Source organism: Pseudomonas sp. BB438 (assembly GCF_057180225.1).
The window spans coordinates 3,079,250-3,194,592 of sequence record NZ_CM170001.1 but is presented as its reverse complement, the minus strand read 5'-3'; the positions used below and the strand labels follow the sequence as shown (position 1 = coordinate 3,194,592).

Genomic DNA, 115,343 nt, shown 5'->3' with positions numbered 1-115,343 from the left:
AATTGCAGGTCCACCGGACAGAGGCCGCCGCGGCGCGCCGAGACCTGGATCTGCGGGTGCCGCAGGTACTCGGCCAGGGTTGCCGGTACGTGCTCCAGCGCCGCGCCATGGGCGAAGACGTAGTGGTCCGCCGGCACCGCGATGCGCTCGATGCCGTAGCCGAACGGCACCACCTGCTCGATATCCAGGAGGATATCCAGCCGGCCGCCACGCAGTTCGTCGAAGGCCGCGCGGCGTTGCGGCTGGTAGAAGGCCACCCGCCAGTCCTCACCGAGCCGGGCCAGCGCCGTGTCGAGGAACAGTGGCTGCAGGCAGTCGATGCAACTGACCCGCAGCTCCGGCGTCGACGGCTGGCGGCCCGGCACCTGGCGCCAGCCCTCGCGCAGGCTTTCGAAGGCCAGGCGCACATGGTCGGCCAGGCGGTGCCCGGCCACGGTCGGTGTCACACCCAGGTGGCTCTTGATGAACAGCGGGTCGCCACAGTGCTTGCGCAGGCGGCTCAGGGCATTGCTCACCGCCGGCTGGCTCAGCCCCATCAGTCGTGCGGCGCGAGTGATGCTGCGTTGCTGGTAAATGGCGTCGAACACCGACAGCAGGTTCAGGTCGAGGTCGTACAGGTCGTGCATGGTCAGAAATCGTCGTGCAACAGGATCAGGCCGAGCAGCAAGCCGGCGGTGAGCAGCAGAGCCAGGCACAGGCAGGCCACGGCGCGACCATTGCCACCCCGACGATCCCCCGCCAGCGCCCGCTCGCTGCGCCGATAGTGGCCGCCCTGCCCGATCAGGCAGACCAGCGCACACACCGTCAGCAAGGCGGCGGGAATCAAGGCCAGCACCGACAGCTCGCCAACTCGCCGCAACACCAACGCCGCCAGCACCAGCAGCACGAGCAGGGTCCGCGTCCACGCCAGCGAGGTGCGCTCGGCCTGCAGCCCGCCGTCGCTCATCGCTGATAACCGATGAGCCCGGCGGCCAGCACCACGCAGGCCAGCGCCAGGAGCGGCACCAGCAGCGGTACCGGCAAGGGCCGCCCCTGGCGCAACGCCCGCTCCACATTCAGCCAGCGCAACCCGGCCGCCCCGGCGGTGAGCAGGCCGAGGCCCGCCAGCACCAGCGCGAGGAAGGTCCGCGCAGCGCACGTCATCGCCGGATCGGCAAACGCATCCACGGCGATGGCGCCGGCGAGCAGCGCCATCGAGGTCCGTATCCAGGCCAGGAAGGTGCGTTCATTGGCCAGGGTGAAGCGCGGGTCCGGCTCCTGACCGCCGCACAGCAGGCGTTCGGCCAGTCGGCTGCGGCCGCTGCTCATTGCGGCTGCGCCATCAGCGAATGCCCAGCCCGCGCAGCGCACCGGGCGAGTAGTCCGAGGTGGTCGCGCGGAAGCCGAAGTCATAGCCGCGCGGCTGCTCGTTGGTCAGGTTGGACGCGATATAGCGGCCCGCCTGCAGGTCATAGAACACCTGCGCGGCGGACAGCAGCACCTGGGCGTCCGGGCGGTAGAAGGTGTGGTTCTCGCCGATCCGCCAGAGCTCGCCACGGCTGTCGTACTGGTCGTTCTCGAGCACCGTCCAGCTGTCCTCGTCGAGGTAGAAGCGGCGCTTGGAATAGATATGCCGCGCACCCGGCTTGAGGGTCGCCTCCACTTCCCAGACGCGGTGCAGCTCGTAGCGGGTCGGCGCGGCGTCGATCACGCCGGGCTTGAGGAAGTCCGCGTACTTCAGGCCCGGCGAGGCCAGGCGGTAGCTGTTGTAGGGGACGTACAGCGCCTTCTTGCCGACCAGCTTCCAGTCATAGCGATCCGGCGCACCGTTGTACATGTCGCGGCTGTCGGCGGTGCGCAGGCCTGCGGTGGTCGGCCCCGCGGCGTCATAGGCGTTGTCCGGTGCACGGCGCACGCGGCGCTGGCCGGAGCTGTAGACCCAGGACAGGCGCGGTTGCTTCACCTGGTCCAGCGTCTCGTGGACCAGCACCACCTCGCCCACCTGGCGCGACGGCGCGGTGATGCGGTGGCTGTAATAGAACAGCATGTTGTCCACCTTGCCCGGCTCGTAGTTGCTCACCTGATCGGCCATGGTGAAGCGCTGCTCGGTGGTGGTGATCACATAGTCGCCACCGGCCTGGGGCGCCGCGCTGTCGTTGACCGACAGCAGGCTGCCGCCGCGGTAGCGGGTGATGTGGTTCCAGATCGCTTCCAGGCCGTTCTGCGGGATGGGGAAGGCCACCGCGCCGTGGAAGCCCTCGATACCGTTGCCTTCGTTGACCAGCTTGGCGCCGGTGGCGTTCCGCGCCACCCAGCCCTTCACCGGGTCCGAGACGCCCACGCTGCGGTGGCTCGGGTACACCGGCAGCTTGTATTGGCCGGGATAGCGCTTGAGCAGCGCGATCTGACCCGCCGTGAGGTTGGCCTGGTACTGCGGGTAGTTGCCCGAATCGATGGTGAACAGCGGCTGGTCGCCGGCGTAAGGGTCGGCTGGCGTGCCGTTGCCCTGGATCGTCAGGCCGTCGCCGGACAGACCGCCCTGCCAGGCCGGGACTTTACCGTCGGCGCTGGCGGCACGCTCGGCGCCCAGGGGTGTCAGGCTGTCTTGCAGCGTGGCAGCCGCCTCGACCGGCACGGCGGCATGCGCGCCGTGGGCCAGGAGGATGGCGGAGAACAGGCAGTAGATGCGTTTCAAGAGGCAGGCTCCGTCAGAAGTTGATGCCGACCGACAGCGAGACGAAATCGCGGTCGCCGCGGTTGCCGTAGTCGCCATCGAAATAGTTGGTGTAGGAAATGCCGGCGGTGTAGGTGCTGTTGAAGTCCGCATCGAGCGAGACGCCGACCGCCTTGGAGCCCTCGTTGAAGCCCGAGACCTCCGCCGGGGCATAGCCCTTCACGTCGTGGGACCAGGAGATACCGGGCTTGAGGTCGATACCGGCGATGGCGTTGGCATAGCTCCAGATCGCCCGTGCGCGGTAGCCCCAGGAGAAGGACGTGACGAAGCCGTCGTTGTTGCAGTGCTCCGGGGTGGCCGAGTTGGCGATGCACACCGCGTTGTTGGCCAGCTCACCCGAGCCGAAGGTGCTGTTGCGCCCGTAGCGCGGGCCGCCGTTGCCTTCCAGACCGTCGACGAAGGTGGCGCCCACTTCGCCCACCAGCACCAGCTGGTCGGCGCCCATGACCTGGCTGACGGTCTGGGTAGCCGTCATCTGTGCCTGGGTCACTTCCTTGCGGCGGTAACCGTCGGTGGTGTTGCGGTCGGCGTAGGCCACGACACCGCTGTTGTACAACGGCGTGCGCGACGGATCGCCGAGGCCGGACTGGATCAGGTCCGGCCCGTTGAACTGCAGCGGCAGGTTCGGCCGGTAGCTGATCTCGCCTTGCAGCGCGGTGCCGCTGGACAGCGTGGTAGCGAAGGTCAGGCCATACAGGCGGATGTCTTCCGGGTACTCGACGAAGTAGCTCGACGTGCCCATGCGCAGCGCGTCGGTGAGGGTCTTGCCGGCGCTGCTGTTCATCAACCCGTTGCACGCCGCACCGGACAGGCCGAGGTTGCCGCACAGCTGCGGGACAAAGCTGGTGTTGGTCAGGTACGGGCTGCTGATCGAACCGGTGTACGGCAGGCGGCTGTGGTAGTTGGCCGCATAGGCGCCGAACTCGGTGTCCAGGGCTGGCACGAACCAGTGCAGCGACAGACCCCACTGCCCGCTGTTGCGCGCATCCTGGTCGGCAGCGCGCTGCAGGCGGATACCTTCGCTGGTCAGGTCGACGCCGAACGGCGCCAGCGCGCGTACCGCAGCGGCGTTGCCGGTAAGGTTCCTGCCCACGTCCAGGCCGTAGCAACCGTCAGGGATGTAGTCGTTGCTGGAGAAGAAGGTGCCGCAGTTGTCCAGATTGGTCTGTTCCCAGTCCAGCTGGTAGAAGAAGTCGGCGGAGAGGTTCTCGGTAAGGTTCTGGGTGACGTAGAACAGGTTCACCGGCACCAGTGCGTCCTTCACCTCCGAACCCGGCCGGCGGATGGCCGACAGGTTGGTCGGGTTGACCACGTTCAGACCGCCCTGGATGAAGGTGCTCTCGCCCCAGTTCACCACCTGCTTGCCCAGGCGCACGGAGCCCGGCTCATCGGCGATCTGGAAGTTGTGGTAGACGAAGGCATCGAGCAGCTCGAAGCCGGCGGACTTGTTGGCGTTCTTGCGCCCGTTGTCCTCGACGTCCTTGAAGCGCTGGCTCTCGTCACGCAGGGCGTAGTCGTACCAGTAGCTGCCGCGCAGGAACACACCACTGTCGTTGTACTTCAGGTCCAGGTCATGGCGACCCTTGAGTATCTTCGAGAACACGTCGCCGGCGCGGTAGTTGCGGCGGCCGTCATCGCCCGAGGCACTGTGCATCAGGCGCTGTTCCGGATCGTGGGTGGACATGCTGGCGCCCAGCGACAGCGCAGAGTCGAGCTGGCCCTGGATTTCCCCGATGTCGAAGGTGTAACCCCAGGCGGAATGGCAGGTGCACGTTGCGACCAATAGCCATGAACCTCGCACCATGATGCGAACTTTCGGCGTCATCACTCTTATCCTCTTTATTCTTGTTCGAGCGATCTTCAGGCAATACAAAGCCCACCTCGAAATCACATGAGGTCACGTGAGATTTCGAGCGCATGCTGTTGAATTTGATGGATATTTTTAGTAGAAGAATTACTCTTCGAATGAACTTCCGGACCACTTTGCGGATGATTGAATTATCGTTACCGACCCTTGATCTGCAGCGATGAATCGATACTAATTAGCCGCCGAAGCACGAACAAATATCGTCTTCAGATGGCCCCCATAACAAACCGGCATGGCCGCAAAGGCACGACGATGACCCTCAAGCAGTTGCGTTACCTGATCGCCATTGCCGAGGCCGGCAGCTTCTCCGCCGCCGCCCGCAAGGCCTATATCGCCCAGCCGGCGTTGAGCCGGCAGATCGGCATGCTGGAAAGCGAACTGGAGGTGCAACTGCTGCTGCGCCAGCACGACGGCGTGGACCTCACCGACGCCGGCCGGCGCCTCTACGACGTGGCGCGCTCGGTGGTGCAGAAGATCGATTCGGTAAAGGACGAACTGGTGTCCAGCCGCGGTGATCCGCGGGGCCGAGTGTCCGTGGCGATCCCGGTGACCACGTCCGCCCTGCTGCTGCCGGCGATCATCCAGCGTGTGCAGGAGCGTTTCCCCGGCATCGACCTGGTGGTCCGCGACGGCCTGAGCAAGGAAGGCGGCGAGGCCATCGAGCTGGGCAAGGTGGATTTCGGCATCGTGCCCAATGCCGAGGAACTGGAAGGCGTGGTCGCCGAGCCGATCTTCGTCGAGCAGCTCTACTGGGTCGGGCGCATGTCGACGGTCAGCGAGGGCGACACCATCACCCTCGCCGAAGCCCTCAGCCTGCCGCTGGTGATGCCGCCCCGCGGCATGCACCTGCGCCGACGCATCGAGCAGGCGGCGATGGCCGCAGGGCTGGAGCTGAGCGTGAAGTACGAGCAGCAGTCCGCCTACGGCATCACCGGCCTGGTGACCAGCGGGCTGGCTGCGAGCATCAGCAACTGGCCACCGATCGAAGTGGGCTCGCAATCCATGGCGCGCCGCATCGTCGAGCCGCAGATCGAGCGCACCGTGTCCATCGCCCACTCGGCGCACAAGCCGCTGAGCTTTGCGGCCTCCTGCGTACACGACCTGATGCGCGAACTGCTGGTGGAATCGGTGCGCAACGAAACGTGGAAAGGCGAGCTGATCGAGCGCTCGCCTCTGCCAGCGGTCAATCTCCTTGAATGACCGCGTCTGTAGCGGTCGCCATCAGCCAGCGGTCGCCAACCCGACGGACAGTTGGGCCCGCGAACGCTGCGGGCGCAGCCAGGCCAACCCGACCAACCCCGCCACCACCAGCAGCACGCCGCTGACCGCGAAGCCGTGGGCGTAGCCGACACCATCCAGGCCGCCGGAGCGCTGCACCAGAAAGCCGGTGACAATGGGCGCGCTGAGGCCAGCCAGCGAGGAGAAGGCGTTGCCGATGGCGAGGATGCTGCCACGCTGGGCGGAAGGCGTGACTTCCGCCAGCATCGCTGGCCCCACCGAATACATCACCAGTGCCAGACCGCCGCTCAGGGTCATGTAGGCCATGCGCAGAGCCACCGGCATGTCCGCCAGCAGACTGATCGACAGCACACCACTGGCCATCAGGCAGACCGACACGAACACGCCCCGCGCCACCCGTGACGACAGCCCGCCGCGCAGCATGCGTTGCGACAGCCAGGCCATGAACAGGCTCAGCGGCATGGTCACCAGCACGAACAGGCCGAACAGCCGCCCGGCGTTCATTCCGCTCAGGCCCAGGCCGCTTTCCAGGTAGGCCGGCACCCAGGTCAGGGTCAGCGCCAGCGACCAGTTGGCGGCGAAGTGGCAGAAGTAGTTGGCCAGCACCGTGCTGTCGCCCAGCAGGCGGCGGTAGGGCAGGCGCTCGCCGGTCTGGCCCTGGCGAACCTCGCCCAGCCGGCCTTCCTGGCCGAAGAAGAACCAGGCCGAGCACCAGACCGCGCCGAGAATCGCCAGGATGGCGAAGTTGCTGCGCCAGCCGTAGTGGGTGCTGATCCACGGGATCATCAACCCGGCGATCAGCAGGCCCATGGCGCTGCCCGAGTGCAGCAGCGCCACCGGCAGGCTGCGGCGCTCGTCGGGAAACCACTTGTACAGCGCATGGGTGGCCACCGGCGACGCCGGCCCCTCGCCCACGCCCAGCAGTACCCGGCAGGCCACCAGCGTCCATAGCGACGTGGCATAGAGCATCGGCAACTGCACCAGCGCCCAGAAGGCGCCCATGCCCAGCAGCAGCCAGCGGGTAGAACGGCGATTGGCGAGAAAACCGCCGACCACCGCGGAGATGGAGAACAGCCAGTGCAGGCTGCCACCCACCAGGCCGAATTCGGCCGGGGTCAGGTTCAGCTCCTTCATCATCGGCACCGCGACCAGGCCGGTGACTACCTTGTCGAGGAAGTTCACCAGCATCATCGCCGCCAGCAGGAAGGCGACGGTCCAGGCTTGGCGCGGCTGGTAGGCATGCTTGTGGGCATCGTAATCGTGCATGTCGCTTCTCTCTCTTGTTCTTGTCGGGTGCTGCGCTCGCGCGGTCACATCCCGCCGATCAATCGGGCATCAGGATGCCCTTGGCGATGGTGTTGCGCTGGATTTCGCTGGTCCCGGTGAGGATGCGCATCATACGGGTCGCGCGGAACAGCCACTCCACCGGATGCCCGTTGATCAACCCGGCGCCGCCATGCACCTGCACCGCGCGGTCGGCGATGCGGAAGGCGGTTTCCGAGCTGAATACCTTGCACATCGACGACTGGGTGCGGATGTCACCGCCCGCGTCGTAGCTGGCCGCGGTGGCGTACATCATGCTGCGCGCGGCATACAGCTCGGTGGCCATGTCCGCGATCATGTGGCTGACCGCCTGGAACATGCCGATCGGCCGACCGAACTGGACTCGCGTCCGGGCGTACTCCACTGACAGGCTGAGCGCCAGCTCGGCCATGCCGAGCATCGTCGCGCAGTGCAGCAGGCGGTTCAGGGTGATGCGCCCCATGGCCAACTTGAAGCCCTTGCCCTCCTCGCCAATGCGATGCGCCACCGGCACTCTCACCCCTTCCAGGATGATGTCGCCGTGGGTGCCGGGGCCGGACATCGCCTGGTAGTCGGAGACCACCTGGGCGCCTGGCGCCGCCAGATCGACGAAGAACGCCGAGATACCGTCCGCGCCCTTGCCCGGGCCGGTCACCGCCAGCAGCACGGCGAAGTCCGCGTAGGGCGCCCCGGAGATGTAGCGCTTGGCGCCGTCCAGTACGTAGTAGTCGCCGTCCAGCCGCGCGCGGGTCTTGATCGCCGTGGCGTCGGAACCGGCCTCGGCCTCGGTCAGGGCGAAGCACACGGCCTTCTCGGCGCGGCACACCGGGCGCAGGAAATGTTCGATCTGCTCGTCGCTGGCGACGCGGAACAGGTGGCCGATGCGCGGCGGGCCGCTCAGCTCGCCCAGCACGTGGGCGGCCAGCACCGCGCCGCTGCTGGCGGCGGCTTCCTTCACCGCGCACAGGTCGGCGATGCCCAGGCCGGCGCCACCCAACGCCTCGGGCAGCATGATGTTGTAGAAGCCGCGCTCGCAGGAGCGCTTCCACAAGTTGCGCAGCAACTCGCGGGAGTGCTTCTCGCCGAAGCGGATGCCCTCGCGCTGCTCCAGCGGCAGCAGCTCTTCGCGCAGGAAGCCGCGCAGGTCGTCGATGATCGCCTGTGCCTTGGCGCTGGGTTGAATCGCTTGCATGGTCACTCTCCTCAGATCCGCCGTTCCTGGTGCTGCCAGTAGGGTTCGCGCACCAGGCGGCGCACGACCTTGCCGTTGGGGTTCTTCGGCAGCTCGCGGACGAAGTCCACGCTGCGCGGCTTCTTGAAGCCGGCCAGCTGCGCGGCGCACAGTTCGATGATCCGCGCCTCGTCCAGCTGCATGCCGGGCTTGAGCACCACCACCGCCTTGACTGCCTCGCCCCACTGCTCGTCAGGCACGCCGACCACCGCCGCCTCGAAGACTTCCGGCAGGCTGTAGAGGACCTGTTCCACCTCGGTCGGGTAGATGTTGAAGCCGCCGGAAATGATCATTTCCTTCTTGCGATCGACGATGAACACGTAGCCGTGCTCATCCACGGTGGCGAGGTCACCGGTAAGGTAATAGCCGTCGCGCATGACCTCGGCGGTCAGCTCCGGCGCCTGCCAGTAGCCCTGCATGATGTCGGGGCCGCGCACGACGATCTCGCCGATCTCGCCAGCCTTCACGTCCTCGAAGTCCTCGTTGACCACCCGCAGGTCGGTGTCGAAGTAGCAGCGACCGCAGGAGGCCAGGCGCCTGGGGTCGTCGAGCGCAGCGATGTGGTCCTGCTCGGTGAGCACGGTGACCAGCGAGCAGGTCTCGCCGGCGCCGTAGCCCTGGGCGAGGATCGGCCCGAATACCTGCATCGCGCGGCGCACCAGCGCCGGCGCCATGGGCGCGGCGCCGTACATCACCAGGCGCAGGCTGCTCAGGTCGTAGGTTTCCACGCCGGGGAAGTTCACCAGGCGGTTGATCATCGCCGGCACCAGGAACAGCCGGGTGACGCGCTCGCGCTGGATGGTCTCGAGCAGCAGTCGGTCATCGTAGCGCTCCACCAGCAGGTTGCAGGCGCCGGCGGCGAGCAGCGGCATGATCTGCATGCCGCTGGCATGGGTGATCGGGCCGACGTGGGCCATCACGTCACCGGCGCCGGAACGGCCAGTGGGGCTGGCGATGCTCTTGCGCACCAGCGCCTTGCGGTTGCCGACGCTGAGCATGGCGGCCTTGAGCACGCCGGAGCTACCGGAGGTGTAGTGCAGCACGGCCAGGGCATCGTCTGCCGGGTCGCAGCTGACATGAGCATCGCTGCCGCGCTGCAGCACCTGCTCGTAGGGCACGTCGGCGCCCGCGTCGGCCAGCGGAACGATCAGCGCCAGGTCCGGCAGTTCGGCTCGGCGCTGGTCGATCAGCGCGGCAAACGCGGCATCGGCGATCACCGCCTGGCTGCGCGAATCCTTCAGGACGCTGAGGACTTCGTCGGGTGCCAGGCGCGCATTGATCGGCACCTTGACCATGGCGGTCTTGTACAGAGCGACTTCCGCCTCGACCAGTTCGACCCGGTTGAGTGCCAGGATCGCCACATGGGCGCCCTGCTCCAGCCCCAGTGCCAGCAAGCCGGAGGCCAGGCGGTTGGTGCGGCGCTCGAGCTCGGCGAAGGTAATGCGTTGGCGGGTGTCGACCACGGCTTCGCGGTCAGGCCAGTAAAGCGCGCTACGGCGCAGGATTTTACCCAGGTCCACTTGTTGTTCTCGTTGTCAGGGGAAACGCACGAGATGCTAAGAGCCGTGTGCCGGACCCGGCCAATACCATAGGTCGATGCCGGCTATGCCGGAATGCGATGGGTGCTGCTGCAGGAACCTGGCGGCTAGTCCAGCGGCGGCTCCTGGGCGACACCTCGAGGCCCGGCAACGCCCCAGATCGCCAGTCCGACCACCGGGAAGATGGCGATCAGCAGCGACCACAGGGCCTTGGCATTCACCCCCTTGTCGCTGCGAAAGATGCTGACGATGGCCCACAGGTCCAGCAGCACGATGATGATCGCCACGGCGATCCAGAACCACGAGGCAAGCGCGAGCGTGGACATGACGGGACTCCTCTTCGGCTGGGGGCGGAGCGCGCCCCCGTCCTCAGCAGGCCCTGCGGTTGACCCGAGGTTCAATCCGTTCGATCGACGCGCCGGTCTGCGGGAGCGGCTCGTGCCCCGCGATCGCAAGCGTGCCGCGCTGCTTCAGTGAGTCGGCAGGCGCGGACCGTTCGTCCCTGGCATCGAACACCAGTTGCCCGGGGCGGGTCTTTCGCACAGGTGCCGCGAAAGGCGCCGCCCACTGCCAGTGCTCACGCCGAGCCACTCACGCTTGACCACTCACACTCGACCCGATCTGGGAGGTACAAACGATGGGCTGGAATGATCATCAGGATGTTGAACGCTCGGAAGGCCTTCGTCGCCTGCTCGAAGACGGTGCGCTGGAAGCGGACAGCCGCCAGGAAATCCTCGCCCGCTACATCCTCAACCATGGATTTGCCGCGCTCTCGGAAGCCCAGCAACAGGAGTTCCACGAGCAACTGCTGCCGCTGCTCGATCGCCGCGATCGCGGCGAAGGCCTGATGCCCCAGGGCGACCTCGATCCGGCCATCGATGATCCCGAACTGGCGAGCGCGCAGATCAACGACCCGGGCAATGAAGACCCCGGCTCGCTGATCGAGATCGAGGTCACCGAGGGCCTGCACCCCGACCACCGATCCGGCCGTCATTGACCCCACTCAAGGCCCGAGGAGGATGCCATGATTTTTCCCCTGACCCATTTCTTCGTGCACCCCGAACAGGCTTGGCGCGAACTGCGCGACAACACCGACGAGCATCCGGCGGCGTACCTGCCGTTCTGGCTGCTGACGCCGCTGATTCCGGCCGTTTGCCTGTTCATCGGTACCACCCAGGTGGGCTGGCGCCTGCCGGGCAACAGTGAGACCCAGTTCCTCAGTACAGGCAGCGGCGCGCTGCTCGCCTTCTGGTGTTATGTCGGCCTGCTCGCGGGCATCGTGATCATCGCCTACCTCACGCGCTGGGTGCTGTTCCGTACTGATGCCCGGCCCAGCATCAACCACAGCATGGGGTTCTCCACCGCTGTGGCATTGCCGCTGATGCTCGCCGGTGTCGCCGCGCTGCTGCCTTCGCGCTGGCTGCTGATCCTTGCCGCTGGCGCCGCCACGGCCTACTCCGGCTGGTTGCTGTTCATCGGCCTGCCGATCTACATGCGCCTGACTCAGCGCAGCGCGGCGTTTTATGCCGGCTGCATCCTGGGCCTGGGATTCCTCGCCCTGCTGACCACGGCGTTCGGCTTCCTGGAGATGTGGGGGCAAACGATGACGGGAGCCGGCGAGTACCTGCAGGAATAGTCCTCCGCGCCCTGAGCGGCGCAGGGCGCGGGCTGCAGGCATGCGCTCCGCGCACGCGCGCCTCTGTAGCGGTCACTGCTCCGGTCGCGGCACCGGCTCCTCGGGCGGCTGTTGCATCGGCACTTCCTCGGGAAATTCCTCGGGTATCCGGCTCTCGCGGTCCGGGGGCGCTTCCTGGGGCTGCGGTTGCTGGGCGTAGGGATGGGCGTGCATGGCAAGTCTCCGGGATGACGGCGGTCATCATTGGGCGCGCCAGCGTCCCGGAGGTTCGTTTTTTCTACAGGGCGCGCCTTACCTGCAACAGCAGCGCCAGCAACTGCTCGCGGTCGAAAGGCTTGGGCAGGCGCAGCACCGAATCGGCCAGGGCGTCCAGCCGCCCGGCGTAACCGGTGGTGAGCACGCAGGTCAACGCCGGCCGGAACTGGCGCACCTGCTGGATGAGCAGCATGCCGTCCATGTCCGGCATGGCGAAGTCGGTGATCATCAGGTCGAAATCCGCTTCCTCCAGCAACTGCAGGGCCGCCCGCGGCGAGTCGGTCCGTGTGGCGTGGCAGCCAAGATCCGCCAGCAGCGCGCTGGTGCCAGCCAGCACCAGCACGTCGTCGTCCACCACCAGAACCCGAAGGCCCAGCGGCTCGGCCGGCTCCACCGGCGCAACGGGAGAAGGCGCATCCTCCGGAGCCTCTGGCTCGGCCTTCAGCTTCACCGCCGGCAGCCAGATCTCGGCCGTGGTGCCCAGGCCCGGCGTGCTGTGCAACAGCAGCGCGCCGCCTTGCTGCTCGGCCAGCCCGTGAACGATGGACAGCCCCAGACCGGTGCCTTTGCCGGTCGGCTTGGTGGTGAAGAAGGGCTCCGCGGCGCGGCGCAGGGTGTCTTCATCCATACCCTGCCCCGAATCGGTGACGGCCAGGCACACGTACTCCCCCGGCGCCAGCTTGCCGCTCTGGCGCGGCCCGACCTGCGCATTGCGCGCCGAGAAGGTGATGCTGCCGCCGCCCGGCATGGCATCGCGGGCGTTGGTGGCAAGGTTGATGATTGCCAGTTCCAGCTGATTCTGGTCGCTCATCACGCAGTCGAGCCGCAACGGGAAGCGGGTCTCCAGGCTGATGGTCGGGCCCAGCGAGCTGACCAGCAGCTCGCTCATGTCCTGCAGCAGCGCCGGCAGTTGGATCGGCTGCGGGAACAGCCGCTGCTTGCGAGCGAAGGCCAGCATCCGCTGGGTCAACTGGGCACCGCGCCGGGTTGCCTCCAGGGCGTTGCGCCAGATGGTCTGGATCTTCTCGTTGTCCCTCGGCAGCTGGCGTTCGAGCAACTGCAGCCCGCCGAGGATCACCGTCAGCAGGTTGTTGAAGTCATGGGCGACACCGCCGGTGAGCTGGCCAAGAGACTCCATTTTCTGCGACTGGATCAGTTCGTCACGGGCGCGCTCCAGCGCTTCCTGGGCACGGCGCTTGTCGGTGATATCACGGGTGATCTTGGCAAAACCCAGCAGCTTGCCCGTGTCGTCGAATACCGGGTCGATGACGATGTTGGCCCAGAATCGCGAACCGTCCTTGCGCATCTGCAAACGCTCTTCCTCATAGCGTCCCTCGGCCAGCGCGGTACTCAGGCTGGCCTCGGGAATGCCGCCCAGACGGTCCTCCTCGCAGTAGAAGCAGTCGAAACGGCGGCCGATGATCTCTTCCGGGCAATAGCCCTTGATCCGCTCGGCACCCGAATTCCAGCTGGTGACATTGCCCTCGGGATCGAGCATGTACAGTGCATAGTCCGTGACACCATTCACCAGCAGGCGGAAATGCTGCTCGCTGCGCCGCAAAGCCTGCTCGGTCTCGTGCTGTTCGGTGCGGTCGCGGGTGATCTTGGCAAAACCCAGCAGTTCGCCCTCGGTATTACGGATGGCATCGATCACCACGTGGGCCCAGAACGAGCTGCCGTCGCGGTGCAGCCGCCAGCCTTCGCTCTCGTAGCGACCAACCCGCGCCGCCTCGCCCAGCGCCAGTTCGGGCAGCCCGGCCTCGCGGTCGGCAGGCGTATAGAAACGCGAGAAATGTTGGCCGAGAATCTCGTCGGCGGCATAGCCCTTCAGGCGCTGCGCGCCGGAGCTCCAGCTGCTGACACGGCCATCGGGGTCGAGCATGTAGATGGCGTAGTCGGTCACAGCCTCGACCAGCAGGCGATAGCGCGCGTCTTCGACAAGTTGGGCGGTGCTGTCGATGGTATCGGGCATGGGCTCGGGGCTCCTGGGGGCTATTTCAGCAAAGCACAGGCACACTGAAGTGGCAGCCCAGCCGGCCGGACGGCGCGTTTCGCGTCCCGGCGGCAGGTGGGCGGCTATCGTGTCACTCTCCACCGTTCGGCGGAAAGTCCCCCGGTATTCCGCGAAAGCCGCGTGATCCATGGTCAATGATTCAACCCCCTGCCGCCCACCGGCCGGGCATCGTGCAACCTGCAAAGGAGACCGCGGATGAGCGACGACCCAGAGAGTTTCTCCAGTGCCTACCAGAACGCCCTGGTGGAGGTAGCCCTGCCAGCCTTTGCCCGCGCCAGCGAGTTCGCCCGCGAGCACGGCCTGGAGTGCAGCGTGGAGCTGTTGGACGGCCGCCGCGACCTCCCGGAACTGAGCTTGAAAGTGCGCAACTCCTGCCATGATGCCGAATGCATCTGCCGTATCAGCGCCGACCCACAGACCCAACGGCTGTGCCACGAAAACCGCTGCGGCGAAACCGAAGCCGATGTGCAACAGGTGATCGGCTCCCTTGCCTCGCTCAACGAGATGGTGCTCGATACCCGCTTGCTCGAGTTCTTCCAGAGTTCCTTCGCCCTTCACCTGGACTACGCGTCCAGCCGGCACGCTGGGGGCTTCTGGTAGGCCCCCCGGCCAGAACGACAAAGCCCCTTGCCCGATCGTTCGGGCAAGGGGCTTTTTTTGCCTCGTGATCAGCCTTCGAGCTTCTGCTTCAGCGCTGCCAGGCCATCGGCGTAGATGCCGGTGAACAGTGCAGTGGCCTCGGCGTCGCTGATGCCGTCCGGGGTGAAGGAGCCGAACCACTCCACCCGCACGCCTTCGCTACCGGGCAGCACGCGCAGGGTCGACTGATAGTCGCGCACCGGCGCCGGCCCCTGGAGGATGGTGTAGCTGTAGCTGCGCTCGGCTTCGTTGAAGTCCAGCAGGCGCTCGATGATGGTCTCGCCGGCGACGCTCTTCAGGGTGCGTACGCGGCCACCCTCGCTGAGCGCGCTCTGCGGGATGAACGGCAGCCAGTCGGGCAGCGAGTCGAAGCCGCCGATGAGTTGCCAGACCTGGTCGATGTCGGCAGTGAGGTCGATGAAAGCGTTGGCCTTGGCCATGGTGTTTCTCCCGGGGTAATCACCCCAATGATTCGATGATGGGCTGAGATGCACCGGACGCTGGGCCCGGCGGCTGAGGTCAAACGGACGGGACGGGGGCCACAGCGCTGATCAGGCCCTGGGCACGCAGGTCGCTCCAGAACGCAGCCGGGATGACGGCACTGAGCGCAGCGTGGTCCTCCTTGGCGTGGAGCGGACGGGTCGAGCCGGGAATTGCGGCGACCACGGCCGGATGGGCCAGGGCGAACTGCAACGCGGCAGCCTTCACATCCACGCCATGGGCGCGGGCCACGGCGCGGATGCGCTCCAGCTTGGCGAGCACGGCCGGGCTGGCCTTCTGGTACTCGAAGTGTTCGCCGCCGGCGGTCACGCCGGAGCTGTACGGGCCGCCGACGACGATGCCGACGCCCTGCTCCACCGCCTGCGGCATGACGCGCTGCAGCGCGCGCTCATGGTCGAGCAGCGAATAGCGGCCGGCGAGCAGGAAGCCATCGGGGCGCGGCTCGTCCAGGTCCAGGGTCAGCTCGATGGGTTCGACGCGGTTCACACCCAGGCCCCAGGCCTTGATCACACCTTCGTCACGCAGGCGGGTGAGCACACGGAAGGCGCCGGTGCGGGCGATCTCGAACTGGGTCAGCCAGTCGTCACCGTAGAAGTCCTGGGCGATGTCGTGGATCCAGACGATGTCCAGGCGGTCGGTGCCCAGGCGCTTCAGGCTGTCCTCGATGGAGCGCAGGGTAGCGTCGGCGCTGTAGTCGTTGACGATGCGGTTGCGGTTGCCGTGTTCGAACAGGCCGCTCTTCTCGCCCAGTTCGCGGGAGGCCGGGTCTTCGAGTTCGTCGAGGATGATGCGGCCGACCTTGCTGCTGAGGACGTATTCATCACGCGGGCGGTTGGCCAGGGCGGCGCCCAGGCGGGATTCGGACAGGCCGGCGCCGTAGAACGGGGCAGTGTCGAAGTAGCGCACGCCATTGTTCCAGGCAGCATCGACGGTGGCCTGCACTTCCTCGGCGGGCACGTTGCGGAACATGTTGCCCAGCGGGGCGGTACCGAAACCAAGGCGGGTGGGGATCAGGGACTTGAGACTCATGTGAGGGTTCTCCGGGTTGGGGGGAGTCGCTTGTGAACTCCAGTGGCGGCAATCCTATGCCCGCCCAACCTAGACCGTCCAAGTCATAATTCGACCGACTTGAGACCTTTACGAACATCAAGTCGGTTCCGCCGGTCTCTCACACGGTGGCGCCCGCCAGCACCATTTCCCGGAAGTCCCCCACGATCGGTCGCAGGTCGACGCGATGCCAGGCCGCCCACAGCCCGGTGCTCTGCCCCAGCCAGGGCAGTTCGCGCAGCACCACGTTGGGGTTGCGCTCGCCGCCGATGCTCTGCTGGATCAGCGCCAGCCCCAGGCCCGCCGACACCAGGCCGATGGCACTCAGCGGCTCGGCGGCCTCCAGGCGGATCTGCGGGGTGAAGCCGGCGGCCACGCAGCTGGCCAGGAAGCGTTCGCGGCGGTTCGGCTGCAACTGGCCTTCCACCATGATCCAGTCCTGTTCATGAAGGTCGGCCGGCTCGATCAGTGGCTTGTCCGCCAGCGGGTGGCCCAACGGCAAGGCAAGGTGCAACGGGTCGTCGAACACCGGCGCGGCGAGCAGGTCCGGGTCGTCCTCCATCGGCGGCTCGCAGACCAGGGCGATGTCCAGGCTGCGCTGGCGCAATCCCTCGAACTGCTCCTGGGCCGAGAGGTTGTAGAGCGCGATGTGGATGCCCGGACGCTCCTCGCGCACATGGCGCAGCGCCTCGGGCAGCACGCCGGCATGGATGGCATGGCTGACGTAGCCGATGCACAGCCCGCCGGTCTCGCCCCGGCCCAGGCGCCGGCCGAGGGACTCCAGGCGCTCGGCGTGCTTGAGCAGTGCCTTGGCCTCGTGCAGGAAAGTGCGCCCATCGGAGGTCAGGCGCAGGCGCTGCTGACTGCGCTCGAACAGTTGCAGGCCGAGACGCTCCTCCAGTTGGGCGATCTGCCGACTGAGCGGCGACTGGGAAATGTGCAGTGTTTCCGCCGCCTTGCCGACGTGCTCGACTTCAGCCACGGCGACGAAATAACGGAGTTGTCTGAGATCAAGCATAGACCCTCAAGGACTCAAGTATGTCGAATTAAGTTATGTACGATCTTACAGGCCGCTTCTAGCATGGCGCCATATCCAGACGATCATCGGCGTATTCCGCGCCCCCTGGATGAGGATTGAAGACATGCAGATCGATCTCGGCGGCAAGACCGCCATCATCAGCGGATCCACCGGCGGCATCGGCCTGGGCATCGCCCGCCAGCTCGCGGCCTCCGGTGCCGACGTCGTCATTGTCGGGCGCAATGCCGCCTCCGTGGACGACGCCGTAGCCGGCATCCGTGCCAGCAACGGCAAGGCCCGCGGCGTGGTTGCCGACCTGGGCAATGCCGCCGGTGCCGACGTGCTGTTCGCCGCCGAACCCCACGCCGACATCCTGGTGAACAACCTGGGCATCTACAACGACGTCGATTTCTACGAAACCCAGGACCAGGAATGGCTGGACTTCTACGAGATCAACGTGCTCTCCGGCGTACGCCTGGCCCGTCACTACACGCCCGGCATGGTGAGGCGCGGCTGGGGCCGGGTCATCTTCCTGTCCTCGGAATCGGGCGTGGCCATTCCCGCGCAGATGATCAACTACGGCGTCACCAAGGCCGCCAACCTGGCCGTTTCCCACGGACTGGCCAAGCGCCTGGCGGGCACCGGCGTCACCGTCAACGCCATCCTCCCCGGCCCGACCTTCACCGAAGGCGTGACCAACCTGGTGGCCGACGCCGTGCGCCAGTCCGGCCGCAGCGCCCGCGAGGAAGCCGACGCCTTCGTCCGCCGCGAACGCCCCAGTTCGATCATCCAGCGCGTCGCCGAGGTCGACGAAGTGGCCGCCCTGGTGACCTACGTCGCCTCGCCCTACTCCTCCGCCACCACCGGCGCCGCGCTGCGGGTGGATGGCGGTGTGGTGGACAGCCTGGCAATCTGATTCAGCCTGCGTCGCAACCAGCCCCGGCCCATTGGCCGGGGTTTTAAATTGCTCGAAGAACAACCGCGCGAGTGGAATTGCCGACATGCAAAAGGTCGTCTCTTCCCGAGACGGCCTTTTGCCGAGCGTGCATCGACGGATCAGGCGTCGCTCGCCGTCAGCGGCCCGTGCATCCGCTGAAAGCTCAGTTCCGTGGCGGTGAAGAACGCCTGCGAGCGCCCGTTGGCGAAGTCGTCGACATGCACCACGGTGGCGCCGTCGGCTTCCTGCCAGGCGATCACGTAGACACCCTCGGCGCCGGCGTAGGGGCCGGAGACGATGGCGTAGCGGATGCACGACGCATCCGCCGAGTAGTGGTTGTGTGCGGACAGGCCGTCGTAGTCGACGCGGAAGCTGCGGCCGGCAAAGGCCGGCCGTGAGGCTGTGATCATCACTTGATCGCCACCGGATTGATGTTGACCTGGGTCGAACCGACGTACAGCGGCTGGCCGAGGACGAAGAGGAATTCCCAGGCCTGGTCGCGGACCAGCGCGCGGCTGTCGATCAGTTCGAGGTTGTAGATGCCGCGCTTGGCCAGCAGGTACTGGTTGACCGGGAACTCGTCCTTGCCGTGCGGGTTCGGGTAGACCTCCGAGGCCCAGGTGTCACCGCCGAAGGCGACGATGCCCTGGTCGGCCAGCCACTTCGCCGCCTCCATGCCGATGCCGGGCTCGACGTCGAGGAACTGCCTGTTGTCCTTGCCGATCAGCTCCAGCCAGCCGGTGTTGAACAGCACCACGTCGCCCGTGCGCAGGGTCAGGCCTTCCTGCTTCAGTACCGCCTGGATATCGGCGACGCTGAACTCGGTGCCGCCGGGCACGATGGCCTTGCCGTAGTGCGCGGTCATGTCCAGCACCACACCACGGGTCACGAAGGGCGGGACCTTCTCGATGCCCAGTTTCTTCACGCCTTCGACGGTGACGAAATCAGCGGCCCGATTGCCGTTGTAGTAACGGTTGTCGATGCCGATGTGGCCGATGCCATTGAGCTGGGTGCCGACACCGGTCCAGGCGTTCACCAGTTCATCGTTGAAGGTGAACTTGTTCGGCCCGAGCGATTGCCCGCCCTGCTCGCCCGGCTGGATGTTGTAGAGGTGGAAGCTGCGATGGCGGAAGGCCGGCAGGTTCTTGTCCACCGGCACAGCCAGCGGATAGGTCTTGCCGGTCTTCACCAGCTCCACCGCCTGACGGGTCACCTCAGGCGTCAGCAGGTTGGCCGCGCCGATCTCATCGTTGGCGCCATAGACGGACGGGTACCAGTCCGCGGCGGAGGCGGTCTGTATGGCCAGCGGCAGCAAGGTGGCGAGGGTGAATGTCGCAAGGGCTTTCATGTTCGAATTCCTGTTTCTTTCAGGCCGTGATGCGGTTCAGGCGGTCAGGCGCGGGTAGTCGGTGAGGCCGTGGGCGCCGCCGCCGAACAGCGTTTCGCGCTGGTGCGTGTTGAGCGGTGCGCCCAGGCGCAGGCGCTCGGGCAGGTCGGGGTTGGCGACGAAGGGCCGGCCGAAGGCAATCAGGTCTGCCCAGCCTTCGTTCAACGCTTGCATGGCACGTTCGGCGGTGTACTTGCCGGCGTAGATCAGCGCGCCGGGGAACACGTCGCGCAGGCGGCGCTTGAACGCCAGCGGCATGTGCGGAGCGTCATCCCAGTCGGCTTCGGCGATGTGGATGTAGCCCACGCCGATCTCGCCCAGCAAGCGTGCGGCGGCCAGGTAGGTGGTTTCCGGATCGGCATCGGAACAGCCGTTCAGGGTGGTCAGCGGCGCCAGGCGAATACCGACACGGCTCTTGTCGCCGGTGCCTTCCACCAGCGCCTGGGCGACTTCAGCGAGGAAGCGCAGGCGGTTCTCCAGCGAGCCACCGTACTGGTCGGTGCGGTCGTTGGCGTTGGAGTCGATGAACTGATTGACCAGGTAGCCGTTGGCGGCGTGCAGCTCGACACCGTCGAAACCGGCGGCCATGGCGTTGCGCGCAGCCTGGCGGTATTCGTCGACGATGGCCTGGATCTCTTCCACCTTCAGCGCACGGGGTTTCGAGGCCTGGACGAAGCCGGGCGTCCCGTCGTTTTCGGCAACGAAGACGTTGACGCCTTCAGCCTGCAGCGCCGAGGACGACACCGGCGACTGGCCGTCGAGCAGGCTGATATGGCTCAGCCGGCCCACATGCCAGAGCTGGGCGAAGATGCGCCCGCCGGCGGCATGTACCGCCTGGGTGACCTTGCGCCAGCCGGCAACCTGGGCCGGCGTGTGGATGCCTGGCGTCCAGGCGTAGCCCTTGCCCAGCGGGGAAATCCAGGTGCCTTCGCTGACGATCAGACCAGCGCTGGCCCGCTGCGCGTAGTACTCGGCCATCAGCTCATTGGGCACGTCGCCCGGCTGGCTGGCACGGGAGCGGGTCATCGGCGGCATGACGATGCGGTTGGGCAGCTCGAGGCCACCCAGGGAATAGGACTGGAACAGCGGGGATGCGTTGGTGGTCATGGCCGGACTCCTTCAGCGGCAAAAGGCGCGATCGGGAAGTCCGCAGGAGCGTGGGCGCAGCGCTGCGAACCACTCGATCGTTCGAGTGGGAAGCAGTCTGCGGCCTTTGCCGGCGGGGATTAAGACGCCGTTTCGGCAAAATCATTTGACTCCAGCTCACGAATGCAAGCTGGATTGCTTCTATCGAAGTGAGGAAACCTTCAGCCCTGGCTGGCGATCGCCTGGGCCACTTGCAGGTCGCTCAAGGGCGATTGCGGATGCTCGTTGCGATACAGGCGCAGCGCCTGTTCCAACTGCGCGCCATGGATCAGCCCGGCGGAAGCGACATAGGCCAGCGCGTCGTCGCGGGCTTTTTGATAGGCAGCGCGCGGCGACTGGCTGGTGGACCCGCTGACCGCGGCCGTACCGAGGCTGGTGCCGATGGTGAAGTGATCGGAGGAGTTGCCCTTGCCATCCATGGCATTGGCGAGGCCGGCAGCCGCCAGCAGCCACGCAGCAGCGCCCTGCTTCAGCACCCGCAGATCGCCGGACGCGCCGTCCAGCCCATGCGTTTCTCGGGATGCCCGGTGTGTTCGTCCTCGCGTTCCTCCAGCACCTCGAACCCATGGCGCTGGTAGAACGCCACCGCACCGGAATTGGCCGAATAGACGGCCGTTTCCAGCATGGGCAGGTGAATCTTGGCATCGCTCAGCAGGTGCGAGCCCAGCCCCTTGCCCTGGTATTCCGGGGCGACGAACAGCGCGGCCAGGGCGCCGTCGTGCAGGCTGTAGAAGCCAATCACGCAGCCGTCGCTTTCGACGACGCGCGACGCGGCAGCGGGCAGGTAGACCTCGCGCATGTCCTGCAGGCGCTGCTGCCAGAAATCGGTATCGATGAAGTTGTGGGCCTGCTGCGACGCTCGCAGCCAGATATCCAGCACCCGGTCCATGTCGTCATCGCGAAAGTCACGGATCTGCATCGGAGTCGTCTCCCGGTCTTATCAAGTGCTCATGGCGTGGCGGGCGGCATCCTCGCACAAGCGATCACCCCTGCGCTCCCCCGCGCACTGCCACCAATCGTCGCACCTGCGCAGCCTCCAACCATGGCAAAAAAGAGCCGGCGAGCGACCCTTGCACTCAAGCACGCCCGCAGCGAACCGTCAGGTTCCACTCATCAGAATCAGGGAACGCCCGGCGCCCACGGGGTTCTCTCGAAAGGGTCCGGCGAACCGCGAATGCGCGAGCCAGTGCGTCCCGCTGCCAGCGGCGGATCAGCGCCAGACGGCCACGCCGGCCCAGCAAAATCCACCCAGAAGCAATCAAGGAGACAGTCAATGGGCAGCTATCGATGGTTCCCCACTACCCGCAACAGTGGCGTGCAGGAACTGCAGTCCCTGGTGAACGACCTGGAGTCCCTGCTCGCCAGCAGCCGCGACCTGACGGCGGAAGAACTGCCGGCGTTCAAGACCCGGCTGCGCAACCTGGTGGACGACAGCCGCGAGACCAGCGACCACCTCATCCAGCGCAGCCGCCGGGCCCTTCGCGCCGGAGGGGAGTACGCCGGCGAGCACCCCTGGCAGACCGCGGCCGTGCTGGCCACCGCCGCCGGCCTGCTGGCCGCAGCTTGCGCGTTGAGTCGCCATCACGATTAGTGCCCTTGCGGTGATCGGCGCGGTGATCGGTGACGCCAACGCCGATCACCGCCCACTCAAGCCTCGAAGGCGCGGACGCTAGGGATCGATGAAGCTGTCGATCAGTTCCAGGCCGAGGCTGCGCACACGCCCGGCACTGCTCAGCTCATCGCCGTGGATGCCGACCACGGTGGTAGAGGGCATGTCCGCCAGCAGGCTGCTGAAACGGATCGAGTAGCGGCCGCCGGCCTCCCGGTAGCAGGAGAAATTGAACAGCGGATAGGCCTCGTGGAGGACCGCTTCCACGTCCAGGCGTCGGAACTGCGTCATGGCCACCTCCTCTCCCAGGCCCAACCCTGCCCGTTCGGGCGGGCGAGGGGAATGCTGGCGATTGGCCCAGACTCTGCGGCTCGCCGGGCTCGGCAGGCCGATCACCAGCGCTGACCGGGGGCGCTGCATCCGCAACTCATTCGTGACCGGCGCAGATTTCGGACGGAAGGCCCGCGAGCACGGCGCCACATCCGCCCGTGCATTTTCCAGTCGTGTGGCAGTGGGACCGTGCATCCTGCAAATGTCTATTGGCCAGCGCCGCGCGCCGGATTACCAGCAATAACAACCTGTTAAGCGGATGAAACAGTCTCCCCCGGCCTGGCACGGCTGATGCGAGGTTTCTGGCTCAAGCCAGGTCTCTGGCGTTTGCCGACCACCGGGAGGGATAGACATGTCCAGTTGCCGCGACACTGCCATCGAACACCTGAGCCACCTGTTCAGCGACTACCGTCCGCAGTTCTCGCCCAGGCCCGACGGCACGCTGCTGATCTGCCTGCGCAACGCCAGAGGCAAGCGGCTGATTTCCCGCGTCATCCAGCAGGAAGAGCAATCCAGTGCGGTGCTGCTGAACATCCTCGTAGAACGCATCCGCCGCGACCTGATGACCGTGGAGGGGCCGCTGGAGGAAGACAACGTCGACTGGTTCCTCAAGCGCATCGAACTGCAGACCTTCGTGCCGGTGAACCCGACCCACCGGCCACGCAAGATCGTGGTGGCCGGCGCACGGCTGCGCGCCCTCGCTGGCAAGCAGGCCGGGCAAGCGAGATGACTATGAAGAACCCCGTGGATACCCCAGACCCTGATCCGAAAGTGACTCGTGACGAGTCATTGGAAGAGCGGGTGGACATCGAGCCGGAGGACAGTCGGCAGGAGCCCCACCTGTCCGCCGCCCACCAGGACGGCCTCAAGGACGGGCCCGCATAGCCCCGCCAACAAGGCCAGCGCAGCCAGCCCGACGGGAAGTGCATTCCGGTGGCCGCCGTCAGTCCGAGCAGTCGGGCGGCCGCCGGTTCTATCCCCCAGAGGCCACGCTGGCAGCACAGCCTCTGGGTTGCCGTTCCCTCACCCACCGACAGCCCGGGCGATCAGCGCGCGAGGAACGGTGGTGGCGCGTCGATCACGCCGGTCTCGTTGACGTACTGCTTGTAGTGCTCGATCAGTGCGTCCAGCTTCGCCGGCTCGTTCTTGGCCAGGTCGTTCGTCTCACCCGGGTCGCTGGCCAGGTCGTAGAGCTGCCAGGTGGCGGGGCCGACCGGCGCAGGCAGGTACACCGCTTTCCAGTCACCCTGGCGGATCGCGCGCATGCCGAACAGCTCCCAACCGGTGACGGTCTTCTCGTCGTGGGCCTGCTCCGTCTCGCCGGACAGCCAGCCCAGCCAGGACTTGCCACGCACCTCGGCCACCTCGCGACCGCGCCACTGTTTGCCCGGATGGCGCACACCGGCCAGGTCGAGGATGGTCGGGGTGATGTCCATCACCGTGGAAAAACTGTGGCTGATCTCGCCCTGGCGCTGCAGCGCCGGGTAGCGCACCAGCGCCGGCACGCGAATGCCGCCCTGGGTGGTGAAGGCCTTGTACAGCCGCGACGGCGCAGTGGCCGCCTGGGCCCAGCGCGGGCCGTACCAGATGTACGAGTTGGCGCGACCGATGTTCTCCAGGCTGTTGTCGTAGTGCTGGTCGAGGAAGCTCAACAGGTCCGGGCCGAAGCGCGGGAAGGCCTCCAGCAGTGCGCCCTCGGCACCGTTGTCGGACATGAACAGGACGAAGGTGTTGTCCAGCTCGCCCTGCTGGCGCAGGTAGTCGACGACACGCCCGACGTTCCAGTCCAGGCGCTCGACCATCGCCGCGTAGACCTCCATGGCCCGCGCCGACCTGGCTTTCTCCTCGTCATTGAGACGCGACCATTCCTTGCTGATCGCCAATACTGGATGCGCCTTCACGTCGGCGTCGATCAGGCCCAGCTGCTTGAGCCGCTCCAGGCGTTCCAGCCGCAGCGCCTCGGGGCCGGCGTCGTAGCGGCCGCGGTACTTGTCGACCACCTCCTTCGGCGCCTGCAACGGCCAGTGCGGCGCCGAGAACGGCAGGTAGGCGAAGAACGGCCGGCTCTGGTCACGCGCCTTGAGGTAGTCGATCAGTTTGTCGCCGAAGGCATCGGAGGAATAGAAGTCCGCCGGCAGTTCGTCGATGAATTGGTCATCTTCGACATACAGCGCCGGCGTGCTCTTGAGGATGCGCGGCGTGCTCTCGTCATAGGGCGGCTCGAAGCCATAGTGGTTGGCGGCGCCGGGCAGCAGCGAGAAGGAGCGCTCGAAGCCGCGCGCGTGGGGCGCCTGCTCCAGCTTCAGGCCCAGGTGCCATTTGCCGGCCATCAGTGTCTGGTAGCCGGCCTCGCGCAGCAGCTCCGGCAACGCCACCACGCGGTCGTTCAGGTAACCCTCGTAGCCGGGCTTGCCTTCCAGCTCCGGCGTCAGCGCCTCGGCCATGGTGCCGATACCGGCAATGTGGTGGTCGGTGCCGGTGAGCAGCATCGAGCGCGTCGGCGAGCAGGTCGGCGCCGTGTGGAAGTCGGTCAGGCGCAGGCCGTCGAGGGCCAGGGCGTCGAGGTGCGGCGTGGCGATCTCGCCACCGAAGGCGCCGAGGTCGGAGAAGCCGAGGTCGTCGGCGACGATGACGAGGAAGTTGGGGCGTTTGCTCATGGTCGGACTCGGTAGGTTGGCTTTTCGCAGGAGCGAGCTTGCTCGCTCCTGCAAGAGTGGGTTCTCTGGATCAGCAGGCAATGAACTCGAACGGCAGGTCTTCCACCCGCGCGAGCGGCGGCGCGACGTAATCGCCCTCGCCCGTCAGTTCGTGCAGCAGCGCCTCGCGCTGGCGCAGGAAGTCGTAGCCACCGCGCTCACGCGGATGCGCCAGCGGCACCTCGACGATCCGTTTGATACGCCCGGGGCGCGGTGCCATTACCACCACGCGGTCGGCGAGGAACAGCGCCTCCTCCACGTCGTGGGTCACCAGCACGGTGGTGATGCGTTCGCGCTGGCGGATGCGCAGCAGTTCCTCCTGCAGTTGCTGGCGGGTCAGCGCATCGAGCGCGCCGAAGGGCTCGTCCAGCAGCAGGATGCGCGGACTGGCGACCAGGCCACGGGCGATGGCCACGCGCTGCGCCATGCCGCCGGACAGCTGGTGCGGATAGGCGCGGGCGAACGCACCCAGGCCCACCAGTTGCAGGTAATCGGCAACCTTCGCCGCCTTGTCCGCCTCGCTCAGCGGCTCGTTGACCAGGCCGAGGGCGACGTTCTGCGCCACGTTCAGCCAGGGAAACAGGCGGTGTTCCTGGAACACGATGCCGCGCTCGCCGCCGATGCCGTCGATGAGTGCGCCATCGATGCGAATCTCGCCCTGGAACTCGCGGTCGAGCCCCACCAGCAGGCGCAGCAACGTGGACTTGCCGCAACCACTGGCGCCGACGATGGCGATGAACTCGCCGTCGGCGATCTCCAGGTCGAAACGTTCGATGGCCTGCAGTTCGCGGCCGTCCACGGGAAAACTCTTGGCGACCTGGCGAAAGCTCACCAGCGCCTGCGAAGCGAATGCGTTCATGCGTGTCTCCAGCGCGTCACCCGCGCTTCGATGTGCTGGCCGAAGGCGGCCAGCAAGGCTCCGGTGAGGCCGACCAGCAACATGCCGGCGCCGACCAGATCCATGCGGAAGAGTTGTTGTGCGCCGATCATCAGGCTGCCGATGCCACCGTCCGAGGGCATGAAGTACTCGGCGCCGATGGTCCCGAGCCAGGCGTAGATCAGCGCCAGGCGCACTCCGGCGAACACCGAGGGCGCAGCCCCCGGCAGTACCAGCCGGCGCAGCCGTTGCCGGGGCGAGAGGCGCAGCGCGATGGCCGCCTCGCTCAGTTGCGCCGGCAAGCTGGCGATGCCGCGCTGGGTCGCCAGCAGCAGGGGGAAGAACGCAGCGAGACCGACGAACACCACCTTGGCCAGCTCGCCGAGGCCGAACCAGGCGGTGAGCAGCGGCACCCAGGCAAAGATCGCCACCTGCCGCAGCGCCGCGAAGGAGGGACCGAGCAGCCGCTCCGCCGGGCGCCACAGGCCTAGTCCCAGGCCTAGCAGGAAGCCCAGCGAGCCGCCCAGCAGCAATCCGGCGAGTGTGCGTTGCAGACTGGCGAACAGCGCGGTGGTCAGGCTGTTGTCCAGCAGGCCGTCCCACAGTGCGACGGCCACCGACGCCGGGCTGGCGAGAATGGCCGGATCGACCCACTCCAGCACGCTAGCGACCTGCCAGACAGCCAGCAGACCCAGCGGCAGCAGCCAGGGTTGGAGGCGTTCCCAGCCCTGCCCTGCTGCGCTACGGCGGAATTCCCCGGCAGCCTGCTGCGGCCAGTGCACCAGACGCCGGTCCAGCGCCTGGATACCACGGTCCATGACCGCGCCGACCAGGCCGATGACCAGGATGCAGACGAACACGATGTCGAGCATGAACAGCTGGCGCGCCTGCACCATCAGGTAGCCGATGCCTTCGCTGGAGGCCAGCAGCTCGACGGCCAGCAACGAGGTCCAGCCCTGCGCCAGTGCCAGGCGCACACCGGTGAGGAACGCCGGAAGTGCCGCCGGCAGGATCAACCGCCACAGCAACAAACGGCGCGGCAGGCGCAGCACGGCGGCGGCCTCGCGCAGCCGAGGCTGCGCGTCACGCACGCCCACCAGGGTGTGCAGCGTCACCGGCACGATGATGGCCTTGATCAGCACCACCAGCTTGAGCAGCTCGCCGATACCGAAGAACAGCATGAACAGCGGAATCCAGGCGAGGGTCGGGACCTGCGCCAGGGCACTGAAGGTGGGCAGCACCAGACGCTCGGCACGGCGGCTGAAGCCGAGCCAGGCGCCCAGTGCCAGCCCGCTGAGGATGCCGGCCAGCAGGCCCCAGAGCAGACGTTTCAGGCTCACGCCCAACTGTTGCCAGAGCTCGCCGGCGAGCAGCTCGCGGCCGGCCTGCAGCACCAGTTCGGGGGTGGGGAGGATCTGCGCGGACATCCAGTGACAGTGGCTGGCCGTCCACCAGAGCACTGCGATAGCCAGCGGCACCAGCCACGGCAGGATGGGGTCGAGTCCGCGCCAACCAAGGGTGGAAGGCCTCAGGCGGGGGCTGGAGAAGGCAAGGCGATACGGCTTCGTAATATTCTTCATTGGAATATAAATAGTTATATCAATGCACTTATGAGCTAACACTGCCCATTTAAGGGAAGGCCCGGGCGCTCATCCAATGCATTCGCCGAATATTTTTTATGCTCTCCGGGCATCTACCCGCGAAGCCCTGCGGCTGCTCGCTTAGCTCGAATAATTACTAAAAAATCACTTTTTATTATTTTGTTGATTGAACGCCGCGTGCGTTTAGTGCGGGCGCCGGAGCCACACGCGCTCCCCACTGCAGGAGGCAGGCGCCATGAAGGCCCTCACTACTCAATTGCTGTCCCTCTTCGCTGCGCCGGTCCTGGCCGGCCTGCTCGGCGCGTATCCACTGATCACCCAGGCCGCCGAGCCAGTGAAGGAAATCCGCATCGCCGTGCCCGACGTCAGCGCCGGGCAGAATCACTCCGGGGGCGGCGTGGTGGACATCCTCTACACCCGCCAGTTGCTGGAGAAGGAATTCGCCAAGGACGGCATCCAGGTGAAATGGAGCTTCTTCAAGGGCGCCGGCCCGGTGGTCAACGAAGCCTTCGCCAACGGCCAGGTGGACTTCGCCTACCTGGGTGACCTGGCGGCGATCATCGGCAAGTCCAGCGGCCTCGACAGCCGCCTGCTGGCCGCCACTGCCCGTGGTGTGAACCACTACCTGGGCGTACAACCGGGCTCCGGAATCAAGACCCTGGCCGACCTCAAGGGCAAACGGGTCGGCATCTTCCGCGGCACTGCCAGCCAGCTCTCGTTCGACAACGCCCTGGCCAGCGCCGGCCTGGCCGAGAAGGACCTGAAGGTGATCAACCTCGACTTCAGCGCCGCCCTCGCCGCGCTGGCGGCCAAGCAGATCGACGCCACCTGGGGCCTGGCCGGCCTGTTCGCCCTGCGCGACAAGGGCCTGGCGGAAATCCCGCTGAACACCCGCGACCTCGGCGGCGCCGGCACCCTGCAGGCGCTGCTGGTGGGCAATGGCGAATTCGTCGATGCTCACCCGGACATCACCGAACGCCTGCTCAAGGTGCAACTGCAGGCCGTGCAATGGGCCAGCGCCGAGGCCAATCGCGACGCCTATATCGAGCTGGTATCCAAGCAGGCCAGCTACCCGGCGGTGATCTTCAAGAGCGAGTACCAGGATCGTCCTCTGGTGGAGGTCTTGTCGCCGAAGCTCGACGCCGACTTCCTCGGCAGGCTGGACGCGTCCATCACGGCCGCGAAGCGCTACGGCCTGATCCGCCGCGACTTCAAGGCCGCCGACTGGGCCAGCCCTGCTCTGCAGGAAGCGGCAAGCCGGCAGGTCGCCGGGCAGCCGGTGGCGGCGATTCAGTAGTCCGTATCGACGGCGCCTGCCGGCGCCGTTCGCGGGCATGGCCCGCTCCTGCAGGGAACGTCGGTGTTGGGCGGTTCGCGAGCAAGCTCGCTCCTACAACCGCTCTTCGCTCTTTGCTCTCTGAAGACTTCCAGAGAGACTTCCGCACACGCCGACTGCCCCGTTCAACGAGGGTATTTTTCGCCCCAAGCGAAAAACCGGATGTCCGGGGCAAGCCTTTTGGTTACTTTTCGGCGTTTGGAAAAGTAACTCGCCCGAGGGGGCGAAACACGAAGTCCGCGCGCACGCCGATGCGACGCTGAAACACCCCAGGCCAACGCAGCAGACCTGCAACACCACAGCAGAAGAAAACGTCGGCCCTGCCGACGGATCGCGGCCATGGCCCGCCTCCTACAATAGGCTTAGCGCCAACTTACCAGCGGGCAGCGAGGAACTCCGCCACCCGCCGGTAATACCCCTCCACCTCCGGCACCAGGTTACCCATGCGCAGGAAATCATGGGTCATGCCGCAGCAGCGCTCCGCCTCCACTTCCACACCCTGTGCCACCAGCGCGTGGGCGTAGGCCAGGCCTTCGTCCAGCAACGGATCGAACTCCGCCGCAAACAGCAGCGCCGGCGCACTGCCCTTCAGCGCCACACCGGCATGGACCGGCGAGCAGCGCCAATCACTGCGCTGCGTGACGTCAGGCACGTACTGCTGATAGAACCAGTCCAGGCTGGCCGTCTCCAGCAGATAGCCCTCGGCGAACAGTTCCTCAGATTCAGTGCGCGCGCTGGCATCTGTCGCCGGGTAGAACAACAGCTGCGCACAAGGCTGCTCGGCGCCCTCGCCCGCCAGCTCGGCGCAGAGCACAGTGGCCAGCGTGGCGCCTGCACTGTCGCCGCCAGCGGCAAGACGGCGCGGGTTCAGGCCGAGGTTGGCGGCGGAGTCCAGCAGCCAGTTCCAGGCATCGCGTGCATCGACGGTCGCGGCCGGGAACGGTGCCTCCGGCGCCAACCGGTAGCCCACCGATACCACCGCGCAATCACCGTGTTTCGCCAGCCAACGGCACAGTCCGTCATGGGAGTCCAGGCTGCCTACCGTGTAGCCGCCGCCGTGGAAATACAGGATCGCCGCGTCGCCAGCAGCGAGCGGCCGGTACAGGCGAGCCGGCAGCGTTCGGCCTTCGCTCGTGGGGATCAGCAGGTCTTCCACCGGCATCGACGGCGCCCCGGCCCTGAGTGATTCCGATGAGGCCTCGAAGTCCTGCCGCGCCTGTTCCAGCGGCAGCTCGTGCAGTGCCGGACGGCCGCTGCGGCGCCCCTCGTCGACCATGTCCAGGAAGGCGGAAATCTCCGGGTGCAGCATGCCGATCTCTTTCATCAATGCGTTCATACCGTGGCTTTCTCCTGGCGCGCGCCGCTTTCCACCTGGGCGCAGCAATGGCCGATCACCCCGTCCAGTTCCGTGCGCAGCTGCGCCATCAGCGATTCGATGCGCGACGGGCGGAACACCCGGCGGCTGAACATGCAGCGCAGGGTCAGCTCGCCGTCGTAGACCTGGCCGACGATCTCCAGCCAGTTGTTCATCGGCGTAGTGGCCGCGTAGGTGTCGCCGGGCTTTTCCTGCAAGGGCACGAACAGCGCCTTGTCGTCGAAGCTCTGGTCGAACTGACCGAGGTAGTTGAAGGTGACGCGCGGTTCGGCGCGGGCGGCGAGCTGGCGGCGCAGCGCGCTGTCCCCCAGATAGCGCAAGGCGCCGTAGCCGATGCCCTTGTCCGGCACCGCGCGCAGCTGCTGGCGGATCGCCGGGATGGCCCGGGCGTAGTCGCCCTGCCCCGGCGTCAGGCGCAGCGGGAACAGGCTGGTGAACCAGCCCAGGGTGCGGCTGTGGTCGACGGCGTCGAGGATGTCCTCGCGCCCGTGGCCTTCCAGGCCGATCAGCACCGATTCACTCTCGCACCAGTGGCAAAGCGTACGGCCAAGGGCCGTCAGCAACAGGTCGTTGATCTGCGTGCGGTAGGCCTCCGGCGCCACCTTCAGCAGGCGCTGGGTCTGCTGTCGGTCGAGGCGCAGGAACAGTTGCTCCAGGTGCGCCATGCGCTCGGCGCCGCGCGGGTTGTCGCGTTGCGGCTCGCCGAGGCCGGCGCTGTCGGTCTGCTCCAGCCAGTACGGCAGGTCGGCCTGCGCCAGTTGGCTGTCGGCGTAGTCGCGCAGGCCTTCGGCCCAGGCCCGGTAGGTGCTGGTGCGCTCGACGCGCGGCGCCGCCTCGCCAGAAAGCTGCGCAACGTAACGCTGCTGCAGCTCTTCCAGCAGGATGCGCCAGGACACGCCATCCACGCCCAGGTGGTGGATGACCAGCAGCAGGCGCTGGGTGCCATCGGCCATGTCGGTAAGCACACCGCGCAGCAGCCGCCCCTCGCTCAGGTCCAGGCTGCGCTGCGCCTGGTTGGCGATCAGCAGCGCCTCCTCGGCATTCGCCGCCTGCCGCTGCCAGAGCAGCGCGCCGGTGATCTCGCTGGCCTCGCGATAGCGCTGGCGCCACACGCCGTCAGCCCCACGGGCGAATGACAGGCGCAGGCTGCCATGCTCGGCCAGCAGGCCTTGCAGCGCCGCTTCCAGCACCTCGGCATCGAGACGCTGGCGGCACTCCAGCAACACCGCCTGGTTGAAGTGGTTCGGCTCTTCCAGTTGCTGATCGAACATCCATTGCTGGATCGGCAGCAGGCCGAAGGACTCCCCGTCGTCTGTCACCTCCCCGGCCATTATCGGCGTTGCCTCGGCCACGCTTTCGGCGCGCTCCAGCAGGCCGGCGATGGTCTGGTACTGCAGCAGGTCGCGCAGGCGGATCTCCACGCCCTCGCCCAGCGCCTGGCGGGCGCGGGAGACAATCTGCAGGCTGAGGATGGAGTCGCCGCCCAGGTCGAAGAAGTTATCGCGGATACCCACTCGTTCAACCTGCAACACGTCCTGCCAGATGTGCGCCAGGGCGCGCTCGCGTTCATTGCGTGGCGCCTCGTAGGCCTCGCCCTGCCAGGTCGGCTCGGGCAGTGCCTTGCGGTCGATCTTGCCGTTGGGCGACAGCGGAAAGCGCTCCAGCCGGAGTATCTGCGCCGGCACCATGTAGTCCGGCACCTGCTCGCGGAGGAAGCTGCGCAGCGCATCGCCCTCGGCCTCGCCAACCACGTAGCCGACCAGCTGCTTGCCGCTGATACCGTCGCGGGCCACTACCAGTGCCTCGCTGACCTGCGGATGATCCTGCAGGCGCGCCTCGATCTCGCCCAGTTCGATGCGGAAACCGCGGATCTTCACCTGATGGTCGATCCGACCGACGTAGTCGATCACGCCATCGGCTCGGCCTCGCACCAGATCGCCGGAGCGATACAGGCGGCCACCTTCCGCATCGAACGGATCGGCGACAAAGCGCTCGGCGGTCAGTCCGGCACGCTCGTGGTAACCCCGCGCCAGGCCGGCGCCGCCGATGTACAGCTCGCCGGCCACGCCCAGAGGAACCTGGCGCAGCTGCTCGTCGAGGATGTACAGCGTGCGCGCACCGACGCCCTTGCCGATGGGCGCATAGGCGGCATCGCAGCCCGTTGCGCGGTCGGCCTTCCACAGCAACGGCGTGACCACGGTTTCCGTGGGGCCGTAGCCATTGATCAGGTGCTCGGCGCGCAACGCGCGCTTGGCCAGTTCGAAGCTGGCGCTGGATACCGCATCGCCGCCGAAGCAGTAGATGCGCACCGGCGGCGGGTTGCCGTCTCGCAGCGCGTGCTCGGCCAGTTGCTGCAGGTAGACCGGCGGGAAGGCCGCCACACTGACCTGCTGGTCGTGCAGCACGCGATAGGTCTGCTCCGGGGTCCACAGCTCGTCGCCGCGCAGCACCAGGCTGCCGCCATGCACCAGCGTGGTCAGCCAGCGTTCGTGGGCGCCGTCGAAGGCGAAGGACATGAAATGCAGCTCACGGGTCGCCGCATCCATCCGGTACAGCTCGCCGATGGCCGCGCAGTGCATGGCCAGCGGACCATGGCTGACCGCCACGCCCTTGGGCTTGCCGGTGGAGCCGGAGGTGTAGATCAGGTAGGCGAGGTTTTCCGGCTCCAGGGCCACCACCGGCAGGTCGCTGTCTTCACCCTTCAGATCGAGGCCATCCAGCTCCAGGCAAGTCACGCCCACCGGCAGCGGCAGGCGCTCGCGCAGGCGGCTGTCGGTGATCAGCAGCGCGATACCGGCATCGGCCATCTGGAATTCCAGGCGCTCGCGCGGGTACTCGACGTCCAGCGGAACATAGGCGCCGCCGGCCTTGAGCACCGCCAGCAGCGCCAGGGGGATCCGCACGCTGCGCGGCAGGGCCACGCCAACGCGGACTTCCGGGCCGACGCCCAGCGCCATCAGGCGATGGGCCAGGCGGTTGGAGTCACGCTCCAGCGCCGCGTAGTCGACTTCCTCGTCACCGCAGATCAGCGCCACCTCATCGCCACGCAGCGACGCCTGGCGCGCGATGGCCAGGTGCACCGGCTCGGCCGGCGGCAGCGACTGGTGTGGGCCACGGCAGGCGGCCAGGGCCGCACGGTCATTGGCGGACAGGCATTGCAGCTCGCCGACGCGCTTGCCGGCGCCATGCAGCAGGCTCTCCAGCACCTGCTCCATATTGCCGCGCAGGCGTGCCACGGCAGGAGCGCTGAAGTGCGCACGCAGGTACTGGTACTCGATCTCCAGGCGCTCGCCGACACGCACGGCGAGGTCCATGGGAATGCTCGTCTCGTCCTTCGACTTCAGCTCGCCGAAGCGCGGGCCCCGGGCGCTGCGCAGCACCTCGTCGACCGGGTAGTTCTCGAACACGATGATGCTGTCGAACAGCGCCTGCCCGGCCTGGCCGGCCCAGCGCTGGATGTCGTACAGCGGCGTGTGCTCGAACTCGCGGACGTCCAGGTTGTAGGCCTGCAGCTCACGCAGCCAGTCGCCGAGATCGGCTTGCTCCCCCGGCGCCTGGACGATGGGCAGCGTATTGATGAAGAGCCCCAGCAGGCTGTCGGCACCGGCCAGTTGTGCGGGACGCCCGGCCACCGTGGCACCGAAGGCCACGCGCTGCTGACCGGTGTAGCGCTGCAGCAGGAGTATCCACGCCGCCTGCACCAGGGTGTTCAGTGTTACCCGCTGGCTGCGGGCGAAAGCCTTCAGCCGCTCGGTGGCCGCCGCGTCGTAGCGGCTGTATTCCAGGCCGTGACCGCTGCCCTCGGCCGGGCGCGCCAGGCTGTCGGCAAGCACGGTGGGCTGGGCGAGACCGTGCAGACGCGCGCTCCAGAAGTCCTGGGCCTGCTGCTGGTCCTGCACCTGCAGCCAGTGGATGTAGTCGCGGTAGCGCCCCTGCTCGCTGATGCTTTCGCCGTTGTAGCGGCGCAGTGCCTCGGCGAACAGCTGCGCATTGCTCCAGCCGTCGAGCAGGATGTGGTGGTGGGTGTAGACCAACTGGTGGCTGGCCTCGCCCGTGCGCACCAGGACCAGGCGCAGCAAGGGCGGGCACGCGAGATCGAAGCTGCGGCTGCGTTCCGCGGCGGCCAGTTGGTCCAGCGCTGCGCTCAGGTCTTCGCGGCCACGCCAGTCGAGGACTTCCAGCGGCAGCTCGACCTCCTTGTGCACCGCCTGCACCGGCTGATCCAGCCCTTCCCAGTGCACGCCGGCACGCAGGTTGTCGTGGGCATCCAGCGCGGCCTGCCAGGCGGCGCGGAAGCGTTCCACGTCCAGGTCCTGCACTTCCACGCGGAGCTGGTTGACGTAGACGCTGCCCTCGCTGCCGTCCACGCCGTGGAACAGCATGCCCTGCTGCATGGGCGACAGCGGGTAGAGGTCTTCGATCTGATCGGGATTCAGACCGAGCACAGCCAGCTGTGCAGCGTCCGGCGCCTCGATGGCGGTGACGGCAAGCGGCGTATCGGCCGTCACGACGTCACCCGCCACGCGGGCCAGCGCCTGCAGGGTCTGGTGCTGGAAAAGGTCCTTGGGACTCAGTTGCAGGCCGCCGGCGCGGGCGCGGCTGACCACCTGGATGGAGACGATGGAGTCGCCGCCCAGTTCGAAGAAGTTGTCGTCCAGGCCGACGCGTTCGAGACCGAGCACGGCGCACCAGATGGTCGCCAGGGTCTGTTCGCGCTGACTTTCCGGCGCGCGATAGCGCTTCTGCAGCAGGCTGAAGTCCGGCTCCGGCAGCGCCTTGCGGTCGAGCTTGCCGTTGGGCGTCAGCGGCATGCGTTCGAGCGGAACGATCTGCGCAGGGACCATGTAGTCCGGCAGTTCTTCCAGCAGCGCGGCACGCAGGTCGGTTTCGATCTGGCCGGTCACGTAGCCCACCAGTTGCTTCACCTGCCCCGCATCGCGGGCGATGACCACCGCCTCGCGCACGCCGGGCTGGCCGAGCAGGCGCGACTCGATCTCGCCCAACTCGATGCGGAAGCCGCGGATCTTCACCTGATGGTCGATGCGGCCGAGATACTCCAGCACGCCGTCGGCGCGCCAGCGCGCGAGGTCGCCGGTGCGGTACATGCGCGCATTGCGCTCCGGGCTGAACGGGTCAGCGACGAAGCGCTCGTTGGTCAGTTCCGGGCGCCCGTGGTAGCCGCGCGCCAGGCCGTCGCCGGCGATGTACAGCTCGCCCGCCACGCCAATCGGTGCGGGTTGCAGCTCGCCATCGAGGATGTACAGCTGGGTGTTGGCGATGGGCTTGCCGAGCAGCGCGCGGGCGCCCTTGTCGATCTTCCAGGCGGCCGACCAGATGGTGGTTTCGGTGGGGCCGTAGAGGTTCCACAAGGCGTCGGTCTGCGCCGTCAGCGTGTCCGCCAGCTCGCCCGACAGCGCCTCGCCGCCGCAGAAGAAGCGGCAGCCGGTCAGACGCGGGAAGTCTTCGTGGCCGCTGAGCAGCGTCCAGGTGCTCGGCGTCGCCTGGATCACCGTCACGCCCTGCTCCAGCGCCACGCCGAGCAGGCGCGACGGGTCGCGGGCGACGTCGCGGTCGACCAGCACGACGCGGCCGCCGACCAGCAGCGGCAGGTACAGCTCCAGCGCGGAGATGTCGAAGGACAGCGAGGTCAGCGCGAGCACGCGGTCCTGCGCACCCAGGCCCGGCTCGCGGGCCATGCTGAGCATGAAGTTGACCACGCCGCCGTGGCGCACGGCGACGCCCTTGGGCTTGCCGGTGGAGCCGGAGGTATAGATGACGTAGGCCAGATCATCCGGCTTCGTCAGGTTCGCCAGGTCGCTGTCGGCGTAGCCGTCCAGCTGCGCCCAGTCGCGGTCCAGGCAGAACGCGCGGGCGCCCGTCTGCGGCAGTTCGCCGAGCAGGTGCTGCTGTGTCAGCAACAGGCGTACGTCGCCATCTTCGAGCATGTGCGCCAGGCGTTCGGCGGGGAATTCCGGGTCCAGCGGCACGTAGGCGCCGCCGGCCTTGAGTACCGCCAGCAGCGCCACCGGCAGCTCCACCGAGCGTTCCAGGGCGACCCCGACACGGCTGTCCGGGCCGACACCCTGCTCGCGCAACCAGTGCGCGAGGCGGTTGGCGCGGGCGTTCAGCTCGACGTAAGTGAAACGGCGCTGGCCGTCGGTGAGCGCCACGTCAGCGGGCGAGCGCTGCACCTGCTGTTCGATCAGCTGGTGCAGGCAGGCATCGCGCGGGTAGTCCATCGCGGTAGCGTTCCAGCCGTAGAGCAGTTGCTCGCGCTCGCTGCCATCGAGCAGCGGCAGGCGCGCCACCGCGCAGTGCGGGTCGGCAACGATGCCGCGCAGCAGGTTGAGGAAATGCCCGGCAAGGCGCGAGAGGGTCGACGCGTCGAACTGATCGGTGGCGTACATGAACTGACCGCGCACCTGGCCGTCGCGGCTTTCATCGGTGTTCAGGGTCAGGTCGAACTTGGCAATGCCGCTGTCCAGTTCCAGGCTTTCCAGCTGCAGGCCGCCAGGCAGCTCGCGCAGGGCATCGCGGCGGCTCGGCTGGTGGTTGCAGGCCACCTGGAACAGCGGGTTGTAGCTCAGGCTGCGCTCCGGCTGCAGCGCATCCACCAGTTGCTCGAACGGCAGGTCCGGGTTGGCCTGGGCGCCCAGCACCGCTTCGCGGGTACGGGCAAGGAGCGCGCTGAAGGGTTCGTCGCCGTCGATGCGCGCCGACAGCACCTGGGTATTCACGAAGAAGCCGATCAGCCGTTCGCTCTCGGCGCGGGCACGGCCGGCGATGGGCACGCCGACGCGCAGCTCGCGCTGGCCGCTGTAGCGTGACAGCAGCAATTGATAGGCCGCGAGGATCAGCATGAACAGGGTGGCGCCCTGCCCCCGCGCGAGTTCGCGCAGGGAGTCGCTGAGCGCGCGAGGCAGCTCGAAATCCAGTGTCGCGCCGCGATAGCTCTGCACCTGCGGGCGCGGCCGGTCGCCCGGCAGGGTCAGCAGCAGGGATTCGTCGCCCAGTTGCTCCTTCCAGTAGGCCAACTGCCGCTCGCCCTCGCCGGCCGCCAGCCATAGGCGCTGCCAACGGGCGATGTCGCTGTACTGGATCGGCAAGGCTTCCAGCTCGGCTGGGGTGCCTTGCACTTCGGCGCTGTAGAGCGCCGCGAATTCGTCAATCAGCACGCCAATGGACCAGCCGTCGGCAATGATGTGGTGCAGGTTCACCAGCAGCAGCGCTTCACCCGGCAAGCGCGCCAGGTGCAGGCGCAGCAGCGGACCGTCGACGAGGTCGAAGGCGCCCCGGGCGGCGCCTTGCAACCAGTCGCGGGCGGCGGGCTCCTCGCTGAAGTCGCGACGTTCCAGGTTTGGCGCACCGGGCTGAAGAACGCATTGCTGCACCCCTCCTTCGATCTCCCGGAAGACCGTGCGCAGGCTTTCATGGCGTGCGATCAGCGCGCTGAAGGCACGCTCCAGCGCCCCCTCGTCCAGCGCGCCGCGCAGGCGCACGGCAGCCGGGATGTTATAGGCCGCGCTGTGCGGCTCCATCTGCCAGAGGAACCACAGGCGCGCCTGGGCCGCCGAGAGCGGCGCGTGCTCGCGCCCCTCGCGGAGGATCGGCAGGCGCGACAGGCTCACGCCTTTCTCGCGCAACTGACGCAGGAAGATGATCTGCTTGTCCTCGGGCAGTGCGCCAAGGCGCTCCGCGACCTGTTTCAGCTGGGCGTCCATCGGTTGAGTCATTCCCCCACTCATCAGAGATTCTCCAGCTCGCCGAGCAGTTCATCCATCAGGTCCAGCTCCTCTTCTGCGCTGGCGGAACTCGCCCGCTGGGTTTCAATCCAGGCGGCCAGCGCCTCGATGTTGCTCAGCTCGAACAGGCGGTGCAGCGGCAGTTCCAGGCCCAGGCGCTGACGCAGGGTCAAGCCGACCTGGGTGAGCAGCAGTGAATGGCCGCCCAGTTCGAAGAAGTCGTCGTGCAGGCCGACGCGATCCACTTGCAGCACGTGCTGCCAGATACCGGCCAGCTCGACTTCCAGGTCGCTGCGCGGCGCCACGTGCTCGTGCAGGCGCTCGCCCAGTTGCGGGTCCGGCAGGGCCTTGCGGTCCAGCTTGCCGTTGGGCGACAGCGGCATGGCGTCGAGGGCGATGACCCGCGACGGCACCATGTAGTCCGGCAGCTCGCCTTGCAGCGCCTGGCGCAGGGCCTCGGGCTCGGTGCTGGCGACCACGTAGGCCAGCAGCACGCCGTCCCTGGCCACCACCACCGCTTCGCCCACCTTCGGGTGGGCCTGCAGGCGCGCTTCGATCTCCCCCAGCTCGATACGCAGGCCGCGAATCTTCACCTGGTGGTCGAGACGGCCGAGGTATTCGATGGCGCCGTCTTCGCGCTGGCGAGCCAGGTCGCCGGTGCGGTACAGACGCTCACCGCTGCCGAACGGGTCGGCGACGAAGCGCTCTGCCGTCAGGCCGGGGCGTGCGTGATAACCGCGCGCCAGGCCTGCGCCACCGATGTACAGCTCACCGGCCACGCCTTGCGGCACCGGCTCCAGGCGCTCGTCCAGCAGCACCAGGCGCAGGTTGTCGATGGGCCGGCCGATGGGCACGACCTGCCGCGCGTTATCCTCGTCACAGGTCCAGAAGCTGACGTCGATCGCCGCTTCCGTCGGACCGTAGAGGTTGTGCAGCCTGGCACTGCTGCGCTGACGGAACTGCTGTTGCAGCTCGTAGGGGAGCGCCTCGCCGGAGCACATCACCTGCAACAGCGACGGGCAGCGTTCCAGCTCACCGGCCGCGACGAAGGCCTGCAGCATCGACGGCACGAAGTGCAGCGTGGTGACCTGCCCTGCCTCGATCACCTGGCGCAGCGCGGCCGGGTCGCGGTGCGCACCGGGCGCGGCGACCACCAGGGCGGCGCCGGTCAGCAACGGCCAGAAGAATTCCCACACCGACACGTCGAAGCTGAACGGGGTCTTCTGCAGCACGCGGTCGGAGGCATCCAGCGCGTAGGCCTTCTGCATCCAGTGCAGGCGGTTGAGCAGCGCGCGGTGGCTGTTGCCGGCGCCCTTGGGCTTGCCGGTGGAGCCGGAGGTGTAGATCAGGTACGCGAGGTTCTGCGGGTTGCCGGCGATGGTCGGGTTGTGCTCGGAGGCCGTGGCGATCTCGCTCCACTGGCTGTCCAGGCAGATCATCGTGGCGTTGCTGGCGGGCAGGCGATCCAGCAGGTGCTGCTGGGTCAGCAGCAGGTTTACACCGCTGTCGACAAGCATGTGCTGCAGGCGATCCTGCGGGTAGTCCGGGTCCATCGGCACATAGGCGCCACCGGCCTTGACGATGCCCAGCAGGGCCACCACCAGCTCCACCGAACGCTCGGCGGCCACGCCGACCAGCACGTCCGGGCCAACGCCCTGGCTGCGCAGCCAGTGCGCCAGCTGGTTGGCGCGGGCGTTGAGCTGGGCGTAGCTCAGGCGCTCATCACCGAATTGCAGGGCCAGCGCTTCCGGGGCGGCGGCAACTTGGCGCTCGATCAGCTCCTGCAGTTGCACGTCGGCCGGGAAGCTCGCCTCGGTGTCGTTGAAGCGTTGCAGCAGCGCGTGGCGTTCCGCATCCGCCAGTTGGCTGACGCGGCCGAGCGGGCGCTCGGCATCCTCCACCAGGGCCAGCAACAGGTGCTCGAAGTGCCCGCGCAACTGTTCGATCTGGCTCGCGCTCAGGCGGTCGGCGCGGTAGGTGTAGCGCACGTCCAGCTGTTCGCCGGCGCTGGCCACCAGGGCCAGGGCGTAGTTGGTGCCGTCCACCGGGTGGTGACCGAGGATGCGCAGGTCGTCCTCGCTGGACGACGACAACGCCGCGTCCATGGGGAAGTTCTCGAACACGATGATGCTGTCGAACAGCGCCTGCCCGCCGCGGCCGGCCCAGCGCTGGATGTCGTACAGCGGCGTGTGCTCGAACTCGCGCACGTCGAGGTTGAAGGCCTGCAACTCGCGCAGCCAGTCGCCGACGCGCTGAGCGTCATCCGGCGCCTGCAGGATCGGCAGGGTATTGATGAACAGGCCGAGGCTCTCCTCCGCCCCCGGCAGCGTGGCCGGGCGCCCCGCCACGGTGGCGCCGAAAGTCACGCTGCGCTGCCCGCAGTAGCGTTGCAGCAGCAGCGCCCAGGCGCCCTGCACCAGGGTGTTGAGGGTGATGCGCTGGGCCTGGGCGAAGCGTTGCAGCGGCGCACTGTCGAGTCGGCTGCACACCTCGCGCAGCGGCTCCTCGCGGTACCCGGCGTGACAGGCGGTGGCCAGCAGGGTCGGCTCATCGAAGTCTTTCAGACGGTCGCGCCAGAAGCTCTCGCCCGCAGCGCCATCCTGGGCGTGCAGCCAGGCGATGTAATCGCCGTACTGCGCGGCGGGTACCGGCAGTGTTTCGCCACGGTAGAGGGCGAGCACTTCGCCGATCAGCCGCGCACTGCTCCAGCCGTCCAGCAGCAGGTGGTGGCAGGTCCAGATCAGGTGGTAGCGGCGTTCTCCCAGGCGCACCAGCGCCAGGCGTTGCAGCGGCGGCTTGGCGAGATCGAAGCCGAGGTTGCGTTGCGCGTCAGCGACATTTTCAAGCTGCTGTTCACTCACCTGCTGGTCGCGCCAGTCGAAGGACTGCACCGGCAACTGCACGTCGCGCAGGACGAACTGCAGCGGCGCGGTATCGGCAGCGGCGAGGAAGCCGGTGCGCAGGTTGGCGTGGCGGGCGATGACCGCGCGCCAGGCCTCGAGGAAACGCGGCTCGTCGAGGCCGTCCAGATCGACCCGCAGCTGGTTGATGTACAGCGAAGAGCCCGGCACGTCGAGGGCGTGGAACAGCATGCCCTGCTGCATCGGCGACAGCGGATAGACATCGTCCACGCCGGCCGGCAGCGGCAGCGCGTCGAGTTGTTGCTGGTCGAGACCGAGCAGCGGCAGCTCGGCGGCTTCCAGCGCGCGTGGGGTGTTCAGGCACCAAGCGACCAGTGCTTGCAGCTCGGCACGCAACAGCGCCTGCAGCTCATCGATGTCCGCCGCGTCGAACATGAAGCGGCTGTAGGTGACGTCCAGGCTCAGCTCGCCGCCGAGAACGCGGCCGGCGTAGACCAGTGCGTTGCCCAGCGCAGCGTCCAGCGCCTGACTGCGGCCCACGCCGTCGAAGGCCGGCAGGAAGTCGGCGTCGGCGAAGGCCTGGTCGAGCTGGCCGAGGTAGTTGAAGGTGACCTGCGGCGCCGGCAGGTCACGCAGGCTGGCGGCATGGTTGCTCAGGTAACGCAGTTGGCCGAAGCCGATGCCCGCACGCGGCAGGTTGCGCAGGTGTTCACGGGTGGCGCGCAGGTCAGCCCCCGGCTCGCCGCCAGCGTGCAGGCGAACGGGATACAGCGCGGTGAACCAGCCCACGGAGCGGCTCAGGTCCGGCGCCACATCGCCATCGACGGCATCCCGGCCGTGGCCCTCCACCTCCACCAGCGTGGAGGTTTCGCCGGTCCAGGCGCACAGCGCGCGGGCCAGCGCGGTCAGCAGCAGGTCGTTGATCTGCACGCGCTGCGCCTTCAGCGCCGGACCGAGCAGTTGGCGGGTGGTCTCGGCGTCGAGGCTGAAGCGCGCGTTGGCAGCGTCCTTCCAGGTGGCCGGGGCATCGCTGCGGCCACGGTTCAGGCTCGGCGCATCGCGCAGCTCGGTCTGCCAGTAGTCCAGCTCCGCCGCCACTTCGGCACTGTGGGCAGCCACCTGCTGGTGGGCGCTCCAGGCCTGGTAGCTGTCGCTGCGCGGCAGCGCGGCGGGCGTGCGACCGGCGCGCAATTCGCGGCAGGCGTACTGCAGGTCTTCCAGCAGGATGCGCCACGACACGCCGTCCACCGCCAGGTGGTGGATGACCAGCAGCAGACGTTCGCTGCCATCTTCCAGGCCGACCTGCATGGCACGCAGCAGCGGGCCGTTGGTGATATCCAGGCTGGCCTGGGCGTCGTCGCACAGGCGCTCCAGGGTGCGGGTGTCAGCGGCGCGGCGGCGCCAGAGCAGCGTCATGTCCAGCGGGCCGTGCTCGGCGTAGCGCTGACGGCTGCCATCGAAGCGCAGGCGCAGCGCGTCGTGCTGGCCGACCAGCCAGTGCAGCGCGCGGGCGAGGACGTCGCCGTCCAGCGCTTCGCGCGGTTGCAGCAGCAGAGCCTGGTTCCAGTGGTGTCGCTGGGCGCTCGGCACGCGCTCGAAGAAGCGCGCCTGTACCGGCGACAGCGCCACCTCACCGCTGACAGCGGCAACCGGCGCGGGTGTTGCTGGGGCAGCCGGGGCGCGGCTTTCCAGCCACTGCGCCAGTTGGCGGACGCTCTGCCGCTCGAACAGCTGTTTCGGGCTGAGCTTGTAACCGAGTTTGCGGATGCGCGCGATGATCTGCAGGCTGAGGATGGAGTCGCCACCCAGCTCGAAGAAGTTGTCTTCGGCACCGACGCGCTCGACCTTCAACACCGCTTGCCAGATATCGGCGATGCGCTGCTCCAGCTCGCTCAGCGGCGCGCTGTTCGCAGCCTTGGCGACTGTTTCGACACGCGGCAGCGCCTTGCGGTCGATCTTGCCGTTGGCGTTCAGCGGCAGGCGATCCAGCAGCATCAGCTGGGCCGGCAACAGGTATTCCGGGACAGCGGCGGCCAGGGCTTTGCGCAGGCTTTCCACGCTCTGTCCGTCGGCCACGGCCCAGGCCAGCAGCTTCATCGGGCCGTCGTTGTCACGCTCGGCCAGCGCCGCGGCATCGCGCACGCCGGGCAGGCGTTTGAGCGCTTGCGTCAGTTCGCCCGGCTCGACGCGGTAGCCACGGATCTTCACCTGGTCGTCGACGCGGCCGAGGAATTCCACGACGCCGCGACGGCTCAGGCGCACACGGTCGCCACTGCGGTACAGGCGCTCGCCGTCGATCTCCACGAAGCGTTCGGCGGTCATCTGCGGCAGGCCGAGGTAACCCAGCGCCAGGCCGGCGCCACCGATGTACAGCTCGCCGGGTACGCCCGGCAGCAGGTCGCGGCCGTTCTCGTCGAGCACGCGGATGGCGCTGTTGGCCAGCGGAGTGCCGATGGGCAGGCTGCCCGCGGGCAGGTCGTCCAGCAGCGACCATTCGTGGGTCAGCACGCCCACGGTGGATTCACTGGGGCCGTAGTGGTTGACGATGCGCAGCTTGGGCGCGAGGTCGCGGATCGGCTGCAGCAGCGCGCGGTCGCATACTTCACCACCCACCACCAGCAGGCGCCGCGGCAGCACCGCGGCGGCGTTGGGCGCGGCGGCCAGCAGGCCGGCAAGATGGCTGGGGACGATTTTCAGCACGTCCACGTCCTGCATGAACGCGGCGAAGCGCTCGGCATCGGCCACGGCCTGGGCATCCGCCAGGTGCAGCCGACCGCCGCCGCACAGCGCACCGAACAGCGTGGTGTGGCCGAGGTCGGCAGCCACCGAGGAAACCATCGCCATGCCCAGGCCCTGGGCGCGGCCCTGGTCCAGTTGCAGGCGTTCGAGCAGGGCCTGCACGTAGTTGGCCAGCGCCGCGTGGCTGACGCGCACGCCCTTGGGCTGGCCGGTGGAACCGGAGGTGAAGATCACGTACGCGGCCTGCTGCGGGTCGATGCTCCGCACGGACGCGGCAGCGCTGCCCTGCTCCGGGCCACCGCCCGGGATCAGCATGGCGGCGCCGCCGAAGGTCTCCAGCAACGCAGCCTCGCTCACCAGCACGCGGCCGATGCCGTTGTCGGCGAGCAACTGGCGCAGGCGCTCGGCGGGTTGCGCCGGGTCCAGCGGCACGTAGGTGGCGCCGGCCTTGAGCACGCCCAGCAGCAGGAGCACCCACTGCGCACTGCGCTCCTGGCAGAGGGCGATGCACTCGCCCGGCTCCGCGCCGCTGGCGATCAGCGCGTTGGCCAGGCGATTGCTGCGCCGGTCCAGCTCGGCATAGCTGTAGCGGATGCTGTCGTCCTGCACGGCGATGGCGTCCGGCTGCGCGGCGACCTGCGCGGTGAAAAGGCCGAGCACGTCCTGCTGCGGCCACTGGCGGGCTTCGCCACGACGGCGCGAGGCGACCGGGCGTGGGAGCTCGCCGAGGGCACGCTGCGGCTCGGCGCACAGCTGGCGCAGCAACGCTTCGAACTGGCCAGCGATGGCGACAACGCTGTCCTCGTCGAACAGGTCGCGGGCATAGACGAAGCTGCCGCGCAGCTCGTCGCCCGGCTGGCCGCTGGCGTCCAGCGCCTCGGCCATGTCCAGGGCGAGGTCGAAGCGCGCGCCGTACTGTTCCTCGCTGAACAGTTCCAGCTTCAGCGCACCGGCATCAGGCAGGCGGCTGACGTCGAAGCCGAAGTTGAACTTCACCTGCACCAGCGGGTTATAGGCGAGGCTGCGCTCGGGTTGCAGGGCTTCCACCAGTTGTTCGAACGGCAGGTCCTGGTGCGCCTGGGCGCCCAGGGCGAGCGGCTTGAGGCGGGCCAGCAGCGCGGCGAAGGACTCGTCGTCAGCCAGCGCACAAGGCATGACCTGGGTGTTGACGAAGAAGCCGATCAGCCCTTCGGTTTCCCATTGCTGACGGTTGGCGATGGGCACCGCGACGCGCAGGTCGCGCTGGCCGCTGTAGCGCTGCATCAGCACGGCGTAGGCGCCGAGCAGCAGCATGAACAGCGTGACGTCCTGCTCACGGGCCAGTTGCTTGAGGCGACGGCCGAGGACGGCGTCCAGGCTGAAGCCGAGGCTGCCGCCGCGGTAGCTCTGCACCGCCGGGCGCGGGCGGTCGGCGGCCAGCTCCAGCACGGGCGTCTCGCCGCGCAGTTGCTCGATCCACCAGTTGAGCTGACGCCGCCCCTCCTCGCCCGCCAGCAGCTCGCGCTGCCACTGGGCGTAATCGGCGTACTGCACCGGCAATGCCGGCAGCTGCAACTCCTCGCCTGCGGCGAAGGCGCCGTAGACGCGGCTGAACTCGTACACCAGCACGCGGATCGACCAGCCATCGGAGACGATGTGGTGCATCGTCAGCAGCAGCACATGGTCGGCATCGGCCAGCTTGAGCAGGGTCAGGCGCAGCAGCGGCCCGGTGCGCAGGTCGAACGGACGCAGCGCCTCTTCCTCGGCCAGCTTGCGCGCGGCGCTTTCGGCGTCGGCCTCAGTGGACAGGTCCACCTTCGCCAGGTCCAGCGGGCGAGCCACCTGGATACGCTGGAAGGCCTGGCCGTCCACTTCATCGAAGGTGGTGCGCAGGGTTTCGTGGCGCGCCACCAGGGCGTCGAAGGCGCGACGCAGCGCGGACTCGTCCAGTTGGCCGCGCAGGCGCAGCGCGCCCGGCACGTTGTAGGCGGCGCTGGCCGGTTCCATCTGCCAGAAGAACCACAGGCGGCTCTGGGCTGCGGACAGCGGCAGGTCGCCGTCGCGGGCCACGGCGCGCAAGGCCGGGCGAGCGCTGGGCGCCAGGGTCTTCAGGCGCTCGGCAAATTCGTCCAGGCGGCTGGCTTCGAACAGGTCGCGCAGCGGCACTTCGCAGCCCAGGTCGCGACGCAGGCGGGAGATGACCTGGGTGGCCAGCAGCGAGTGGCCTCCCAGCTCGAAGAAGTCGTCCTCGCGGCCCACGGCGGGTACGCCGAGCACGTCGGCCCAGACGGCGGCGACGCGGCTTTCCAGGCCGTCGCGCGGGGCTTCGGTGGTGCTGGCGGCGTCCTGCGGTTCGGGCAGCGCCTTACGGTCGATCTTGCCGTTGGCGTTGAGCGGCATCTGCTCCAGTACGAGGATGCGCGACGGCACCATGTAGTCCGGCAGCTGTGCGCGCAGGGCGGCTTTCAGCGCGTCCTCGGCAAGATGTTCGCCGGACACGTAACCCAGCAGGCGCTTGCCGCGCTCGCTGTCGCGGGCGATCACTGCCGCCTCGCGCACGCCGGGCAACGCGCGCAGGCGGGCTTCGATTTCACCCGGCTCGATGCGGAAGCCACGGATCTTCACCTGGTGGTCGACGCGGCCGAGGTAGTCCAGCGCGCCATCCTCACGCCAGCGCACGCGGTCGCCGCTGCGGTACAGGCGCAGGCCGTCTGCATAAGGGTCGGCGACGAAGCGTTCGGCGGTCATGCCGGCGCGCTGGTGGTAACCACGGGCCAGGCCGTGGCCACCGATGTACAGCTCGCCGGCCACGCCGCGCGGCAGCGGCTGCAGGCGGTCGTCGAGGATGTACAGGCTGCGTTCGCCGACCACTTCGCCAATGGGTGCGTAGGCGGCGCCGCAGGGGGTGCGGGCATCGGCCTTCCAGAGCATCGGGGTGACCACGGTTTCGGTCGGACCGTAGCCGTTGATCAGGTGTTCGGGCTTGAGCGCCTGGTGGGCCAATTGATAGGCCGCTTCGGGCACCGCATCACCGCCGAAGCAGTAGATGCGCATGCTCGGCGCGTGACCGGTGATCAGCGCTTGTTCAGCCAACTGTTGCAGGTAGGCCGGCGGGAAGGCGGCGACCGTCACCTCGTGGCGGCGCAGCTGTTCCAGGGTCTGCTGGGCGGTCCACAGCGCGTCGTTGCGGATCAGCAGGCTGCCACCGTGGGACAGCGCGGTGAGCCAGCGCTCGTGGGCGCCATCGAAGGCGAAGGACATGAAGATCAGCTCGCGATCTTCGCTGGTCATTGCGTAGCGCTGGCCGATGGCGCGGCAGTGCGCGGCGATCTCGCCGTGGGCGACGGCAACGCCCTTGGGCTGGCCGGTAGAGCCGGACGTGTAGATCAGGTAGGCAAGGTTCTGCGCCCGGATGCGCACCAGCGGGCGCACCGCCAGCGCATTGCCCAGGTCGGCCTCTTCGAGCACCAGGCGTTCGACGCCGGCAGGCAACGGCAGGCGCTCCGCCAGTTCGAAGTGGGTCAGCAGCAGGTCGACGCCGGCGTCCTGCATCAGCCAGGCCAGGCGCTCCTCGGGGTAGTCGACGTCCAGCGGCAGGTAGGCGCCACCGGCCTTCATGACGGCCAGCAGGGCCAGCGGGATGTCCACGCCACGCGGCAGCGCCACGGCGACCCGGCGTTCCGGGCCGATACCGCGCTGGATCAGGCGTTGCGCCAAGCGGTTGGAGCGATCCTCCAGCTCGGCGAAGTTCACTTCGCGCTGCTCGTCGATCAGCGCGACCTTGGCCGGGTGACGACGGGCCTGGGCAGCGATGGTCTCGCTCAGCGCCTCGAAGGCCGGCGCGTCACCGGCCACGGCGATGCTCCAGTCGCGGGCGGGCAGCCAGTCGCGGGCGTCCAGCACGGCGTCGGCATTCAGCTGCGGCAAGGCGCGCAGCAGGTCGAGGTAGTGCCCGACCAGGCGTTGCATGCCGGCGGCGGCGTAACGCTCGCGGGCATAACAGAAGCTCAGGCGCAGGCTCTGTTCCCCCTCGCGAACGCGCAGCACCAGGTCGAACGGGGTTTCCAGGTCGAGCTGCTCCAGCGCTTCCACGCTGATGCCGGGCAAGCCGTTGCCGGCGCGCGGCTGCCACTGGTGGTCGAAGGCGACCTGGCACAGCGGATGGCGACCATGGCCGCGCTCGGGTTGTAGCGCCTCCACCAGTTGTTCGAATGGCAGGCCCTGGTGCGCCTGGGCCTGGAGAAGGTCGTCGCGCAATTGGCGGAGCACACCGCGCAGGCTGGCGCCTTCGGGCAGCTCGCTGCGCAGCACCAGCAGGTTGACGAAGAAGCCGACCAGGCGCTCGCTGTCGAGCTGTTCGCGGCCGGCCTGGGTCAGGCCGATGCGCAGGTCGTGCTGGCCGCTGTAGCGTTGCAGCAGCAGGTTGTAGGCGCTGAGCAGGAGCATCGGCAGGGTCGCGCCGTGGGCCTGGGCCAGGCTGCGCAATTTGCCGGTCAGCTCGGCGTCCACGTCGCGTTCGATCAGCGCGGCGCTCTGGCCTTTTTCTCCCGTCGTGAAAGGCAGCTCCAGCGGCGCATGCGCGGTGCCCAGGCGCTCGCTCCACCAGTCCAGCAGACGGGCGCCCTCGCCCGCTTCCAGCTTGCTCTGCTGGGCGGCGGCGAGGTCGAGGTACTGGCGTGACAGGATCGGCAGCACCGGTTCGCGCTGTTCGACGATGGCGCGGTAGCACTCGGCGAACTCGTCCAGCAGCAGGTTCAGCGACCAGCCATCGGCGATGATGTGGTGGACACAGAGCAGCAGTGCCTGGCGGCCACCGCCGAGGTTCTGCAGGCGCAGGCGCAGCAGCGGGCCGCTGGCCAGGTCGAAGGGTTGCGCGGCGAAGGCCTCGGCGTCCTCGCGGGCGGCGATGTCGCGGCGAGCATTGCCCAGGGAGCTGAAGTCGCTCTCGGTGAGTTCCACGTGCGTGGCGTCGGACAGGCTCAGCAACACCTCGCCATCGGCTTGCTCGATGAAGCGACTGCGCAGGGTCTCATGGCGGCCCAGCAGCACGGAAAAGGCCTGCTCCACCGCCGGGCGGCGCAGTTCGCCGCGCAGGTTCATGCGCCCGGCGATGTGGTAGACGGCGCTTACCGGCTCCAGCTTCCAGAGGAACCACAAGCGGCGCTGGGCTGGCGAGAGCGGCAGCAGGCCGTCACGCGGGACCTGCGGCACGCTTTCGACTGCAGCAGTCGGCTGGGCTGCCAGGGCAGCGGCGAAGGCGCCCAGCTCCGGCGCCTCGAACAGCAGGCGCAATTCCACGGCGCGGCCAAGACGTTCGCGCAGGCGCGCCATCAGCTGGGTAGCCTTGATGGAGTTGCCGCCAAGGGCGAAGAAATTGTCGTCGCGGCGGATCGCCGGCAGCTCCAGCACTTCGCTCCACAGCGCGGCGATGGCGTGCTCTTCCGTCGACAGCGGCGCGACGGGCTTGGCGCTGACGCCATCGCTGATCGGCTCGCCCGCGCGCTGGATGGCGTAGGCCTGCAGGCTGCCGTCGAGCAGTTGGGTGCGGCAGGCCGAGCGTTGCAGCTTGCCGCTGGAGGTCTTGGGCAATGCGCCCGGCTCCAGCAGCGCCACCACCAGCGGCGCCTCCTGGAAGGTTTCCGCCACGGCGGCGGAGATGGCCCTGGCCAGTGCCTCGGCGGAGATCAGCTTGCGCACGCTGCGCCCGACTTCGGCCGCGATGCCAATGCCTTCGCGGCCCTGGTGTTCGATGGCGAAGGCGGAAACACGGCCCTTGCGCACCAGGTCCACCTCTTCCTCGACGCAACGCTCCAGGTCCTGCGGATAGAGGTTCTGGCCGCGAACGATGAGCATGTCCTTGAGGCGGCCTGTGACGAAGAGTTCGTCATTGTGCAGGAAGCCCAGGTCGCCGGTGCGCAGCCAGGTGCGGCCGCCCTGCTCGACGAAAGTGCGCGCGCTGGCTTCCGGGTTGCGCCAGTAGCCGAGGGCGACACTGGGCCCGCTGCTCCAGACTTCGCCAACGCGGTCCGGACCGAGGGTTTCGCCGCTCACCGGGTCGACCAGCTGGATTTCATGGTCGGGCTGGGCGCGACCGCAGTTGATCAGCGAGGTGCCACGGCCCGGGCGGGCAATGTTTTCGCCCAGGGCATCGAGGTCCACTTCCAACTGGCCGATGCCCTCGCCACGCACGCCGCCGGTGACGAACAGGGTCGCTTCGGCGAGGCCGTAGCAGGCGTAGAAGGACGACGCGTCGAATTGCGCCGGGGCGAACCAGGCGGCGAAGCGCTCCAGGGTGTCCGGGCGGATCGGCTCGGAGCCCGAGAAGGCCACGCGCCATTTGCTCAGGTCGAGGCCTTCCATGGCGGACTCGTTGACCCGCTCGCAGCACAGTCGATAGGCGAAGTCGGGCCCGCCGCTGACGGTGCCGCCAAAGCGGGCGATGGCTTCCAGCCAGCGGCGCGGGCGTTCGAGGAAGTAGCGCGGCGACATCAGCACGCACTCGATACCGCTGTAGATCGGCTGCAGCAGACCACCGATCAGGCCCATGTCGTGGAACAGCGGCAGCCAGCTGACGATCACGTCGTCGTCACCAATGCCGAAGCCGTGGCGGATCAGGCGCTCGTTGGCGACCAGGTTGCCATGGCTGACCTGCACGCCCTTGGGCGTCGAGGTGGAGCCGGAGGTGTATTGCAGGAAGGCGATGTCGTCATCGGCCAGCGAGGGCATCCGCCATTCGACGGCCAGGGCCGGGTCGGCCTGGTCCACCGCCAGCAGCAGCGGGCTGTCGCCGCTCTCGCGCTCACAGGCCGGGCGCAGGGCGTCGATCAGCGTGGAGTCGGTGAGCACCAGGCTCGGTTCGGCATCATCGAGGATCGAGCGCAGGCGTGCCAGGTGCTGCGGGCGCACGGATTCCGGCGGATAGGCCGGCACCGCGATAATCCCCGAGTAGAGGCAGGCAAAGAACGCGGTGACGTATTCCGGGCCGCTGGGCAGCAACAGCACGGCGCGGTCGCCGTGCTGGCCGTGACGCAGCATCCAGGCGGCCATGGCGCGGGCGCGCTCGTCCAGCTCGCGGAAGCTGATGGGTACCTCGATGTTCTCGGCGATGAATCGCAGGGCAATCTTGCGCGGCATTTCGCAGGCGCGTTGCAGCAGGGCCTCGACCAGGTTTCCTGCAGCTTCGTAGCGGTCGTTCATGACATCACCTGTTCTGGCGGCGGACGGTGGGCGTCCCCCGGAGGAAATTCTTGGGATTTACCGGAGCCCGTGCTTGGCATGGGCGTTCCCGGTACTCCGAACTGTTCCCTCTCCCATCAGGAAGAGGGTTGGGGAGAAGGCGCCTCCGGCCACTCCGGCGCTGGGCGCTGCCCTCATTCCCGCCCTGGCAGCGCGCCCCACTTCGAAGGGAAAGGGCGCTACCCACGCGGCATCGAGGCCTGTGCGTCAGCGCCATGCCCTTCGGCCATCGCAACGACTACCTTGCGTGGGCCGCTGAACGGCGAGCGCGCATGGGCGGCAAGCATGTTGTCGAGCATCAGGACGTCGCCGCTGGTCCAGGGGAAGCTCACCTTGGCCTCCTCCAGCACGCCGCGGACTTCGTCGAGCACCGAGGGTTCGATGGGGCTGCCGTCGCCGTAGTAGACGTTGCGCGGCAGGTCTTCCTCGTCGACGATTTCCAGCAGGCTTTCGCGCACGTCCGGCGGCAGGTTGGAGATGTGGAACAGGTGCGCCTGGTTGAACCAGACCCAGTCGCGGGTGACCGGGTGCTGGGCGACGGCCTGGCAGACCTGGCGGGTGCGCAGTTCGCCGTCCTCTTTCCATTCCCAGCCGATCCGATGGGCCTTGCAGTACGCCTCGACTACGGCCGGGTCACTGCTGTTGAACACCTGTTCCCAGGCCACGTCCAGGCCGTTGCCGAAGTTGCGGGTGTACATCAGCCCGCGCTCGCTGAAGCGACGGCGGATACCTTCGTCCACCTGGCGATAGATCTCGCGGCTGTCGGCGATCGGCGTTTCGCCACCGCTCTGCGCGGCCTGCACGCAGTAGAACCAGATCTTCATCGGCCACTCGCGGGTGTAGGCCTGCTCGTTGTGCAGCGGGATGTGCTGGTGCGGCGGGTACTCGGTGGAGGTGTACACGCCGCTGGTGACGTTGCTGCGCGGGGTGGAACCGAACTCGTAGTTGAGCAGCGGATGGCCGAAACCGGCGGCGAACTCGCGGAAGCGCTCCGGTGCGCCGACCTGAAAACCCCTGAAGAGGATGCCGGCGCACACCGGCAGGCGTTCAGCCACCAGCGGGCGCAATTCGGCCAGGGCGTCGAGCAGGTCGATGCCGTCGCCGCGGGCCTGGACCAGCAGCGGCAGGCCGCCACGGGCCTCGGCCAGGGGAGCGATGTCGAACAGAGTGGAGGTGGGCATCGGGGTCTCCGCTTGAATCGATCAGGCCAGCGCTGCCCTGGTCGATTGTCCGGGCTGGCGCAGGTGGCCGAGCAGCAGCTCGAGCAGGCGCGCCTCCCCGGCATTGAGGAAGAAGTGGCCGCCGTCGAGCATCTCCAGGGAGAAGCCGGCGCTGGTTTCGTCCTGCCAGGCCGACAGGGACTCCACCGAGAGCCGATCGGACTTGCCGCCGAACACGTGGATCGGGCAGGCCAGCGGCGCGCGACGGTGGTAGTCGTAGAGGCCGCAAAGCAGAAAGTCGGCGCGCATCACCGGCAGGGTCAGGCGCAGCATTTCCTCGTCGGCGAACACCGCCTCGGGCGTGCCGCCGAGACGACGCATGCGCTCGATCAGCTGGGCGTCGCTCTGCGCTTCTGCCAGCTCGCGGTGGCTGTCGCGCCGCGCCGGCGCGGAGGCCGCCGAGGCGAACAGCGCCTGCGGCATCGGCAGGCCGCGCTCACGCAGGGCGTGGACCAGCTCGAAGGCCAGCAGGCCGCCGAGGCTGTGACCGAAGAGCGCGTAGGGCTGGTCCAGGCGCGTGGCGATCTCATCGGCCAGTTGGCTGGCCAGGGCGCGCAGGTCGGTCTGCAGGCTTTCGGCGAAACGCCGGCCACGGCCGGGCAGCTCCACCGGGAGAACGTCGATCCAGTTCGGCAACTGGCGCTTCCAGCGGGCGTAGACCATGGCGCTGGCGCCGGAATATGGCAGGCAGAACAGACGCAGCATCGGTCAGTGCCCCGCCGCCTGGCCGTCCATCTTCCGCCGCAGGCTGAGCGGACGCATGTCGGTCCAGTTCGCCTCGACAAAGGCCAGGCAGTCGGCCTTGCTCCCCTGCTTGCCGGCTTCGCGCCAGCCGGCGGGGACTTCCTTGTAGTCCGGCCACAGCGAGTACTGCTCTTCACCGTTGACCAGCACCTTGTACACCGCATCGTCGCGATCGAACGCCATCGCTCTTCTCCTTCAGCTGCATGGGATGCCGGCCACCGGCCATTACCGATGTTTTCCAGCTCTGCCATGAAGACGAGGGAGGCGATGAAATAGTTAGTGTTCTCGGATGCGATTAATTCTCATAAGATATGCGCGGGCGAAATTTCCTGGCTTGTCCTACCCCCACGTGCCGAGAGATCTGACGAATGGATGCGAATGAAAAATCTTCACACTGGTGTGGGAACCCTGTCCCAGAGCGGCAGTCGGAGTCTTCCGAATAAATTGATAATAATTATCATTTGATCTAGATTGACCGCCTCACCCATGTGGACGTCCCCGCCTCCGCCGCCGCATAGGAAACCTTGCATGTCCAAGCCAATGCCCGCCGAGTCGCGACCCGCTCTCCACGAGCTGTTCGCTACCCACCGGCAGACCTTCATCAATGCGGCCGCACGCATCCTCGGCTGTCGCAGCCATGCCGAAGACGTGGTGCACGATGCATACATCAAGCTCAATGCGAGCGACCTCACGCCCGGTATCCAGTCGCAGAGCGGCTATCTGATGCGCGTGGTGCGCAACCTGGCCATCGACCTCTATCGCCGCCAGGCGCTGGAGAAGCGCTACTCGGGTAGCGAGGAAGAAGGCATGCACATCGCGACGCCGTCCGCCTCACCGGAGATCGAGCACGAGGATCGGCAGACCCTGGAAGCCATCTCCAGCGCACTGCAGACACTACCCGAGCGCACCCGCTACGCCTTCGAGATGTATCGCCTGCACGGCCGCACGCAGAAGGAAATCGCCGAGGAACTGGGCGTCTCCCCGACCCTGGTGAACTTCATGGTGCGCGATGCGCTGATCCACTGCCGCAAGACCCTGAAGGGTCTCGAAGAAGGCCGCCGCTGAGCCTCAACCTCCCGCCGCCAGGGCGCGGAAGGTCAATCGATACTGCTCCGGCGTGGTACCCGACAACCGCCGGAACATCGCGATGAACGCCGATGGGCTGCTGTAGCCCAGGTTGAAGGCGATCTGCTGTACCCCCTCCCCCGACGCCAGTGCCTCGATGGCGGCCAGAAACCGCAGGCGCTGGCGCCATTCGCCGAACGACATCCCCAGTTCCCGCTGACAGGTCCGCGCCAGGGTGCGCTCGGTGCTGTGCACACGTTCGGCCCATTGCGCGAGGGTGCGGTTGTCGCCGGGCTCGGCCTGCAGTGCAGTCAGCACCTCGCCCAACGCACCACCACCGGCGTACGGCAGGTAGTCGTCGTGGGGCTGCGCGGCCTGCAACTGGTCGATCACCACGTCGGCCAGGCGCTGGTCGGCGGCGCTCTGCGGGATGTTCACCTGGCGTGCGGCGAAATCGGAGAGGATCGCCTTGAGGATGTCGCTGATGACCAGGGTGCACGGGGTCTGCGGCAGCTTGCGCGCTACGTCGGCGGATACGTACAGCGAGCGGTAAACGATGGCCTGGCGGTTGTAGCAACTGTGCAGGCGCCCCGGCGGCACCCACACGGCGTACTGCGGCGGCGAAAGGAAGCGCTGGCCGTCCACCTCCAGTTCCATCACCCCATGGGACGCATAGTTGAGCTGGCCCCAGGCGTGACGATGGCTGGGCGAATGGGTGTCGGCGTCGAACTCGTCGTAGCGGAAGTACAACTCGGCGGGTAACTGGTCGATGTCGGGAAGCGGGAGCGGCAGTGCGCGGGTCATGTCCGAATGCCGGGGTGGATTGTCCGGTTTTCATTATACGTCTCGATTCGGACGAGGCGAAAATAGGTGTCATCTGTGGAGCGCCTTCTCCCCAGCCTCAGCTTCGCGCCCCTCTCCGAAGGGAGATGGGGATTGTCCCGAGGGGTCGGATGGCGATGAGCTCGCCGGCTGGCTCCGCAAAATCGCTGAGCGCCGAACCGCTCCCTCTCCCTTCAGGGAGAGGGCTGGGGAGAGGGAAACAGCCACCACTCCGAAATCCAACCTGAGCCCCGCAAGAATCCCATGAACTACCTGTTCCCCCTGCTGGCCGTGGTCATCTGGTCCGGCAATACCGTCGTCAACAAGCTCGCCGTGGGGCAGATCGCCCCGGCGGAGATCGGCTTCTACCGCTGGGTGCTGGCCGGCGCACTGCTGACGCCGTTCCTGCTGCGCGCCACCCTCGACCACTGGCCGGTGATCCGCGCCAACCTGGGCAAGATCGTCACCCTCGGCCTGCTCGGCATGGCCGTCTACCAGTGCCTGGCCTACTACGCCGCCGCGCTCACTTCGGCGACCAACATGGGCATCATCCTGTCGCTGATGCCGCTGATGTCCCTCGCGCTGGCGTCGCTGCTGCTGCGCCACGCATTGAGCATTGCCGCACTGCTGGGCGCGCTGGTCTCGCTGGGCGGCGTGCTGCTGGTGATCACCCAGGGCAGCCCGCAGCAACTGATCAGCCACGGCGTGAACCTGGGCGACGGCATGATGATCGTCGCCACCCTCGCCTACGGCGTGTACGGCGTGCTGCTGAAGAAGTGGAACCTGCCCCTGCCGCCGCTGCTGATGCTGTACCTGCAGGTGCTGGTGGCGATTGTCGCGCTGGCGCCGCTGTACCTGGCCTCGCCGCACCATGGCCTTAACGCCGCCAACCTGCCGTTGGTGCTGTATGCCGGGCTGCTGGCGTCCATCGTCGGCGCACTGGCGTGGATGCAGGGCGTGCAGCGCATGGGGCCGAGCCGCATGGCGCTGTTCTTCAACCTGCTGCCGGTGCTGACCGCCGCCATCGCCGCCCTGGTGCTGGGCGAGCAGTTGACCAGCTACCACCTGGTGGGGGGAGCGCTGACCCTGGCCGGCGTGCTGCTGGCCGAACTCTGGCGACCGCGGGAGAAGCCGACCGCCGTCAGCGCGAGCTGATTCGGATGCAGGAGCGGGCCATGTCCGCGATCGCGCCGATGGGGCGCTCCTACAGGTTCGCGGCGATGCCACACTCCCGCATCAGTGTTTCCACCAGTGTCGCCGCCGACATCTCCCGCGACAGCGGCGCGCCCTGCCCGGCCCACTGCACGGCGAAATCGCTGTTGCCCTTCGCGGTCGCCGCAGCGGTCAGCGCCTTGGCCGCATCGTAGGTGATCGGGTAGTCCGGCAGCGCCGGCGCACCGGCACTGCCCACGTCGGTGAACAGCCGATTGACCAGGCCCCGCGCGGCGCGACCGGAAATCGCCGCCGTCACCTCGGTGCGCTCCCCGCGTTCGCCGCGCAGTGCCGCCTTGAACGCCGCGTTGGCCGAGGACTCGTCGGCGGAGATGAACGCCGTGCCCATCTGTACTGCCTGCGCGCCCAGCTCGAACACGGCGCGCATGCCCTGTCCGTCCATGATCCCACCGGCCGCGATCACCGGCAGGCCGGTGCCTTTCACCAGCGTGCGGACCAGCGCGAAGGTGCCGATGCGGGCATCCTTCTCCGGCTCGAACACGCCACGGTGGCCTCCCGCTTCGTAGCCTTGCGCAACGATGGCGTCGATGCCCGCCGCCTCGATGGCGCGACCTTCCTCCAGGCAGGTCGCCGTGGCGAGCAGACGGATGCCGGCCGCTTTCAGGCGGTCGATCCAGTCCTGCGGCGGCAGGCCGAAGTGAAAGCTGACCACGGCCGGACGCGCGTCGATGAGGAACTCCAGCATCTCCGGATCCGCCAGGAAGCTGCGGTAGATCTCGGTGATCTGCGCGGGCGGTTGCGCACCGAACTCGGCGAACAGCGGACGCAGGTGCTCCAGCCAGGCGGCCTCGCGGGCCGGGTCCGCCACGGCCGGGCGATGGCAGAACAGATTGAGGTTGAGCGGCTTGTCGGTCAGCGCACGGGTCTGTTCCAGCAGGGTGCGAGCCTGCGCCGCGGTGCTCGCGCCCAGCCCGATGGAGCCCAGGCCGCCGGCATTGGACACCGCCGCGGCCAGCGCCGGGGTGGACACGCCGACCATGGGCGCCTGGATGATGGGGTGCTGGATGCCGAGCAGTTCGGTGATGCGCATGACGGGGTCCTCGCCGTTTGACGGATTAACGCTTGACTAACCATCTCATGAAGAGAATATTCGTCGCAACATATTCTCTTTTTAAGATTAATCATGGATCTCTCCAGCCTGGAAATCTTCCGTTGCGTGGCCGAGGAGCAGAGCGTCACCCGCGCCGCTGCTCGCTTGCAACGCGTGCAATCGAATGTCACCACGCGCATCCGCCAGCTCGAGGAAGACCTTGGCGCAGCCCTCTTCCTGCGCGACGGCAAGCGCATGACGCTGACCGACCAGGGCCGCGAATTCCTCCGCTACGCCGAGCAACTGCTCGCGCTGGCCACTGAGGCCCGCCAGTCGCTGCACCCCCAGAGCGCCAGCGGCAGCCTGCGTTTGGGCAGCATGGAAGCCGCCGCTGCCAGCCGATTGCCGGAAATCCTGGCGCGCTTTCATCGCGCTTATCCGGAGGTGGAGTTGCACATCACCACAGGGCACAGCCAGAAGCTGATCAATGAGGTGCTGGAGCGCCGGCTGGACTGCGCATTGATCTCCCACCCGGACATCCTCCACGCCGAGCCCGGCTTCGAATCGCTGCTGGAGCGCGGTCTTCGCGCCGAGCCGGTGTTTCGCGAGGAGCTGCTGCTGGTGTTGCCCGGTGACCACCCACCGGTCACCCGGCCCGAGGATGTGCAGATTCGCACCCTGGTGGGCTTTGCCCGTGGCTGCACTTACCGCCAGTTGCTCGAGCGCTGGTTGAAGGGTGCCTCGCTCGCCGTTCAGGAAGTCGGCTCTTACCACGGCATCCTCGCCTGCGTGAACGCCGGTTCCTGCTTTGGCGTATTGCCGCGCTCGGTGCTGGAACTGCAACGGGAAATGCCCGACCTGCAGGTGGTGCCGCTGATGGAAGTGGACACCCTGCTGATCTGGCGCGACGGCTACGCCACCGGCGCCTTCCAGCGCTGGCGGGAAACCCTGGAGGCACGCCCGTGAGCCGCACTCGCCGCCTGCCCGCCGCGCTGTCGGCAGCCCTGATCCTTGCCGTCGGCATGGGTTTCGGTCGCTTCGCCTTTACCGGGCTCTACCCGCTGATGGTGCGGGACGGCATGCTCAGCGTCACCGGTGGCTCCCTGGCCGCCTCGGCCAACTACGCCGGCTACCTGCTGGGCGCGCTGCTGCTGGCGCGCAGTCATGAGCGACACGCCGCGCGCATCTGCGTGCTCGCCCTGATCGGCACCCTCGCGACGCTGGCCGCCATGGCCATTCCGGCGCCGGCCTGGTTTGCCATCGGCGTGCGCCTGCTGGCCGGCGTACTCAGTGCGATGGCCCTGGTCAGCGCCGCGCAATGGCTGTTGCAGTCCATGGGCGAAAGCCACGGCGCACCCATGATGTTCGCCGGTGTGGGGATCGGCATCCTGGTCTCGGCCGAGCTGATCGCCGCCGGCAATGCCTTCGGCCTGGGCAGCGCTGCAATCTGGTGCGTGCTGGCGCTGGCCGGGCTGGTGCTGTCGCTGCTGGCCGCGCCCGCGCTGGGCCGCGCAGCGACGACCACGCAGCAGCACGCAGCAAGTGGCACCGGGCCAGCGCCAGAGCTGCCCGCGCCGATCATCCTGCTGGTCTACGGGCTGGCCGGTTTCGGCTACATCATCACCGCCACTTACCTGCCGCTACTGATGAAGAGCGGCCTCGGCGCCATCGACCCGCTGCAGGTCTGGGCCGCATTCGGCCTCGGTGCGGCACCGTCGTGTTTCCTCTGGCACCGCCTGCACCTGAAGCTGGGCGGCCGTCGCGCACTGGCGCTGAACCTGCTGGTCCAGGCGGTAGGCGTGATGCTGCCGGCACTGGGCGACTCCGCCCTCCTTTTCCTGGGCAGCGCGGTGCTGGTGGGCGGCAGCTTCATGGGCACCGTGACCATCGCCATGCCGGCGGCCCGCGCGGTGGCGGCGCACGTGCGCTTCAACATGCTTGCGGCGATGACGGCACTGTATGGCGTCGGTCAAATCGTCGGGCCGCTGGCCGCCAGCGCCCTGCGTGGGCTGACCGGCAGCTTCATCCCGGCCCTGGGGGCTGCGGCCAGTGCGTTGCTGGTGGGTGCGCTGTGCTGTTGGCCGCTGCGCCGAACTCGCACCTACATTGAACACTCCGTGTGAGCATCAGCGCCCTCTCCCTTCAGGGAGAGGGCATCACGCCGGCGGCTGCTGACGAAAGGACACGCCCAGGCGGTTCCACACGTTGATGGCACCAATGGCCACGGTGAGGTCCACCAATTCGCGTTCGCTGAACTGCTCGCGGGCCAACTGGAAGACGTCCAGCGGCACCTTGGACTCGGACAGCAGCGTCACCGACTCGCACCAGGCCAGTGCCGCACGTTCGCGCTCGGTGAAGAACGGCGACTCGCGCCAGACGCTGACGGCGAACAAGCGCCGCTCGGTCTCGCCATTGCGACGCGCCTCCATGGCGTGCATGTCGGCACAGAACGCGCAATTGTTCACCTGCGACACGCGCAGCCGTACCAGTTCCAGCAGCGGCTTCTCCAGCGACAGTTCGAAGATGGCGGCTTCCAGCGCCAGCACCGCCTTCAGCGCTTCCGGCGAGGCGGTGTAGTAATCCAGACGCGGCTCCATGGCGGCACTCCCGTAGATGACCCGGCCATTGTGCGCCGTGCTGCGAGGGCCGCAGGTGGCCAATCCGCGGAAATTCCGCTGCACAACTTCACCGCGCACCGCGCCGGCGCTACGCTTGCGCCACTGCCCAGAAGCTGCGGAGTTCGTCCTTGGAGCTGCACCTGATCATCCACGGCCAGAAGGATCTCGCCGGGCAACTCTATCGCCAGCTGCGCGAAGCCATCGACTCCGGCCGCCTGGCCGCCGGCACCCGCCTGCCACCCAGCCGGCTGCTGGCCGAGCAACTGGGCATCTCGCGCAAGACCATCTCCGATACCTACGCCCAGCTGACCTACGAAGGCGTGCTGGTGGGCAGGATCGGCAGCGGCACCTTCGTCAACACCCACCTGCCGCGCCATGACCGACGCCAGGACGGCGTGCGTTTCGCCAGCCAGGACAACATCGAGCGCTGGGCCAACCTGGACACGCGCCTGCGCCACCCCGGCGCAGGCACCGCGAAGGCCGACTTCATCGGCGGCGCCACGACCCAACTGCAGTTCCCCCAGGAGGAATGGCGGCGCTGCGTGAACCATGCCATGCGCCAGATGACCGGCCTGCGCGGGCACTACAGCGCCCCCGAGGGCATCGCGCCGTTGCGCGACGGCATCGCCCGGCACATCTCCTATGCCCGCGGCGTGAACTGCCAGCTGGACGATGTAATGGTCTGCAACGGCGCGCAGCAGGCCCTGGACCTGCTCGCCCGCGTCATGCTCCGCCCCGGTGACCCGGTGGCCATGGAAGACCCTGGCTATACCCCGGCGCGGCTGATCTTCAAGACCCTCGGTGCCGAGGTGGCCAGCGTGCCGGTGGATGCCGAGGGGATTCGCGTCGACCTGATTCCCGACGGCACGCGAATGATCTACACCACACCCTCACACCAGTTCCCGCTGGGCATGCCGATGAGCCCGGCGCGGCGCGAGGCGCTGCTGGCGCGTGCGCTGGAACTGGGTGCACTGGTGATCGAAGACGACTACGACAGCGAGTTCCGCTACGAAGGCCGGCCCACCGACGCGCTGCAGAGTCTCGACCGCCATGGCGTGGTGGCCTACATCGGCACCTTCTCCAAGGTGCTGCTCCCCGAACTGCGCCTGGGCTACCTGATCCCACCACCCAGCCTCTTCCCGGCACTGGTGCGCGCCCGGCAGATTTCCGACTGGCACAGCTCGACGCTACCGCAATGGGCGCTGGCCAAGTTCATCAGCGAGGGCTACCTGCTCAAGCACATCCGCCGCTGCCACGGCATCTACGCCGGGCGTCGCGAACGCATCCTCGCGCGGCTGGCGGGCGATCTCTCACCCTGGCTGGAAGCGGTGCCGTCGGTCGCCGGCTTCCACCTGACCGCGCTCTTGCGCCAGCCGATCAACGTGGCGCTGCTCACCGAGCTGGCGCGCAAGGTCGAGGTTGGCCTCTACGGGCTGGCGCCGTTCCATCACCAGGTGCCGGTGCGCGACGGCCTGCTGCTGGGCTTCGGCGCCATCGACACGCTGGACATCGACCCGGCGCTGGACAAGGTGCGCGACCTGCTGCTGCAGTTGGCCTGAGCTTCACGCCCCTTCTACTCCCGTCACCCCGGCGCCCCCACACGCGCTGGAACGTAGTCTTTCCGCGATCGGTTCCAGCCGCTTCGTGCCTATCCGGATGACAGCATTCCTGCAGGAGCGGGCCATGCCCGCGATCCATGCGCCGGGCTCATGGGGTCGATGCATAGGGATGCACGGACGTTGTCCGCGGTTCGCGGGCATGACCCGCTCCTACGTGGTTCCCCTGCCGCCCCCTGCCTCCGGCGCACCCGCGTCCCATGGATGGCGCCCATCGCTGGATTGGTACGGCGGTTTTTCTCGGAATTGGCGGTTCAGCCAGAAGCGGCGCGCCCTTAACCTTCCAGCATCGGATTTGAAAGCCGGTTCCGGTCTTTACCGGGTTCCGGCGCCAGCGCCCAATGGCTACCCAGCATCAAGGAGCCTCGTCATGTCCCCGCCCGCCATTGCCATCGTTCGCGTCCAGGCATTCCCTGGCCAGTCTGCCGCGCTGGGTGCTCACCTCGGTGAGTTGATCACCCGGGTGCGCCAGCAGCCTGGCTGCCAGGGAGGTGAACTGCAGGCGCTGGCCGCCGACCGCTGGCAGGTGCTCACCCGCTGGGCCAGCCAGGCCGAGCTGGAGGCACACCTGTCCGGACCGACAGCCCAGCAGTGGCTCGGCCAGTTGGGTTGCGGCGATCTGGCACTGGGACTGGAATTCGAAAGCCGCAGCGCCGACTGACTCAGAACGGCGAGCGCACCACCCCACCATCCACCCGCAACGCCGCGCCATTGGTGGCCGAAGAAGCCTCGGAGCAGACGTAGACCACCAGGTTGGCCACCTCCTCCGGACGGGCGAAGCGCTGCAGCAGCGAGCTGGGACGCGCGCTGCGGAAGAACTCTGCCTCGAACTCCGCGAACGGCTGGCCACCGGAGAGCTTCTCGACGAACTCGTTGACGCCCTCGGAAGCTGTGGGGCCCGGCAGCACAGCATTCACCGTCACGCCGGTGCCGGCACAGGTCTCCGCCAGACCGCGCGACAGGCTGAGCTGGGCAGTCTTGGTGACGCCGTAATGAATCATCTCCACGGGGATCACCAGGCCGCTTTCGCTGCTGATGAAGACCACTCGCCCCCAGTTCTTCTGCTTCATGCCTGGCAGGTAAGCACGGGACAGTCGCACGCCGGAAAGCAGGTTCACATCGAGGAAGCGCACCCAGTCCTCGTCGGGGATCTCCTCGAACGGCTTGGGATCGAAGATACCCAGGTTGTTCACCAGCACGTCCACGGCCGGATAGCGCTGCACCAGTGCGGCCACCTGCTGCGGGTCCGACAGGTCGCCGGCGAAGCCTTCCGCCTTGGCGTCGGCCTGTTGCGCACGAATTCGCCCGATGGCCTCGTCCACCGAGGCCTGGCTGCGACCATTGAGGATGACCCTCGCCCCTTCGCGGGCCAGGCCCTGGGCGATGGCGAAACCGATGCCCTTGGTCGAACCGCTGACCAGGGCGAGTTTGTCGGTGAGGTGCAGGTTCATGGGGTGTCTCCAGCGGGGGCAAATGGATCGGGCCGATGCTGAAACACGGGCCCGTGGCCGGATCAGGATAGATGACGCCGCGCCTCACGCTGGACTCAACGGTCGGATGGAGCCTCGGGCCTTGCCGGTGCCGCATGCCAGTGCTCGCGCGGCACCCACTTCGCCTCCTGCGGGTCGCCCAGGTAGTGCGGCGACATGATCTGCACGCCGTACTCGTTGAATACATCCTGGATATTGGCGTGCAGCAGGCTCAGCAGCAGTGCGCGCGGGCGCGGTTCGCTGGGGATGGCCTGTGCCACCAGGCGGTACTCGGGGTAGAAGTCCGACAGCGCCGTCTGGAACACCTGCGGCGCCGGCATTTCGAGGATACCGTCGGTGCGCCGGGCGGCTTCGATCAGCATCGCCTCGACCTGTCGCCACGGGGTGTCGTAGCCGATGGTGACGACCGTATCCACCACGTAGCCCTGGCCCTGCACGATGCGTGAATAGTTGCGTGTCACGGAGCCCGTGATCATCGAGTTGGGCAGCGTCAACACCTCGCCCAGGCCGGTGCGGATGGTGGTGTTGAACACGCCGACCTCGGTGACCGTGCCCTCGTTGTCGCCAATGCGCACGAACTCCCCGACCCGCAAGGTGCGCGAATAGGTGAGTATCAGCCCCGACGCCGCCTGGCCGATGACGCTGGAAGCGCCGAGGGAGATCATCAGGCCCACCAGCACCGACAGGCCCTTGAACGCTTCCGTGCCGGAACCGGGCAAATAGGGATACGCCATGACAATGGCGAACAGCCAGATGGCCAGGGAGGTCAGCCGCGTGGTCGGCTGCAGGGTTTCCTCGGTCAGCCAGCGCAGGTTGCCCGGCCGCGCCATGCGCTGCAGCACGTGGCGGGCGAAGCCGCTGATGGCGCGGGCAATGATCAGGATACACAACGCCACCGCCAGGCCCGGCAGGGCGTCCAGCATGCCGTTGATGAGGTAGCGCGCCAGATTGATCAGGTGCACGTTGAGGCTTTCGCCCCAGGGCCGTGTATAGGGGAAACGCGACAACACGAAGCTCAGCCATTGATAGCTGAATAGGAATGCCGCCAGCCAGTAGATCAGCCAGATCAGCCGGCCCACCAGGTAATAAAGGTAGCGACTGCCCAGCAGCGCTGTCTGGCCGACCTTGAGACGGCCGCTGTGGCGGCTCATTACACTGGGCAACCGCTCCAGCAGCTTGTTGCGTACGTAGCCAGTGCCGCGCAGCAACAGCAGGTAGATCACTGTCGCCACCGCGGCCAGCCCCAGCGCGATCAGCAGGAACCGCACGCTGTGCGCTTCGCCGTGCTCGCGGACGGCCAGCCGCAGGTTGGCGGCGGCACGCTCGGCGGCAACACGCACGGGACTGCCGGGCGGGTCGACGTCCTCAGGCGTAACGATGAAGGCACGGCTGTAACCCAGCAGCACCATGTAGCTGTTCTGGATCGGGTCAACGCTGACCTGCAGATCCTGGTTGCCTTGCAGAGCCTCCTCGATGGTCACCTTCGCGCGGTGGGCACGCACCTCGGGCGACTCCCCCAGCAAGGTGCCGCGCAGGACGAGGATGCTGCGGTTCTCGATTTTCAGCTCCACGGCTGCGTCGACGGTATCCCCTGTGGCGGCCGGAGGGTCGTCGGCTGACGCGAAGCCAGCCCAGCCGCCTGCCAGACACAGTAGTACCAGCCACCTGCCCAGCACGCTTCCCATGCCCCGCTCCCTGATGCCCACGCACATGACCACGGTCTCCGACAGGCCGTCCGCTCAAGCGTAGCCAACGCCGAAATACCTGCCGGATGTCGTACGAACGATCGCAGCAGAATCGGCATCACCATGCGGAAGCCGCGCCGCCCGAGAGGTGCAGCGTTTTGGCTGTATGAATTCGATTACATACCGGATACCTGCCTGTCGCTTATGTTGCTGTTCTGCTTGCGATAATTCGGATTGGTACTAGCGTCAATTGCGTAAGCAGATATGCGTAGGACTGCTTTTTCTCTGGAGTTTTGTTCAGCCGGAATTAGGGAAATGCAGGCCAAATATCGCTCGAAGCTCTTCCAGCCCGTGGGCCACGCCCTCGCGCTGGAACAACGCATCCTGTTCGACGGCGCCGCTGCTGCGGCCGTCGACCAACAACACCACGACAGCACCGCAACCGAGGCCAAGGACACCGCCAAGCCGGCCACCGCCGTCGAGGCGCGCGCCCAGGCAGCGGCCCCCGCACAGGCGGCGCCGCGCAACCTGGTGGTAATCGACGCACGCCTGGAGAACCGCGACCAGCTTGCTGCCAACCTGCCGGTGGGCACCACGGCGCTGGTGGTCGACGCAGGGCAGGACGCTCTCGCGGCGATCAGCAACGCGCTGGCGCAACTGGGCAAGGTCGATTCGATCCAGATCTTCTCCCACGGCGCCACCGGCCAGTTCACCCTGGGCAACCAGACATTCACCAGCCAGAGCGTCGACCAGCTCGGCGATCGCCTGAGCGCCTGGCGGGGCGAGCTCAACGCCGGCGCGGATATCCAGCTGTACGGCTGCGATGTGGGCGCTGGCAGCGCCGGCCAGGCGCTGGTCAACGAACTGGCACGCTGGACCGGCGCCGACGTTGGCGCGTCCAGCAATGCCACCGGTTCGACCCGCGCTGGCGGCGACTGGAACCTCGAAGTGCGCGCCGGCGATGTCGACAAGACCATCGCCCTGAGCGCCAGCACCCTGACGGATTTCCAGGGCCTGCTGGCCAACGCCAGCCCGACCGTGGCCATGGGCAGCGGCGGCTCTGCGGTGCGTCTGGGCGATACCTTCACCTTCGATGTGATCTTCAGCAACCCCTCGACCCAGGTTGGCTACGCCCCCTACATCGACCTGTTCATGCCGGCTACCGGACGCGACGGCAACGACGGCGCCACCTTTGTCTCGGCCACCTACCTGGGCCAGGTGGTGAAAAGCACCATCCTGACCTTCGACGCCAGCGGCAACGCCACCCACCCGTTCGCCAAGGATGCCAACGGCAATGCCCTGGTGATCAATGCCGCCAGCGTCGGCATGAAGCCCGGCGACCAGATGGTCGTCCTGCAACTGCCCTATGGCAGCGTCACCAATGGCCAGCCGGGCATAGACATCCAGATCACGGCGCAATTGAGCAACCTGGCCGACACCACCTACTCCGACGGTGCGCCCAATCTCACCATCAACGCCCGTGGCGGCTTCGAGTACGGCAACGATTCGCTGAACAACCCGACCCAGGACCCCACACTGGTGGAGTCCGCGCTGCACAGTTTCGTGGTGACCCCGACCCTGTTGTCGGTCACCCAGACAGTCAACATGCCCGAGGGCGAGACCGTTACCGGACCGAACTTCACCCGCACCCAGACGGTGACCGTGACCCCGGCCACCGGCCAGACCCTGACCAACGTCAGCGTCACCCAGACGGTCCCCGACCAGGTCCACGTCAACCAGATCACCCCCGGCGCCGGCGGTACCCTGGAGTCGGTCACCCTGCACGATGGCACCGTGTTGACCGACCCGGCGCAGATCGCCGCGGCGCTGGCCAACCCCAATGTGTTCGTCTCCAGCTACACCGTCCATTACGACACCCTGACCAGCGCCAGCACCACCCAGGTGAGCTTCTACGTACCGGAGATCGACGCCAATGGCCGCCCGGTGCTCGATCCAGCACTGGGCAACCCGGTGACCATCAACTTCGGCACCGCCACCGTCAATGGCGACTGGAACCCGCTGGATACCCGCGACCGCCCCACCGACCCGGACGGCTACCCCTTCACCGAGACCGGCAACGGCCAGGGCGTCACCTTCGTCGCCAAGTCCATCACCCTGCTCAAGCAGGTGAACATCCAGAACGACGTCGGCCAAGTCGGCCTGACCCCTGGCGATACCCTGCGCTACAACATGGAAGTGGCCATCTCGGACTTCTTCGCCTTCGGCAAGAGCATCCTCGGCCAGGGTCAGTTCACCATCACCGACCATCTCAGTGACGGGCAGACTTTCAGCACCACCAACCCGCCGACCATCGTCATCCAGATGCATGGCGGATCCCAGGTGATCCCGCTGATCTACACCGCCACGGTCAACGCCGATGGCAGCACCACGCTGGTCTTCGACATCGCCGCATCCATCGCCGCCGCGGTCCAGGGCCCGGGTGTCTATGCGCTGTACGGTGACCTGTGGGATGACGACCCGCAGGAAGGCGCCACGAGCCTGACCATCGTCTATGATGCCCTCGTCGACACGACCTACACCTCCGACCATCCGCCCCACGACCAGCTCAACGAAGGCGACAGTGTCGGCAACAACGCCACCGTCGATGCCACCGTCCTGCGCGACTCGGTGAACATCGGCGGCACGCAGACCGATGGCTCCAGCACCACCAGCACCATCCAGACATCCAACGTCGACATCGACCTGACCCAGGTGAACGGCGGCAATCCACCGGTCAATGGCGAGTTGCGCCCCGGCGACGTGGTGACCTTCACCATCACTTATGACCTGCTGGTGGCGGACTACGAGAACTTCACCCTCACCGCCTACCTGCCGCTGCCGCTGCTGGATGCCACCGGCATCAACTGGTCGCAGGGCACCGGGGTCGGGCAGTGGCTGATAACGGCCGGCAATACCATCGGTGACACGCCCGACAGCGTCACGACCGGCCCGGGCAATTCGATCATCTTCAACTTTGGCAATTTCGCCTCAGGCGGCCTCAACGGCGGCCGGGTGCAGGTGCAGTTCACCATGCGCGTAGGCGATCAGCCCTTTGCCGACCAGCGCGAACTGGATGTACTGGCCCAATCCAGCCAGACCACCACCATCGACAAGACCGTGCTGACTTCGTCGGATGTCGCGGTCATCGAGTCGATCGCCGAGCCGGTGCTGGACATCAAGCATGGCGTAGTGTCCAGCAGCAACGGAACGGTAACGGGAACGACCGGAAACTGGGTCCCGACAAACCAGACCGGCGTCCAGCCCTTCACCGGCAGCATCACCGATCTGGCGGCGGTGGACGGCAATGTCAGCGGGATCGATGGTGGCGATACCCTGCGCCTGGCTACGGCAATCAAGAACACCGGTGGCGGTGGCGCCTACGACGTCACCACCAGCATTACCCTGCCTGCTGGCGTGAGCTTTATCGGCGGCAGCCTGGCCGCGGCGAACCTGCAGATCTACCGGGGGGATGGCACCCTGCTCCGCGCCGGCACGGACTACAGCGTCAGCGGCAACACGATCACGTTCCTCGATGCCAATGGCCAGGCCACCCTGCTGGCGGGTCGTATCAGCGAAACCGGCGGCAACAACTCCACCGGCGCCAACCTGGTGGTGATCACCTACGACGTCACCGTCAACAATGCGATCCTCGCGTCGAGCACCCTGCAGAGCAGCGCGGCGCTGACCAACTACGCCAGCGTCAACGGTGGCCAGGACTTCACCCCCACCGACCTGGTCGACCTGGCCAACCAGCAGGTTGCCGCGCCAACCATCGTCAAAGGCTACAAGGACGGCAGCCTGAGCGCCGACGACTCCAGCGCCAGCCACACCACCGGCAGCGACCTGGTGATCGGCGAGAGCATGACCTACGACATCGTCGTCACCTTGCCCGAAGGGTTCACGGGCAACCTGCGCATCAACGACCTGATCCCGCCCGGCCTGCGCCTGGACACCACCTTCAACGGTGGCCTGGGCTACCAGATCATCACCACCCCGGGCAATGGCGGCAGCGATGCGCTGGCGCTCGATTTCGCCGGCGCGCTGGGCTCCATCACCCGGACGGCCGACGGCAGCGACGGCGGTGATCTGCGCCTGCTGTTCAGCAGCGCCAGCGCCTCGGCCGACAACGTCACCGGCAACAACAGCTTCGTCATCCGCCTGGTACTGATTGCCAACAACGTGATCGGCAACCAGCAAGGCGTGGTACTGAACAACGGCGCGCAACTGGTCTATAGCGACCCGGACGGTGATACCCCCAACGGCGCGACGGCGATCGACCGCAGCCTGGCCAGTGCTCAACAGCCTAGCGTGACCATCGTCGAGCCGACCCTGTCGGTGACCCAGAACCTCACCACCACCCCGGCCTTCGGCGGCTTCGGCGAGAACGCGCCGATCTCCTGGAACATCACCATCAGCAACACCAGCAGTATCAACGCCTTCGACCTGAGTTTCCTGGACAGCCTGCCGATCCAGATCAGCAACTACACCATCACCAACATCAGCGGCGCGGGTGCTGGCAGCTTTGCCATCGTCAACGGCGTGCTGCAGACCGTTGGCAAGGTGGACCTGTCGGCGGGCGGCAGCATCATCATCAGCCTGTCCGGGGTGGTGAACAGCCAGGTCGGCACGGTGCCGGTCATGCGCAACATCGCCGCCGTGCAGTGGACCAGCCTCGATGGTGCCAATGCCGGCGAACGCACGGGCGTCGACGGCATCCTCAGCAGCGGCGTACTCAACGACTACAGCATCGACAATACCCTGCTGATCCCCGTCTCCAACCAGATCCTGATCTCCCGCGTCGGTGGCATGCCGGACACCCCGCCAGCCACCAATGCCAGCGGCGTGGTCGACACCTCCGCCCCGGTCGAGACCGTGGCGGTCGGCGAGGTGATCCGTTACCGCGTGGCCGTGCAGATCGCCTCCAGCGGCACCGGCAACACCAACTACCAGATCGTCATCGACCTGGCGCCCGGCCTGGAATTCCTCGCCGCCGACCTCAATGAAATTCTCATTGCCTTCATTTCCTCGACCCAGGGCGGCCTCAACAGCAGCAACCCGCTGCTGGACGCGAACACCGTCGCCGGCCTGTGGATACAAGGCAACCAGCTAAGTCCCGTTGCCCGGCCGATCGACCCCAACGTACCGGTCGACCCGTCGAATCCCGGGGCATGGCCTGGACCGACCGTGGTGCTGAACTCCTCGCTGTACAGCATCGCCGCCACCGGTGGCCTGAATGGAGGCCAACGGGTGACCATCAGCCTGGGCAATCTCACCAACACGGAACAGTTGCCGGGTGACGACGATATCGAAGGCGTGGTCATCGACTTCAACGTCCGTGTGCGCAATACCGTCGGCAACCAGGCAGGCACCCAGCTGGGCCTGCAGGTGAGTGAGTACGTCGACGGCAACAGTGAACCGCGCGGACAGAGCAGCACCCTCTATGAAACGGTGGTCGAACCGGGCTTCACCGATCCGACCAAATCGGTGATAGGCCTGACGCTCAATGCCGGCAACACCACCGACGCCACCCTGGACGTAAGCTTCCAGCAGAACGGCAACGTGCCGGCCTATGACGTCCACCTGCAGGACAAGCTGCCGGGCGGCAGCAACTACCAGCTCGTCAGCGTCACCCTCACCGACGCCAACGGTGCCAGCGTCACCTATACCGCCGCCGACTTCGCCGCGGGCGGCGCGGCGATCCTGGCCGGGCTGACCCTCTCCATCGACGCGAACCCCGCCAACGGCATCGGCCTGGACATCGCCAGGCTCAATGTCGGCGACAAGGTCAGCTTCCGCTACAGCGTCACCGTGCCGGACAGCCCCATCGCCAATAACGCCGCCAGCTCCGCCGTGCTGACCTGGACCAGCCTGCCGCAGAGCTTCACCAGCTGGGGCGGCTCGGCGGTCGGCAGCGCCGGCAGCGCCAGCGGCGAGCGCACCGGCCAGGACGGCCCCGGGCCGGACCAGAGTGTGCTTAACAACTATGTGAAGAGCGTCGGCATCGCCTTCGGCGTGGTGCGCGGTACCCTCTGGGACGACACCGGATCCGCCACCACCAGCACGACGCCGGACGGCCCTGGATTGGCTGGCCAGACCGTCACCCTGACCTGGGCCGGCGCGGACGGCCTGTTCGGCACCAGCGACGACGCGCAACTGGCCACTACTACCACTGACGCCAACGGCCAGTACGTCTTCAGCATCCTGCCCAGCGGGCTTTATCGTGTGGACGTCAACGCGCAGGTCAGCAACCCCACCGCCGGCGATCCCGGCAATACCCTCAAGGTTCGGATCGACACCGATGGCGCCGGCAACACCCTCAACCGGGTGCAGCTGAGCCTCGATGGCGGCACCTCCACCAATGGCCCGACCGCCCAGGCGGACTTCGGCTACGTGCACCTCAACGAGGCACCGGTCAACACCTTCGCCCCGCAACACGGCCAGGAGGACACCGTGCTGCACATCGGCGGCCTGGCCATCAGTGACGTGGACGCTGGCAATGGCGAGCTCACCGTCACCCTCTCGGTACTCCACGGTGTGCTCTGGACCAGCGCCACAACGCCGGCGCCCGATGCGGTCCCGCCTACCGGCGCCAGTAACACCCTGGTCCTGCGCGGCACACTCGCGCAGATCAACGTGCTGCTCAGCCAGCTCTATTACAAGGGCAACCAGGACTTCAACACCTTCCGCGACAGCGAAACGCTGAAGATGGTCACCAATGACCAGGGCAACTTCGGCGACCATCCAACGACCGGGGATGGCATTCCCGGCCAGAACCCGGCCGATGCCCTGAGCGCCACCGACGAGATGAACATCGTCATCGACCCGGTCAACGACGCGCCCACGGCCAACCCGGACCTGAACATTGCCATCGAGGCCGGCGGCCTGCACAACGCCGACCCGGGCTGGAACCCGACCGGCAACGTGCTGGACAACGATACTGACGTCGACATCGCCACCAACGACGACTTCCTGCGCGTGACCCGCCTGGAAAACGCCACCGGCGGCTTCGTGGTGGTCCCGACCAGCGGCGTGGTCAGCCTGGCCGGGCGCTACGGCACGCTGTACATCACCGCTACCGGTGGCTACCAGTACATCGTCGACAACAATAACCCGGCAGTCGAAGCACTGCTCTCGGCCGGCGATATGCTGCGCGATACCTTCGGCTACTTCATCGTCGACAGCGGCGGCCTCACCAGCAGCGCCGGGATTGCCATCGACATCCATGGTGCCAACGACACACCGATCGCCAATCCGGACATCGGCACTGCCGTGGAAGCAGGCGGCACCAACAACGGCACCCCCGGCCAGGACGCCACCGGCAACGTACTCACCGGCGATCCCGTCACAGGTGCAGGCGCCGACACCGATGTCGACTCGGTAGCCCTGGGCGAAACCAAGGCAGTCAGTCTCGTGCGCTACGACGGTCCCGGCGGTGGGCGCACCTTCCCGGTCACCAGCAGCGGGCCGACGTCCCTGCAGACCGCCTTCGGCACCCTGACCATCAATGCCGATGGTTCCTATCGCTATGTGGTCGACAACAGCAGCCTCGCCGTACAAAGGCTCTCTCCCGGCGATACGCTGACCGAGAACTTCACCTACCAGATGACCGATGCTGGCGGCCTCAGCTCCATCACCACCCTGACCATCACCATTCAGGGCGCCAACGACGCACCCGTGGCGGTGGACGACCACAACACCGCCACGGCCGGCTCCAGCGACAACAGTCCGGCACCGATCAATGCCAGTGGCAACGTGATCACCGGCGCCCCCGGCACAGGCGCCGACACCGATGTCGATCGTCTCGACCAGCCCAATATCAACCCCCTCAAGGTCGATGGCGTGCGGTCGGGCCTGGAAACTGCCGGCGGTACATTGACCACCGTCGCCAGCGGCGCCCCGGCAAGTATCGTCGGTAGCGTCGCCAGGCTTGCCAACGGCAATGTCCTCAGCGGCAACTTCGGCCAGCTGACCCTTAGTGACGATGGCACCTACACCTTTGTGGTCAACAGCGCCGACCCGACGATCCGCGCACTGACCGCCAACCAGAGCCTGGATGTCATCTTCACTTACCGCATCCACGATCGCGGCGGCCTGACCGACCAGGCGCAACTGGTCATAACCGTAACCGGGGTCAACGACCCGCCGGTGGTCAACCCGGTCAGCGTCAATGCCGTCGAAGCGGGCGGCCTGAACAACGCCACCCCGGGGCTCGACCCGAGTGGCAGCATCCGCTCGTCCTACAGCGACCCTGACGGCGATCCCCTCACCATCACCGGCATCGCCACGGCCGGTGGCACCACGGGCACGCTCGGCCAGGCCCTTGTCGGCCAATACGGCAGCCTGGTGCTCGACGCCCAGGGTAACTACCGCTACGTGGTGGACAACAACAACCCGCTGGTGGAGGCACTTCGCACCCCGCTGAACACCCTCAGCGATGTCTTCCAGTACACCGTCAGCGACGGCAACGGGAAATTCGTCAGCGCGACCTTCACCATCGTCATCCATGGCCGCGACGATACCCCCATTGCCCACGACGACACCGGTAACGCCGTCGAGGCTGGAGGCACCAACAACGCCACGCCCGGCTCACCGGCGACCGGCAACGTGATGACCAATGACCTCGACGTGGATGGCACCAACTACGGCGAGACCCGCACCCTCGATGCCCTGCGTACCGGCGCGCGGAGCGGTAACGGCGCCTTCCTCAGCCTGACCAATGGCAGCATCACGCTGAATGGCGCTTACGGCACCCTGGTCCTCAATGGCAATGGCAGTTACACCTATATGGTCAACGACAGCCTGGCAGCCGTCCAGGCTCTGAAGCTCGGCGACTCGCTGGCGGACGTCTTCACCTACCGGATGCACGACACCGATGGCGCCAGCTCCATCGCCCAGTTGACCATCACCATCGAAGGCCGCTACGACGCGCCGGTGGCCAACGACGACATCAACTACGCCGTGGCGAACCTCGACGGCAGCGGCGGACGTAACCCCACCGGCAACGTGATCACCGGCGTTGGCGTGCTCGGCACCATCGTCGGTGCCGACACCGACGTGGATGCCGGCGACCACATGGTCATCACCGGCATCGGCGTGGGCGCCGAGAACCGTAATCCCCCGCTGACCGGCGTGGCGGCCGGCACCACCAGTGCCAACGGCCACGTGATACAGGGGGTGTTCGGCACCCTGGTGATCGGCGCCGACGGCAGCTACCAATACTTCGTCGACAGCACCAATCCCACCATCGTCGCCCTGGGGCCGCTGGCCTTCGCCATCGAATCCTTCACCTACCAGGTGACCGACGATGGCGGTCTCAGTGACCAGGCCTCGCTGTTCATCATCATCCGCGGGCGGAACGACCCGCCGATCACCGCGCCAGACTTCGGCACGGCGATCGAGGACGGCGGCCTGCACAACGCCACCCCGGGCAGCAACCCGTCTGGCAACGTGCTCGCCAACGACACCGATCCGGACACCATTACCTCCATCCCGCAGGACGTGATGCATGTCGTCTCGTTCTGGGCCGGCGACAGTTCGACGCCAACCAGTGCCACCGCGCCCGGCCAGAGCCTGCGGGGCCAGTACGGCACCCTGACGCTCAACAGCGACGGCAGCTGGAACTACGAACTGGACAACTCCCTGCCCGAGGTCGAGGCCCTGCGCGCCAGCGGCCAGACCCTGCAGGACAGGTTCACCTACCTGGGCGCCGACATCTGGGGCGGCGCCACGCCCGGCCTGCTGACCATCACCATCGACGGGCGCAACGACACCCCCATCGCCAACGACGACAGTGCCATCGCCGTCGAGGCCGGCGGCGTGAACAACGGCACTCCGGGCGTGGACCCGCGGGGCAACGTGCTCGACAACGACACCGACGTGGATGGCGTGCAGTACGGCGAAACCAAAACCGTCGTCCACTACACCAACCAGAACGGCGCATCGGCCAACGCCGGCAGCGTACTGCAAGGCCTGTACGGCAAGCTGGTGATCAATGCCGATGGCAGCTTCCAGTACCTGGTGGACAATGCCAATCCCACCGTACAGGCGCTGCGCACCGCCGGGCAGACCCTGACGGAAGTCTTCACCTACCGCATGCGTGACACGGCCGGCGCGACCTCCGACGCGCGCCTGAGCGTGACCATCCAGGGCGCCGACGACAACCCGGTGGCGCGCGACGATCACACTGTCGCCAGCGACGAAACGCCCGCCCCACAGGCCACCGGCAACGTGCTGCCCAACGACAGTGATGTGGACGGCGGAGACCAACTGACCGTCACCGGAATCCGTACCGGCGAGGAAACCGCCAGTGGCACAGCCGGTGCCATCGGCCAACCTATTGCCGGGCGCTATGGCACCCTCGTGCTGAACGCCGATGGCAGCTACACCTACACCATCGACATGAGCAACCGGGAAGTTCTGGCCGCTGCCGGCCTCGGGCAGATCCTCAAGGACTACTTCACCTACACCATCAGCGATCTGACCGGCCTCACCGACCAGGCACAACTGACCATCACCCTGAGTATCGCCACCCCCTACATTCCACCAGGGCCACACTTCGATCGCTTTGGCGAGGATGGATTCCCACGCGACCGTCTCCCCGACGTCGACCCGGCGATCTTCGTGCAGCCGGTGGTCGAGCGTATCGATGATCGCCTGTCGCTCTCCAACTGGGGCGCCGACGGTAGCAACATCGACTTCTTCGCCACCCCGGAAATCGAAAGCCCATCGCTGGGGGCTCAACTGGGGCAGGTCAAAGGTCAGTTCGTCGCCCGCGCCGTGGCCGAGAGCCGCCGAGCCGCCGACCTGGACACCCGCTGGGTCGACGGCCGCCACGGCGTCATCAGCCTGAGCGCCGACGGCCTGCTGCCCGATCCGTCGGTGTGGGCCCCCTTCCCCGCCGACATGGTCGGCAAGACTGACAAGACACAGACCGCACCGGGCTTCCGCGCCCAGTTGCGCGAGGCCGCCCAGCGCCGGAGCGGCGGCCAATGAGGACCGAGCGACTTCTGATGAATCAAGGACAGAACATGCCCGCCTACGCACTGAAATGCCTGAGCGCCACCATCACCGTCAGCATCTTCCTCAGCGCCTGTTCGGCGTTCGAACCCAAGCCCTACACCGAGGAGGAAATGCGCCAGCGCGTGATCGAAGACCAGGCCCGGATGTACAAGGAACAGGAGCCGGTCAACGGGCCGATCACCTTCTACGAAGCCTCGGCGCGGGCGCTGAAGTACAACCTCGACTACCGCCTCAAGCTGCTGGAAAGCGCGCTGGCCTCCGATCTGCGCGACGTCACCAGCCACGAGATGCTGCCGCGTGTGGTGGCCTCCGCCGGCTATGCCGGGAGGAACAACGACTCCGGCGGTACCTCCATCGGCATCGAAGACCGCCAGGTCAGCTTGCGTCCGTCCACCTCGGAAGAGCGTTATCGCCAGCTCTACAGCCTCGGACTGTCCTGGAGCCTGCTGGACTTCGGCGTCGCCTATTACCGCACCCAGCAGAAGAACGACCAGATGCTGATGGCCGAGGAACGCCGCGAGAAGGTCGCACAGAACGTCCTGCAGGACGTACGCAATGCCTACTGGCGCGCCCTCGGTGCCCAGCGCCTGCTGCCGGAAGTCGACGGCCTCCTGATGCGCACCCACCGCGCCCTGACCTCCGCCCGCGAGGCCGAGGGCAAGGGCCTGCTGCCGCGCCAGGACATCCTCGCCTACCAGCGTGCCCTGCTCGACTCGGTCTACATGCTCACCGTGCGCCGCCAGGACCTGGAGTTCGCCCGCGCCGAACTGGCCGCACTGATGTCACTGCCGCCGAACACGAAAATGGTCCTGGCCGACATCGGCGAGCAGCCGCTGCCGCTGGTGACCAACAACGTCGAACAGCTCGAACGCCTGTCCCTGGAGCGCCGTCCGGAAATCATGGAGGAGTGGTACCGCAAGCGCGTCGACATGAATGACCTGAAGATCGCCAAGGCCCAGCTGTGGCCCAACGTGAGCTTCAACTACGGCTACGAGTACGACTCCAACAAGTATCTCTACAACAACGACTGGAACCAGACCGGCATCAACGTCTCGATGAACCTGCTGCGCCTGGCGCAGTACCCGGATATCAAGGCTGCCGAGGCCAGCCAGGAAAAGACCGACGACATGCGCCGCACCGCGCTGTCCATGGCCATCCTCACCCAGGTCCGGGTCGGCCTGTTGCGCTACCAGCTCGCTCGCCAGGAAGTGGAGTTCGCCGACGACAGCCTGCGCGTCGACCAGAGCCTGCTCAGCTATGCCCAGTCCGCCCGCGGCGCTGCGCTGGGCAGCGAGCTGGAGCTGATCCGCGCAGAAGGCCGCTACCTGCTCTCGCGCTACCAGCGCGAGGCCGCCTACTCCGACGCTCAGGCCGCCTGGGGCCGGCTGTACAACTCGGTGGGCTTCGAGGTGATGCCCAAGGAAATCGAGAACCACGACGTGAAGACCCTGGCGCGGGAGATCCAGCGCACTCTGGAGCAGCAGACCAGCACCAACCTGCTCGCCAGCAACAGCCCCTCCAGCGGGCAACCTGTCATTGGGCAACCCTCCACCGGGAAACAAGGAACCGCCAATGCCGCGCAGTAAGTCGTACCTGCTCCTGCCGTTGTGCCTGATGCTCCTCCAGCCCGCGCTGGCCGAAGACGCCCGCAGCGACCTGCCGCCCTTGCCCGACAACCAGGACCCCGGCGCCATCCGTGTGCTGCTGGTGTCCAACCTGGAAACCACCCTCTCCGCCCAGATGAACGGCACCCTCGGCGCGCTCAAGGCCAGCCTCGGCGACAAGGTCGCCAAGGACGCCGAACTCGCCCAGCTCAACTGCGTGGAAGTGAACGCCCGCGCCAAGGTCGCCGCCGCCGAACTGAACATGGCCCGCTCCAACCTCGCCGCCAAGCAGAACCTGCGCAAGCTCGATGCGGTGGGTGATCTCGAAGTCGCCATGGCCAACACCGAAGTGCAGAAGGCCGATGGCGCTCTCACCCTGGCCCGCGCCCAGGCCGGCTACTGCCTGGTGGATGCGCCCTTCTCCGGTCGCATCGCCAAGGTCTACGTCAAGCCCTACCAGACGGTGACCGCCGGCACGCCCTTGTTCGACCTGGTCAGCGACGGCGCCCTCAAAGTCCGCCTCAACGTGCCGTCCTCCATGCTGCCCAGCCTGCGCCCGGACATGCCGCTGGAAGTCGACATCCACGAAACCGGCAAGCACTACCCGGCCAAGGTCAGCGTGATCAACGCGCGGGTCGACGCCGTGGCGCAGACCGTGGAGCTGGAGGCGAAGCTGGATGCCAGCTACCCCGAACTGATTGCCGGCATGAGCGGGGTCGCGCGCTTCCCCGAAAGCCATGAGTGAGTTGCTGCCACCACCCCAGCTGTTGCTGAGCCTGGCCACTGTGCGCGACAAGGCGCTGGCGGCCGACTCACTGGGCGGCCTGGCGTTCAGCATCGCCAATGACCTGTTCCCGCTGCTGCGCTTCCACCAGGCACTGGTATTCGCCTGCCACGAGTCGCGCAACGAGCTGCTGGCGGTGTCCGGACTGGCCAAGCCTACCGAAGACTCGCCCTACCTGGTGTGGCTGGAGCGCGCCAGCCGCTGGGTCGCCGCGCAACTGCCCGACGCCACGCCCACCTGGCTGGCCCGCGACGCCATCGAGCCGCCGGTGGACATCGCCGAAGGCTGGAGCGAATGGTGGCCCGCCGGGCTGTGGTGCGTACCGCTGCACGACCGCACCGGCAAGCGCCTGGGGCTGGTGCTGTTCCTCCTCGACGAAGCACCGGCGCGCAACCTGCAACCGCTACTGCAGGGTATCTGGCAGACCTGGGCGCACGCCTGGGCCTCGTTCGGACCGCGCCCCCGCCTGCGCTTCTGGCGGCCAAGCAAGCGCCAGGTGCTGGTCGGCGTGATCGCGCTGGCCGCATTACTGCTGATCCCCGTGCGGCAGACCGCCCTGGCGCCGGCGGAAGTGGTCTCGCGCAATGCCCAGGTGATCAGTTCGCCCATCGACGGGGTGATCGTCCGGATGCTGGTACGGCCCAACCAGACCGTCGAGGTCGGCACACCGCTCTTTGAGCTGGACGAAACCACCCTGCGCAGTCGCGCCGACGTGCTGGCCAAGGAAGTCGCCGTGGCTGACGCCGAACTCATGGCGGCCAGCCAGCGCGCCTTCGACAACCCGCAGAGCAAGAGTGAGTTGACGGTGCTCGACGGCCGCGCCCGCCAGCGCCGCGCCGAACTGGCCGCCGTGCAGGCGCAACTGGCGCGCACCCGCGTGCTGGCACCGCGCGCCGGCGTGGCCGTGTACAGCGACCCCAACGACTGGCTGGGCAAGCCGGTGGTGGCGGGCGAGCGCATCCTGCAGATCGCCGACCCGAAGGCGCCGGGCATGCGCATCCAGCTGCCGGTAGCCGACGCCATTGCCCTGGAGCCAGGCGCGAAAGTGGCACTGTTCCTGACCGCCTATCCGCTCGACCCGTTGCACGGGGAAATCCTCGACACCAGCTACCAGGCCAAGCCCAGCGACGAAGGCGTGGCGTCCTATCGCCTGCTGGCTAGCGTGCAGGACGCTCCGCCCCACGCTCGGCTCGGCCTGCATGGCACCGCCAAGCTCTACGGTGAGCGCGTGGTGCTCGGCTACTACCTGCTGCGCCGCCCGCTGGCTTCCCTGCGCGCCTGGACCGGCTGGTAGCGACGATGGATATTGCCGCCGAAGACCTGCCCACCCCGCCGCTGCGCGACGACCTGCGCCTGGACGAAGCCGCGCCCGGCGCGGACGGCGAGCCGGTGTGGGTGATCCAGGACAGCGTGCTCAACCGTTTCTACCGTATTGGCTGGCTGGAGTTCGAATGCCTGCTGCGCTGGGAACAGACACCGCGGCAGATCAGCGAGCAGATCGCCGAACAGACCGCGCTCAAGCCCGATGCCGAACAGGTGCTGGGCTTCCGCCAGTTCCTCGAACACCACCAGCTGCTCCGTCCCGGCCCGGAAGCCCTGGCACGCCTGGCCGCGCGCAGCGAAGGCAAGCAGTGGACGACCTGGAACTGGTGGCTGCACCACTACCTGTTCTTCCGCATCCCGCTGTTGCGTCCGCAGCGCTTCCTGCGTGCCATTGCCGGCAGCCTCGACTGGCTGTTCAACCGCTACGTGGCGATGCTGGTGCTGCTGCTCAGCCTCGCCGGCATCGTGCTGGTGGCGCACCAGTGGGACACCTTCACCCACGACGTGGTGGAGTCCTTCTCCGTCGAAGGCCTGCTCAGCTTCGCCGCCGCCCTGGTGGTGGCGAAGACGTTGCACGAGCTGGGCCACGCGCTGGTGGCAACGCGACTGGGGCTCAAGGTGGCGCACATGGGCATCGCCTTCGTGGTGATGTGGCCGATGCTCTACACCGACACCGGCGAGAGCTGGAAGCTGCGCAGCAACCGCCAGCGCCTAGCCATCGCCAGCGCCGGGATCCTCACCGAGCTGGGCCTGGCCGGACTGTCGACCCTGGGCTGGGCGCTGGCCGATCCCGGTCCGTTCCGCAACGCTCTGCTGTACCTGGCGACCACCAGCTGGGCACTGTCGCTGGCGCTCAACGCCAGTCCGTTCATGCGCTTCGATGGCTACTTCATCTTCTCCGACCTGCTGGACTTCCCCAACCTGCACGAACGCGCCGGCGCCCTCGCACGCACCACGCTGCGGCGCAACCTGCTGGGGCTGGACGAACCCTGGCCGGAGCACTTCCCCACCGGAAAGCGCCGGCTGCTGGTGGCCTTCGCCTTCGGCACCTGGGTGTACCGCCTGCTGCTGTTCCTCGGCATCGCCGTGGCGGTCTACTACTTCTTCTTCAAACTGCTGGGGATCTTCCTGTTCGCCGTGGAAATCAGCTGGTTCATCGTTCAGCCCGTGTGGCGTGAACTCAAGGTCTGGTGGCAGCGTCGCGCGGAAGTGAAGCCGCGGCGCAAGCTGGTGTTCCTCACACTGCTCGGCGCGCTGCTGCTCCTGCTCGCCATCCCCTGGCGCACCCAGGTGCACGCCATGGGCGTCGCCCGCGCAGCGCAGCAGTTGCACGTCTACGCGCCCTTCCCTGCGCTGCTGCGCGACCTGCGCCCCGGCGGCGAAGTGAGCAAGGGCGAGACGCTGGCAGTGATGGAAGAGCCGGACATCGCTGCCAAGGTCGCCGGCAGTGAAGCGAGCATTCGCGGTTACCAGGGCCGCCTGGCCGGCATGCTGGCCGACCCCTCCGGGCTCTCCGAGGACGCCGTCACCCGCCAGCGCCTGGGCGTGGAGTACCAGCAGGCCCGCGCCGCGCGCAACGAGATGGCCCGCCTCAACCTGCAGGCGCCGTTCGCCGGGCGCTGGATGGACGTCAACCCGGACTGGAAACCCGGCCAGTGGATCAATACCCGCGAGCCCATTGGCGTGCTGGTGGACCCGCAGCACTGGCTGGTGGACGCCTACGTCAAGCAGGACGAAGTGCAGCGCCTCACCGACGGCGGCCAGGTGCGCTTCTACCCCGAAGGCATCCCCCATCCGATCGAGGGCCAGGTGGTGCTGATCGGCACCACGCGCATCAGCCAGTTGGAACAACCAATGCTCGCCTCGCGCTACGGCGGCCCGCTGAACGTCAATCCGCAAGGCGAAGCCCTCGTGCCCAACCCAGCGCTGTTCCATGTGCTGGTGAAACTGGACGGCGCCCCGCCGGGCCTGCGCGAGACCCGCGGGCACCTGCAGATCGAAGGCGCACGGCGCAGCTGGCTGGGCGAAGGGTTTACCCGGTTGCTGGCGGTGGCCTTGCGAGAGAGTGGGTTCTAGCGTCTTGTCGCCCTCGGTGCCGGGCGTTGTCGATCGCGGACAGAGTCCGTTCGTACGTTAACGGGAACGACCGAGCTGCCGGCAGGAACGCGCCTGGCGCGCGTTCGCGGGCATGGCCCGCTCCTGCAGGTTGAAGCCCAGCTCACGCCACCTCGCTCTCCACCCCCGCATCCAGGTCCACCAGCAGCTCGATCATCGCCCGCGCCGCCGCCGAAAGGCGGTCGCCGCTACGAGTGACGATGCCGCAGCGGGCCTGGAGGATGTCGACGTTCTGCGGCAGGTTGCGAAAGTGCAGCCGCACCAGCTCCCCGCGTGCCATCGGTTCGCTCAGCGCTTCCTCCACGGCGATGCCGATGGCGTCGGTCTGGCTGACGATGCGCACCAGCGACGCCATGTCCTCGCACTGCACGTTGGTCGTGATATCGATCTTGCCGCTGAGGTTGGCGAGCATCTTCCGCGCACTGGGCGGGATCAGTGTGGCCGCCAGCGGGTAGGCGAACATATCGTTGGTGGAGAGACTCTCCTTGGCCAGCAACGGGTGCCCCTCACGGCAGAAGAACAGCCCGCTGCGCGGCTTCAGCGCGCGGGTCTGGAAATTCGGGTCGGCTTCGAAATGGCGGATGTCGGCGACGAAGAACTCGATCTCCTCGCGGCTCAGGCTGCGCGCCAGGCGCTCCCAATTGTCGACGCCGAACTGGATGTGGATGCGCGGGTAGCGCTGGACGAAGCGCGACACCGCATCGGACACCAGCTTCTGTGCCGGCGCCGGTCCGCTGCCGAAGCGCAGCTCACCCGAGTCCAGCTTGTTCAGCCGGGCTACCGCATGGCTCAGGTTGTTGGCGCCCTGCACCAGGCTCAGCGCGTGCTGCAGTACCACCTGGCCTTCCGGCGTCGGACGCAGGTCCTTGCTGCCACGGTCCACCAGGCGGCACCCCAACTCCTGCTCCAGGCCCTGAATACTGCGGCTGAATGCCGGCTGCGTGATGCCCATGGCGTCGGCCGCGCGAACGAAGCTGCGGTGTTCGTTGAGGGCGATGAAATAGCGGAGTTGGCGCAAATCCATGATGCATTTCCGGCATTGAAAATAGTGGGCAAAGGCATTTGCCGCTGGGTATGCGCTGGTTTTAAATGCAAGCTCTTATTCCGTCAACGAAGAATAAAACAAACATCTATTCTTTTATGAACTAAGAATATAGCTCAGACCAGGAGTCGCCCGATGCCAGCCTTGCACCTCCTTTACTCGCGAATGTGCCTGTCGCGCTGTCGCTGACAGCAAAAGCCGCTTCAACCCCACTGAAAACGTCGTTCGCCACTGCTGCGTGGCGCGGCCCCGTTTTGCCCGCGATTTGCGCTGGCAGATAAGGACACAGCATGACTTTTAGACATTCGCCCTTTCCCTTCAAACGTCACCGGCTGCGCTACGCCATCGTCCTGCTGGCCCTGGGCGGCGCGCTGCCGGTATTCGCCGAAGAAGCCGAGGACGGCGGTAACAGCAGTGACGCCAGCACGCCGGTAAGCGCTGCGCCGGCCAAGGCCGACGCAACCCTGGGCAAGGTCACCGTGACCGCCCGCCGCCGCGAGGAGGACTCGCAGAAAGTGCCCACGCCGATCACCGTGGTCGGCGGCGAAACCCTGGAAACCCAGCGCGTCTACAAGGTGCAGGACCTGCAGCAGATCCTGCCCAGCGTGAACGTCGCCTTCATCCATGCGCGGCAGTCGAGCATCGCGGTGCGCGGCATCGGCAACAACCCGGCCAGCGATGGCCTGGAAGGCAGCGCCGGGGTCTACCTGGACAACGTCTACCTCGGGCGCCCGGGCATGGCGGTGTTCGACCTGCTGGACATCGAGCAGCTGGAGCTGTTGCGCGGCCCGCAGGGCACGCTGTTCGGCAAGAACACCACGGCCGGCGTGCTGAACATCAGCACCCGCGCGCCGACCTTCTCCCCCGAGCGCAGCGTGGAAGTCTCCGGCGGCCAGGACGGCTACTTCCAGGGCAAGGGCACGGTCTCCGGCGCGCTGACCGACACCCTGGCCGGGCGCGTGTCCGCCTACCGCACCCGCGACGACGGCTACATCAAGAACATCCACGACGACAACACCCTCAACGGCGGCGAGCGCCAGGGCATCCGCGGGCAACTGCTGTTCAAGCCCAACGAGGACTTCGACCTGCGCTGGATCAACGACTACAACGAGGAGGACTCCAGCAACGGCAGCATGGTGGTCTACGGCGCCGCCGACCGCTTCTGGCAGCGCGCCGCTGCGGTGGGCGCCTCGCCGATTCGCGATCCGGACCGGCACAAGGTCAACATCAACAGCCGCCAGCACGTCAGCGTGCACCAGGGCGGCAGCTCGGTGGAGGCCAACTGGAACCTCAACGGCGGCTACAAGCTGACCTCCATCAGCGCCTACCGCTACTGGCACTTCACCCCGGCCAACGACGAGCAGCTCAACGTCTCGGCGATCAACAACACCGGCGTGGAAGTCCATGACCGCCAGTTCTCCCAGGAAATCCGCCTCGCCTCGCCCACCGGCGGCTTCTTCGACTACGTGCTGGGCGCCTACGCGTTCAACCAGAACCTGGGCAACAAGACCTTCACCGACTACGGCCCGCTGGCCGACCGCTACCTGCTCGGCACCAACCTGAATGCGCTGAACAACACCTATTCGAAAGCCAACGGCAAGATCGAGACCGACAGCTTCGCGCTGTTCGCCCAGGGCACCTGGCACCTCACCGACAAGCTGGACTTCACCGCCGGCATCCGCGGCACCTACGAGGAGAAGGACGCCAATGTGCAGCGTTTCTCCCCGGTCGGCGGCGCGCCGGTCAGCGGCGTCGGTGCGGTGGTGCGCAACAACCAGCTGGGCGCCTACGACTCGGGCGACCTCAGCCTCTACAGCTTCGCCCCCTCGGCGCTGCTGAGCCTGAGCTACCAGTTCACCGATGAGCTGCTCGGCTATGCGTCGCTGTCCCACGGTGAGAAGTCCGGTGGCGTGAACCTGGCCGTGGCCAGCGCGCCAACCGCGGGCGCGGATTCGCTGCTGGTCGGCCCGGAACGCGCCAACGATGCCGAACTGGGGATCAAGACGACCCTGTTCGACAACCGCCTGCAGCTCAACACCAACATCTTCTGGACCGGCATCCACGGCTACCAGGCGACCACCCTGTACCAGCCGCCGGGCTCGACTCAGCTGGTCTCGGTGCTCTCCAACGCTGGCAGCGTACGCTCGCGCGGCCTGGAGTTCGAAGCCACGGCGCTGCCGATTCGCGGCCTGACGCTGAACGTCAACGGCTCCTACAACGACGTCACCTACCTGTCGTTCAAGGACGCCCCGTGCCCGGCGGAAGTCTCCACTCAACCCAATGCTCCGGCCACCTGCGACCTCACCGGGCAACGCGTGGTCGGCGCCTCGAAGTGGATCGCCAACCTCAACGGCGAGTACGCCTGGAACCTCGACGACGGCATCCGCCCGTACGTGACCGGCAGCTACTCCTACCGCTCCGAGGCCGAGGGCACGCTGGACAACTCCGACCTCTCGAAGATCGACGGCTACGGCCTGGCGAACTTCTCCGTCGGCCTGCGCAAGGACCTCGGTGACGGCCAGCTGGACGCCTCGGTGTGGCTGAAGAACGCCTTCGACAAGGACTACTACCTGGCCGCCTTCGCCAGCATCAACGGCTCCTACACCGCCTCGGTCGGGCAGCCGCGGACCCTGGGCGCCTCGGTTCGCTACGACTTCTGATCCCCATCCGCCGCGCCCGAGCGCGCGGCTCTATTGCCACAGCAAGAGGACGATGAGATGAGCAACGCAGCACACGCTATCCAGCAGGACGCAGTGACCCTCGAAATCCACCCGGTCGCCGGCCGTATCGGCGCCGAGATTCGCGGGGTGACGCTGTCCGGCGAGCTGGACGCCACCACCGTCGACGCCATCCAGGCGGCGCTGGTGAAGCACAAGGTGATCTTCTTCCGCGGCCAGACGCAACTGGACGACCAGGGCCAGGAGGCCTTCGCCCACCTGCTTGGCAAGCCGGTCGCGCACCCCACCGTGCCGGTGCAGGAAGGCACCCATTACCTGCTGGAGCTCGACGGCGCCCAGGGCCGCCGCGCCAATTCCTGGCACACCGACGTGACCTTCGTCGACGCCTATCCCAAGGCCTCGATCCTGCGCAATGTGGTAGCGCCCGATGCCGGTGGCGACACCGTGTGGGCCAACACCGCCACCGCCTATGACGACCTGACGCCGGAGCTCAAGGCACTGGCGGATTCGCTGTGGGCGGTGCACAGCAACGAGTACGACTACGCCAGCGTGCGCCCGAACGTCGACCCGGCGCGCCTGGAGGAGTACCGCAGGATCTTCACCTCCACTGTCTACGAGACCGAGCACCCGGTGGTGCGCGTGCACCCGGTCAGCGGCGAGAAAACGCTGTTGCTGGGGCATTTCGTCAAGCGTCTGAAGGGCCTCTCGCAGCATGACTCGGCGCACCTGTTCGCGGTGCTGCAGGGCCACGTCACCCGGCTGGAGAACACCGTGCGCTGGCGCTGGCAGCCGGGCGACGTGGCCATCTGGGACAACCGTGCGACCCAGCACTATGCCGTGGACGACTACGGCACCCAGCCGCGCATCGTGCGCCGCGTCACCCTCGAAGGCGATGTGCCGGTGGGTATCGACGGGCAGCGCAGCCGGACGATCAAGAAGGTTTGAAGGTCCTCTGCCGCCGAACCCTCTACCCAGCCCTCTCCCTGAAGGGAGAGGGAGTATCCGATTGAAGCGTACTTCCCGTGCAGTCCTGCTACCTCGGGTTCAGAACTGCCACTTGGTTTCGCCTGGCACCGATCCAGTCCCCTCTCCCTTCAGGGAGAGGGTTAGGGAGAGGGCCGCCCATGCCTGAACGGAGCACTGCAAGATGACCCAATCCGCCCTCAAACAGCCCACCGCCGAACCCTTCGCCATCGTTCCCCTCGACGCCCCGCTGGGCGCCGAAGTCCGCGGCCTCGACGCCCGCGAGCCGCTGACGCCGGAACAGATCCTGGCGATCAAGCAGGCCCACCGCGAGCACCACATCCTGATCTTCAAGGACCAGCAGCTCGACGATCAGCAGTACCTGCGCTTCGCCACCCTGTTCGGCGCGGTGTTCCAGCCGCCGGCCGATGTGCCGGTGCTGTCCTCCAGCGCCGACGGCAAGGCCCCGGACATCGTCAAGGTGGCCAACACCGAGGACGGCGAGCTGGGCAACTTCGCCCTGCCGGCCCACGTCGACCACCAGTGGACGCCGGTGCCCTCGTCCGGCTCCTTCCTCTACGCGCTGGAGGTGCCAAAGTCCGGCGGTGAAACCCTGTTCACCAACCTCGCCCGCGCCTACGAGACGCTGGATGAGGCAACCCGCAACGAAATCGATCCGCTGCGCCTGATCAATTACAACCCGTTCATCCGCCTGAAGAACGGCGGCTACAACGGCACCTTCGTGCGCTACCGCACGCCGGACATCGAGCCCATCCAGGGCACCGAACACCCGCTGGTGCGCACCCATCCGGAGAACGGCAAGCGCGTGCTGTTCCTCTCCATACATACCGAAGTGGAGATTCCCGGCGCCGAGCCGCAACAGGGCGCCGCGCTGGTGGAGAAACTGCGTGAACACCTGCAGAAACCCGAGCTGATCTACAGCCACGCGTGGTCGGTCGGCGACATCGTCTGGTGGGACAACCAGGCCGTGCTGCATGGCCGCAACGCCTTCCCGGCCAGCGAGAAACGCCGTCTGAAGCGCATCAGCCTGTCCGGCAGCCGGCCGTTCTGATGCTCACGCAGGAGCGGACTCCGCCCGCGATGGTTTCCCGGCCGCTCAGGGTGCCGGCCCCGTTTCGCGAGCAAGCTCGCTCCTACGAAGAGCCGCGTAGGGCGCATAACCTGGAACGGGTTATCTGCCGTCACATCTGCGGCGGATGGCGCTGACGCGTTATGCGCCCTGCGGAATGGAAATTTCTTCGCCAGGGATTTCCCCTCACCCCAACCCTCTCCCGGAGGGAGAGGGAGCAGCCCGTGCAGGCTGATGCCATGGTGTCCCCCTGCACCGAACGGTCCCCTCTCCCGCATGCGGGAGAGGGTTAGGGTGAGGGGCTTTTGATCCTGTAGCCGCAATCGCCCGAAAAGCGCTGGATAAAACGATCTCTATGCTTATGCGAAATCGTTGCTTGTCCTGAATCAGCTATTCCTTTTATAGTTTCGCCAACTCGTCATAACAAGTTATGAACTATGGCCGAACTACTCCCCCTCTCTCCCGTTCCCCTCTACAGCCAGCTCAAGGAAGTGCTGCGCACGCGCATCCTCGACGGCACCTATCCGTCGCTCAGCCGCATGCCTTCCGAGGCCGAGCTGGGCAAGGCCTTCGAGGTCAGCCGGATCACCGTGCGCCAGGCGCTGGGCGACCTGCAGAAGGAAGGGCTGATCTTCAAGATCCACGGCAAGGGCACCTTCGTCGCCAAGCCCAAGGCGTTCCAGAACGTCAGCACCCTGCAAGGCCTGGGCGAATCCATGACCCAGCGCGGCTACGAAGTGATCAACCGGCTGCGCAGCTTCAAGACCGTGCCGGCCAATGCTCAGGTCGCTGCCCGCCTGCAGGTCGCCGAGGGCGACAACGTGGTGCAGATCAAGCGCGCCCGCCTGGTCAACCGCGAGCTGGTGTCGCTGGAGATCACCTGGCTGCCCGAGCACGTTGGCAAGCGCCTGGAGAAGGCCGACCTGGTCAGCCGCGACATCTTCCTGATCCTCGAGAACGACTGCGCCCTGCCCCTGGGCCACGCCGATCTCGCCATCGACGCCATCCTCGCCGACGCCGAACTGGCCCGCGCGCTGGAGGTGGAAGAAGGCTCGCCGGTGATGCGCATCGAGCGCCTCACCCATACCGCCGATGGCGCCCCGCTGGACTACGAACACCTCTACTACCGCGGCGACGCCTTCCAGTACCGCCTGCGCATCGACCGCCACAAGGGACAGCATCAATGAGTCAGTTCGACCTCTCCCAGATTCCCGAGGACAAGGAACTCGCCTACGACATCGTGGTGATCGGCGGCGGCACCGCCGGCCCGATGGCCGCGATCAAGGCCAAGGAAGCCAACCGCGAACTGCGCGTGCTGCTGGTGGACAAGGCCAACGTCAAGCGCAGCGGCGCTATCAGCATGGGCATGGATGGCTTGAACAACGCGATCATCCCCGGTCACGCCACGCCCGAGCAGTACACCAAGGAAATCACCGTCGCCAACGACGGCATCGTCAACCAGGCGGCGGTCTACGCCTACGCCACCCACAGCTTCGAGACCCTGCAGCAGCTGGACCGCTGGGGCGTGAAGTTCGAGAAGGACGAGGTCGGCGACTACGCGGTGAAGAAGGTCCACCACATGGGCGCCTACGTGCTGCCGATGCCCGAGGGCCACGACATCAAGAAGGTGCTGTACCGCCAGCTCAAGCGCGCACGCATCGAGATCACCAACCGCCTGGTGGTCACCCGCCTGCTCACCGACGCGGAGGGCGCGGTCAACGGCCTGCTCGGCTTCGACTGCCGCACCGCACAGTTCCAGGTGATCCGCGCCAAGGCCGTGGTGCTCGCTTGCGGCGCGGCCGGTCGCCTGGGCCTACCCTCCTCCGGCTACCTGATGGGCACCTACGAGAACCCCACCAACGCCGGTGACGGCTACGCCATGGCCTACCACGCCGGGGCGGAGCTTGCGAACCTGGAGTGCTTCCAGATCAACCCGCTGATCAAGGACTACAACGGCCCGGCCTGCGCCTACGTCACCGGCCCGCTGGGCGGCTACACCGCCAACAGCAAGGGCGAGCGCTTCATCGAGTGCGACTACTGGAGCGGCCAGATGATGTGGGAGTTCCACCAGGAACTCGAAGGCGGCAACGGCCCGGTGTTCCTCAAGCTCGACCACCTGGCCGAGGAAACCATCCAGACCATCGAGGACATCCTCCACAGCAACGAACGCCCCAGCCGTGGCCAATTCCATGCCGGGCGCGGCACCGACTATCGCCAGCAGATGGTGGAGATGCACATCTCCGAAATCGGCTTCTGCTCCGGCCACTCGGCCTCGGGCGTGTGGGTCAACGAGAAGGCGGAGACCAGCGTGAAGGGCCTGTACTCGGCCGGCGACATGGCCGCCGTGCCGCACAACTACATGCTCGGCGCCTTCACCTATGGCTGGTTCGCCGGTGCCAACGCCGCGCAGTACGTAGCCGGGCGCGCGTTCAGCGACATCGATTCGGCCCAGGTCGAGCGCGAGCGTGAACGCGTTTTCGCCCCGCTCAAGCGCGAGCACGGCCTGCCCCCGGCGCAGGTCGAGTACAAGCTGCGGCGGATGGTCAACGACTACCTGCAGCCGCCCAAGGTGACGAAGAAGATGGAGATCGGCCTGCAGCGCTTTGCCGAGATCGCCCACGACCTCGACCAGCTCAAGGCCAGCAACCCCCACGAGCTGATGCGTGCCATGGAAGTCAGCGTGATCCGCGACTGCGCCGAGATGGCCGCCCGCGCCTCGCTGTTCCGCACCGAGAGCCGCTGGGGCCTGTACCACCACCGTGTCGACTACCCGCTGCGCAACGACGCCGAGTGGTTCTGCCATGCCCACCTGAAAAAGGACGAGGACGGCGCCATGACCAGCTTCAAGAAACCCATCGAGCCCTACGTGATCGCGCTGGATGAGGATGAGCAGCAGGCTTACGAGAAGCTGCGGGTGAAGAGCGAGGCGGCTTGATGACTTCCGGCTGGCCGAAGAGCCCCTCTCCCCCCGCCCTCTCCCGCAAGCGATAGAGGGAGCTGTCCGGTGCGAGCGGTAACCACGGAGCCAGCTGGTGAGCACAGTAATGCCCGCAACACCAAAAGATCCATCCGGCGAGATCATCGCTATCCGCCGGCACGATCAAGCCCCCTCTCCCTTCAGGGAGAGGGCTGGGGAGAGGGTAACGAGCCACCGCGCCGAACCCACGACCTGAACAACCAGCCCGCCGCCACGACGGCCGGCAAGCAACACGATGAGGACCGCGTGCCATGGCCTACCAGCCCCAGGAAATCTTCTTCCGCTCCAGCGCCCCGGTGACGGTGGACGAGGACAAGTGCATCGCCGACAAGGGCTGCACCGTCTGCGTCGAGGTCTGTCCAATGGACCTGCTGGCAATCAACCCCGCCACCCAGAAGGCCTACATGGCCTTCGACGAATGCTGGTACTGCATGCCCTGCGAGAAGGACTGCCCGACCGGCGCGGTAAAGGTCGAGATTCCGTACCTGCTGCGCTGAATCGCACCGCCGCTCCTACGAAAGCCATATAAGAAACGCCATCCGGCCCCACTGCCGGACGCCTGATGCACCGCCCCTCGTTTCCCACCGCAAGGCCTGCGGCGGAGACGATTCCAACACTCATGATTCGAGGGGAACACCCATGACCTTGCGCACCACCCTGGCCGGCCTCGCGCTGGCCATTGCCAGCATCGCTGCCCACGGCGAAACCATCCGCGTCGCCATCGGCACCCAGGACACCACCATCAACTGCGCCGCCGGCGGCCTGCTGATCCGCGAACTCGGCCTGCTCGACAAGTACCTGCCCCACGACGGCGCGTACAAGGACGCGCAGTACGACGTGCAGTGGAAGAACTTCACCAGCGGCGCGCCGCTGACCAACGAGATGCTCGCCGGCAAGCTCGACTTCGGCGCCATGGCCGACTTCCCCGGCTCGCTCAACGGCGTCGCCCACGAGGCCGCCGGCAAGCGCAGCCTGTTCATCAGCGTGCTCTCGGGCAGCATCGACGGCAGCGGCAACGGCATCGTCGTGCCCGCCTCGTCCAAGGTGCAGTCACTGGCCGAACTCAAGGGCCAGACCATCTCCGTGCCCTTCGCCTCCACCGCCCACGGCCTGCTGCTGCGCGCCATCGCCGCCCAGGGCTGGGACCCGGAGAAGGACGTCACCATCATCGCGCAGCCACCGGAAGTCGCCGGCTCCGCCCTGCAGGCCAACAAGATCGCCGCCCACGCCGATTTCGTGCCCTTCGCCGAACTGTTCGAAAGCCGTGGCATCGCCCGCAAGATCTACGACGGTTCCCAGGCCAAGGCACCGACCTTCCACGGCACGCTGGTGGAAGCCGACTACGCGCAGCAGTACCCGGAAATCGTCGAGGCCTACCTGCGCGCCACCTACGAGGCCAACCAGCTGCTGGCGCAGGACCCGGAGAAGTACAGCGAGCTGATCGAGAAAGTCGCCGGTATTCCCGCCGAGGTGAACTACCTGTTCCACGGCCCGCTCGGCCTGCAGACCCGCGACCTGACCTGGAAGCCGGAATACCGTCAGGCCGTGGCCACCGCCATCGATACCCTGAAGCTGCTGAAGAAGGCCGACCGCGGGCTGAACGTCGAACAGTTCGTCGACGACCGCTATATCCGCGCCGCCTTCCAGGCTTCCGGCGCTGACTACGATCAGGCACTGAAGAACTACGCGCAGCAACCGCTGCTGGGCAATGACGCGCTGACCCACCAACCGATCAGCGATACCCGCAAGGTCGCGCAGATCTGGGTCCGCGGCGAGCCGAAGGTGCGCAGCTATGCGACCGCCCAGGAGGCGCTGGGACAACTCGCCGAACTGAAGAAGCAAGGCAAGGACATCCGCGCGGTGTATGCCCAGGCCAGCGACAGCGGCATCAAGCTGCTCGCCGGGCAGGCCTGGTTCGTACGGGGCAAGGACGGCGCGCTGGATGCCTTCCTGCTGCGTGAACAGGCCGATGCCTTCGCCCGCCAGCACGGCGGTGAGGTCGCCGACTTTGCCGCCGCCAGCCAGCAGGCCGTGGCCAGCCGCTGAACCGAAAGCCAGTCCCGGCGAGCGCCGGGGCTGGCGGAGACAAGTCGATGAACACCCTCACCCTTACCCGCTGGAGCCTGCGCCTGGCCTCGCTGCTGGCCTGCCTCGTGCTCTGGCAGGTGCTCAGCGCGCGCCACGTCAACCTCGGCGTGGTCACCTTCGCCAACGTGCCCGGCCCGCGCGACGTGCTCGACGCCGCCTGGAGCCTCGCCCAATCGAGCAAGCTCGGCCGTCACCTGGGCAGCAGCCTGCTGCGCGTGCTCGCCGGCTACCTGCTGGCGGCCTTCGCCGGCATCCTCCTCGGGTTGGTCATCGGCCGGGGCCGCTGGGCGCGCGACAGCCTGCTGCCGCCGCTGGAAGTGCTGCGGCCGATCCCGGCGGTGGCGTGGATTCCGCTGGCGATCCTGATGTTCCCCAGCTCCGAGCTGTCGATGATCTTCATCACCTTCACCGGCGCGCTGTTTCCCATCCTGCTCAACACCATCCACGGCGTTGAAGCGGTCGACCCTCGCCTGCTCGCCTCCGCCCGCAGCCTCGGTGCCGGCCGCCTGGCACTGCTGCGCGAGGTGGTGCTGCCGAGCGCCGCGCCGAGCATCGTCACCGGCCTGGCCATCGGCATGGGCACCTCGTGGTTCTGCCTGGTGACCGCCGAGATGATCTCCGGGCAATGGGGCATCGGCTACTACACCTGGGAGTCCTACACCTTGCAGAACTACCCCGACATCGTCGTCGGCATGCTGCTGATCGGCGTGCTCGGCATGGCCAGCAGCCTGCTGGTGCGCCAGCTCGGCGCCCTGGTCACGCCCTGGCAGCGTCAGGCCGGAGGCAAGCCATGACCTTGCCCGCCAGTGCACCGGGACGCGTGCGCGTCGACGGCCTGTCGATCCACCTGGGCAGCGGCCGCGACGCCTTCGAAGCCGTGCAATCCCTGAGTTTCTCCATCGAGCCCGGCGAATTCGTCTGCGTGCTCGGCCCCTCCGGCTGCGGCAAGTCCACCCTGCTCGGTGCGCTGGCCGGACACCTGACGCCCAGCGCAGGCCAGCTCGACGTGGATGGCCTCGCCGTCGCCGGCCCGTCGCCCGAACGCGGCATGGTGTTCCAGCACCACACCCTGCTGCCCTGGCGGCGCGTTCGTGACAACGTCGCCTTCGGCCTGAAGATGCGCGGCGTGCCCCGCGCCGAGCGCCACCGGCAAGCGGACGAGATGCTCCAGCTGGTGGGCCTGAACGGCTTCGCCGGGCGCTGGCCGTCGCAGCTCTCCGGTGGCATGCAGCAGCGCGTGGAAATCGCCCGCGTGCTGATCAACCAGCCGCGCCTGCTGCTGATGGACGAACCCTTTGGCGCCCTCGACGCGCAGACGCGGATGATGATGCAGGAGCTGCTGCTGGAAATCTGGACGCGCCTGCACACCAGCGTGCTGTTCATCACCCACGACATCGACGAGGCGCTGTTCCTCGCCGACCGCATCCTGGTGATGAGCCCGCGCCCCGGACGCATCCTCGAAGACATCCGTCTCGACTTCCCGCGCCCGCGCCACGCCGACCTGCTGACCAGCCCGGAATTCTCCCGGCTCAAGCGTCACTGCCTGGAACTGCTGCGCCACGAAGACGGCCGCCAGTTGCCACGCCTGACGCCACTGGGCCTGCCCACTCCCCAACGGATACCGCGATTCGCCATATGACTGCCTTCAATCCCTCACCCGACATCAGCACCGATAACCCCGACATTCTCGACCTGCAACCGCGCCTGCAGGACGCCGACGCTGGCGTGCGGCGCATTGCCCTGATCGAGCTCGCCGACCTGGAAGAACCCGACGCCCTGCCCTGGCTCGCCCACGCACTGAACCATGACGCCGCCGCCAGCGTTCGCGCCGAGGCCGCGCGCCTGCTGGAAGCCTGGGAAGAACCGGACGTGGTGGACGCCCTCTGCCAGGCCCTGGCCGACCGCGACGACGACGTTCGCGAAGCCGCCGCCCAGAGCCTGAGCGAGCTGAAAACCGCCGAGGCCGGCGTGCGCCTGCTGCCCTGGGCAAGCCATGCCGACATCTTTGTCCGCCGCAGCGCCCTGCGTGCCCTGCGCGAACTGCGCCTGGAAGCGGCAGCCGCCCCGGCACTGACTGCACTGGAGGACCCGGATGCCGGCGTGCGTCGCGAAGCCGTGGGCATCCTGGGCTGGCTCAAGCGCACCGACGCCCTGCCATACCTGGCGCGCCTGACCCGCGACGATCCCGACGCCGAAGTCCGCCGCGCCGCGGCCGGCGCCCTCGGCCTGGCCATCGACGCCAGCGTGCTGCCGGCCTTGCAGGCGGCACTGGCCGACCCGGCCTGGCAGGTACGTGAGGAAGCTGCCGGCACTCTCGGCAAGCTGGCCCTGCCGGACGCCGGCGATGCCCTGGTCGCCGCCCTGGAAGACGACTTCTGGCAGGTCCGCCTGCGCGCCGCGCGCTCGCTCGGCAGGCTGCGCTACCTGCCAGCGCTGGACGGCCTGAAGGGCGTTCTCGGCCATGGCATCAGCAACCTGCGCAAGGAGGCCGCGCTGGCCCTGGGCGAACTGGGCAGCGGCGACGCCATCGACGCACTGCGCAACGCCGAACACGACGGCGACCCGGAAGTCCGCAAGGCCGTGCGCATCGCCCTGACCCAGTTGGGCCAGACGACATGAACACGCCAGTCGCGCTGCACCGCTCCAGCACCGACCGCGAGCTGCGCATCCGCTGGGACGATGGTGTCGAACAGTGCATCGCCTTCACCCGCCTGCGCGGCGCCTGCCCCTGCTCCCAGTGCCGGGCGGCGCGGCTGCAGGGGCGCATCGACCTGGTTTCCGCCGGCGTCGTCCTGCAACAACTCAACCTGCAGGGGTACGGCGTGCAACTGGTATTCGACGATGGCCACGACCGCGGCATCTATCCCTGGGCATACCTGCGTGAGCTGGGGCGCCAGGTACTCAGCTGATCGCGCGGGCCAGGTGCTCCAGCACGCGCTCGACGGCGCGCTCCAGGCATCCCTTGAAGAAGTGGTCGGCTCCGGCGTACAGGACCACTTCGCGCTGCGCCGGACGAGCCCAGTCGAGCAGGTTGGTCAGCGGCGCCATCTCGTCCGCCTCGCCGTGCAGCAGCAGGCAATCGGCAGGCAACTCCTGCGCTTCATAGTCGCGGCCACCGGGGACAGCGCCCACCGGCAAGCCCATCAGGGCGAGGGCATCGGCGGGCGGTGACAGTTCGCTGGTCACGCGGGCAAACACATAGGCACCGAAGGAAAAGCCCACCAGCGCCAACGGCAGGCCCGGATACTCGCGACGCACGTGTGCGATCACGGCCAGCATGTCCTGCGCTTCGCCGACACCGTCGGCGTACTGGCCTTCGCTGCCCTCCACACCACGAAAGCTCGGCCGCACGGTCAGCCAACCGGCGCGACAGAGGGCACGCGACAGGGTGAGTGGCACGCGGTGCTTCGGGCTGCCGCCGAGCAGCGGCTGCGGGTGGCTGATCAGCACGATGCCTTTCGCCGGCACGCCCGGCTGGTCGATCAGCAACTGCAACTTGCCGACGGGGCCATCGATCAGGTGCGTGCGGCGCTCTTCTTCGGACATCGGCTCTTCTCGCGGAACGGGACGGAGCGCCGATTGTAGCGCCCCGCCCCGTCTCCGGGACCTACAGGATGGACAGCGGGTAGTCGACGATCAGGCGGAACTCGTTGACGTCGCCTTCTACCTGGTCGGCGTTGCCGCGGTGGATCGCTTCGCGCAGACGGAAGGACAGGTCCTTCGCCGGCCCGGACTGCACTATGTACTTGGCTTCCAGGTTGGTCTCGTGATGCTTGCCGTCCTCGCCGTAGCCATAGCCGCGGTACTGGCTGTCAGCGGCCATTTTCGTGCCATCGATGCCATGGCCGTTGACATAGCGGGCCATGAAGCTGAGGCCGGGGATGCCGTAGGTGGCCATCGCCAGGTCATAGCGCAGTTGCCAGGACTTCTCTTCCGGACCGTTGAAGTCCGAGTACTGGACGGAGTTGGCGAGGAAGATCGAATCGCCGGTATCGCCGGGGCCGTTGACGCCGAAGGCCACATAGTCGAACGGTGTATCGCCGTGGACCTTCTGGTAAGCCAGCGTCAGGGTGTGCGCCGTGAGGAAGGTATACGCGGCGGCGGCAGACCAGGTGGTGTTGCTGATTTCGCCGGCCTTGGCGCTGCCGTCGTCGTTGGTGCGGTAGATGTTGAAGTCGAGGTTCAGCGACTGGTCGTCCGCCAGCGGCAGCGTGTAGTTGGCGTTGCCGTAGTACTGGCGCCACACGTCTTCGAGCTTGGAGGCATAGAGCGAGAAGTTCAGCGCATCGTTGACCGCGTACTTGCCCCCCACATAGTCGATGCTGCTGGCCTCGACGTTGGCGTAGGACGCCCAGATGCCATGGTCGCCATTGGTGGTCACCGGGCCGTTGCCGCCGGTGAAGTGGCCGCCGTCCAGGTCCAGTCCCTCGATCTCGCTGCTCAGCACGTTGAAGCCCGTGGCGGTCTGCGGGAACAGGCGCGTGCCGCCAGCAGCGAACACCGGCGCGGTGGGCTGCAGGTCACCCCAGCGCAGCTCGGTCTTCGAGACGCGCAGCTTCACGGCGCCGCCGGCGCGGCCGTACTCGCTTTCCGGCGAGTCGTTCTCGCGCACGGGCAGGTTGCCGGTGCCGGAGGTGCCGGCACCGCCATCCAGGCGGATGCCCCAGTTGCCGAAGGCCTCGACGCCGAAGCCAACGGTGCCCTGGGTGAAGCCGGAGCTGTAGTTCAGCGTGAAGCCCTGGGTCCAGTCCTTGCGGTCCCGGTCACCGGACTTGCGGTCGCTGTTGTAGTAGTAGTTGCGCATCAGCAGCGAGGCGCTGCTGCCTTCGATGAAGCCGGTGGCCTCGGACTGGTCGGAAACCGCGGCGGCGTGCGCGAGCTGGAACGGAATGCCGGCGACGATGGCGCCGAGCATTGAAAGACGGAAAGCGTACATCTTCTACCCCTTTGTTGGACTTGTCTTGGCAGGTATATCGATTGAATCGTGAACAACTTTCTTATGTATCCCCGCCATAGGCAGAGCGAGCGAAGAGATAACAATCCGCCGCTTCGCTCTCCAACCAGCCTTGTCGATAGTTGATATCGAGACGAATGATTCAGCATTTGCCGCCATCGCCATTAAGCTTGCGCCCCGATGAAGAACATGAGTCCCGGATGCCCGCTCCAGAGCGTCCGGCCGATTGCTCCACTTCATCATCCTTTGGTTTGGCCGCCTCCCCAGGCGGCCTTTTTTTGCCTATTGAAACGTGATCGGTGCACCTTTCCCGGCCCATTCCCGGATAAATACCCAGTCGATTTACAGCTTCATTGGCCATTAGGTTCAGAGCAACTTCCGCTGAACTTTCCAATTCAAGTTTCCAGGTAATTCGCGCAGGATCGGGCAACTTCCGCAACGGCGGGAATTCACCTCCGCATGCCATTCATCCCCTGCCCCATTCCTGCCTCGATGACTCACTTGCGCAAAGCAAGTGACCCGATTAGATTACAGTCATAATCTTTCAATCCATGCCTTGCCTGACAGCCTCCCAGGCCCATGGCAAGGCGCCCAAATTGAATGATGACCTTAATTAAAAGAGGTGGTGACATGCGCAGATCCAGCTTCGAACACCTGCCCTGCCCCGTGGCCCAGGCGCTGGACCTGATCGGCGACAGCTGGAATGTGCTGATCCTGCGCGAGGCCTTCTACGGCTCCACGCGCTTCGACCAGTTCCTCGCACGATTGGGCATCGCCAGCAACGTGCTCACCCGCCGTCTGCGCGCCCTGGTGGACAGCGGTCTGCTGCAGCGTCGCCAGTACAACGACCACCCACCCCGCTTCGACTACCTGCTCACCGAACGTGGCCGCGACCTGCGGCCGGTACTGCTGACGCTGCTGCAATGGGGCAAGCGCCACGCCGGCATGGCCAGCGCCGCCGAACTGGTGGACACCCGCAGCGGCCGCCCGGTGCGCATCGCCCTGGTGGACGCCGACAGCGGTGAGCCCATCGGCCCGCACCACCAGATCCACCGCCGCGAGGGCGAACGACTCGTCCCCGTATTCCCGCACGCCAATCCCCACACCATTCCCCACGCCGATCACGCCTGAGCGAGGCCGCCATGAACCAGCCCGTCACCCTTCCCGCCACGCCAACCGCCGACACGGCCAAACCCGGGTCCCGCAAGGCCCTCAAGCTCGCCGTCACCGCCGCGGCCATCCTGGGCGCAGGCGCCTACGCCGGGCACTGGTGGCTCGACGGACGCTTCCTGGAGAAGACCGACGATGCCTACGTCGGCGGCAACGTCACCGTCATCAGCCCGCGCGTGGCCGGCTACATCGCCGAGCTGAACGTGAGTGACAACCAGATGGTGCATGCGGGCGACCTGCTCGCGCGCATCGACGACCGGGACTACCGCGCCGCCCTGGCCAAGGCCGAAGGCGCAGTGCATGCCGAGGAAGCCGCACTGGCCAACGTCGACGCACAGGCGTCGCTGCAGGACGCGCTGATCCACCAGAGCCAGGCGGAGATCGATGCAGCCGCCGCCGAAGAAGTGCGTACCCGCGACGATCAGCGCCGCTATGCGACCCTGGTGCGGACCAACGCGGTCTCTGTTGAGGCCGCGCAACGCGCCGACGCCAGCTTCAAATCCGCCCGCGCCAACAGCGACAAGGCCCGTGCCAGCCTGCTCGCCTCACGCCGCCAGCTGGACGTGATCCATAGCCAGCGGCAGCAGGCCCAGGCCGCCCTCGAACAGGCCGTTGCCGCCCGTGACCTGGCGCGCCTGGACCTCAGCTACACCGAGCTGCGCGCGCCGGTGGACGGCTACATCGGCAACCGACGCGCAAGGGTCGGCAGCTACGTCGCCGCGGGCACCCAGTTGCTCGCCGTGGTGCCCGCGCAGGGCCTGTGGGTGGACGCCAATTTCAAGGAAGACCAGCTGGCACGCATGCAGCCCGGCCAGGCGGTGACCATCGAGGCCGACATCCTGCCCGGCAAGGTCTTCCACGGCCACCTGGACAGCCTCGCCCCGGCCACCGGCGCGCAGTTCAGCATCCTCCCGCCAGAGAATGCCACCGGTAACTTCACCAAGATCGTCCAGCGCGTGCCGGTGCGCGTACACCTGGACGACGCCGACGGCCGCCTCGGCAACCTTCGTCCCGGCCTTTCCGTGCTGGTGGAAGTGGACACCCGCGCCCATGACCACGGCGACGCCGAACAGCGTGTTGCCCAGGGCACGCGGCCGTGAGCCTCGCCCGCAGTACCTTCTGGAGCAGCGAGGTGGTGCCGGTGGCAAGCCTCTCCACCGTCCGCAAGGTCATTGCCTTCGCCTGCATGTGCCTGGGCATGTTCATCGCCCTGCTGGACATCCAGATCGTCTCCGCCTCGCTGCGCGACATCGGCGGCGGGCTATCGGCCGGTGCCGACGAGCTGGCGTGGGTGCAGACCAGCTACCTGATCGCCGAGATCATCGTCATCCCGCTGTCGGGCTGGCTGTCCAAGGTACTCTCCACACGCTGGCTGTTCGCCGCCTCGGCGCTGGGCTTCACCCTCACCAGCCTGCTCTGCGCCATGGCCTGGAACATCCAGAGCATGATCGCCTTCCGCGCGCTGCAGGGCTTTCTCGGCGGCTCAATGATCCCCATGGTGTTCACCACCGGCTTCCTCTACTTCGACGGCAAGCAGCGGGTGATCGTCGCTGCCACCATCGGCGCCATCGCCTCCCTCGCACCGACCCTCGGGCCGGTGGTCGGCGGCTGGATCACCGATATTTCCTCCTGGCCCTGGCTGTTCTACATCAACCTGGTGCCGGGGCTGTTCGTCGCCATCGTGGTGCCGATCATGGTGCGCATCGACAAGCCGGACCTGTCGCTGCTCAAGGGCGCCGACTACCCGGCGATCCTGCTGATGGCGCTGTTCCTCGGCTGTTTGGAGTACACCCTGGAGGAAGGCCCGCGCTGGAACTGGTTCAGCGACGACACCATCGTCGCCACCGCGTGGATTTCCGGCCTGTGCGGTGTCGCATTCCTTTACCGCAGCCTGACCGCCACGCACCCCATCGTCGATCTTCGCGCCCTCAAGGAACGCAATTTCGCCCTCGGCTGCCTGTTCAGTTTCGTCACTGGCATCGGCATCTTCGCCACCATCTACCTTACGCCGCTGTTCCTCGGCCGCGTGCGCGGCTACGGCGCGCTGGACATCGGCCTGGCGATATTCTCCACCGGCATCTTCCAGATCATGAGCATCCCGCTCTACGCCGCCCTCGCCAAGCGCGTCGACCTGCGCTGGATACTGCTGCTGGGGATGGTGATGTTCACCCTGTCCATGTATGAGTTCGCCCCGCTGACCCACGACTGGGGCGCAGCGCAGCTGATGTTCCCGCAGGCCCTGCGCGGCATGGCCCAGCAGTTCTGCGTGGCGCCTACCGTGACGCTGGCGTTGGGCTCACTGCCGCCGGAGCGCCTGAAGCTGGCCTCCGGGCTGTTCAACCTGATGCGCAACCTGGGCGGCGCCATCGGCATCGCTGCCTGCGCCACGGTGCTCAACGACCGCGCCAACCTGCACTTCCTGCGTCTGGCTGAACACCTGAACAGCAGCAACGAGGCGCTCAACCACTGGCTGGCGCCGTCCCTGGAGCTCAATGGCGAACCGTCCCAACAGGCGCTGAAACACCTCTGGGACCTGACCTGGCGCGAGGCGCAGACGCTGACCTTCGCCGATGCCTTCCTGCTGGTCGGCGCGTGCTTCGCGGTGACGTTGCTGCTAGTGCCGCTGATGCGCAGAATCGCCCCGCCCACGCAGCCCAGCGCGGACAGTCATTGAGCCGCGAGGATTTCCTCGAGAAAGGCGACGAACACACGGATGCGGCTGGAGTCGCGCAGGCTCGGCGGATACAGGGCGTTGATGCTGCTCACCGTGCTGCCGGGGTAGGTCCTGTAGTCCGGCAGCACGCGCTGGAGCCGCCCGCCGCGCACATCTGCGGCGACCAGCCAATCGGAGAGCAACGCGATGCCGCCGCCGGCCAGCGCGGTTTCCCGAAGAACATCTGCGTTGTTGCTCTGCAGCCGCCCCTGTACGTTGAGCGCCCAGGTCTCCTGGCCGTCGCTACAGGTCCAGGTCGAATGCGGGCCGCCATAGTCGAAGCGCAGGCAAGGGTGCTCCATCAGCTCCAGCGGATGGCTGGGCGTACCGGCGCGCTGCAGGTAGTCGGGGCTCGCCACCAGCCAGCGGTCGAACTGGCCGATCGGCCGACTGATGATGTCGTCGCTGATCAGCGTCGCGCCCAGGCGCACGGACAAATCGATCTGCTGCCTGGGCAGGTCGACCAGTTGGTCGTTCAGCGACAGGCTGATCTCCAGCTCCGGATACTGCGCCAGCAGCCGCCCCAGGTGCGGGGCGATGACCCGCCGGCCGAACTCCACCGGTACGCTGACCCGCAAGCGCCCTTTCGCTTCGCGGCCGCGGTCGCTGACCAGGCCATCGGCAGCCACCAGCGCCTCGAGGATTTCCACGGCCTTGTCGTAGTAGGCCTGTCCGGCCAGGGTGGGGCTGCTGTGGCGGGTGGTGCGGTTGAGCAGCGTAGCGCCCAGTTCCGCTTCCAGGGCCGCCACCTGGCGGGTCACCGAGGACGTCGCCACGCCGAGCTTGCGGGCCGCCGCCGAATAGCCGCCGCAACGGACGGTCTCGACGAACATCGACAGGGCCTGCAGTTTGTCCATGGCGGAACTCCGGGAGCGGGAAATCCCGGAGTGTACCCAATCACCTCCGCGCTCGCCTTGCACGCCTGTGCTCTCAGGCGCGGCTCTCGCCACGCAGCAGGAAGAGCAAGGTGGCGATGGTCGGGATCACCGCCGCGCCGATCGCGAACGGCGTCCAGCTGATCGCTTCGTACAGCGGGCTGGCAACCAGCGAACCCAGTGCGCCGCCCACGAAGATGCTGGTCATGTACACCGCGTTCAGGCGCGCACGGCTGTGCGGGTCGAGGGCATACACCTCGCGCTGGCCGAGCACCATGTTCAGCTGCACGGCAAAATCCAGCAGCACCGCGCACACCACCAGCCACAGGAACCCCGCACCGGGCAACGCCCCGAGCAGCAGCGAGAACGGCGCCAGCAGCAACGCGACCAGGGTGCCCCTGACGGTGTGCCCGGCGTCCGCCAGCCGCCCGGCGATGGGCGCGGCAACGGCACCGACCGCGCCGACCAGGGCGAACAGCGCAACCTGGGTCTGGCTGAAGCCGTGATGGCGGATCAGTTCGATGGGCGCGATGGTCCAGAAGGCGCTGAACGCGGCGAACAGCAGGCCCTGGTAGAGCGCGCGTTCACGCAGCACGGCATGGCGCCGCGCCAGGGCGAATACCGAGCCGATCAGCTGCGGATAGGTTGCGCTGTGGGCCGGTACACGGCGCGGCAGCGCCACCGCCATCACCAGCGCGATCAGCAGCATCAGCACGGACGCGGCAAGAAACACCCCGCGCCAGCCGAAGACTTCCGCCACCAGGCTCGACACCGGGCGCGACAGCAGGATGCCCAGCAACAGGCCGCCCATGATGTTGCCCACCACACGACCGCGCGCTTCTTCCGGCGCCAGGTGCGCCGCCAGCGGCACCAGGATCTGCACCGCCACCGACGTCAGGCCGATCAGCAGCGCGCAGGCCAGCAGCACCGACGGTGCGTTCGCCAGTCCGGCGCCGGCCAGGCACAGTGCCACGGCCAGGGTGAAGCCAATCACCAGCTTGCGGTTCTCCAGCAGGTCCGCCAGCGGCACCAGGAACAGCAGGCCGATGGCGTAGCCGAACTGGGTCAGCGAGACGATCAGGCTGGCGTGTTCGGTGGACAGGCCGATGGCCGGGGCGATGAGCTCGACGATGGGCTGCGCGTAGTAGAGGTTGGCGACGACAGCGCCGCAGCAGAACGCGAGCAGCACCACCATCGCCGAGGACAGGGTCGGCTGCGCGTGGTCGGCCGGAAGGGAATTCGAAGCGGGATTCATGACCATTCCTTGTGGGAAAAACAGTGGCACCAGCCTATGCCGGCAACCTTCCGCGCAGAATCGGTCGGGCCGGCAATACAGCGGTGCGCGAAACGCAACGCTGCCCGCCGGCGCGAGGGCTCAGGCCATGTCGCTGTTGCTGAATTCCTCCGCGAGGAAGTCGATCAGCGTGCGCACCGAGGGCAGCAGGCCGCGGCGCGAGGGGAAGATCGCATGGACGATGCCGCACTTGGGCGACCAGCCTGGCAGCAGCTCGACCAGCCTTCCGGCCGCCAGGTCCTCGCGTACCGCCACGCGCGGCACGTGGGCAATGCCGACGCCGGCGATGACGGCGTTGCGCAGCGCCAGCAGGTCGTCGGTGACCATGCGCGGCTTGTGCGAGATCAGCAGGCGCTCACCCTCCTCGTTGAACAGCTCCCACTGGTATTCACGCTGCATGCTGCCCCAGTGCAGGCTGGGCAACTGGCCGAAGCCCAGGGGCGAGCTGTCGCCGGCCATGCGCTCGAGGAAGTCCGGACGCCCCACCAGGCACTGGGTGCTGTTGCCCAGCACCTTCATCACCATGTCGGTGTTTTCCAGTGGCGGGAAACGCACGCGCAGGGCGATGTCGAACCCTTCGTGAAGCAGGTCGACGCGGCGGTTGGTGCTCTCGATGAACAGTTCCACCAGCGGGTACTTGAGCATGTAGCGGGTCAGCATCGGCCCGACCCAGGAGTTCAGCAGCGTCGTCGGACAGGCCAGCCGCACCAGCCCGCGCGGCTCGCTGCGGTTGCGCTCGATCACCTCGGACGCACCCTCGGCCTCAATACGCATGGCCACGCAGCGCTGGTAGTACTCCTGGCCGATCTCGGTCAGCGAGCAGTGCCGGCTGGTACGGTGCAACAGGCGCACGCCCAGGCGCTCTTCCAGTTGGGCGATGCGGCGGCTGAGCTTGGACTTGGGAATGTCCAGCGCGCGCCCGGCGGCGGCGAAACCACCCTGCTCCACCACCTGGGTGAAGTAATAGAGGGTGTTGAGGTCTTCCATGGATCGTTCTCCGGATGGAACGCTGGGAAAGCTGCGCAGCTTACCCCATCCCCTGGGCGACTTTCCCGATGGTTTACCCGCGCGCAAGGCCAGAATCCAGCGAACGGGTTACAGTGCCCACCGACCGGACAACCGAGAGCCCGCAGCATGGACTACAGCATCCGTCCCGAACGTCCCGAAGACGCCAGCGTCATTCGCCGGCTGACCACCGCCGCCTTTGCCGTCGCCGAGCACAGCAGCGGCACTGAAGCCGCCATCGTCGATGCGCTGCGCGCGGCCGGGGCGCTGAGCATTTCCCTGGTCGCCACGGTGCAGGACGACGTGGTCGGCCATGTGGCGTTTTCCCCCGTCACGCTCGATGGCAAGAACCTCGGTTGGTATGGGCTGGGTCCGGTAGCAGTGCGCCCCGACCTGCACGGCCACGGCATCGGCGCCGCGCTCATTCGCGCCGGGCTGCAGCACCTGAAAGCCCTGGGCGCGCGGGGCTGCGTGGTGCTGGGCGATCCGGCCTACTACCCGCGCTTCGGCTTCCGCCAGAATCCGGCCGTCCGGTACGAAGGCGTGCCGCCGGAATATTTCATGGCGCTGTTGCTGGACGGTACCGAAGCCGCCGGCACGGTTGCCTATCACCCGGGCTTTTCCGCCGTCTGAACCCGAGAGCACTCGCCATGCCTGCAACGATCCGCCCCGCCACTGTGGCGGACATCGACACCCTCTTCGAGATCCGCACCAGCGTGCGGGAGAACCACCTCAGCCGCGAGCAGATGACGGAACTGGGCATCACGCCAGCGGTGCTGGCCGAGGCGATCGCCGCCGAGCCATGCGCGTGGATCACGGAGATCGACGGCATCGCAGGCGGCTTCGCCATGGTGGATAGCGACGAGGGAGAACTCTTCGCGCTGTTCGTGCGTCCTGAGTGCGAGGGACTGGGCATGGGACGGCTGTTGCTGGCCGCCGCCGAGGAGCAACTGTTTCACGCGCACGAGCAGATATGGCTGGTAACCGATGGCGGCGACGGCATCCGCGCCAATGCCTTCTACCGCCGCCACGGCTGGCATCTCGCCGGGCGCGTGGATGAGCGGGATGTACGCTACGAGAAAAGCCGGGGCTGACAATCATCCCCCTGAAGCGCCACTCTTCGGTCCATCGCCGCGCTGCCGGCGGATCGGGCGCAGAGCCCGCTCCCGCGAGGGAAACCCGGTGCCAATGTGCTCAGAGCAGGGACTTGCCCTGGCTGAGCACCTTGTCGCACACCTGCTTGGTCACCTTTTCCTTGATACCACTACCGGACAGGTCGAGGCTCTTGCCATCGCTACCGGTCAGGATGCCCTTGGCGCCGTCCTTGTAACCGCTGTCGCTGGTGGTGGTATTGCCCGGCAGCTTGCCCAGCAGCTTGTCTTTCACCTGTGTCGCCGCATCGGCGTTGAGGTAGTTGTTCTTGGCGCAATACTCCAACAAGCCGGCGACGTTGCCGCTGCTGCTGGACGACACCGACGACAGGTTGCCAAGACCACCGAGGCTGCCGGCGACATCGCCAAGGGACGCTGCCTGGGCCAGCGACCAGGGCAGCAGGACGGCTCCAAGAACGGCGGGAATCAGTGTGCGGACATTCATGACGATCTCCTGTTTGCGTACGACGCGACGCGAAGCGCCACTGCGAGTGTAGACATCAACGGCCACGGACCGCCCGATAGACCAGCGCGCCCAGGCTGCCGCCGACCAGCGGGGCCAGCCAGAAGGCCCAGAGTTGCTCCAGGGCCCAGGGCGCCGCGTAGAACGCCACGGCCAGGCTGCGGGCCGGGTTCACCGAGGTATTGCTGACCGGGATGCTGATCAGGTGGATCAGCGCCAGTGTCAGGCCGATGGCCAGCGGCGCGAAACCAGCCGGGGCATCGCGGTCGGTGGCGCCCATGATCACGAAGAGGAACACGGCGGTCATGAGCACTTCGCAAAGCAGCACCGCCGCCAGGCTGTAGCCACCCGGCGAATGCGCGCCGTAGCCGTTGGCAGCGAACCCCGCGGCCGCATCGAAGCCCGCGGCGCCGCTGGCGATCAGGTACAGCGCGCCACCGGCCAGCAGGCCACCGACGATCTGCGCAAGGATATAGGGCAGCACGTCCGCCGCCGGGAAGCGCCCGCCGAACATCAGGCCGACGCTCACCGCCGGGTTGAGGTGGCAGCCGGAGATCGGTCCGATGGTGTAGGCCATGGTGACGACGGTCAGGCCGAACGCCAGTGCCACGCCGAGCAGGCCGATACCGTGGCCACCGAAGTTGGCGGCGAGGACGGCGCTGCCGCAGCCGCCCAGGACTAGCCAGAAGGTGCCGATCAGCTCGGCCGCAAGTTTTCTGTACATGATTGCCTCCAAGGAGCCGGCGATGGCGGCTCCGATGGGATGTCCGTGATGGGGGATGGGGAAATGGAAGGGAGAGCGTCGCCGTCCTCCCTTCTGGCGCTCGCTTACCAGAGGTAGCGGTAGCCGAGGGTCACGGCCCAGGGCTGTTCGAGGTGGTCGCCCTTGGCGTAGTCCACTTCCAGCGAGACCTTCTGCTGGCGGCTGAGCTGCAGCGCCGCACCGGCACCCAGTTCGCCGCGCGAGCCGGGCAGCCGGTTGTTCAGCTTCTCGCCGTTGACGCGCACGTGGGTGTTGCCGGCCAGCTCGTCGATGTACGACGCGGTGGCGTAGGTCTGCAGACGCATGTCCTGGTCGAGCTGGATCTCCTTGCCGCCACGCAGCCCCACGCGGCCCTGTAACGAGTCGGTGTCGCTGGCGCGTACCTTGAGGCCGTCACTGCTGGTGTAGCGCGGGCCTTCGAAGTGGGTGGCGCTGAGCTGCACCTGAGGTTCGACGAACCACTGGTCCTGCAAGTCGATGCGTTTTCCGCCCTCGACACTGACACCGTAGGCGTCAGCCTTGTAGTCACCCTTCACCGGCTGGCCGAGGTTGGTCGGGACCTTCACGTCGCCGTCCATGTGGCTGTACTTGATGACGTTGTCCAGGTACCAGCCATCGTCGCGCAGGTAGGTGGCGTAGGCGCCGACGCTGGTGCTGTCGAGATGTCCGCGGCTGTTCTCGGTGAAGCGGATGCGCGATTCGCTGGCGCCAACCATCGCGCCCAGGTACAGGCGAGCGCCGTCGAGGTGGATGGCCTTGTCGGCGCCGATCTCGACGCCATCGAGGTTCTGTTCGAAGGCCCGACCATAGTGCTCGCCCATGCGCATACGCTTGCCGATACCGCGAATCCAGACGCCGCCGTCGTCCTGGCTCAGGCGCAGTTCGCCCAGGCGCTGCACCAGGGTGCCGAGCTCGGCGTAGTACAGATTGGCCGCGGCGCTCTGCATCCCCAGGGCGACGTTGGAGCCCTTGGAGATGATGTCCGGCTGGCTGGTGCTGCCACCGCCCGCGGAGCCCTGGTCACCACCTTGATTGCCGCCGTCGGTGCCGCCCTGGTTGCCACCCTGATTGCTGCTATCGCCACCTCCCTGGTTACCGCCTTCACTGCCTCCGGAGCCGCCCTCGCCGGGATCGGGTGTGGACGTCCCGGGGTCGCCGCCGTCACCGGTTCCCGTGGAGGGCTGGTCGGGGTCTACCGGATCGGTCGGCTCGCCCGGGTCGACCACATTCTTGCCGCTGGCGACCAGGTACCAGTCATTGCCCTGCTGTTCGAGGGTGTAACGGTAAGCGCCGGCGTCCACATGCTCGCCGTAGAGACTGAAAGCGCCGGGACTGCCCTGGGTCCCCACCACGCGAAGCTGATCGCCACCCGCCTCCTTGCCGCTGTCGGCGACCACCAGGGTGTGCGCACCGTAGGCCTGCCCGCCGACCAGGATCAGGTCGGTCTGCAGGCTGGAGAGGTCAGTGTTCATATCAAAGGTGCCGGCGCCGGTCAGGTCGCCGGTCGTCGACAGCGTGTGGTAGCCATTGGCGCCAAAAGCCACGGTGGCGTCGTCGAGGTCCAGCGTGCTCAGGCTGGAGTCGGCATTCATCTGCCAGCGGGCGTTGTGCAGGGTCATGTCCAGCTGGCCCTGGTCGCCGGCCTGCAGGCGGGTATCGCCGTGCAGGTCGCTGCCTTCGCTGGTCAGTTGCAGCGCCCCGTTGCCGGCGACATCGGCCAGCAGTCCGGCATCGCCGACATCGAGGCTGGAATCGGTAAGGGTGGAGTGCAGGCTTGCGCCTGCGGCGATGGCGTACCCCACCCCATTGCCGGCCTGCAACTGGCTGCCCGAGGCGTTGAAGGTGCCCGAGCTGCCGGCCTGCGCCGTTACCACGGCAGCATCGCTGGTGATACGACTGGCGCTCACGTCCAGGTGAGCGTCTCCCCCGCCCTGCTGCTCGCCCTGGCTGAAGAGGATCGCCGATCCGTTACGCGAGCCGATCTGGCTGTTGCTGGCGCTGATCGTCCCGCCATTGTCGAGGTGTACAGCGGCTCCCTCGCTACCGCTGCTCCAGAGCTGACTGGCATTCACATCGATGGTACCTGAGGCCGCCGCATGCACGGCAGCCGAGCCGGCTCCAGTGCTGTCCAGGCGGCTGTCTGCGATATCGATGCTGCCGCCTTCGGCTGTCCAGGCACCATCCGCATCGGCACCGCTGGTGTTCACCTCGCTACCCTGGGTGAGATCGATATGGGTACCCTGGCGGGTGTAGAGTCCGTGGCTGCCCTCGCCTTCGGTGACGATCCGGCTGTTCAGCACCGTCGCCGAGCCGCTCGCGTTGTTGACCATCACGCCGATGCTGCCTGCGCCGTGGGTTGTGATGCTGGAGTCGGCCAGCGTGTTGTCCGCACCGTTGCTGGAAACATGCACACCATGGCTACCCTGCCCCGCGGTTTCCAGCGTGGAGCCGCTGACCTGCAGGGAGGCGCCGTTGCTGGCCTGGATTGCGCTGCTGTCGTCACCGGCAGTGGAGACTTGGGAGTCGCCCAGCGTCAGGGTGCCATTGTTGTCCAGCAGCACACCGGCACTGTGCTCGCCCAGCGTACTCAACGAGCTGCCGCTGACCTGAGCGCCGCCATTGTTGTGCGCGTGCACCGCGGCGGCATGAGCGCCATCGGTGGCGACAGCGCCGCCCACCAGTTCGACCTGGCCCCCACTCTGGGCGTCCAGACCATAGTCGTTGTCGCCATGGGTATTGACCTGGGAATCGACGATGCTGACCCTGCCACCATTGACCTGCAGGCCAAAGCTGCCGGCACTGTCGATCTCCACGTGTTCAACCTGGTCCTGCTTGCCGCTCCACAGGTTGAACAACAGGCCGCCGCCGTTGCCCGTGTTGTGCACCCAGCCGCCGTCGAGGGTGAACTCCATGTCATTGACGGTGATTGCCGACTGGCTTGCATTCACGTCGAAATGCGCATCGTGCAGTTCGCTGGTGTTGTTTTCCCAGGGAGAAAACGTCTGCGGGGTGTCGAAATCCTCGGCCAGCGACGGCAGCGCCGCCAGCGAGGTGATCACCACCGCCAGCAGCGTAGGAAGGAACGGCGGCGCGTGCCGGCTCGCCGGTGAAATCTTGCGGGTGTTCATCTGGTAGCCCTCCAGAATCCATGTCTGGCCGGTGTATGAGCCGACCTCTGGGGGCGATTCTTCTCGGACTGGGCCACCGTGAAGATGGGAAAGCATTTACCGACAAGTAGGAAACTTCCTACGCAAATCCTGCACGGGCACGGAAAATGGCCTAGCGTTGAACGGGACTTCGACGAGGAACGTTGTAATGGGCCAGGTGCTGATCGCCGACGGACATCCGGTCACCCGCCACGCGGTACGCATGCTGCTGGAGAGCGAGGGTCACGCCATCGCCGGCGAGGCCGAGAACGGCCTGGAGGCCTTGCGCCTGAGCCTGGAGCAGCCGGCCGATCTGCTGATCCTGGATATCGACCTGTCGCGCCTGAACGGCCTCGACGTCATGGCGAGACTCAGGGCGCACGGGGTGAACCTGCCGGTACTGGCGTTCAGCGCGCAGGACTCGGAGCACATCGTCGGACGCTTCCTGCAGGGCGGCGCCTCGGGCTTCGTCAGCAAGCACGACGACCTGCGCGAGCTGAGCCTGGCGGTGGCGATGCTGCTGCGCGGGCGCAGCTACTTCCCCATGCGCCTGCTGGGCAACGTCAACCTGCCGGACGTGCGCAGCGGCGAACGCGAGCGGGTCGCCAGCCTGTCCAACCGCGAGCTGTCGGTGCTGTACTTCCTCGCCAGCGGGCGCAACAACCACCAGATCTCCCACGAGCTGACCATCAGCGAGAAGACCGTCAGCACCTACCGCACACGCCTGCAGCACAAGCTCAACCTGCACAGCCTGCCCGAACTGATCGACTTTGCCCGGCGCAATGCGCTGGTCGCCGCGCCCCAGGGCGAGCCCGCACCGGCGGCGCCGGAGAACGACGAACTGGTCATGCTGCGCAGCCTGGTCGACAGCCTGCCCGATGCCCTCTACGTGCGTGATACCGGCGGCCGCCTGGTGCACGCCAACCTGGCGTTCCTGAGGCTGTACGACGTGCAGCTGGGCGACGTACTGGGCACCCGCGCCATGGACGTGGACTGGTACGCGCCGGCACAGGCGGAACTGCTGCACCAGTACTTCCTCCAGGCGGTGGCGGCCGAACAGCCCTTCGCCCGCGATATCGAACTGCGCATCCATGGCCACCGGCGGGTGCTGCACCACTGGGGCAAGCCCTACCGCGACGCCGGCGGACGACTGCTCGGGATGATCTGCGGGAGCGCCGACATCACCGGCCGCCAGGATCGCCTGCGCGCCATCGAGGCGGACAAGCAGCAGGCCGAACTGGGCAACCGGCAGAAGCTCAATTTCCTGGTGCGCGCGAGCAACGAGTTCAGCCTGCCCCTGGGCGCCATGCACGGCATGCTCGAGGTGGTCCTGCAGCGTGCGACGCTGGAACCAGCGGACCGCGAAGCACTGGAGTGGATCGACAGCACCAGCCGCGGCCTGCTGAAGCTGACCGCCGACCTGCGCCAGGTGGCACGCCTGGAGAGTGGCGAGGAACAACCACAACAGGCCCCCCTTCGACTCGACGAACTGCTGCGCGCCGCCATCGACGCCGTCGCGACGACCGCGCATGGCAAGGGGCTGGCACTGGACATGCAGGTCGCCCCCGAGCTGGACCGCGTGCTACTGGGCGATCCATCGCTGCTGCGGGAAGTCCTCGACTACCTGCTCGCCTACCTGATCCGCGAGACCGGCAGCGGGACGCTGCTGGTCAGCCTTCACGGACAGGTCGAGGATTCCCGCCTGGCCATTCGCCTGAACGCCACGGGCACAGGCGCGCAGGGAGAGGACCCACTGGCGCTCTATTCGCTGGAAGAACTGGCCGCCGACGCTGCCCGGCAGTTGCTGCAGGATGCCCCGGTCGGGCTGATCGTCGCCAAGCGCCTGGTCAGCCTGCTGCAGGGCGAACTGGTCCTGGCCAGTCCACCGGGCCAGGGCACGACGGTGAGTGTGCACCTGGCGCTACCGCTGGCCCCGGAAACGGCGGCCTGATCGGGATCAGCTCAATAGCCCACCGACTTCAGCACCTCGCCGACATTGCGGCTCGGCGGCCGGCCGAGGAACAGCAGCAACTGGTCGGTGCGGTTGGTGAAGAAGCCGTCTACGCCGGCCTTGGTCAGCGTGTCGAAGTCCACCGAGTCGTCGACGGTGTAGGCATGCACGAACAGGCCCCGCTCATGGGCGGCCTGGTTCATCCAGGGTTGCACCAGGTCCATGTAGCTCTGGTCGCCACGGGCCGCCAGGGTCGCCGAAGGGCCCGTGCCCAGCGCGCCATGGGCCTTGGCCCAGTCGAGCCAGGCGAAGAATTCCTCCTTGGACTTGACCTCCTGCCTGGCATAAAAGTCCGCCTTGGTCTTCTCCCCCGACTGCGCGAAGGACGCCGGGTTCTTGGCCGCCATGTAGCCGTCCCCGGTCCACAGCAGCAGCACCTTGGGCACTTTCGGCATGCTCTTGTTCAGCAGTTCCAGGCTGCTCTTCTCGAAGGTCTGCAGGACGATCTTGCCCTGGGGCTCGCCGTCGGCGTTGAGCCAGCCGCGGTTCTCCAGGACCTTGCGCAGGTCTTCCTCGATGCCGGGGAACTGCCCCGGCGCCTTGGTTTCCAGGTACAGGCCGGGGGTTTCACCGCCGCCTTCGGCGATATCGATCAGCTCATCCAGGGTCAGGATGCGCGTGCCCACGTACTTGGAGCGAGCGCGCTCGGGAAAGCTGGTGTTGAACCAGCTGCCCGCATCCAGGCGCTTGAGCTCAGCCAGGGTGAACGTGCTCACCGGGTTCTTTTCGCGGCCGGGGAAGACCTTGGCGATATTGGTGGTGCGCTCCAGGGTGTCGTCGTGCACGGCGACCAGCACGCCGTCCCGGGTGCGCTGCAGGTCCGCTTCCAGGTAGTCCGCGCCCAGGTCACGGGCGGCGAGATACGCCGGTGCGGTCTCCTCCGGCGCATCATGGGAGGCGCCGCGGTGGGCAATCACCGTTGGCCAGGCAACGCCTGCCGCCTCGCTCAGCGCGCGGCCGGGTGACTCCTCGGCGCTGGCGGTGAAACTGGCGACAGCCAGCGCGATGGAGCCCAATACAACGATGATGCGACGGCGCATGTGCGAAACCCCTCTCGATGGGTAACGGAGAAGCGGCCCAGTCTGCCGGCGGCCTGTGAAACGCTTGCGACGGCCGGCCTCCCCACGAACGACAGGGCCCGCGGACGATCGCTCGTCCGCGGGCCCTGTGCTCTTCCCTGCCCGGTCAGCGCGGCAGGTCGAAGCGGTCGAGGTTCATCACCTTGGTCCAGGCCTTGACGAAGTCATGGACGAACTTGCGTTCGCCGTCCGAGCAACCATAGACCTCCGACAACGCCCGCAGCTGAGAGTTTGAACCCAGTAGCAGGTCGACGCGGCTGCCGGTCCACCGGGCTTCGCCGGTCTTGCGGTCGCGGCCTTCGAACTCGGTGTTGTCCGCCGAAGTCGGCTTCCACACAGTGCCCATGTCCAGCAGGTTGACGAAGAAGTCGTTGCTGAGGGTGCCCGGGCGCGCGGTGAACACACCGTGCTGCGAGCCGCCGGTGTTAGCCCCGAGCACACGCAGGCCGCCGATCAACACCGTGACTTCCGGCCCGGTCAGGGTCAGCAGCTGCGCCTTGTCGATCAGCAAGGCTTCGGCAGGCACGGCGAATTTCGCCTTCTGGAAGTTGCGGAAGGCATCGGCCACCGGCTCCAGCATGCCCACCGAGTGCACGTCGGTCTGCTCCTGGCTGGCGTCCATGCGGCCGGGCGCGAACGGCACGGTGACCTTGTGGCCGCCCTTGCGGGCCGCCTCTTCCACGCCAGCATCACCGGCCAGGACGATCAGGTCGGCCAGGGAAATCTTCTTCCCGCCGGCAGCGGACGCGTTGAACTCGGCCTGGATTTCCTCCAGTACGCCGAGCACCTTGGCCAGCTGTTCAGGCTGGTTCACCGGCCAGTCCTTCTGCGGCGCCAGGCGGATGCGCGCGCCGTTGGCGCCGCCGCGCTTGTCGGAACCACGGAAGGTGGAGGCCGACGCCCAGGCGGTGGAGACCAGTTCGGCGACCGACAGGCCGGAGGCCAGCACCTTGGCCTTGAGCGCCGCGATGTCCTGCTCGTCCACCAGCGGGTGGTTGACGGCCGGGATCGGGTCCTGCCAGACCAGTTCCTCGGCCGGGACTTCCGGGCCGAGATAACGGGCACGCGGGCCCATGTCGCGGTGGGTCAGCTTGAACCAGGCTCGGGCGAATGCATCGGCGAACGCGTCGGGATCTTCGTAGAAACGACGGGAAATCTTCTCGTAGATCGGATCGACACGCAGCGAGATGTCGGTCGTGAGCATCGACGGCGCGCGGCGCTTGGACTTGTCGTGGGCATCAGGAATGCTGCCGGCACCCGCACCATTCTTCGGCTGCCACTGGTGGGCGCCGGCCGGGCTCTTGGTCAGCTCCCATTCATAGCCGAACAGGTTCCAGAAGAAGTTGTTGCTCCAGCGCGTCGGCGTGGACGTCCAGGTGACTTCCAGGCCACTGGTGATGGCATCGCCACCGGAGCCCGTGCCGAATGTGCTGACCCAGCCCAGGCCCTGGTTTTCCAGGCCGGCCGCTTCCGGGTCGGCGCCAACATTGTCGGCGGGGCCCGCGCCGTGGGTCTTGCCAAAGGTGTGGCCGCCGGCGATCAGGGCAACGGTTTCCTCGTCATCCATGGCCATGCGGGCGAACGTCTCGCGGATGTCGCGGGCGGCAGCCAGCGGATCCGGGTTGCCGTTGGGGCCTTCGGGGTTCACGTAGATCAGCCCCATCTGCACCGCGGCCAGGGGATTCTCCAGGTCGCGCTCGCCGGTGTAGCGCTTGTCCCCACCCAACCAGGTGGTTTCTTCGCCCCAGTACACGTCCTGGTCCGGTTCCCAGACATCCTCGCGGCCGCCGGCAAAGCCGAAGGTCTTGAAGCCCATGGATTCCAGGGCGACGTTGCCGGTGAGGACGATCAGGTCGGCCCAGGACAGTTTGGCGCCGTACTTCTGCTTGATCGGCCAGATCAGCCGGCGTGCCTTGTCCAGACTGACGTTGTCCGGCCAGCTGTTGAGCGGGGCGAAGCGCTGCTGGCCACGCCCGGCGCCGCCACGGCCATCGCCGACGCGGTAGGTGCCGGCAGAGTGCCAGGCCATGCGGATGAATAACGGGCCGTAGTGGCCGAAGTCGGCCGGCCACCAGTCCTGGGAGTCGGTCATCAGGGCGCGCAGATCGGCCTTGACCGCCTCGAGGTCGAGGGTCTTGAACGCCTCGGCGTAGTTGAAGTCCTCACCCATCGGGTTGGACTTGGAAGAATGCTGGTGCAGCAGGTCCAGCCTCAGCTGGTTCGGCCACCAGTCACGGTTCGACGTGCCACCACCGGCGGTCTGGTGGAAGGGGCAGCTACCTTTGTTTTCATCGCTCATTGCAGGCTCCTTGTGGGCGTCTTTGCGGCGCCTCGTATTCGCACAACCCATCAGAAGATAGATCAAACGCAACGGTCTGCTATTGCCGTTATCGATCAGCTCAGGCGGTAAAAGGCTATCGATGGGGAGACAGCCTGAATCGCGGGTTTGAGAGGAGTTGGGCGGGAGCAGACCTGCTCGCGAACCGGTCAGTCCGCGGCGGACACAACAACGTGAAAGCGGTCCGGCCCGCGCGGGCCGGATCGTTGCACCGTCAGAACGCGAAGCACGAACAACCGAACGCGCCCCAGAATCCGGCGAAGTCGCTCACCGGCACGTCCCTGGTGCGCGCACGCTCATGGCTGTGGCCGTGCACGCCGCAGG

General features: G+C 67.1%; 83 protein-coding genes (2 of these 83 running past the window's edge). 37 read left to right on the top strand and 46 right to left on the bottom strand.

Features of this window, described 5'->3' with window-relative positions:
- The 5 genes in view from AC1ZV1_RS14695 to AC1ZV1_RS14675 are tightly spaced (at most 13 nt apart) and all read right to left on the bottom strand, a layout consistent with a single transcriptional unit that may run on beyond the window.
- On the bottom strand, nt 1-626 hold the 5' portion of the coding sequence (locus tag AC1ZV1_RS14695) for a LysR family transcriptional regulator (protein ID WP_484297398.1). 271 nt of this gene lie to the left of the window's left edge; 626 of the gene's 897 nt are visible here — the first part of the coding sequence; its start codon is at nt 624-626; its stop codon lies off the left edge, out of view.
- Between the two features lie 2 nt (nt 627-628).
- Nucleotides 629-946 (bottom strand): DUF202 domain-containing protein, encoded by a 318-nt coding sequence (locus AC1ZV1_RS14690; RefSeq protein ID WP_484297397.1) that lies wholly within the window; start codon nt 944-946, stop codon nt 629-631.
- Nucleotides 943-1,308 (bottom strand): YidH family protein, encoded by a 366-nt coding sequence (locus AC1ZV1_RS14685; protein WP_484297396.1) that lies wholly within the window; start codon nt 1,306-1,308, stop codon nt 943-945. The genes AC1ZV1_RS14690 and AC1ZV1_RS14685 overlap by 4 nt, the downstream gene beginning before the upstream one ends.
- Nucleotides 1,309-1,321: 13 nt before the next feature.
- On the bottom strand, nt 1,322-2,674 hold the full coding sequence (locus tag AC1ZV1_RS14680) for a DUF1329 domain-containing protein (RefSeq protein ID WP_484297395.1): 1,353 nt from the start codon (nt 2,672-2,674) through the stop codon (nt 1,322-1,324).
- A gap of 13 nt (nt 2,675-2,687) precedes the next feature.
- Nucleotides 2,688-4,517: a DUF1302 domain-containing protein gene (locus AC1ZV1_RS14675; protein ID WP_484297565.1), complete on the bottom strand. Its 1,830-nt coding sequence runs from the start codon at nt 4,515-4,517 to the stop codon at nt 2,688-2,690.
- A gap of 315 nt (nt 4,518-4,832) precedes the next feature.
- Between AC1ZV1_RS14675 and AC1ZV1_RS14670 the strand changes: the two genes are divergently transcribed.
- Nucleotides 4,833-5,780 carry a LysR family transcriptional regulator gene (locus AC1ZV1_RS14670; RefSeq protein ID WP_484297394.1) on the top strand — a complete coding sequence of 316 codons (948 nt, stop codon included), beginning with the start codon at nt 4,833-4,835 and terminating at the stop codon, nt 5,778-5,780.
- A 21-nt stretch (nt 5,781-5,801) separates the two neighbouring features.
- Here AC1ZV1_RS14670 and AC1ZV1_RS14665 read toward each other — a convergent pair whose 3' ends face one another.
- The 4 genes from AC1ZV1_RS14665 to AC1ZV1_RS14650 all read right to left on the bottom strand — a co-directional run bounded on the left by AC1ZV1_RS14665 (nt 5,802) and on the right by AC1ZV1_RS14650 (nt 10,216).
- A complete protein-coding gene (locus AC1ZV1_RS14665) occupies nt 5,802-7,085 on the bottom strand; it encodes an MFS transporter (RefSeq protein ID WP_484297393.1) in 1,284 nt (427 codons plus the stop codon).
- Nucleotides 7,086-7,143: 58 nt separating this feature from the next.
- Nucleotides 7,144-8,313, bottom strand: a complete 1,170-nt coding sequence (locus tag AC1ZV1_RS14660) for an acyl-CoA dehydrogenase family protein (RefSeq protein ID WP_484297392.1) — start codon at nt 8,311-8,313, stop codon at nt 7,144-7,146.
- A gap of 11 nt (nt 8,314-8,324) precedes the next feature.
- Nucleotides 8,325-9,872, bottom strand: a complete 1,548-nt coding sequence (locus tag AC1ZV1_RS14655; RefSeq protein WP_484297391.1) for an AMP-binding protein — start codon at nt 9,870-9,872, stop codon at nt 8,325-8,327.
- 125 nt (nt 9,873-9,997) lie between these two features.
- The gene (locus tag AC1ZV1_RS14650) at nt 9,998-10,216 is read right to left on the bottom strand and encodes a PLDc N-terminal domain-containing protein (protein ID WP_484297390.1); all 219 of its coding nucleotides are present in this window, start codon (nt 10,214-10,216) and stop codon (nt 9,998-10,000) included.
- Between the two features lie 311 nt (nt 10,217-10,527).
- Here AC1ZV1_RS14650 and AC1ZV1_RS14645 point away from each other — a divergent pair, with 311 nt between their 5' ends.
- Both AC1ZV1_RS14645 and AC1ZV1_RS14640 read left to right on the top strand, forming a co-directional pair.
- Nucleotides 10,528-10,887: a hypothetical protein gene (locus AC1ZV1_RS14645; RefSeq protein WP_484297389.1), complete on the top strand. Its 360-nt coding sequence runs from the start codon at nt 10,528-10,530 to the stop codon at nt 10,885-10,887.
- Nucleotides 10,888-10,914: 27 nt separating this feature from the next.
- Complete coding sequence (locus AC1ZV1_RS14640; protein ID WP_484297388.1) at nt 10,915-11,526, top strand: Yip1 family protein; 612 nt, start codon at nt 10,915-10,917, stop codon at nt 11,524-11,526.
- Between the two features lie 72 nt (nt 11,527-11,598).
- Here the strand turns inward: AC1ZV1_RS14640 and AC1ZV1_RS14635 are convergent, their stop codons facing one another.
- Together AC1ZV1_RS14635 and AC1ZV1_RS14630 are read right to left on the bottom strand one after the other, a co-directional pair.
- Entirely contained in the window at nt 11,599-11,739 is a 141-nt protein-coding gene (locus AC1ZV1_RS14635; RefSeq protein ID WP_484297387.1) for a hypothetical protein, read from the bottom strand.
- A gap of 64 nt (nt 11,740-11,803) precedes the next feature.
- Nucleotides 11,804-13,753, bottom strand: a complete 1,950-nt coding sequence (locus tag AC1ZV1_RS14630) for a hybrid sensor histidine kinase/response regulator (RefSeq protein ID WP_484297386.1) — start codon at nt 13,751-13,753, stop codon at nt 11,804-11,806.
- 237 nt (nt 13,754-13,990) lie between these two features.
- On the opposite strand from AC1ZV1_RS14630, the gene AC1ZV1_RS14625 reads away from it, so the two are divergent.
- A complete protein-coding gene (locus AC1ZV1_RS14625) occupies nt 13,991-14,395 on the top strand; it encodes a hypothetical protein (protein WP_484297385.1) in 405 nt (134 codons plus the stop codon).
- 68 nt (nt 14,396-14,463) lie between these two features.
- On the opposite strand, the gene AC1ZV1_RS14620 is transcribed toward AC1ZV1_RS14625, so the two are convergent.
- The 3 genes from AC1ZV1_RS14620 to AC1ZV1_RS14610 all read right to left on the bottom strand — a co-directional run bounded on the left by AC1ZV1_RS14620 (nt 14,464) and on the right by AC1ZV1_RS14610 (nt 17,000).
- On the bottom strand, nt 14,464-14,874 hold the full coding sequence (locus AC1ZV1_RS14620; RefSeq protein WP_484297384.1) for an SRPBCC family protein: 411 nt from the start codon (nt 14,872-14,874) through the stop codon (nt 14,464-14,466).
- 79 nt (nt 14,875-14,953) lie between these two features.
- Nucleotides 14,954-15,964: an aldo/keto reductase gene (locus AC1ZV1_RS14615; RefSeq protein ID WP_484297383.1), complete on the bottom strand. Its 1,011-nt coding sequence runs from the start codon at nt 15,962-15,964 to the stop codon at nt 14,954-14,956.
- Between the two features lie 139 nt (nt 15,965-16,103).
- The gene (locus AC1ZV1_RS14610; RefSeq protein ID WP_484297382.1) at nt 16,104-17,000 is read right to left on the bottom strand and encodes a LysR substrate-binding domain-containing protein; all 897 of its coding nucleotides are present in this window, start codon (nt 16,998-17,000) and stop codon (nt 16,104-16,106) included.
- A gap of 124 nt (nt 17,001-17,124) precedes the next feature.
- Between AC1ZV1_RS14610 and AC1ZV1_RS14605 the strand changes: the two genes are divergently transcribed.
- The gene (locus AC1ZV1_RS14605) at nt 17,125-17,916 is read left to right on the top strand and encodes an SDR family NAD(P)-dependent oxidoreductase (RefSeq protein WP_484297381.1); all 792 of its coding nucleotides are present in this window, start codon (nt 17,125-17,127) and stop codon (nt 17,914-17,916) included.
- Nucleotides 17,917-18,056: 140 nt separating this feature from the next.
- On the opposite strand, the gene AC1ZV1_RS14600 is transcribed toward AC1ZV1_RS14605, so the two are convergent.
- From AC1ZV1_RS14600 to AC1ZV1_RS14580, 5 genes are all read right to left on the bottom strand, one after another.
- Nucleotides 18,057-18,347: a MoaF-related domain-containing protein gene (locus tag AC1ZV1_RS14600; RefSeq protein ID WP_484297564.1), complete on the bottom strand. Its 291-nt coding sequence runs from the start codon at nt 18,345-18,347 to the stop codon at nt 18,057-18,059.
- On the bottom strand, nt 18,347-19,285 hold the full coding sequence (locus AC1ZV1_RS14595; RefSeq protein WP_484297380.1) for a cyclase family protein: 939 nt from the start codon (nt 19,283-19,285) through the stop codon (nt 18,347-18,349). The genes AC1ZV1_RS14600 and AC1ZV1_RS14595 overlap by 1 nt, the downstream gene beginning before the upstream one ends.
- Before the next feature lie 36 nt (nt 19,286-19,321).
- Complete coding sequence (locus AC1ZV1_RS14590; RefSeq protein ID WP_484297379.1) at nt 19,322-20,431, bottom strand: alkene reductase; 1,110 nt, start codon at nt 20,429-20,431, stop codon at nt 19,322-19,324.
- A gap of 200 nt (nt 20,432-20,631) precedes the next feature.
- Nucleotides 20,632-20,946 (bottom strand): DUF2388 domain-containing protein, encoded by a 315-nt coding sequence (locus AC1ZV1_RS14585; RefSeq protein WP_484297378.1) that lies wholly within the window; start codon nt 20,944-20,946, stop codon nt 20,632-20,634.
- Nucleotides 20,940-21,389, bottom strand: a complete 450-nt coding sequence (locus AC1ZV1_RS14580; RefSeq protein WP_484297377.1) for a GNAT family N-acetyltransferase — start codon at nt 21,387-21,389, stop codon at nt 20,940-20,942. The genes AC1ZV1_RS14585 and AC1ZV1_RS14580 overlap by 7 nt, the downstream gene beginning before the upstream one ends.
- A 354-nt stretch (nt 21,390-21,743) precedes the next feature.
- On the opposite strand from AC1ZV1_RS14580, the gene AC1ZV1_RS14575 reads away from it, so the two are divergent.
- Nucleotides 21,744-22,061, top strand: coding sequence for an ElaB/YgaM/YqjD family protein (locus AC1ZV1_RS14575; protein WP_484297376.1), 318 nt, complete (start codon nt 21,744-21,746; stop codon nt 22,059-22,061).
- Nucleotides 22,062-22,139: 78 nt separating this feature from the next.
- Here the strand turns inward: AC1ZV1_RS14575 and AC1ZV1_RS14570 are convergent, their stop codons facing one another.
- Nucleotides 22,140-22,370: a hypothetical protein gene (locus AC1ZV1_RS14570; RefSeq protein WP_484297375.1), complete on the bottom strand. Its 231-nt coding sequence runs from the start codon at nt 22,368-22,370 to the stop codon at nt 22,140-22,142.
- 391 nt (nt 22,371-22,761) lie between these two features.
- Here AC1ZV1_RS14570 and AC1ZV1_RS14565 point away from each other — a divergent pair, with 391 nt between their 5' ends.
- Together AC1ZV1_RS14565 and AC1ZV1_RS14560 are read left to right on the top strand one after the other, a co-directional pair.
- A complete protein-coding gene (locus AC1ZV1_RS14565) occupies nt 22,762-23,139 on the top strand; it encodes a DUF3509 domain-containing protein (protein WP_484297374.1) in 378 nt (125 codons plus the stop codon).
- Nucleotides 23,140-23,141: 2 nt separating this feature from the next.
- Complete coding sequence (locus AC1ZV1_RS14560) at nt 23,142-23,294, top strand: hypothetical protein (protein ID WP_484297373.1); 153 nt, start codon at nt 23,142-23,144, stop codon at nt 23,292-23,294.
- Between the two features lie 161 nt (nt 23,295-23,455).
- Here the strand turns inward: AC1ZV1_RS14560 and AC1ZV1_RS14555 are convergent, their stop codons facing one another.
- From AC1ZV1_RS14555 to AC1ZV1_RS14545, 3 genes are all read right to left on the bottom strand, one after another.
- Nucleotides 23,456-25,066, bottom strand: a complete 1,611-nt coding sequence (locus tag AC1ZV1_RS14555; RefSeq protein ID WP_484297372.1) for an arylsulfatase — start codon at nt 25,064-25,066, stop codon at nt 23,456-23,458.
- 70 nt (nt 25,067-25,136) lie between these two features.
- The gene (locus AC1ZV1_RS14550; protein WP_484297371.1) at nt 25,137-25,964 is read right to left on the bottom strand and encodes an ABC transporter ATP-binding protein; all 828 of its coding nucleotides are present in this window, start codon (nt 25,962-25,964) and stop codon (nt 25,137-25,139) included.
- Nucleotides 25,961-27,562 (bottom strand): ABC transporter permease, encoded by a 1,602-nt coding sequence (locus AC1ZV1_RS14545; protein ID WP_484297370.1) that lies wholly within the window; start codon nt 27,560-27,562, stop codon nt 25,961-25,963. The genes AC1ZV1_RS14550 and AC1ZV1_RS14545 overlap by 4 nt, the downstream gene beginning before the upstream one ends.
- Before the next feature lie 256 nt (nt 27,563-27,818).
- On the opposite strand from AC1ZV1_RS14545, the gene AC1ZV1_RS14540 reads away from it, so the two are divergent.
- The gene (locus AC1ZV1_RS14540; RefSeq protein WP_484297369.1) at nt 27,819-28,880 is read left to right on the top strand and encodes an ABC transporter substrate-binding protein; all 1,062 of its coding nucleotides are present in this window, start codon (nt 27,819-27,821) and stop codon (nt 28,878-28,880) included.
- Between the two features lie 412 nt (nt 28,881-29,292).
- Here the strand turns inward: AC1ZV1_RS14540 and AC1ZV1_RS14535 are convergent, their stop codons facing one another.
- The 6 genes from AC1ZV1_RS14535 to AC1ZV1_RS14510 all read right to left on the bottom strand — a co-directional run bounded on the left by AC1ZV1_RS14535 (nt 29,293) and on the right by AC1ZV1_RS14510 (nt 52,998).
- Complete coding sequence (locus tag AC1ZV1_RS14535) at nt 29,293-30,255, bottom strand: alpha/beta hydrolase (protein ID WP_484297368.1); 963 nt, start codon at nt 30,253-30,255, stop codon at nt 29,293-29,295.
- A complete protein-coding gene (locus tag AC1ZV1_RS14530) occupies nt 30,252-38,027 on the bottom strand; it encodes an amino acid adenylation domain-containing protein (protein WP_484297367.1) in 7,776 nt (2,591 codons plus the stop codon). The genes AC1ZV1_RS14535 and AC1ZV1_RS14530 overlap by 4 nt, the downstream gene beginning before the upstream one ends.
- An 11-nt stretch (nt 38,028-38,038) precedes the next feature.
- Nucleotides 38,039-50,812 (bottom strand): non-ribosomal peptide synthase/polyketide synthase, encoded by a 12,774-nt coding sequence (locus tag AC1ZV1_RS14525; protein ID WP_484297366.1) that lies wholly within the window; start codon nt 50,810-50,812, stop codon nt 38,039-38,041.
- 218 nt (nt 50,813-51,030) lie between these two features.
- On the bottom strand, nt 51,031-52,032 hold the full coding sequence (locus tag AC1ZV1_RS14520; RefSeq protein WP_484297365.1) for a TauD/TfdA family dioxygenase: 1,002 nt from the start codon (nt 52,030-52,032) through the stop codon (nt 51,031-51,033).
- Nucleotides 52,033-52,053: 21 nt separating this feature from the next.
- Nucleotides 52,054-52,776, bottom strand: a complete 723-nt coding sequence (locus AC1ZV1_RS14515; protein WP_484297364.1) for a thioesterase II family protein — start codon at nt 52,774-52,776, stop codon at nt 52,054-52,056.
- 3 nt (nt 52,777-52,779) lie between these two features.
- Nucleotides 52,780-52,998, bottom strand: coding sequence for an MbtH family protein (locus tag AC1ZV1_RS14510; RefSeq protein ID WP_484297363.1), 219 nt, complete (start codon nt 52,996-52,998; stop codon nt 52,780-52,782).
- A 345-nt stretch (nt 52,999-53,343) separates the two neighbouring features.
- On the opposite strand from AC1ZV1_RS14510, the gene AC1ZV1_RS14505 reads away from it, so the two are divergent.
- The gene (locus AC1ZV1_RS14505) at nt 53,344-53,880 is read left to right on the top strand and encodes an RNA polymerase factor sigma-70 (RefSeq protein WP_484297362.1); all 537 of its coding nucleotides are present in this window, start codon (nt 53,344-53,346) and stop codon (nt 53,878-53,880) included.
- 3 nt (nt 53,881-53,883) lie between these two features.
- Here the strand turns inward: AC1ZV1_RS14505 and AC1ZV1_RS14500 are convergent, their stop codons facing one another.
- Entirely contained in the window at nt 53,884-54,684 is an 801-nt protein-coding gene (locus tag AC1ZV1_RS14500) for an AraC family transcriptional regulator (protein ID WP_484297361.1), read from the bottom strand.
- Between the two features lie 282 nt (nt 54,685-54,966).
- On the opposite strand from AC1ZV1_RS14500, the gene AC1ZV1_RS14495 reads away from it, so the two are divergent.
- Complete coding sequence (locus AC1ZV1_RS14495; protein WP_484297360.1) at nt 54,967-55,857, top strand: DMT family transporter; 891 nt, start codon at nt 54,967-54,969, stop codon at nt 55,855-55,857.
- Nucleotides 55,858-55,906: 49 nt separating this feature from the next.
- Here AC1ZV1_RS14495 and AC1ZV1_RS14490 read toward each other — a convergent pair whose 3' ends face one another.
- On the bottom strand, nt 55,907-56,965 hold the full coding sequence (locus AC1ZV1_RS14490; protein WP_484297359.1) for an NAD(P)H-dependent flavin oxidoreductase: 1,059 nt from the start codon (nt 56,963-56,965) through the stop codon (nt 55,907-55,909).
- 93 nt (nt 56,966-57,058) lie between these two features.
- On the opposite strand from AC1ZV1_RS14490, the gene AC1ZV1_RS14485 reads away from it, so the two are divergent.
- Nucleotides 57,059-57,931: a LysR substrate-binding domain-containing protein gene (locus AC1ZV1_RS14485; protein WP_484297358.1), complete on the top strand. Its 873-nt coding sequence runs from the start codon at nt 57,059-57,061 to the stop codon at nt 57,929-57,931.
- A complete protein-coding gene (locus AC1ZV1_RS14480; RefSeq protein ID WP_484297357.1) occupies nt 57,928-59,088 on the top strand; it encodes a YbfB/YjiJ family MFS transporter in 1,161 nt (386 codons plus the stop codon). The genes AC1ZV1_RS14485 and AC1ZV1_RS14480 overlap by 4 nt, the downstream gene beginning before the upstream one ends.
- Before the next feature lie 33 nt (nt 59,089-59,121).
- Here AC1ZV1_RS14480 and AC1ZV1_RS14475 read toward each other — a convergent pair whose 3' ends face one another.
- On the bottom strand, nt 59,122-59,562 hold the full coding sequence (locus tag AC1ZV1_RS14475) for a carboxymuconolactone decarboxylase family protein (RefSeq protein WP_484297356.1): 441 nt from the start codon (nt 59,560-59,562) through the stop codon (nt 59,122-59,124).
- Nucleotides 59,563-59,711: 149 nt separating this feature from the next.
- Here AC1ZV1_RS14475 and pdxR point away from each other — a divergent pair, with 149 nt between their 5' ends.
- Nucleotides 59,712-61,142 (top strand): MocR-like pyridoxine biosynthesis transcription factor PdxR, encoded by a 1,431-nt coding sequence (pdxR, locus tag AC1ZV1_RS14470; protein ID WP_484297355.1) that lies wholly within the window; start codon nt 59,712-59,714, stop codon nt 61,140-61,142.
- A 427-nt stretch (nt 61,143-61,569) separates the two neighbouring features.
- Nucleotides 61,570-61,860, top strand: coding sequence for a putative quinol monooxygenase (locus tag AC1ZV1_RS14465; protein WP_484297354.1), 291 nt, complete (start codon nt 61,570-61,572; stop codon nt 61,858-61,860).
- A gap of 1 nt (nt 61,861) precedes the next feature.
- Here the strand turns inward: AC1ZV1_RS14465 and AC1ZV1_RS14460 are convergent, their stop codons facing one another.
- The gene (locus tag AC1ZV1_RS14460; RefSeq protein ID WP_484297353.1) at nt 61,862-62,650 is read right to left on the bottom strand and encodes an SDR family NAD(P)-dependent oxidoreductase; all 789 of its coding nucleotides are present in this window, start codon (nt 62,648-62,650) and stop codon (nt 61,862-61,864) included.
- A gap of 95 nt (nt 62,651-62,745) precedes the next feature.
- Nucleotides 62,746-64,374, bottom strand: a complete 1,629-nt coding sequence (locus tag AC1ZV1_RS14455; RefSeq protein ID WP_484297352.1) for a mechanosensitive ion channel family protein — start codon at nt 64,372-64,374, stop codon at nt 62,746-62,748.
- 315 nt (nt 64,375-64,689) lie between these two features.
- On the opposite strand from AC1ZV1_RS14455, the gene AC1ZV1_RS14450 reads away from it, so the two are divergent.
- The 5 genes from AC1ZV1_RS14450 to AC1ZV1_RS14430 are packed head-to-tail and all read left to right on the top strand — an operon-like array spanning nt 64,690 to nt 81,180.
- Nucleotides 64,690-75,366, top strand: a complete 10,677-nt coding sequence (locus tag AC1ZV1_RS14450; protein ID WP_484297351.1) for a VCBS domain-containing protein — start codon at nt 64,690-64,692, stop codon at nt 75,364-75,366.
- A gap of 35 nt (nt 75,367-75,401) precedes the next feature.
- Nucleotides 75,402-76,979 (top strand): TolC family protein, encoded by a 1,578-nt coding sequence (locus AC1ZV1_RS14445; RefSeq protein ID WP_484297350.1) that lies wholly within the window; start codon nt 75,402-75,404, stop codon nt 76,977-76,979.
- Nucleotides 76,966-77,742, top strand: coding sequence for an efflux RND transporter periplasmic adaptor subunit (locus AC1ZV1_RS14440; RefSeq protein ID WP_484297349.1), 777 nt, complete (start codon nt 76,966-76,968; stop codon nt 77,740-77,742). Before AC1ZV1_RS14445 ends, AC1ZV1_RS14440 begins: the two co-directional genes overlap by 14 nt.
- Entirely contained in the window at nt 77,735-79,075 is a 1,341-nt protein-coding gene (locus AC1ZV1_RS14435; protein WP_484297348.1) for an efflux RND transporter periplasmic adaptor subunit, read from the top strand. The genes AC1ZV1_RS14440 and AC1ZV1_RS14435 overlap by 8 nt, the downstream gene beginning before the upstream one ends.
- Nucleotides 79,076-79,080: 5 nt before the next feature.
- The gene (locus AC1ZV1_RS14430) at nt 79,081-81,180 is read left to right on the top strand and encodes a site-2 protease family protein (protein WP_484297347.1); all 2,100 of its coding nucleotides are present in this window, start codon (nt 79,081-79,083) and stop codon (nt 81,178-81,180) included.
- Between the two features lie 142 nt (nt 81,181-81,322).
- On the opposite strand, the gene AC1ZV1_RS14425 is transcribed toward AC1ZV1_RS14430, so the two are convergent.
- Entirely contained in the window at nt 81,323-82,243 is a 921-nt protein-coding gene (locus AC1ZV1_RS14425; protein ID WP_413350833.1) for a LysR family transcriptional regulator, read from the bottom strand.
- A 308-nt stretch (nt 82,244-82,551) separates the two neighbouring features.
- On the opposite strand from AC1ZV1_RS14425, the gene AC1ZV1_RS14420 reads away from it, so the two are divergent.
- The 11 genes from AC1ZV1_RS14420 to AC1ZV1_RS14370 all read left to right on the top strand — a co-directional run bounded on the left by AC1ZV1_RS14420 (nt 82,552) and on the right by AC1ZV1_RS14370 (nt 94,966).
- Nucleotides 82,552-84,921: a TonB-dependent receptor gene (locus AC1ZV1_RS14420; protein ID WP_484297346.1), complete on the top strand. Its 2,370-nt coding sequence runs from the start codon at nt 82,552-82,554 to the stop codon at nt 84,919-84,921.
- Between the two features lie 57 nt (nt 84,922-84,978).
- The gene (locus tag AC1ZV1_RS14415; RefSeq protein WP_484297345.1) at nt 84,979-85,884 is read left to right on the top strand and encodes a TauD/TfdA dioxygenase family protein; all 906 of its coding nucleotides are present in this window, start codon (nt 84,979-84,981) and stop codon (nt 85,882-85,884) included.
- A 202-nt stretch (nt 85,885-86,086) separates the two neighbouring features.
- Nucleotides 86,087-86,974, top strand: coding sequence for a TauD/TfdA dioxygenase family protein (locus AC1ZV1_RS14410; RefSeq protein ID WP_484297344.1), 888 nt, complete (start codon nt 86,087-86,089; stop codon nt 86,972-86,974).
- Nucleotides 86,975-87,429: 455 nt separating this feature from the next.
- Complete coding sequence (locus AC1ZV1_RS14405) at nt 87,430-88,179, top strand: GntR family transcriptional regulator (protein WP_484297343.1); 750 nt, start codon at nt 87,430-87,432, stop codon at nt 88,177-88,179.
- Nucleotides 88,176-89,927 (top strand): fumarate reductase/succinate dehydrogenase flavoprotein subunit, encoded by a 1,752-nt coding sequence (locus tag AC1ZV1_RS14400; RefSeq protein WP_484297342.1) that lies wholly within the window; start codon nt 88,176-88,178, stop codon nt 89,925-89,927. The genes AC1ZV1_RS14405 and AC1ZV1_RS14400 overlap by 4 nt, the downstream gene beginning before the upstream one ends.
- Before the next feature lie 293 nt (nt 89,928-90,220).
- A complete protein-coding gene (locus AC1ZV1_RS14395; protein WP_081517023.1) occupies nt 90,221-90,466 on the top strand; it encodes a 4Fe-4S dicluster domain-containing protein in 246 nt (81 codons plus the stop codon).
- Nucleotides 90,467-90,608: 142 nt separating this feature from the next.
- On the top strand, nt 90,609-92,015 hold the full coding sequence (locus AC1ZV1_RS14390) for an ABC transporter substrate-binding protein (protein ID WP_484297341.1): 1,407 nt from the start codon (nt 90,609-90,611) through the stop codon (nt 92,013-92,015).
- A gap of 47 nt (nt 92,016-92,062) precedes the next feature.
- Nucleotides 92,063-92,851 carry an ABC transporter permease gene (locus AC1ZV1_RS14385; protein WP_484297340.1) on the top strand — a complete coding sequence of 263 codons (789 nt, stop codon included), beginning with the start codon at nt 92,063-92,065 and terminating at the stop codon, nt 92,849-92,851.
- Entirely contained in the window at nt 92,848-93,696 is an 849-nt protein-coding gene (locus AC1ZV1_RS14380; RefSeq protein WP_484297339.1) for an ABC transporter ATP-binding protein, read from the top strand. Before AC1ZV1_RS14385 ends, AC1ZV1_RS14380 begins: the two co-directional genes overlap by 4 nt.
- Complete coding sequence (locus AC1ZV1_RS14375; RefSeq protein WP_484297338.1) at nt 93,693-94,676, top strand: HEAT repeat domain-containing protein; 984 nt, start codon at nt 93,693-93,695, stop codon at nt 94,674-94,676. Before AC1ZV1_RS14380 ends, AC1ZV1_RS14375 begins: the two co-directional genes overlap by 4 nt.
- Nucleotides 94,673-94,966 carry a gamma-butyrobetaine hydroxylase-like domain-containing protein gene (locus tag AC1ZV1_RS14370; protein WP_484297337.1) on the top strand — a complete coding sequence of 98 codons (294 nt, stop codon included), beginning with the start codon at nt 94,673-94,675 and terminating at the stop codon, nt 94,964-94,966. The genes AC1ZV1_RS14375 and AC1ZV1_RS14370 overlap by 4 nt, the downstream gene beginning before the upstream one ends.
- Here the strand turns inward: AC1ZV1_RS14370 and AC1ZV1_RS14365 are convergent.
- Together AC1ZV1_RS14365 and AC1ZV1_RS14360 are read right to left on the bottom strand one after the other, a co-directional pair.
- Nucleotides 94,959-95,603: an alpha/beta hydrolase gene (locus tag AC1ZV1_RS14365; RefSeq protein WP_484297336.1), complete on the bottom strand. Its 645-nt coding sequence runs from the start codon at nt 95,601-95,603 to the stop codon at nt 94,959-94,961. The genes AC1ZV1_RS14370 and AC1ZV1_RS14365 overlap by 8 nt on opposite strands.
- A 61-nt stretch (nt 95,604-95,664) precedes the next feature.
- Nucleotides 95,665-96,993: an OprD family porin gene (locus AC1ZV1_RS14360; protein ID WP_484297335.1), complete on the bottom strand. Its 1,329-nt coding sequence runs from the start codon at nt 96,991-96,993 to the stop codon at nt 95,665-95,667.
- Between the two features lie 648 nt (nt 96,994-97,641).
- Between AC1ZV1_RS14360 and AC1ZV1_RS14355 the strand changes: the two genes are divergently transcribed.
- From AC1ZV1_RS14355 to AC1ZV1_RS14345, 3 genes are all read left to right on the top strand, one after another.
- Nucleotides 97,642-98,142 (top strand): winged helix-turn-helix transcriptional regulator, encoded by a 501-nt coding sequence (locus AC1ZV1_RS14355; RefSeq protein ID WP_484297334.1) that lies wholly within the window; start codon nt 97,642-97,644, stop codon nt 98,140-98,142.
- Nucleotides 98,143-98,153: 11 nt separating this feature from the next.
- On the top strand, nt 98,154-99,281 hold the full coding sequence (locus AC1ZV1_RS14350) for an HlyD family secretion protein (RefSeq protein WP_484297333.1): 1,128 nt from the start codon (nt 98,154-98,156) through the stop codon (nt 99,279-99,281).
- A gap of 86 nt (nt 99,282-99,367) precedes the next feature.
- Nucleotides 99,368-100,855, top strand: a complete 1,488-nt coding sequence (locus AC1ZV1_RS14345) for a DHA2 family efflux MFS transporter permease subunit (RefSeq protein ID WP_484297563.1) — start codon at nt 99,368-99,370, stop codon at nt 100,853-100,855.
- Here AC1ZV1_RS14345 and AC1ZV1_RS14340 read toward each other — a convergent pair.
- From AC1ZV1_RS14340 to AC1ZV1_RS14330, 3 genes are all read right to left on the bottom strand, one after another.
- Nucleotides 100,849-101,751, bottom strand: coding sequence for a LysR family transcriptional regulator (locus AC1ZV1_RS14340; RefSeq protein ID WP_484297332.1), 903 nt, complete (start codon nt 101,749-101,751; stop codon nt 100,849-100,851). The two genes, AC1ZV1_RS14345 and AC1ZV1_RS14340, sit on opposite strands and share 7 nt — an antisense overlap.
- 73 nt (nt 101,752-101,824) lie before the next feature.
- Nucleotides 101,825-103,024: an MFS transporter gene (locus AC1ZV1_RS14335; protein WP_484297331.1), complete on the bottom strand. Its 1,200-nt coding sequence runs from the start codon at nt 103,022-103,024 to the stop codon at nt 101,825-101,827.
- Nucleotides 103,025-103,144: 120 nt separating this feature from the next.
- A complete protein-coding gene (locus AC1ZV1_RS14330; protein WP_484297330.1) occupies nt 103,145-104,050 on the bottom strand; it encodes a LysR substrate-binding domain-containing protein in 906 nt (301 codons plus the stop codon).
- A gap of 147 nt (nt 104,051-104,197) precedes the next feature.
- On the opposite strand from AC1ZV1_RS14330, the gene AC1ZV1_RS14325 reads away from it, so the two are divergent.
- Both AC1ZV1_RS14325 and AC1ZV1_RS14320 read left to right on the top strand, forming a co-directional pair.
- Complete coding sequence (locus AC1ZV1_RS14325; protein WP_484297329.1) at nt 104,198-104,701, top strand: GNAT family N-acetyltransferase; 504 nt, start codon at nt 104,198-104,200, stop codon at nt 104,699-104,701.
- A gap of 17 nt (nt 104,702-104,718) precedes the next feature.
- Complete coding sequence (locus tag AC1ZV1_RS14320; protein WP_484297328.1) at nt 104,719-105,162, top strand: GNAT family N-acetyltransferase; 444 nt, start codon at nt 104,719-104,721, stop codon at nt 105,160-105,162.
- A 100-nt stretch (nt 105,163-105,262) separates the two neighbouring features.
- Here the strand turns inward: AC1ZV1_RS14320 and AC1ZV1_RS14315 are convergent, their stop codons facing one another.
- From AC1ZV1_RS14315 to AC1ZV1_RS14305, 3 genes are all read right to left on the bottom strand, one after another.
- The gene (locus AC1ZV1_RS14315) at nt 105,263-105,664 is read right to left on the bottom strand and encodes a DUF2501 domain-containing protein (RefSeq protein ID WP_484297327.1); all 402 of its coding nucleotides are present in this window, start codon (nt 105,662-105,664) and stop codon (nt 105,263-105,265) included.
- Between the two features lie 55 nt (nt 105,665-105,719).
- On the bottom strand, nt 105,720-106,406 hold the full coding sequence (aqpZ, locus tag AC1ZV1_RS14310; protein WP_484297326.1) for an aquaporin Z: 687 nt from the start codon (nt 106,404-106,406) through the stop codon (nt 105,720-105,722).
- Between the two features lie 104 nt (nt 106,407-106,510).
- Nucleotides 106,511-109,573: an autotransporter family protein gene (locus AC1ZV1_RS14305; protein WP_484297325.1), complete on the bottom strand. Its 3,063-nt coding sequence runs from the start codon at nt 109,571-109,573 to the stop codon at nt 106,511-106,513.
- A gap of 187 nt (nt 109,574-109,760) precedes the next feature.
- On the opposite strand from AC1ZV1_RS14305, the gene AC1ZV1_RS14300 reads away from it, so the two are divergent.
- The gene (locus tag AC1ZV1_RS14300) at nt 109,761-111,542 is read left to right on the top strand and encodes a response regulator (RefSeq protein ID WP_484297324.1); all 1,782 of its coding nucleotides are present in this window, start codon (nt 109,761-109,763) and stop codon (nt 111,540-111,542) included.
- A gap of 11 nt (nt 111,543-111,553) precedes the next feature.
- Here AC1ZV1_RS14300 and AC1ZV1_RS14295 read toward each other — a convergent pair whose 3' ends face one another.
- From AC1ZV1_RS14295 to AC1ZV1_RS14285, 3 genes are all read right to left on the bottom strand, one after another.
- On the bottom strand, nt 111,554-112,642 hold the full coding sequence (locus tag AC1ZV1_RS14295) for a glycerophosphodiester phosphodiesterase (RefSeq protein WP_484297323.1): 1,089 nt from the start codon (nt 112,640-112,642) through the stop codon (nt 111,554-111,556).
- Between the two features lie 145 nt (nt 112,643-112,787).
- Complete coding sequence (katG, locus tag AC1ZV1_RS14290) at nt 112,788-114,980, bottom strand: catalase/peroxidase HPI (protein WP_484297322.1); 2,193 nt, start codon at nt 114,978-114,980, stop codon at nt 112,788-112,790.
- Nucleotides 114,981-115,233: 253 nt separating this feature from the next.
- Nucleotides 115,234-115,343, bottom strand: partial view of an amidohydrolase gene (locus AC1ZV1_RS14285; protein WP_484297321.1) — the 3' end only. 1,744 nt of this gene lie beyond the right edge of the window; only the last 110 of its 1,854 coding nucleotides appear in the window; its start codon lies beyond the right edge, outside the window; the stop codon is at nt 115,234-115,236.

Excerpts from the sequence above, each read along its gene's own strand:
- AC1ZV1_RS14690 (WP_484297397.1), bottom strand. The coding sequence starts at position 946 with ATGAGCGACGGCGGGCTGCAGGCCGAGCGCACCTCGCTGGCGTGGACG.
- AC1ZV1_RS14685 (WP_484297396.1), bottom strand. The coding sequence starts at position 1,308 with ATGAGCAGCGGCCGCAGCCGACTGGCCGAACGCCTGCTGTGCGGCGGT.
- AC1ZV1_RS14675 (WP_484297565.1), bottom strand. The coding sequence starts at position 4,517 with ATGGTGCGAGGTTCATGGCTATTGGTCGCAACGTGCACCTGCCATTCC.
- AC1ZV1_RS14670 (WP_484297394.1), top strand. The coding sequence starts at position 4,833 with ATGACCCTCAAGCAGTTGCGTTACCTGATCGCCATTGCCGAGGCCGGC.
- AC1ZV1_RS14665 (WP_484297393.1), bottom strand. The coding sequence starts at position 7,085 with ATGCACGATTACGATGCCCACAAGCATGCCTACCAGCCGCGCCAAGCC.
- AC1ZV1_RS14660 (WP_484297392.1), bottom strand. The coding sequence starts at position 8,313 with ATGCAAGCGATTCAACCCAGCGCCAAGGCACAGGCGATCATCGACGAC.
- AC1ZV1_RS14650 (WP_484297390.1), bottom strand. The coding sequence starts at position 10,216 with ATGTCCACGCTCGCGCTTGCCTCGTGGTTCTGGATCGCCGTGGCGATC.
- AC1ZV1_RS14645 (WP_484297389.1), top strand. The coding sequence starts at position 10,528 with ATGGGCTGGAATGATCATCAGGATGTTGAACGCTCGGAAGGCCTTCGT.
- AC1ZV1_RS14640 (WP_484297388.1), top strand. The coding sequence starts at position 10,915 with ATGATTTTTCCCCTGACCCATTTCTTCGTGCACCCCGAACAGGCTTGG.
- AC1ZV1_RS14635 (WP_484297387.1), bottom strand. The coding sequence starts at position 11,739 with ATGCACGCCCATCCCTACGCCCAGCAACCGCAGCCCCAGGAAGCGCCC.
- AC1ZV1_RS14630 (WP_484297386.1), bottom strand. The coding sequence starts at position 13,753 with ATGCCCGATACCATCGACAGCACCGCCCAACTTGTCGAAGACGCGCGC.
- AC1ZV1_RS14625 (WP_484297385.1), top strand. The coding sequence starts at position 13,991 with ATGAGCGACGACCCAGAGAGTTTCTCCAGTGCCTACCAGAACGCCCTG.
- AC1ZV1_RS14620 (WP_484297384.1), bottom strand. The coding sequence starts at position 14,874 with ATGGCCAAGGCCAACGCTTTCATCGACCTCACTGCCGACATCGACCAG.
- AC1ZV1_RS14615 (WP_484297383.1), bottom strand. The coding sequence starts at position 15,964 with ATGAGTCTCAAGTCCCTGATCCCCACCCGCCTTGGTTTCGGTACCGCC.
- AC1ZV1_RS14610 (WP_484297382.1), bottom strand. The coding sequence starts at position 17,000 with ATGCTTGATCTCAGACAACTCCGTTATTTCGTCGCCGTGGCTGAAGTC.
- AC1ZV1_RS14605 (WP_484297381.1), top strand. The coding sequence starts at position 17,125 with ATGCAGATCGATCTCGGCGGCAAGACCGCCATCATCAGCGGATCCACC.
- AC1ZV1_RS14600 (WP_484297564.1), bottom strand. The coding sequence starts at position 18,347 with ATGATCACAGCCTCACGGCCGGCCTTTGCCGGCCGCAGCTTCCGCGTC.
- AC1ZV1_RS14595 (WP_484297380.1), bottom strand. The coding sequence starts at position 19,285 with ATGAAAGCCCTTGCGACATTCACCCTCGCCACCTTGCTGCCGCTGGCC.
- AC1ZV1_RS14590 (WP_484297379.1), bottom strand. The coding sequence starts at position 20,431 with ATGACCACCAACGCATCCCCGCTGTTCCAGTCCTATTCCCTGGGTGGC.
- AC1ZV1_RS14580 (WP_484297377.1), bottom strand. The coding sequence starts at position 21,389 with ATGCAGATCCGTGACTTTCGCGATGACGACATGGACCGGGTGCTGGAT.
- AC1ZV1_RS14575 (WP_484297376.1), top strand. The coding sequence starts at position 21,744 with ATGGGCAGCTATCGATGGTTCCCCACTACCCGCAACAGTGGCGTGCAG.
- AC1ZV1_RS14570 (WP_484297375.1), bottom strand. The coding sequence starts at position 22,370 with ATGACGCAGTTCCGACGCCTGGACGTGGAAGCGGTCCTCCACGAGGCC.
- AC1ZV1_RS14565 (WP_484297374.1), top strand. The coding sequence starts at position 22,762 with ATGTCCAGTTGCCGCGACACTGCCATCGAACACCTGAGCCACCTGTTC.
- AC1ZV1_RS14560 (WP_484297373.1), top strand. The coding sequence starts at position 23,142 with ATGAAGAACCCCGTGGATACCCCAGACCCTGATCCGAAAGTGACTCGT.
- AC1ZV1_RS14555 (WP_484297372.1), bottom strand. The coding sequence starts at position 25,066 with ATGAGCAAACGCCCCAACTTCCTCGTCATCGTCGCCGACGACCTCGGC.
- AC1ZV1_RS14550 (WP_484297371.1), bottom strand. The coding sequence starts at position 25,964 with ATGAACGCATTCGCTTCGCAGGCGCTGGTGAGCTTTCGCCAGGTCGCC.
- AC1ZV1_RS14545 (WP_484297370.1), bottom strand. The coding sequence starts at position 27,562 with ATGAAGAATATTACGAAGCCGTATCGCCTTGCCTTCTCCAGCCCCCGC.
- AC1ZV1_RS14540 (WP_484297369.1), top strand. The coding sequence starts at position 27,819 with ATGAAGGCCCTCACTACTCAATTGCTGTCCCTCTTCGCTGCGCCGGTC.
- AC1ZV1_RS14535 (WP_484297368.1), bottom strand. The coding sequence starts at position 30,255 with ATGAACGCATTGATGAAAGAGATCGGCATGCTGCACCCGGAGATTTCC.
- AC1ZV1_RS14530 (WP_484297367.1), bottom strand. The coding sequence starts at position 38,027 with ATGACTCAACCGATGGACGCCCAGCTGAAACAGGTCGCGGAGCGCCTT.
- AC1ZV1_RS14525 (WP_484297366.1), bottom strand. The coding sequence starts at position 50,812 with ATGAACGACCGCTACGAAGCTGCAGGAAACCTGGTCGAGGCCCTGCTG.
- AC1ZV1_RS14520 (WP_484297365.1), bottom strand. The coding sequence starts at position 52,032 with ATGCCCACCTCCACTCTGTTCGACATCGCTCCCCTGGCCGAGGCCCGT.
- AC1ZV1_RS14515 (WP_484297364.1), bottom strand. The coding sequence starts at position 52,776 with ATGCTGCGTCTGTTCTGCCTGCCATATTCCGGCGCCAGCGCCATGGTC.
- AC1ZV1_RS14510 (WP_484297363.1), bottom strand. The coding sequence starts at position 52,998 with ATGGCGTTCGATCGCGACGATGCGGTGTACAAGGTGCTGGTCAACGGT.
- AC1ZV1_RS14505 (WP_484297362.1), top strand. The coding sequence starts at position 53,344 with ATGTCCAAGCCAATGCCCGCCGAGTCGCGACCCGCTCTCCACGAGCTG.
- AC1ZV1_RS14500 (WP_484297361.1), bottom strand. The coding sequence starts at position 54,684 with ATGACCCGCGCACTGCCGCTCCCGCTTCCCGACATCGACCAGTTACCC.
- AC1ZV1_RS14495 (WP_484297360.1), top strand. The coding sequence starts at position 54,967 with ATGAACTACCTGTTCCCCCTGCTGGCCGTGGTCATCTGGTCCGGCAAT.
- AC1ZV1_RS14490 (WP_484297359.1), bottom strand. The coding sequence starts at position 56,965 with ATGCGCATCACCGAACTGCTCGGCATCCAGCACCCCATCATCCAGGCG.
- AC1ZV1_RS14485 (WP_484297358.1), top strand. The coding sequence starts at position 57,059 with ATGGATCTCTCCAGCCTGGAAATCTTCCGTTGCGTGGCCGAGGAGCAG.
- AC1ZV1_RS14475 (WP_484297356.1), bottom strand. The coding sequence starts at position 59,562 with ATGGAGCCGCGTCTGGATTACTACACCGCCTCGCCGGAAGCGCTGAAG.
- AC1ZV1_RS14465 (WP_484297354.1), top strand. The coding sequence starts at position 61,570 with ATGTCCCCGCCCGCCATTGCCATCGTTCGCGTCCAGGCATTCCCTGGC.
- AC1ZV1_RS14460 (WP_484297353.1), bottom strand. The coding sequence starts at position 62,650 with ATGAACCTGCACCTCACCGACAAACTCGCCCTGGTCAGCGGTTCGACC.
- AC1ZV1_RS14455 (WP_484297352.1), bottom strand. The coding sequence starts at position 64,374 with ATGGGAAGCGTGCTGGGCAGGTGGCTGGTACTACTGTGTCTGGCAGGC.
- AC1ZV1_RS14450 (WP_484297351.1), top strand. The coding sequence starts at position 64,690 with ATGCAGGCCAAATATCGCTCGAAGCTCTTCCAGCCCGTGGGCCACGCC.
- AC1ZV1_RS14445 (WP_484297350.1), top strand. The coding sequence starts at position 75,402 with ATGCCCGCCTACGCACTGAAATGCCTGAGCGCCACCATCACCGTCAGC.
- AC1ZV1_RS14440 (WP_484297349.1), top strand. The coding sequence starts at position 76,966 with ATGCCGCGCAGTAAGTCGTACCTGCTCCTGCCGTTGTGCCTGATGCTC.
- AC1ZV1_RS14435 (WP_484297348.1), top strand. The coding sequence starts at position 77,735 with ATGAGTGAGTTGCTGCCACCACCCCAGCTGTTGCTGAGCCTGGCCACT.
- AC1ZV1_RS14430 (WP_484297347.1), top strand. The coding sequence starts at position 79,081 with ATGGATATTGCCGCCGAAGACCTGCCCACCCCGCCGCTGCGCGACGAC.
- AC1ZV1_RS14425 (WP_413350833.1), bottom strand. The coding sequence starts at position 82,243 with ATGGATTTGCGCCAACTCCGCTATTTCATCGCCCTCAACGAACACCGC.
- AC1ZV1_RS14420 (WP_484297346.1), top strand. The coding sequence starts at position 82,552 with ATGACTTTTAGACATTCGCCCTTTCCCTTCAAACGTCACCGGCTGCGC.
- AC1ZV1_RS14415 (WP_484297345.1), top strand. The coding sequence starts at position 84,979 with ATGAGCAACGCAGCACACGCTATCCAGCAGGACGCAGTGACCCTCGAA.
- AC1ZV1_RS14410 (WP_484297344.1), top strand. The coding sequence starts at position 86,087 with ATGACCCAATCCGCCCTCAAACAGCCCACCGCCGAACCCTTCGCCATC.
- AC1ZV1_RS14405 (WP_484297343.1), top strand. The coding sequence starts at position 87,430 with ATGGCCGAACTACTCCCCCTCTCTCCCGTTCCCCTCTACAGCCAGCTC.
- AC1ZV1_RS14400 (WP_484297342.1), top strand. The coding sequence starts at position 88,176 with ATGAGTCAGTTCGACCTCTCCCAGATTCCCGAGGACAAGGAACTCGCC.
- AC1ZV1_RS14395 (WP_081517023.1), top strand. The coding sequence starts at position 90,221 with ATGGCCTACCAGCCCCAGGAAATCTTCTTCCGCTCCAGCGCCCCGGTG.
- AC1ZV1_RS14390 (WP_484297341.1), top strand. The coding sequence starts at position 90,609 with ATGACCTTGCGCACCACCCTGGCCGGCCTCGCGCTGGCCATTGCCAGC.
- AC1ZV1_RS14385 (WP_484297340.1), top strand. The coding sequence starts at position 92,063 with ATGAACACCCTCACCCTTACCCGCTGGAGCCTGCGCCTGGCCTCGCTG.
- AC1ZV1_RS14380 (WP_484297339.1), top strand. The coding sequence starts at position 92,848 with ATGACCTTGCCCGCCAGTGCACCGGGACGCGTGCGCGTCGACGGCCTG.
- AC1ZV1_RS14375 (WP_484297338.1), top strand. The coding sequence starts at position 93,693 with ATGACTGCCTTCAATCCCTCACCCGACATCAGCACCGATAACCCCGAC.
- AC1ZV1_RS14370 (WP_484297337.1), top strand. The coding sequence starts at position 94,673 with ATGAACACGCCAGTCGCGCTGCACCGCTCCAGCACCGACCGCGAGCTG.
- AC1ZV1_RS14365 (WP_484297336.1), bottom strand. The coding sequence starts at position 95,603 with ATGTCCGAAGAAGAGCGCCGCACGCACCTGATCGATGGCCCCGTCGGC.
- AC1ZV1_RS14360 (WP_484297335.1), bottom strand. The coding sequence starts at position 96,993 with ATGTACGCTTTCCGTCTTTCAATGCTCGGCGCCATCGTCGCCGGCATT.
- AC1ZV1_RS14355 (WP_484297334.1), top strand. The coding sequence starts at position 97,642 with ATGCGCAGATCCAGCTTCGAACACCTGCCCTGCCCCGTGGCCCAGGCG.
- AC1ZV1_RS14350 (WP_484297333.1), top strand. The coding sequence starts at position 98,154 with ATGAACCAGCCCGTCACCCTTCCCGCCACGCCAACCGCCGACACGGCC.
- AC1ZV1_RS14345 (WP_484297563.1), top strand. The coding sequence starts at position 99,368 with ATGTGCCTGGGCATGTTCATCGCCCTGCTGGACATCCAGATCGTCTCC.
- AC1ZV1_RS14340 (WP_484297332.1), bottom strand. The coding sequence starts at position 101,751 with ATGGACAAACTGCAGGCCCTGTCGATGTTCGTCGAGACCGTCCGTTGC.
- AC1ZV1_RS14335 (WP_484297331.1), bottom strand. The coding sequence starts at position 103,024 with ATGAATCCCGCTTCGAATTCCCTTCCGGCCGACCACGCGCAGCCGACC.
- AC1ZV1_RS14330 (WP_484297330.1), bottom strand. The coding sequence starts at position 104,050 with ATGGAAGACCTCAACACCCTCTATTACTTCACCCAGGTGGTGGAGCAG.
- AC1ZV1_RS14325 (WP_484297329.1), top strand. The coding sequence starts at position 104,198 with ATGGACTACAGCATCCGTCCCGAACGTCCCGAAGACGCCAGCGTCATT.
- AC1ZV1_RS14320 (WP_484297328.1), top strand. The coding sequence starts at position 104,719 with ATGCCTGCAACGATCCGCCCCGCCACTGTGGCGGACATCGACACCCTC.
- AC1ZV1_RS14315 (WP_484297327.1), bottom strand. The coding sequence starts at position 105,664 with ATGAATGTCCGCACACTGATTCCCGCCGTTCTTGGAGCCGTCCTGCTG.
- aqpZ (WP_484297326.1), bottom strand. The coding sequence starts at position 106,406 with ATGTACAGAAAACTTGCGGCCGAGCTGATCGGCACCTTCTGGCTAGTC.
- AC1ZV1_RS14305 (WP_484297325.1), bottom strand. The coding sequence starts at position 109,573 with ATGAACACCCGCAAGATTTCACCGGCGAGCCGGCACGCGCCGCCGTTC.
- AC1ZV1_RS14300 (WP_484297324.1), top strand. The coding sequence starts at position 109,761 with ATGGGCCAGGTGCTGATCGCCGACGGACATCCGGTCACCCGCCACGCG.
- AC1ZV1_RS14295 (WP_484297323.1), bottom strand. The coding sequence starts at position 112,642 with ATGCGCCGTCGCATCATCGTTGTATTGGGCTCCATCGCGCTGGCTGTC.
- katG (WP_484297322.1), bottom strand. The coding sequence starts at position 114,980 with ATGAGCGATGAAAACAAAGGTAGCTGCCCCTTCCACCAGACCGCCGGT.